Origin of the sequence: Caballeronia sp. LZ033 (assembly GCF_031451265.1) — a bacterium.
Taxonomy (GTDB): Bacteria; Pseudomonadota; Gammaproteobacteria; order Burkholderiales; family Burkholderiaceae; genus Caballeronia.
In genome coordinates, this window is sequence record NZ_JARUXQ010000001.1 from 1461185 (window position 1) to 1570326 (window position 109142).

124 protein-coding genes, 3 tRNA genes and 2 pseudogenes (1 of these 129 cut by a window edge) are annotated in these 109142 nt (G+C 63.7%); 61 read left to right on the forward strand and 68 right to left on the reverse strand.

Going from position 1 to position 109142, the window contains the following annotated elements; genetic code table 11:
- Positions 1-233 precede the first annotated feature (233 nt).
- Complete coding sequence (gene mfd / locus QCE62_RS06730; protein ID WP_309915763.1) at positions 234-3710, reverse strand: transcription-repair coupling factor; 3477 nt, start codon at positions 3708-3710, stop codon at positions 234-236.
- Positions 3711-3844: 134 nt separating this feature from the next.
- Here mfd and ispD point away from each other — a divergent pair, with 134 nt between their 5' ends.
- Positions 3845-4576 carry a 2-C-methyl-D-erythritol 4-phosphate cytidylyltransferase gene (gene ispD / locus QCE62_RS06735; protein ID WP_309915767.1) on the forward strand — a complete coding sequence of 244 codons (732 nt, stop codon included), beginning with the start codon at positions 3845-3847 and terminating at the stop codon, positions 4574-4576.
- Positions 4577-4613: 37 nt separating this feature from the next.
- Positions 4614-5105, forward strand: coding sequence for a 2-C-methyl-D-erythritol 2,4-cyclodiphosphate synthase (gene ispF / locus QCE62_RS06740; protein ID WP_309915770.1), 492 nt, complete (start codon positions 4614-4616; stop codon positions 5103-5105).
- 34 nt (positions 5106-5139) lie between these two features.
- Here ispF and QCE62_RS06745 read toward each other — a convergent pair whose 3' ends face one another.
- The 3 genes from QCE62_RS06745 to ompR form a co-directional block, all read right to left on the reverse strand.
- A complete protein-coding gene (locus tag QCE62_RS06745; RefSeq protein ID WP_309915773.1) occupies positions 5140-5688 on the reverse strand; it encodes a peroxiredoxin in 549 nt (182 codons plus the stop codon).
- A 75-nt stretch (positions 5689-5763) separates the two neighbouring features.
- Complete coding sequence (locus tag QCE62_RS06750; RefSeq protein WP_309808219.1) at positions 5764-7128, reverse strand: ATP-binding protein; 1365 nt, start codon at positions 7126-7128, stop codon at positions 5764-5766.
- Positions 7129-7204: 76 nt separating this feature from the next.
- Positions 7205-7930 (reverse strand): two-component system response regulator OmpR, encoded by a 726-nt coding sequence (gene ompR, locus QCE62_RS06755; RefSeq protein WP_016345257.1) that lies wholly within the window; start codon positions 7928-7930, stop codon positions 7205-7207.
- A 243-nt stretch (positions 7931-8173) separates the two neighbouring features.
- On the opposite strand from ompR, the gene QCE62_RS06760 reads away from it, so the two are divergent.
- Together QCE62_RS06760 and QCE62_RS06765 are read left to right on the forward strand one after the other, a co-directional pair.
- Positions 8174-8575: a hypothetical protein gene (locus QCE62_RS06760; RefSeq protein WP_309915776.1), complete on the forward strand. Its 402-nt coding sequence runs from the start codon at positions 8174-8176 to the stop codon at positions 8573-8575.
- A 12-nt stretch (positions 8576-8587) separates the two neighbouring features.
- Positions 8588-9502, forward strand: coding sequence for a DUF1501 domain-containing protein (locus tag QCE62_RS06765; protein ID WP_309915779.1), 915 nt, complete (start codon positions 8588-8590; stop codon positions 9500-9502).
- 5 nt (positions 9503-9507) lie between these two features.
- On the opposite strand, the gene QCE62_RS06770 is transcribed toward QCE62_RS06765, so the two are convergent.
- Complete coding sequence (locus QCE62_RS06770; protein ID WP_309919677.1) at positions 9508-10350, reverse strand: squalene/phytoene synthase family protein; 843 nt, start codon at positions 10348-10350, stop codon at positions 9508-9510.
- A 221-nt stretch (positions 10351-10571) separates the two neighbouring features.
- On the opposite strand from QCE62_RS06770, the gene QCE62_RS06775 reads away from it, so the two are divergent.
- On the forward strand, positions 10572-10958 hold the full coding sequence (locus tag QCE62_RS06775; RefSeq protein ID WP_309915782.1) for a hypothetical protein: 387 nt from the start codon (positions 10572-10574) through the stop codon (positions 10956-10958).
- Positions 10959-11822: 864 nt separating this feature from the next.
- Here the strand turns inward: QCE62_RS06775 and QCE62_RS06780 are convergent.
- Positions 11823-12041 carry a hypothetical protein gene (locus tag QCE62_RS06780; RefSeq protein WP_309915783.1) on the reverse strand — a complete coding sequence of 73 codons (219 nt, stop codon included), beginning with the start codon at positions 12039-12041 and terminating at the stop codon, positions 11823-11825.
- A 148-nt stretch (positions 12042-12189) separates the two neighbouring features.
- On the reverse strand, positions 12190-12429 hold the full coding sequence (locus QCE62_RS06785) for a hypothetical protein (protein WP_309915785.1): 240 nt from the start codon (positions 12427-12429) through the stop codon (positions 12190-12192).
- A gap of 615 nt (positions 12430-13044) precedes the next feature.
- On the opposite strand from QCE62_RS06785, the gene QCE62_RS06790 reads away from it, so the two are divergent.
- The 3 genes from QCE62_RS06790 to QCE62_RS06800 are packed head-to-tail and all read left to right on the forward strand — an operon-like array spanning position 13045 to position 14086.
- Positions 13045-13368, forward strand: a complete 324-nt coding sequence (locus QCE62_RS06790) for a hypothetical protein (RefSeq protein ID WP_309915788.1) — start codon at positions 13045-13047, stop codon at positions 13366-13368.
- Between the two features lie 11 nt (positions 13369-13379).
- Complete coding sequence (locus QCE62_RS06795) at positions 13380-13784, forward strand: helix-turn-helix transcriptional regulator (RefSeq protein WP_309915790.1); 405 nt, start codon at positions 13380-13382, stop codon at positions 13782-13784.
- On the forward strand, positions 13769-14086 hold the full coding sequence (locus tag QCE62_RS06800; RefSeq protein ID WP_309915793.1) for a hypothetical protein: 318 nt from the start codon (positions 13769-13771) through the stop codon (positions 14084-14086). The genes QCE62_RS06795 and QCE62_RS06800 overlap by 16 nt, the downstream gene beginning before the upstream one ends.
- 269 nt (positions 14087-14355) lie before the next feature.
- Here QCE62_RS06800 and QCE62_RS06805 read toward each other — a convergent pair whose 3' ends face one another.
- From QCE62_RS06805 to QCE62_RS06865, 13 genes are all read right to left on the reverse strand, one after another.
- Positions 14356-14511: a hypothetical protein gene (locus QCE62_RS06805; protein ID WP_309915795.1), complete on the reverse strand. Its 156-nt coding sequence runs from the start codon at positions 14509-14511 to the stop codon at positions 14356-14358.
- Positions 14504-14887, reverse strand: coding sequence for a hypothetical protein (locus tag QCE62_RS06810; RefSeq protein WP_309915798.1), 384 nt, complete (start codon positions 14885-14887; stop codon positions 14504-14506). Before QCE62_RS06810 ends, QCE62_RS06805 begins: the two co-directional genes overlap by 8 nt.
- Positions 14884-15387, reverse strand: a complete 504-nt coding sequence (locus tag QCE62_RS06815; RefSeq protein WP_309915800.1) for a hypothetical protein — start codon at positions 15385-15387, stop codon at positions 14884-14886. Before QCE62_RS06815 ends, QCE62_RS06810 begins: the two co-directional genes overlap by 4 nt.
- A complete protein-coding gene (locus tag QCE62_RS06820; RefSeq protein ID WP_309915803.1) occupies positions 15374-15658 on the reverse strand; it encodes a hypothetical protein in 285 nt (94 codons plus the stop codon). The genes QCE62_RS06815 and QCE62_RS06820 overlap by 14 nt, the downstream gene beginning before the upstream one ends.
- Positions 15659-15721: 63 nt before the next feature.
- Positions 15722-16249 carry a hypothetical protein gene (locus QCE62_RS06825; protein WP_309915805.1) on the reverse strand — a complete coding sequence of 176 codons (528 nt, stop codon included), beginning with the start codon at positions 16247-16249 and terminating at the stop codon, positions 15722-15724.
- Positions 16250-16278: 29 nt separating this feature from the next.
- Positions 16279-16677 carry a hypothetical protein gene (locus QCE62_RS06830; RefSeq protein WP_309915808.1) on the reverse strand — a complete coding sequence of 133 codons (399 nt, stop codon included), beginning with the start codon at positions 16675-16677 and terminating at the stop codon, positions 16279-16281.
- Positions 16678-16762: 85 nt separating this feature from the next.
- Entirely contained in the window at positions 16763-16948 is a 186-nt protein-coding gene (locus QCE62_RS06835; RefSeq protein WP_309915810.1) for a hypothetical protein, read from the reverse strand.
- 10 nt (positions 16949-16958) lie between these two features.
- Complete coding sequence (locus QCE62_RS06840) at positions 16959-17921, reverse strand: hypothetical protein (RefSeq protein WP_309915813.1); 963 nt, start codon at positions 17919-17921, stop codon at positions 16959-16961.
- Positions 17922-17930: 9 nt separating this feature from the next.
- Positions 17931-18527 (reverse strand): putative phage tail protein, encoded by a 597-nt coding sequence (locus tag QCE62_RS06845; RefSeq protein ID WP_309915815.1) that lies wholly within the window; start codon positions 18525-18527, stop codon positions 17931-17933.
- 6 nt (positions 18528-18533) lie between these two features.
- Positions 18534-19697, reverse strand: coding sequence for a baseplate J/gp47 family protein (locus tag QCE62_RS06850; protein WP_309915816.1), 1164 nt, complete (start codon positions 19695-19697; stop codon positions 18534-18536).
- Position 19698: 1 nt separating this feature from the next.
- On the reverse strand, positions 19699-20145 hold the full coding sequence (locus QCE62_RS06855; RefSeq protein ID WP_309915819.1) for a phage GP46 family protein: 447 nt from the start codon (positions 20143-20145) through the stop codon (positions 19699-19701).
- Positions 20146-20148: 3 nt separating this feature from the next.
- A complete protein-coding gene (locus tag QCE62_RS06860) occupies positions 20149-20712 on the reverse strand; it encodes a phage baseplate assembly protein V (RefSeq protein WP_309915822.1) in 564 nt (187 codons plus the stop codon).
- A gap of 3 nt (positions 20713-20715) precedes the next feature.
- Positions 20716-21786: a phage baseplate assembly protein gene (locus tag QCE62_RS06865; RefSeq protein ID WP_309915824.1), complete on the reverse strand. Its 1071-nt coding sequence runs from the start codon at positions 21784-21786 to the stop codon at positions 20716-20718.
- Positions 21787-21796: 10 nt separating this feature from the next.
- Between QCE62_RS06865 and QCE62_RS06870 the strand changes: the two genes are divergently transcribed.
- Complete coding sequence (locus QCE62_RS06870; protein WP_309915827.1) at positions 21797-22225, forward strand: hypothetical protein; 429 nt, start codon at positions 21797-21799, stop codon at positions 22223-22225.
- Here QCE62_RS06870 and QCE62_RS06875 read toward each other — a convergent pair.
- Positions 22217-22624: a hypothetical protein gene (locus QCE62_RS06875; protein ID WP_309915830.1), complete on the reverse strand. Its 408-nt coding sequence runs from the start codon at positions 22622-22624 to the stop codon at positions 22217-22219. The two genes, QCE62_RS06870 and QCE62_RS06875, sit on opposite strands and share 9 nt — an antisense overlap.
- Before the next feature lie 10 nt (positions 22625-22634).
- On the opposite strand from QCE62_RS06875, the gene QCE62_RS06880 reads away from it, so the two are divergent.
- Positions 22635-22763, forward strand: coding sequence for a hypothetical protein (locus QCE62_RS06880; protein ID WP_309915833.1), 129 nt, complete (start codon positions 22635-22637; stop codon positions 22761-22763).
- Between the two features lie 57 nt (positions 22764-22820).
- Here QCE62_RS06880 and QCE62_RS06885 read toward each other — a convergent pair whose 3' ends face one another.
- From QCE62_RS06885 to QCE62_RS06985, 21 genes are all read right to left on the reverse strand, one after another.
- Positions 22821-23639: a DNA circularization N-terminal domain-containing protein gene (locus QCE62_RS06885; protein ID WP_309915835.1), complete on the reverse strand. Its 819-nt coding sequence runs from the start codon at positions 23637-23639 to the stop codon at positions 22821-22823.
- Positions 23636-25606, reverse strand: coding sequence for a lytic transglycosylase domain-containing protein (locus tag QCE62_RS06890; protein WP_309915838.1), 1971 nt, complete (start codon positions 25604-25606; stop codon positions 23636-23638). The genes QCE62_RS06885 and QCE62_RS06890 overlap by 4 nt, the downstream gene beginning before the upstream one ends.
- A 163-nt stretch (positions 25607-25769) precedes the next feature.
- Entirely contained in the window at positions 25770-26333 is a 564-nt protein-coding gene (locus QCE62_RS06895; RefSeq protein WP_309915841.1) for a phage tail assembly protein, read from the reverse strand.
- A 1-nt stretch (position 26334) separates the two neighbouring features.
- On the reverse strand, positions 26335-26703 hold the full coding sequence (locus QCE62_RS06900; RefSeq protein ID WP_309915844.1) for a phage tail tube protein: 369 nt from the start codon (positions 26701-26703) through the stop codon (positions 26335-26337).
- Between the two features lie 61 nt (positions 26704-26764).
- A complete protein-coding gene (locus QCE62_RS06905) occupies positions 26765-28243 on the reverse strand; it encodes a phage tail sheath subtilisin-like domain-containing protein (protein ID WP_309915848.1) in 1479 nt (492 codons plus the stop codon).
- A complete protein-coding gene (locus tag QCE62_RS06910) occupies positions 28240-28476 on the reverse strand; it encodes a DUF2635 domain-containing protein (RefSeq protein WP_309915851.1) in 237 nt (78 codons plus the stop codon). Before QCE62_RS06910 ends, QCE62_RS06905 begins: the two co-directional genes overlap by 4 nt.
- A 9-nt stretch (positions 28477-28485) precedes the next feature.
- Complete coding sequence (locus tag QCE62_RS06915; protein WP_309915854.1) at positions 28486-29094, reverse strand: hypothetical protein; 609 nt, start codon at positions 29092-29094, stop codon at positions 28486-28488.
- Positions 29087-29446, reverse strand: a complete 360-nt coding sequence (locus tag QCE62_RS06920; protein WP_309915856.1) for a hypothetical protein — start codon at positions 29444-29446, stop codon at positions 29087-29089. Before QCE62_RS06920 ends, QCE62_RS06915 begins: the two co-directional genes overlap by 8 nt.
- Positions 29447-29449: 3 nt before the next feature.
- Complete coding sequence (locus QCE62_RS06925; RefSeq protein ID WP_309915860.1) at positions 29450-30484, reverse strand: major capsid protein; 1035 nt, start codon at positions 30482-30484, stop codon at positions 29450-29452.
- A gap of 36 nt (positions 30485-30520) precedes the next feature.
- A complete protein-coding gene (locus tag QCE62_RS06930; RefSeq protein WP_309915864.1) occupies positions 30521-30889 on the reverse strand; it encodes a head decoration protein in 369 nt (122 codons plus the stop codon).
- Positions 30890-30934: 45 nt separating this feature from the next.
- Complete coding sequence (locus QCE62_RS06935) at positions 30935-31594, reverse strand: hypothetical protein (RefSeq protein ID WP_309915867.1); 660 nt, start codon at positions 31592-31594, stop codon at positions 30935-30937.
- A gap of 21 nt (positions 31595-31615) precedes the next feature.
- Positions 31616-32488 carry a S49 family peptidase gene (locus tag QCE62_RS06940; protein WP_309915871.1) on the reverse strand — a complete coding sequence of 291 codons (873 nt, stop codon included), beginning with the start codon at positions 32486-32488 and terminating at the stop codon, positions 31616-31618.
- Positions 32485-34161 carry a phage portal protein gene (locus QCE62_RS06945; RefSeq protein WP_309915873.1) on the reverse strand — a complete coding sequence of 559 codons (1677 nt, stop codon included), beginning with the start codon at positions 34159-34161 and terminating at the stop codon, positions 32485-32487. The genes QCE62_RS06940 and QCE62_RS06945 overlap by 4 nt, the downstream gene beginning before the upstream one ends.
- Positions 34161-34424 (reverse strand): gpW family head-tail joining protein, encoded by a 264-nt coding sequence (gene gpW / locus QCE62_RS06950; protein WP_309915875.1) that lies wholly within the window; start codon positions 34422-34424, stop codon positions 34161-34163. Before gpW ends, QCE62_RS06945 begins: the two co-directional genes overlap by 1 nt.
- Positions 34425-34432: 8 nt before the next feature.
- Positions 34433-36556, reverse strand: coding sequence for a terminase gpA endonuclease subunit (locus tag QCE62_RS06955; RefSeq protein WP_309915878.1), 2124 nt, complete (start codon positions 36554-36556; stop codon positions 34433-34435).
- A gap of 4 nt (positions 36557-36560) precedes the next feature.
- Complete coding sequence (locus tag QCE62_RS06960) at positions 36561-37286, reverse strand: hypothetical protein (RefSeq protein WP_309915881.1); 726 nt, start codon at positions 37284-37286, stop codon at positions 36561-36563.
- Positions 37287-37331: 45 nt separating this feature from the next.
- A complete protein-coding gene (locus QCE62_RS06965; protein ID WP_309915883.1) occupies positions 37332-37499 on the reverse strand; it encodes a hypothetical protein in 168 nt (55 codons plus the stop codon).
- A gap of 82 nt (positions 37500-37581) precedes the next feature.
- Entirely contained in the window at positions 37582-37887 is a 306-nt protein-coding gene (locus QCE62_RS06970) for a hypothetical protein (protein ID WP_309915887.1), read from the reverse strand.
- A gap of 45 nt (positions 37888-37932) precedes the next feature.
- On the reverse strand, positions 37933-38577 hold the full coding sequence (locus tag QCE62_RS06975; RefSeq protein ID WP_309915890.1) for a hypothetical protein: 645 nt from the start codon (positions 38575-38577) through the stop codon (positions 37933-37935).
- Positions 38578-38706: 129 nt separating this feature from the next.
- A complete protein-coding gene (locus QCE62_RS06980; RefSeq protein WP_309915892.1) occupies positions 38707-39132 on the reverse strand; it encodes a hypothetical protein in 426 nt (141 codons plus the stop codon).
- A 144-nt stretch (positions 39133-39276) separates the two neighbouring features.
- A complete protein-coding gene (locus QCE62_RS06985; protein WP_309915895.1) occupies positions 39277-39585 on the reverse strand; it encodes a hypothetical protein in 309 nt (102 codons plus the stop codon).
- Between the two features lie 151 nt (positions 39586-39736).
- Here QCE62_RS06985 and QCE62_RS06990 point away from each other — a divergent pair, with 151 nt between their 5' ends.
- Positions 39737-40075, forward strand: coding sequence for a hypothetical protein (locus QCE62_RS06990; RefSeq protein WP_309915897.1), 339 nt, complete (start codon positions 39737-39739; stop codon positions 40073-40075).
- 87 nt (positions 40076-40162) lie between these two features.
- Here QCE62_RS06990 and QCE62_RS06995 read toward each other — a convergent pair whose 3' ends face one another.
- From QCE62_RS06995 to QCE62_RS07040, 10 genes are all read right to left on the reverse strand, one after another.
- On the reverse strand, positions 40163-40648 hold the full coding sequence (locus tag QCE62_RS06995) for a hypothetical protein (protein WP_309915898.1): 486 nt from the start codon (positions 40646-40648) through the stop codon (positions 40163-40165).
- Between the two features lie 40 nt (positions 40649-40688).
- On the reverse strand, positions 40689-41336 hold the full coding sequence (locus QCE62_RS07000; protein WP_309915901.1) for a hypothetical protein: 648 nt from the start codon (positions 41334-41336) through the stop codon (positions 40689-40691).
- Positions 41337-41571: 235 nt separating this feature from the next.
- Positions 41572-42003 (reverse strand): recombination protein NinB, encoded by a 432-nt coding sequence (locus tag QCE62_RS07005; RefSeq protein WP_309915904.1) that lies wholly within the window; start codon positions 42001-42003, stop codon positions 41572-41574.
- Complete coding sequence (locus tag QCE62_RS07010) at positions 42000-42542, reverse strand: polynucleotidyl transferase (RefSeq protein ID WP_309915907.1); 543 nt, start codon at positions 42540-42542, stop codon at positions 42000-42002. Before QCE62_RS07010 ends, QCE62_RS07005 begins: the two co-directional genes overlap by 4 nt.
- On the reverse strand, positions 42539-43930 hold the full coding sequence (gene dnaB / locus QCE62_RS07015) for a replicative DNA helicase (protein WP_309919679.1): 1392 nt from the start codon (positions 43928-43930) through the stop codon (positions 42539-42541). Before dnaB ends, QCE62_RS07010 begins: the two co-directional genes overlap by 4 nt.
- Positions 43927-44871 (reverse strand): hypothetical protein, encoded by a 945-nt coding sequence (locus QCE62_RS07020; protein WP_309915909.1) that lies wholly within the window; start codon positions 44869-44871, stop codon positions 43927-43929. Before QCE62_RS07020 ends, dnaB begins: the two co-directional genes overlap by 4 nt.
- The gene (locus QCE62_RS07025) at positions 44871-45260 is read right to left on the reverse strand and encodes a GIY-YIG nuclease family protein (protein WP_309915912.1); all 390 of its coding nucleotides are present in this window, start codon (positions 45258-45260) and stop codon (positions 44871-44873) included. The genes QCE62_RS07020 and QCE62_RS07025 overlap by 1 nt, the downstream gene beginning before the upstream one ends.
- 175 nt (positions 45261-45435) lie before the next feature.
- On the reverse strand, positions 45436-46671 hold the full coding sequence (locus QCE62_RS07030) for a phosphoadenosine phosphosulfate reductase family protein (protein ID WP_309915913.1): 1236 nt from the start codon (positions 46669-46671) through the stop codon (positions 45436-45438).
- Between the two features lie 10 nt (positions 46672-46681).
- The gene (locus QCE62_RS07035) at positions 46682-46861 is read right to left on the reverse strand and encodes a hypothetical protein (protein WP_309915916.1); all 180 of its coding nucleotides are present in this window, start codon (positions 46859-46861) and stop codon (positions 46682-46684) included.
- On the reverse strand, positions 46858-47235 hold the full coding sequence (locus QCE62_RS07040; RefSeq protein ID WP_309915919.1) for an XRE family transcriptional regulator: 378 nt from the start codon (positions 47233-47235) through the stop codon (positions 46858-46860). Before QCE62_RS07040 ends, QCE62_RS07035 begins: the two co-directional genes overlap by 4 nt.
- 153 nt (positions 47236-47388) lie before the next feature.
- Here QCE62_RS07040 and QCE62_RS07045 point away from each other — a divergent pair, with 153 nt between their 5' ends.
- Entirely contained in the window at positions 47389-47667 is a 279-nt protein-coding gene (locus QCE62_RS07045) for a hypothetical protein (RefSeq protein ID WP_309915922.1), read from the forward strand.
- Positions 47668-47949: 282 nt separating this feature from the next.
- On the opposite strand, the gene QCE62_RS07050 is transcribed toward QCE62_RS07045, so the two are convergent.
- Positions 47950-48273, reverse strand: a complete 324-nt coding sequence (locus QCE62_RS07050; RefSeq protein WP_309915924.1) for a YdaS family helix-turn-helix protein — start codon at positions 48271-48273, stop codon at positions 47950-47952.
- A 27-nt stretch (positions 48274-48300) separates the two neighbouring features.
- Between QCE62_RS07050 and QCE62_RS07055 the strand changes: the two genes are divergently transcribed.
- The 15 genes from QCE62_RS07055 to QCE62_RS07125 all read left to right on the forward strand — a co-directional run bounded on the left by QCE62_RS07055 (position 48301) and on the right by QCE62_RS07125 (position 58639).
- On the forward strand, positions 48301-48867 hold the full coding sequence (locus tag QCE62_RS07055) for a hypothetical protein (RefSeq protein ID WP_309915927.1): 567 nt from the start codon (positions 48301-48303) through the stop codon (positions 48865-48867).
- Positions 48833-49651, forward strand: a complete 819-nt coding sequence (locus QCE62_RS07060) for a HipA family kinase (RefSeq protein ID WP_409017807.1) — start codon at positions 48833-48835, stop codon at positions 49649-49651. Before QCE62_RS07055 ends, QCE62_RS07060 begins: the two co-directional genes overlap by 35 nt.
- Positions 49648-50490, forward strand: a complete 843-nt coding sequence (locus QCE62_RS07065) for a hypothetical protein (RefSeq protein ID WP_309915933.1) — start codon at positions 49648-49650, stop codon at positions 50488-50490. Before QCE62_RS07060 ends, QCE62_RS07065 begins: the two co-directional genes overlap by 4 nt.
- A 135-nt stretch (positions 50491-50625) precedes the next feature.
- On the forward strand, positions 50626-51396 hold the full coding sequence (locus QCE62_RS07070; protein WP_309915936.1) for a KilA-N domain-containing protein: 771 nt from the start codon (positions 50626-50628) through the stop codon (positions 51394-51396).
- A gap of 18 nt (positions 51397-51414) precedes the next feature.
- A complete protein-coding gene (locus QCE62_RS07075) occupies positions 51415-51612 on the forward strand; it encodes a hypothetical protein (protein ID WP_309915939.1) in 198 nt (65 codons plus the stop codon).
- 169 nt (positions 51613-51781) lie between these two features.
- On the forward strand, positions 51782-52228 hold the full coding sequence (locus QCE62_RS07080) for a hypothetical protein (protein ID WP_309915941.1): 447 nt from the start codon (positions 51782-51784) through the stop codon (positions 52226-52228).
- A 70-nt stretch (positions 52229-52298) separates the two neighbouring features.
- Complete coding sequence (locus QCE62_RS07085; RefSeq protein ID WP_309915944.1) at positions 52299-52814, forward strand: hypothetical protein; 516 nt, start codon at positions 52299-52301, stop codon at positions 52812-52814.
- Between the two features lie 11 nt (positions 52815-52825).
- A complete protein-coding gene (locus QCE62_RS07090; RefSeq protein ID WP_309915947.1) occupies positions 52826-53041 on the forward strand; it encodes a hypothetical protein in 216 nt (71 codons plus the stop codon).
- On the forward strand, positions 53038-53208 hold the full coding sequence (locus QCE62_RS07095) for a hypothetical protein (protein ID WP_309915949.1): 171 nt from the start codon (positions 53038-53040) through the stop codon (positions 53206-53208). Before QCE62_RS07090 ends, QCE62_RS07095 begins: the two co-directional genes overlap by 4 nt.
- Positions 53209-53265: 57 nt before the next feature.
- Positions 53266-54078 carry a PD-(D/E)XK nuclease family protein gene (locus QCE62_RS07100; protein WP_309915952.1) on the forward strand — a complete coding sequence of 271 codons (813 nt, stop codon included), beginning with the start codon at positions 53266-53268 and terminating at the stop codon, positions 54076-54078.
- A gap of 12 nt (positions 54079-54090) precedes the next feature.
- On the forward strand, positions 54091-55227 hold the full coding sequence (locus tag QCE62_RS07105; protein ID WP_309915954.1) for a hypothetical protein: 1137 nt from the start codon (positions 54091-54093) through the stop codon (positions 55225-55227).
- 62 nt (positions 55228-55289) lie between these two features.
- On the forward strand, positions 55290-55862 hold the full coding sequence (locus QCE62_RS07110; protein ID WP_309915955.1) for a hypothetical protein: 573 nt from the start codon (positions 55290-55292) through the stop codon (positions 55860-55862).
- A gap of 106 nt (positions 55863-55968) precedes the next feature.
- The gene (locus QCE62_RS07115; protein WP_309915957.1) at positions 55969-57786 is read left to right on the forward strand and encodes an AAA family ATPase; all 1818 of its coding nucleotides are present in this window, start codon (positions 55969-55971) and stop codon (positions 57784-57786) included.
- Positions 57783-58454 (forward strand): 3'-5' exonuclease, encoded by a 672-nt coding sequence (locus tag QCE62_RS07120; protein ID WP_309915959.1) that lies wholly within the window; start codon positions 57783-57785, stop codon positions 58452-58454. Before QCE62_RS07115 ends, QCE62_RS07120 begins: the two co-directional genes overlap by 4 nt.
- On the forward strand, positions 58451-58639 hold the full coding sequence (locus QCE62_RS07125) for a hypothetical protein (RefSeq protein WP_309915961.1): 189 nt from the start codon (positions 58451-58453) through the stop codon (positions 58637-58639). Before QCE62_RS07120 ends, QCE62_RS07125 begins: the two co-directional genes overlap by 4 nt.
- 177 nt (positions 58640-58816) lie before the next feature.
- On the opposite strand, the gene QCE62_RS07130 is transcribed toward QCE62_RS07125, so the two are convergent.
- Positions 58817-59053: a hypothetical protein gene (locus tag QCE62_RS07130; RefSeq protein ID WP_309915963.1), complete on the reverse strand. Its 237-nt coding sequence runs from the start codon at positions 59051-59053 to the stop codon at positions 58817-58819.
- A gap of 43 nt (positions 59054-59096) precedes the next feature.
- On the opposite strand from QCE62_RS07130, the gene QCE62_RS07135 reads away from it, so the two are divergent.
- The 7 genes from QCE62_RS07135 to QCE62_RS07165 all read left to right on the forward strand — a co-directional run bounded on the left by QCE62_RS07135 (position 59097) and on the right by QCE62_RS07165 (position 64737).
- Positions 59097-59816, forward strand: coding sequence for an HNH endonuclease signature motif containing protein (locus QCE62_RS07135; protein WP_309915966.1), 720 nt, complete (start codon positions 59097-59099; stop codon positions 59814-59816).
- Positions 59813-60082 carry a hypothetical protein gene (locus QCE62_RS07140; protein WP_309915969.1) on the forward strand — a complete coding sequence of 90 codons (270 nt, stop codon included), beginning with the start codon at positions 59813-59815 and terminating at the stop codon, positions 60080-60082. Before QCE62_RS07135 ends, QCE62_RS07140 begins: the two co-directional genes overlap by 4 nt.
- Before the next feature lie 449 nt (positions 60083-60531).
- On the forward strand, positions 60532-60900 hold the full coding sequence (locus QCE62_RS07145; protein ID WP_309915971.1) for a hypothetical protein: 369 nt from the start codon (positions 60532-60534) through the stop codon (positions 60898-60900).
- Positions 60897-61517, forward strand: coding sequence for a hypothetical protein (locus QCE62_RS07150; RefSeq protein WP_309915973.1), 621 nt, complete (start codon positions 60897-60899; stop codon positions 61515-61517). Before QCE62_RS07145 ends, QCE62_RS07150 begins: the two co-directional genes overlap by 4 nt.
- 10 nt (positions 61518-61527) lie before the next feature.
- A complete protein-coding gene (locus QCE62_RS07155) occupies positions 61528-62364 on the forward strand; it encodes a hypothetical protein (RefSeq protein WP_309915975.1) in 837 nt (278 codons plus the stop codon).
- Positions 62361-63365 (forward strand): phage Gp37/Gp68 family protein, encoded by a 1005-nt coding sequence (locus QCE62_RS07160; RefSeq protein WP_309915978.1) that lies wholly within the window; start codon positions 62361-62363, stop codon positions 63363-63365. The genes QCE62_RS07155 and QCE62_RS07160 overlap by 4 nt, the downstream gene beginning before the upstream one ends.
- Before the next feature lie 142 nt (positions 63366-63507).
- Positions 63508-64737: an Arm DNA-binding domain-containing protein gene (locus QCE62_RS07165; protein WP_309915980.1), complete on the forward strand. Its 1230-nt coding sequence runs from the start codon at positions 63508-63510 to the stop codon at positions 64735-64737.
- A 53-nt stretch (positions 64738-64790) separates the two neighbouring features.
- Here the strand turns inward: QCE62_RS07165 and QCE62_RS07170 are convergent.
- Positions 64791-64877: transfer RNA gene (locus tag QCE62_RS07170), tRNA-Leu, on the reverse strand.
- 281 nt (positions 64878-65158) lie between these two features.
- Between QCE62_RS07170 and QCE62_RS07175 the strand changes: the two genes are divergently transcribed.
- The 5 genes and pseudogenes from QCE62_RS07175 (at position 65159) to QCE62_RS07190 (ending at position 68260) form a co-directional block, all read left to right on the forward strand.
- Complete coding sequence (locus QCE62_RS07175) at positions 65159-65563, forward strand: DUF2946 domain-containing protein (RefSeq protein ID WP_309915982.1); 405 nt, start codon at positions 65159-65161, stop codon at positions 65561-65563.
- Positions 65564-65737: 174 nt separating this feature from the next.
- Positions 65738-66154, forward strand: a pseudogene (locus tag QCE62_RS07180) (TonB-dependent receptor plug domain-containing protein); the annotation flags it as partial.
- A 152-nt stretch (positions 66155-66306) separates the two neighbouring features.
- Positions 66307-66681: pseudogene (locus tag QCE62_RS35260) on the forward strand (TonB-dependent receptor domain-containing protein); the annotation flags it as partial.
- Positions 66630-66752 carry a hypothetical protein gene (locus QCE62_RS07185; protein WP_309915985.1) on the forward strand — a complete coding sequence of 41 codons (123 nt, stop codon included), beginning with the start codon at positions 66630-66632 and terminating at the stop codon, positions 66750-66752. The pseudogene QCE62_RS35260 and the gene QCE62_RS07185, both read left to right, overlap by 52 nt.
- 41 nt (positions 66753-66793) lie before the next feature.
- Complete coding sequence (locus QCE62_RS07190; RefSeq protein ID WP_309915988.1) at positions 66794-68260, forward strand: PepSY domain-containing protein; 1467 nt, start codon at positions 66794-66796, stop codon at positions 68258-68260.
- A gap of 13 nt (positions 68261-68273) precedes the next feature.
- Here the strand turns inward: QCE62_RS07190 and QCE62_RS07195 are convergent, their stop codons facing one another.
- Positions 68274-69419 carry a glycerate kinase gene (locus QCE62_RS07195; RefSeq protein ID WP_309915990.1) on the reverse strand — a complete coding sequence of 382 codons (1146 nt, stop codon included), beginning with the start codon at positions 69417-69419 and terminating at the stop codon, positions 68274-68276.
- 569 nt (positions 69420-69988) lie between these two features.
- Here QCE62_RS07195 and tig point away from each other — a divergent pair.
- The 8 genes from tig to QCE62_RS07235 all read left to right on the forward strand — a co-directional run bounded on the left by tig (position 69989) and on the right by QCE62_RS07235 (position 79154).
- Entirely contained in the window at positions 69989-71335 is a 1347-nt protein-coding gene (gene tig / locus QCE62_RS07200; protein ID WP_309808227.1) for a trigger factor, read from the forward strand.
- Positions 71336-71472: 137 nt separating this feature from the next.
- The gene (clpP, locus tag QCE62_RS07205) at positions 71473-72126 is read left to right on the forward strand and encodes an ATP-dependent Clp endopeptidase proteolytic subunit ClpP (RefSeq protein ID WP_008349755.1); all 654 of its coding nucleotides are present in this window, start codon (positions 71473-71475) and stop codon (positions 72124-72126) included.
- A 129-nt stretch (positions 72127-72255) separates the two neighbouring features.
- Positions 72256-73527, forward strand: a complete 1272-nt coding sequence (clpX, locus tag QCE62_RS07210; RefSeq protein WP_309808228.1) for an ATP-dependent Clp protease ATP-binding subunit ClpX — start codon at positions 72256-72258, stop codon at positions 73525-73527.
- A 186-nt stretch (positions 73528-73713) separates the two neighbouring features.
- Complete coding sequence (gene lon, locus QCE62_RS07215) at positions 73714-76140, forward strand: endopeptidase La (RefSeq protein WP_309915993.1); 2427 nt, start codon at positions 73714-73716, stop codon at positions 76138-76140.
- A gap of 263 nt (positions 76141-76403) precedes the next feature.
- Complete coding sequence (locus tag QCE62_RS07220) at positions 76404-76676, forward strand: HU family DNA-binding protein (RefSeq protein ID WP_309808230.1); 273 nt, start codon at positions 76404-76406, stop codon at positions 76674-76676.
- 75 nt (positions 76677-76751) lie between these two features.
- Positions 76752-76827 (forward strand) — tRNA-Val (locus QCE62_RS07225).
- Between the two features lie 44 nt (positions 76828-76871).
- Positions 76872-76948, forward strand: a tRNA-Asp gene (locus tag QCE62_RS07230).
- Between the two features lie 280 nt (positions 76949-77228).
- The gene (locus tag QCE62_RS07235; RefSeq protein ID WP_309915995.1) at positions 77229-79154 is read left to right on the forward strand and encodes a SurA N-terminal domain-containing protein; all 1926 of its coding nucleotides are present in this window, start codon (positions 77229-77231) and stop codon (positions 79152-79154) included.
- 110 nt (positions 79155-79264) lie between these two features.
- Here the strand turns inward: QCE62_RS07235 and QCE62_RS07240 are convergent, their stop codons facing one another.
- Both QCE62_RS07240 and QCE62_RS07245 read right to left on the reverse strand, forming a co-directional pair.
- On the reverse strand, positions 79265-79606 hold the full coding sequence (locus QCE62_RS07240) for a hypothetical protein (RefSeq protein WP_309808232.1): 342 nt from the start codon (positions 79604-79606) through the stop codon (positions 79265-79267).
- A gap of 127 nt (positions 79607-79733) precedes the next feature.
- A complete protein-coding gene (locus QCE62_RS07245) occupies positions 79734-80429 on the reverse strand; it encodes an arylesterase (RefSeq protein ID WP_309915998.1) in 696 nt (231 codons plus the stop codon).
- On the opposite strand from QCE62_RS07245, the gene QCE62_RS07250 reads away from it, so the two are divergent.
- Entirely contained in the window at positions 80428-81129 is a 702-nt protein-coding gene (locus tag QCE62_RS07250) for an ABC transporter ATP-binding protein (RefSeq protein WP_309808234.1), read from the forward strand. The genes QCE62_RS07245 and QCE62_RS07250 overlap by 2 nt on opposite strands.
- A 52-nt stretch (positions 81130-81181) precedes the next feature.
- On the opposite strand, the gene pgi is transcribed toward QCE62_RS07250, so the two are convergent.
- The 3 genes from pgi to QCE62_RS07265 all read right to left on the reverse strand — a co-directional run bounded on the left by pgi (position 81182) and on the right by QCE62_RS07265 (position 85928).
- Positions 81182-82816: a glucose-6-phosphate isomerase gene (gene pgi, locus QCE62_RS07255; RefSeq protein WP_309916001.1), complete on the reverse strand. Its 1635-nt coding sequence runs from the start codon at positions 82814-82816 to the stop codon at positions 81182-81184.
- 167 nt (positions 82817-82983) lie between these two features.
- Complete coding sequence (locus QCE62_RS07260) at positions 82984-84549, reverse strand: NAD(P)H-hydrate dehydratase (protein WP_309916004.1); 1566 nt, start codon at positions 84547-84549, stop codon at positions 82984-82986.
- A gap of 86 nt (positions 84550-84635) precedes the next feature.
- Positions 84636-85928, reverse strand: coding sequence for an FAD-dependent oxidoreductase (locus QCE62_RS07265; RefSeq protein WP_309916007.1), 1293 nt, complete (start codon positions 85926-85928; stop codon positions 84636-84638).
- Positions 85929-86365: 437 nt separating this feature from the next.
- Between QCE62_RS07265 and purL the strand changes: the two genes are divergently transcribed.
- Together purL and QCE62_RS07275 are read left to right on the forward strand one after the other, a co-directional pair.
- Positions 86366-90403, forward strand: coding sequence for a phosphoribosylformylglycinamidine synthase (gene purL, locus QCE62_RS07270; protein WP_309916010.1), 4038 nt, complete (start codon positions 86366-86368; stop codon positions 90401-90403).
- A 159-nt stretch (positions 90404-90562) separates the two neighbouring features.
- The gene (locus tag QCE62_RS07275; RefSeq protein ID WP_309916013.1) at positions 90563-93082 is read left to right on the forward strand and encodes a family 20 glycosylhydrolase; all 2520 of its coding nucleotides are present in this window, start codon (positions 90563-90565) and stop codon (positions 93080-93082) included.
- Between the two features lie 184 nt (positions 93083-93266).
- Here the strand turns inward: QCE62_RS07275 and QCE62_RS07280 are convergent, their stop codons facing one another.
- The 5 genes from QCE62_RS07280 to QCE62_RS07300 form a co-directional block, all read right to left on the reverse strand.
- Positions 93267-94049 (reverse strand): peptidylprolyl isomerase, encoded by a 783-nt coding sequence (locus tag QCE62_RS07280; RefSeq protein WP_309916016.1) that lies wholly within the window; start codon positions 94047-94049, stop codon positions 93267-93269.
- 134 nt (positions 94050-94183) lie between these two features.
- Positions 94184-94498: a BolA family protein gene (locus tag QCE62_RS07285; protein WP_309916019.1), complete on the reverse strand. Its 315-nt coding sequence runs from the start codon at positions 94496-94498 to the stop codon at positions 94184-94186.
- Positions 94495-95031, reverse strand: a complete 537-nt coding sequence (locus tag QCE62_RS07290; protein ID WP_309916021.1) for a septation protein A — start codon at positions 95029-95031, stop codon at positions 94495-94497. The genes QCE62_RS07285 and QCE62_RS07290 overlap by 4 nt, the downstream gene beginning before the upstream one ends.
- A 159-nt stretch (positions 95032-95190) precedes the next feature.
- On the reverse strand, positions 95191-95607 hold the full coding sequence (gene msrB, locus QCE62_RS07295) for a peptide-methionine (R)-S-oxide reductase MsrB (RefSeq protein ID WP_309916024.1): 417 nt from the start codon (positions 95605-95607) through the stop codon (positions 95191-95193).
- A 49-nt stretch (positions 95608-95656) separates the two neighbouring features.
- A complete protein-coding gene (locus tag QCE62_RS07300; RefSeq protein WP_404987353.1) occupies positions 95657-97183 on the reverse strand; it encodes a protein adenylyltransferase SelO in 1527 nt (508 codons plus the stop codon).
- A gap of 169 nt (positions 97184-97352) precedes the next feature.
- Here QCE62_RS07300 and QCE62_RS07305 point away from each other — a divergent pair, with 169 nt between their 5' ends.
- The 11 genes from QCE62_RS07305 (at position 97353) to QCE62_RS07355 (ending at position 107747) form a co-directional block, all read left to right on the forward strand.
- Entirely contained in the window at positions 97353-99011 is a 1659-nt protein-coding gene (locus QCE62_RS07305) for a 3-(methylthio)propionyl-CoA ligase (protein ID WP_309916029.1), read from the forward strand.
- 164 nt (positions 99012-99175) lie between these two features.
- On the forward strand, positions 99176-101260 hold the full coding sequence (locus tag QCE62_RS07310; RefSeq protein ID WP_309916032.1) for a 3-hydroxyacyl-CoA dehydrogenase NAD-binding domain-containing protein: 2085 nt from the start codon (positions 99176-99178) through the stop codon (positions 101258-101260).
- A gap of 12 nt (positions 101261-101272) precedes the next feature.
- Positions 101273-101914, forward strand: a complete 642-nt coding sequence (gene pncA, locus QCE62_RS07315) for a bifunctional nicotinamidase/pyrazinamidase (RefSeq protein ID WP_409017808.1) — start codon at positions 101273-101275, stop codon at positions 101912-101914.
- The gene (locus QCE62_RS07320; protein WP_309916033.1) at positions 101911-103089 is read left to right on the forward strand and encodes an acetyl-CoA C-acyltransferase; all 1179 of its coding nucleotides are present in this window, start codon (positions 101911-101913) and stop codon (positions 103087-103089) included. Before pncA ends, QCE62_RS07320 begins: the two co-directional genes overlap by 4 nt.
- An 87-nt stretch (positions 103090-103176) precedes the next feature.
- Positions 103177-103479, forward strand: a complete 303-nt coding sequence (locus QCE62_RS07325) for a Dabb family protein (RefSeq protein ID WP_309916036.1) — start codon at positions 103177-103179, stop codon at positions 103477-103479.
- A complete protein-coding gene (locus QCE62_RS07330; protein WP_309916039.1) occupies positions 103476-103964 on the forward strand; it encodes a PaaI family thioesterase in 489 nt (162 codons plus the stop codon). Before QCE62_RS07325 ends, QCE62_RS07330 begins: the two co-directional genes overlap by 4 nt.
- Positions 103965-104001: 37 nt before the next feature.
- Positions 104002-105006, forward strand: a complete 1005-nt coding sequence (locus QCE62_RS07335; RefSeq protein WP_309916042.1) for an NADP-dependent oxidoreductase — start codon at positions 104002-104004, stop codon at positions 105004-105006.
- Positions 105007-105025: 19 nt separating this feature from the next.
- Positions 105026-105886: an SDR family oxidoreductase gene (locus QCE62_RS07340; protein ID WP_309916044.1), complete on the forward strand. Its 861-nt coding sequence runs from the start codon at positions 105026-105028 to the stop codon at positions 105884-105886.
- Positions 105887-105913: 27 nt separating this feature from the next.
- The gene (locus tag QCE62_RS07345; RefSeq protein WP_309916047.1) at positions 105914-106870 is read left to right on the forward strand and encodes an alpha/beta hydrolase; all 957 of its coding nucleotides are present in this window, start codon (positions 105914-105916) and stop codon (positions 106868-106870) included.
- A gap of 180 nt (positions 106871-107050) precedes the next feature.
- Positions 107051-107494, forward strand: coding sequence for a tlde1 domain-containing protein (locus QCE62_RS07350; RefSeq protein ID WP_309919685.1), 444 nt, complete (start codon positions 107051-107053; stop codon positions 107492-107494).
- Between the two features lie 4 nt (positions 107495-107498).
- Positions 107499-107747 carry a hypothetical protein gene (locus QCE62_RS07355; RefSeq protein WP_309916049.1) on the forward strand — a complete coding sequence of 83 codons (249 nt, stop codon included), beginning with the start codon at positions 107499-107501 and terminating at the stop codon, positions 107745-107747.
- A 7-nt stretch (positions 107748-107754) separates the two neighbouring features.
- On the opposite strand, the gene QCE62_RS07360 is transcribed toward QCE62_RS07355, so the two are convergent.
- Together QCE62_RS07360 and QCE62_RS07365 are read right to left on the reverse strand one after the other, a co-directional pair.
- A complete protein-coding gene (locus QCE62_RS07360) occupies positions 107755-108579 on the reverse strand; it encodes an NRDE family protein (RefSeq protein WP_309916052.1) in 825 nt (274 codons plus the stop codon).
- 12 nt (positions 108580-108591) lie between these two features.
- On the reverse strand, positions 108592-109142 hold the 3' portion of the coding sequence (locus tag QCE62_RS07365; RefSeq protein ID WP_309916055.1) for a folate-binding protein. It continues 436 nt past the right edge of the window; 551 of the gene's 987 nt are visible here — the last part of the coding sequence; its start codon lies off the right edge, out of view — the gene reads right to left on this strand; its stop codon occupies positions 108592-108594.

The window sequence follows — 109142 nt, forward strand, 5'->3', positions numbered from 1 at the left end:
TTTCTTTGCAGCGGCAAAGAAAGTTACCCCCGCCCCGGGGAGGGGCAGTGCTAGCAGACCGACGCGAACACAGGAAGTCCATAGAAGCGCTGGCAAACACAAGCAACCCACGCGAAGGACGAGAGCGAAGACCCCCGCCCCGGGGAGGGGCAGTGCCAATAGACCGACGCGAATACAGGAAGTCCATCGAAGCGCAAAGCCAACGAAATAGATCCCTCAGAAAAAGCCCCTTTTCACCGCCCAGAAACCGCCGGCTGCCTGACCGGCGCCCCCAACGCTCGGAGCGTCTCCTTCACCGTCCCGATCCGCACAGCCAGATCCGGACTCCTCGTCTCGATCCGCAACTTGTCCTGCCCCGCCAGCTTGATGTGCTTGTGCTTCTGCACCATCTCGATGATCTTCATCCCATCAACCGGAGGATTCGGCACGAACTGCAACGAAATGGCCTGCTCCCCAGCATCGATCTTGGAGATGCCCAACGGCTTGGCGGCAAGCCTCAACCGATGCGTCTCCACCAGCGCATGCGCCTGCGGCGGCAACTTGCCAAAGCGGTCCACCAGCTCCTCGAGAATCCCGTCGATCGCATCGCTCGATTCGCAGTTGGCCAGCCGCTTGTACAGCGACAGACGCTCCTGCACATCGCCGCAATAATCCGCAGGAAGAATGGCCGGCGCATGCAGATTGATCTCCGTCGTCGCGGCAAGCGGCGCATTCAGATCCGGCTCGCGCCCATCCTTCAGCGCCCGCACGGCGTCGTTCAGCATGTCGGTGTAAAGCTGAAAGCCAATCTCGTGAATCTCGCCCGACTGCTTGTCGCCCAGCACCTCACCCGTGCCGCGAATCTCCAGGTCATGCATCGCGAGATAGAAGCCCGAACCGAGTTCCTCCATCTGCTGGATCGCCTCCAGCCGGCGCTGCGCCTGCTTCGTCAGCGACTGCGGATCATGCACCAGCAAATACGCATACGCCTGGTGATGCGAACGCCCGACCCGCCCACGCAACTGATGCAACTGCGCCAGACCGAACTTGTCCGCCCGATGCATGAGAATCGTGTTCGCACTCGGCACATCGATGCCAGTCTCGATGATCGTCGTGCACAACAGCACATTCGCACGCTGACCGACAAAGTCACGCATCACGCGTTCGAGTTCGCGCTCATGCATTTGTCCATGCGCCACCGCAATGCGCGCCTCAGGCACCAGCGCCTCCAGCATCGCGCGGCGATTCTCGATGGTCTCCACCTCGTTGTGCAGGAAGTACACCTGGCCGCCGCGCTTCAGTTCGCGCAGCATCGCCTCGCGTATCACGCCGTCTTCCTCGCGACGCACGAAGGTCTTGATGGCCAGACGCTTCTGCGGCGCCGTCGCAATCACCGAGAAATCGCGCAAGCCTTCCAGCGCCATGCCGAGCGTACGCGGGATCGGCGTGGCGGTCAGCGTGAGCACGTCCACCTCGGCGCGCAATGCCTTCAACCCTTCCTTCTGACGCACGCCAAAACGATGCTCTTCGTCGATGATCACCAGCCCCAGCCGTTTGAACTTCACGTCGCCGGACAAGAGCTTGTGCGTGCCGATGACGATATCCACCGAGCCATCGTTGATCTGCTGCACGGCCGTCGAGACTTCCTTGCCCGTCTTGAAGCGCGACAGCTCCGCGATGCGCACCGGCCAGTCCGCGAAGCGATCGGTGAAGGTCTGCGTATGCTGCTCGGCAAGCAGCGTCGTCGGCGAGAGAATCGCCACCTGCTTGCCCGCCATCACCGCGATGAACGCGGCCCGCAACGCCACCTCCGTCTTGCCGAAGCCGACGTCGCCGCACACGAGACGGTCCATCGGCTTGCCGCTCGTCATGTCGCCGATGACCGCGGCAATCGCCGCCGCCTGATCGGGCGTTTCCTCGAAGCCGAAGCTCTCCGCGAACTTCGTGTAGTCGCGCGGCTCCAGCTTGAACGCGTAGCCCTCTCGCGCGGCACGGCGTGCATAGAGGTTGAGCAGTTCGGCGGCGGTATCGCGGATCTGCTGGGCCGCCTTGCGCTTGGCCTTTTCCCATTGTCCCGAACCCAGCTGATGCAGCGGCGCGCTCTCCGGATCCGCGCCGCTATAGCGCGAAATCACATGCAGTTGCGACACCGGCACGTACAGCTTCGCCTCGTTCTGATACTCGAGATGCAGGAACTCGGTTTCGCCCTCGCCGAGATCCATCGACACCAATCCCATGTAGCGGCCAATACCGTGCTGCGCATGCACGACCGGATCGCCCACCTTCAGTTCGGCAAGGTCGCGCACCATCGAATCGACATTGCTCGCCTGTTCCTGACGGCGCCGTCCGGGCCGGCGCGCCAGCGGTCCGTAGAGTTCGGTCTCCGTGATGATCGCGAGCTTCTCGGACGGCAGCGAAAAACCGTTCGCCAGCGGCGCGATGCCGAGCGTGAACTTGCCGTCGCTCGTCAGCCACTCGTGGAAGGTGTCGTGCATCTCGCCGCGCAGGTGATTCTCGGCGAGCAACTGCTGGATGGTCTCGCGCCGTCCCGCCGATTCCGCCACCAGCATCACGCGATTCTCCGTCTGCTCCAGGTAATGGCGCAGCGCGAGCAGGGGCTCGTCGGCGTGGCGGTCGAGCGCGAGCCCCGGCAAGGGCGCGGCCCAGCCGCCTTCGGGCACGGCCGGGAACTTGAGCTGCGCGAACGGCTTCGCGAAGGTGAAGAAGTCGTCGTCCGCCAGGAACAGGCGGCGCGGTTCAAGCAGCGGCCGCTCGCGATCGTGCGACAGGAAGGCGTGGCGCTGCTTGGTGTCGTGCGTGAAACGCTTGATGGCCGCATCCAGGTCGCCGACGAAAGCCAGTTGCGAGCCTTCGGGCAGATAGTGGAAGAGCGTCGCGGTGTCGTCGAAGAACAGCGGCAAGTAGTATTCGATGCCCGCCGACGGCACGCCGTTGCCCATGTCCTTGTAGATCTGCGAGCGGCTCGGATCCCCCTCGAACACTTCCCGCCAACGGCTGCGAAAGGCCGTGCGCGCGGCTTCGTCGAAGGGAAACTCGCGGCCCGGCAGCAGGCGCACGTCCTTCACCGGATAGAGGCTGCGTTGCGTGTCGGGATCGAACGCGCGGATCGAATCCACCTGGTCGTCGAACAAATCGAGCCGGTAGGGCAGCGGCGAACCCATCGGGTAGAGATCGATCAGCGAACCGCGCACACAGTATTCGCCCGGCCGCACGACCTGGCTCACATGTTCGTAGCCCGCCAGCGTCAGCTGTGCCTTGAGCTTCGCTTCGTCGAGGCGCTCGCCCTGCTTGAACGAGAACGTATAGGCCGCCAGGAACGACGCCGGCGGCATCCGGTACAGCGCCGTGGTCGCCGGCACGATCAGGATGTCGCAGCGGCCTTCGCCGAGATCATGCAGCGTCGCCAGACGCTCCGACACCAGGTCCTGATGTGGGGAAAAGGTGTCGTACGGAAGCGTTTCCCAGTCGGGCAGCAGCCGCACGCGGGCATCGGGCGCGAAGTAAGGAATTTCGGCCGCGAGACGCTGGGCATCGACCGCGCTGGCCGTGACGATCGTCAGCAACGGCACGCTGTCGCGATACGCCGCGTGATAGCGGGCGAGGGCGAGGGCGTCGGACGAAACGGTCGCGCCGGAGAAGACGAAACGCTGACCAGGCTTGACTAGGGCAATGGGAGAACTGGACTGCGCGGTGACGGCTTTGGAAGGCATAGGGTGTGCATGGAGCCGTCCGGCAGGCCGTTCGAAGGAGCGAACTGGCGTGCGCCGGACGTGGTCGCGATGGACCTATTATAAAATCCGGGCTTCGACTTTGACTTGGCCACGTTAAACCACGTTACCCGCCCGTGACTTCGCGCCTCTTCTCACTGATTCCCTGCGCCGGCACCGGCAGCCGTTCCGGCGCGCCGATGCCGAAGCAATACCAGACCGTCGCAGGCCGCCCGATGCTCGCCTACACGCTCGCGGCATTCGACGCATGTTCCGAATTCTCGCAGACCCTGGTCGTGCTTGCACCGGACGACCCGCACTTCGACGCGCGCCGCTTCGCCGGCCTGCGCTTCGTGGTGGCGCGCTGCGGCGGCCCTTCGCGGCAGGCCTCGGTGTACAACGGTCTGCTCGCGCTCGCCGGCTTCGGCGCGCGCGACGACGACTGGGTGCTCGTGCATGACGCCGCGCGCCCCGGCATCACGCCGGAGATGATCCGCAAGCTCGTCGCGGAACTGCGCGACGACGCAGTGGGCGGCATTCTCGCGCTGCCGGTCGCGGACACGCTCAAGCGCGTCGCACCGAACATGCCCGACGTGCCCAGCAACGACGTCCATGATGTACGGATCGCCCGCACGGAATCGCGCGACGGCCTCTGGCAAGCGCAGACGCCGCAGATGTTCCGCGTCGGCATGCTGCGCGAGGCGATCGAACGTGCGCGTCACGACGGCCACGACCTGACCGACGAAGCCAGCGCCATCGAATGGCTCGGCCACTCGCCGAAGCTAGTTCAGGGCAGCCTGCGCAACTTCAAGGTGACGTATCCGGAAGACTTCGCGCTCGCCGGCGCGATGCTCGCCGCGCACGCCTGAAGCTCGTCCACCTCTCACTCAACCAAGGTTTGCATCGATGGATTTCAGAATCGGACAGGGCTACGACGTCCACCAGCTCGTCGAGGGCCGCCCGCTCATCATCGGCGGCGTGACGGTGCCTTACGAACGCGGCCTGCTCGGCCACTCGGACGCGGACGTCCTGCTGCACGCCATCACCGACGCGCTGTTCGGCGCGGCGTCGCTCGGCGATATCGGCCGGCATTTTCCGGATACCGCGACCGAATTCGCCGGCGCCGACAGCCGCGTGCTGTTGCGAGAAGCGATGCACCGCGTGACAGACGCCGGTTTCGCGATCGTCAATGTGGACAGCACCGTGATCGCCCAGGCGCCGAAGCTCGCGCCGCATATCGAGGCCATGCGCGCGAACATCGCCGACGACCTCGACCTGCCGCTCGACCGCGTCAACGTCAAGGCCAAGACCAACGAGAAGCTCGGCTACCTCGGCCGCAAGGAAGGCATCGAGGCGCAGGCGGCCGTGCTGCTGCGCAGGACGTCCATCGACGCTTGACGCGTTTTATAGGCGACAGGCGAGCGGCGCGCGCTCAGAGCGTCGCGCCGCCGGCCGGGCGCTCGCAGGCACACAGCTCGCCGGTTTGCAGCGCGTCGAGCACGCGCAGTACTTCCTCGGGGCTGCGGCCTACGTTCAGGTTATTGACCGACACGTGCTGGATGATGTTGTCGGGATCGACGATGAAGGTCGCGCGCAACGCCACGCCCGCTTCCTTGTCGCGGATGCCCAGCTGATCGATCAGTTCGCCCTTCACGTCGCCGAAGGCATAGTGATTGAGCTTGCTCAGTTCCCGGTGCTCACGGCGCCAGGCCAGCTTGACGAACTCGTTGTCGACGCTGCCGCCCATCAGCACCGCGTCACGATCCTCGAAGTCCCGTGCAATGCGCGCGAACTCGATGATCTCCGTCGGGCACACGAAGCCGAAATCGCGCGGGTAGAAGTAGATGATCTTCCACTTGCCCGGAAAGGATTGCTCCGTGATGTCCTCGAAGGCAAACTGGCCGTTTTCCTCGTAATGGTTGAAGCCCGGCTTCGCCGCGGTGACGGTGAAAGCCTCGACTTTGTCGCCGACGGTCTTCATGCAGAGACTCCTGAGGAAGAAATAGAACGCGTTCGAATCAGACACCCATGACGTCGCCGGGTTTCAAGCCGCGATTCAGCCTTCGAAGCGCGCGCCGCCCTTCATCGACGGGAAATCGATCGTCACCTCGAAGCCCGCCAGCGGCGCGCGGTTGCGCAGGCGCAGCGTGCCACGCTGCCGCGTGACGAGGCGCTGCACGATCGCCATGCCGAGGCCCGTGCCGTTCGCCTGGGTGCGGGCGGTATCGACGCGATAGAACGGACGCGTGATCAGCGCGACCTGGTCGTCGGGGATGCCGCGGCCTTCGTCCATCACCGAGAGCTCCACCTTGCCGTGCGACACCCGCGTCTGCAGCGTGATGCGGGCGATGTCGTCGTGCTCGCTGCGGCCGTACTTGCGCGCGTTCTCCAGCAGGTTGCCGACGACGCGGCGCGCATCGGTCGGATCGCCCTCGATCACCGCGCCGGGCGCGAGATCGGTGCGCATCACGACGCCTTCGTCGGCGTGGAAACGTGCGGCCAGTTCGCTGGCGATCATCGAGAGATCGACGGCTTCAGGCATGCGCTGCATCGGCCGCGCGTAGTCCAGGAAGCGGCCGATGATCATGTCCATCTGCTCGATGTCGTCGATCATCGCGAGCTTGGTGGCCTCGTCCGACGGACTCATTTCGGTTTCGAGCCGCAGCCGCGCGAGCGGCGTGCGCAAGTCGTGCGAAATGCCCGCGAGCATCAGTGCGCGGTCCGCCTCGAGTTGTTCGAGGTCCTGCACCATCTGGTTGAAGCTGCGGTTGGTCTCGGCGGCAACGCCCATGCCGCGCTCCGGCAAGGGTTCCGGCGACTGTCCCGAACCGAGCTTGCGCGCAGCCAGCGCCAGCCGCGCGAACGGCCGGTTCACGAGGCTTGTAATGAAAGCCGCGCCGAACAGCGACAGCGCCAGCGCGAACACGCCCCAGCCGGCCCATTGCAGGCCGGTGACGGTGTCGAGCTGGTCGCGGTCGAGTGCGACCCAGTAATCGTCGTCATCGATCTTGAAGCTGATCCACACGCCGGGAATCTCGTTCACCGACTGGGCGATGATCGTGTCGTTGCCGAGCCGGCCGCGCACGTCGCGCTCGATCAGCCGGTTGAGCGACTCGTCGGGCTGGAGCTTGTACTTGTCGGTGGTTTCGCGCGGATAGACGCGCACACCCTCGTTGCTCTCCAGATCCTGCAACAGCGCGCGGCGCAGGTCGGGATCGGAATAGAGCAGGGCGGTGCGCGTCAGCTTGACAACCGCGACGAGCTGCAGCGCCACGCGCTGCGCGCGCGGCTCGCGTTCGATCACGCGAAAGCTCTGGAACCATGCGGTCAGGCTGACCGCGATGAGCAGCGCGATCAGCGCGAAGGTACGCCAGAACAGGCCGCCGAACGCGAGCGCCAGTAGCCGCCTGTCGATGCGCATGGGTCTGTCGGGTTCAGCTCGGGTAAGGGAAGAAAGCGTGACCAAACTCGCTCAAGCTCAAGAAGCTTAGAAACACTCAGGCCGCGCCGTCGGGAATGAACACGTAGCCCAGGCCCCACACCGTCTGAATGAAGCGCGGACTGCTCGGATCGGGCTCGATCAGCTTGCGCAGACGCGAGATCTGTACGTCGAGACTGCGGTCGAACACTTCGTATTCACGGCCGCGTGCGAGCTCCATCAGCTTTTCGCGCGACAGCGGCTGGCGCGGATGACGCGCGAAGACTTTCAGCACCGAGAATTCGCCGGTGGTCAGCGGAATTTCCTGGCCGTTCTTCGTGAGCGTACGCGTTGCGAGGTTCAGCGCGAATTCGCCGAACTCGAACACCTCGGTGGTTTCCGACGGCGCGCCCGGCAGTTCGGACGGCGTCTGGCGACGCAGCACCGCATGAATGCGCGCCACGAGTTCGCGCGGGTTGAACGGCTTCGGCAAATAATCGTCGGCGCCCATTTCCAGCCCGACGATACGATCCACATCTTCGCCCTTCGCGGTCAGCATGATGATGGGCGTGCGGTCATTGCTGCCGCGCAGACGACGACAGATGGAAAGGCCGTCTTCGCCGGGGAGCATCAGGTCGAGCACCAGCAGGTCGAAACGCTCGCGCACCCAGAGCTTGTTCATGGCCGGGGCGTTTTCCGCGACGTACACGTTGAAGCCTTGCTCGCCGAGGTAACGGCGCAAGAGGTCACGCAGGCGCGGGTCGTCGTCGACTACGAGAATTTTTGAAGGGTTCTTGGTTTCCATGGCGGCATCTTAGCGCGATTAGTCAAACGTCGAGTTTGTAACAAAAGCGAGTGTAACAGTTGGTTACAAAATTTACGGGGCCTGTGGCACGGCCTAAGGGTTTGGGCCGTACACTGCGTTACCTGAGCCCGCCATTCGGTAGATACTCCATTAGACCAGCGCGTCGTGCGGCCCGACCAGCCATGGCAGGACGTGCATGAAAAGACTGAGGCTGTCCGGTTGTCGAGCAACGAAGGGAACAATATGAAGGGAGCGCGGCAACGCGGACCCGTGCGCGCCGAGCGCATTTTCAGAAAGACACTTCTTGCCAGTGCGCTCTATGCAGTACTGAGCACGCCTCACGCCCATGCGCAGAACGCCGGTTTCGCGCTCGACGGCAACCGTTCCGACCGTTTCGACAGCAACGTCACCACATCACCCAAACGTTTCGATGGCCGCATGATTCGCGCACAGCAGCGCGTGAACAAGCGCGGGTCCGGTGCGACCAGTGCGCATGACAGCCAGGCGCCCGCGATGCAACCCATCCAGCAGGTCGATCAGGCGCCGCCCGCGCGCCCGCCGCGCCATACCGTGATGACCGCCGACGAGCGCCGTCTCTTGCGGCAGCACATCGAAGAAGCGGTGCGCGATCTGTACAAGCGCTAGGCGCCCACGCCGATGAACCGACGCCAGTTTCTCTGCACGGCCGGCGCGTTCGCGGGATGGTCGGGCGGCGTCGCATGCCGGCCGCTTGCAGGAGCTTCCACATTCGATCGCGCGCTGGTGCTCGTCGACCTGAATGGCGGCAACGATGGCGTGAATACCGTCATCCCGATCGGCGATCCGCTGTACCGTGCGCTGCGGCCGACGCTCGCCGTACCGGAAGAGCAGGTCTTGACGCTCGATGCACGCACGGGTTTGCATCCGTCGCTTTTACCCTTGCTCGGGGCCTGGCGTGGACAGGAACTGGCGATCGTGCAGGGCGTCGGTCATGACGCGTGCAACCGCTCGCATTTCCGCTCACGGCAGATCTGGGACACGGCCTCCGACCCGCATGAATACCGCGACGACAGCTGGTTTGCAAACGCGGGCGTGCCGCTTGCCCGAAGCTCGCCCGCCGGCTCGTTCGCTGCTTCATGCGAGGACGCCGCGCGCTCGATCGCGCAACGCGAAGCGGCCGTGGCGCGCATCGCGCTGCACGGCTTCGACACGCACGAGAGCCAAGCGTCGCGGCATGCGGCGCTGCTGGGGCAACTGGCGAAGGGGCTGATGGTGCTGCGAGCGCAGTTGATCGCATCCGGCGACTGGCATCGGACGCTCGTCATGACGAGCTCGGATTTCGGACGGTCGGTGCGTGAGAATGCGGCCGGCGGCACGGATCACGGCGCCGCCGCGGCGCATTTCCTGATGGGCGGCAACGTGCGCGGCGGCCTGTGGGGCGCGGCGCCGCGCCTCGATGCACTCGAAGCCGATGAGGGCATACCCGTGACCCTCGACTTCAGGCAACTGCACGCCACGGCGTGCGCGCATCTGGGCGTCGTGCCGTCGTCATCGGTGGAACGCTTCGCGCCGCTGCCGCTATTGCGCGCCTAGTGCAGTCAACGCGTGCGCCACGTGATCCACAGCTTGCGGATCGGCGTGAGTGAAATGCGTTGATGCAGCACCTTGAAGTCTTCCCGCTCGATTTCATCGAACAAGGCATAAGCGAGCGCCGCCTCGGCGCGCAGCACGCGCTGCGTGGCGCGTTCGGCGGGCGGCAGGGCGGCGAGGGCCGTGTCGAGCGTCTGGCGGGCGCGCGTCGTCTGGAAGCGCATCAGCTCGGCGAAAGCGTCGCCATATTTGCGGTTGATGATGTCCGCCGCCGTCACGTTGAAGCGCTGCAATTCATCGATCGGAATGTAGATGCGGCCATGACGCGCGTCGTCGCCGATGTTCTGCACGCGTTCGGCCAGTTGCAGCGCCGCGCCGAGCGGAGCGGCCCACGCGGCGGTCTGTTGCGGCTCGCGCGCGGTCACACGGGCGATCGCCGTGGCGAACGCGCCGCCGGTCTGGTCGAGATAGCGCCGCAAGCCGGGCCAGTCGAGATAGCGCGCCTGATCCAGATCCATGCCGAAGCCGTCGACGACCGTCGCCAGCAACCCGCGCCCGGCCTCGTCGAGCACGGCATGCCGGGCGTCGCCTGCGTGCGCCTGCAGCGCCTTGGTGACGGGATGGGTCGGCGTGCCTTCGTCGAGCCGGCCGAGTTCGCTTTGCCACCAGGCGTGCTTGGTGCGGCCGATGGTCGGATCGCTGGTTTCCTTGACCGTTTCCTCCAGCTCGCGCCGCAGCGCGAACAGGGCGGTCAGGAGCGGCTGCACGGCGGCGGGGGCGCGGCGCAAGGCGTAATACGTGCCGGAGCCTTCGGGTGCGGCTTTCTGCTGGCAGTAGTCGTCGAAATTCACGAACTTGATGTGTGGGGAGGCAAGGGTGGGCGGGGCGATATCCGCCGACGCATGGGCGCCCATTTTATCCGCCCCGCGATGCCTTTGCCGCCGCTTGCAGGCGAACGCCGCTGGCTCCGGATGTGCGGCGCACCACTGACGCCGCCCACGCCCGGCGCAACACTGCCGCAATCCGTCCGAGTATGACGTTCCATTGCAGTGCGCGCAGTCGGGAGGCGCCCATGGCCCTGAGCAAATCCGAGAACAAGCAATTCGGCGATCGATGCCTGCCGTTCCTCGTCAAGAGCGTGGCGACGGATCTAGGCTTCGACTTCCGTGTGTGTCCGCGCCAGATGCATGTGTCGCCGACGGTGGGTCTGCACATCACGGCGAATCGCAAGACCGATGCCACGCTGTCCTATCCGCTCAATGTCTTCGTGTTCTGGCAGCCCTCGGGCGTGCGGCAGTTCCTGTCGCACGTGGATCGGCCGATCGCGGCGGCGCGCGCGAGCGAATTGTTGCCGAACGAGATCCGGCGGGTGATGAATCAGTCCGGAGTGGACTTCGCGGGCCGCTCGCAGGAGAAGGGCGAGGTGATGATGGTCGAACTCGGCGATATCAGCGTCTAGCGAATGATTCGGGATGCTTCGCGATCGCGATCGCGAGCTTGCGCGAGACGTGGACGGGATCTGTCCGAGCGGAATCGAGTCGACGAAAAAAACCCGCGTCAGCCGGAACCGGCGCGGGTTTGTTTCAGGTCCGGGCGAGAGAAACGGGTCTGACGGGTTTCCGGCCGCCTGTACTGCATGAGAATACGGCAGGCTGATATTCGGCCCGATGCGGCGCAGACCCCGACCATGACTCGATCATTGCCAGCGCGGCCACCCACGGTCTCAGTCGCGCCGGCGCGCCAGATCATCAGCGCGGAAGCTGACTCGCGCACAAACCAAAAAGCCACCTTCCCGGTGGCTTTTTTTGTGCTGTCGCATTGCTGTCTTTCGAATGGCAAAACAGCGCGAATGCAGGCAAATCAAAGATCGCCTGGCTTATCCAGGCTCTTGATTCAGAGAGGGATGGGTGGTGCGAGGAGCGGGACTCGAACCCGCACGAAACCTCGAAGCCACGAGGCTGAGCGGCCGTATGCTGGCGTGATGCTGTCATTTGTAGATTCTATCGAAGCCACCGAATGTCGGATAACGTCGATCTGCAGGTCGAACAAATTGGTGCGTCCCTGATAAGTCGAGAACAGGAATCGAGCCATTTAGCTTGATGCCGGGGGTTCATCCCGAAATCCGTCCGCGGAGAAGGCTTGCTGCGACCCCATAGCCCTTCGTTCCTATCGTCGAGCAATCGACTGTAAGTCCGTGTCGGCCGTCACTTCAATCGACGCTACCTGTTCCGCTTCACGATGCAAGGTGCGTGGGGAAGGCGCGCGACGAAGCAATCCCACCCCGGCGTAAGCACATCGCCCATTCGTATGGAAGAGACGTTTCTTATTGCTCGACGAACAGCCGCCAGCTTGGGTATTCGACGAAGAAACTCTCATCGATCGCTACTGAATAACTGATTGGAGATTCAAGGTTCGTTGCCTGCACTGGATCGCCGGTCTGAACTAACTGCGGGTCGGTGCCTGTGAAAGCGGCCCATGCGCTTATGTCTTCGACAAAAGACGGCACGTGTTCAGTGGGGACAAGGAACTTGATCGACTGCATGCGACCTCCACTACGTGAGCGTTTTATTGGCGACTTGAATGGCGTTACGCCTCAGTTTCCCATCCCGACTTACCCACCTTAGGCCCATTACTCTTCGACAGCCTGTCCCGACCCAGTAGTCTGCCCGGTCCATTTGGCAACTCTCTCTTCAGGAGGTGGGTTGTGCTTCCCACACGTGAAATTTTCGGTAGTGAGGTACCCGTCGCGACAAAGCAGAGACGCCGCCGCCGCTGCGCGAACCGACAGATCGATGTTTGAATTTGCCATGAGCGCAGTAAGAAATGCTCGGTTCGAATTCAGGTGAAGATGCTTCAATAAAGGCACTTGTGACGTGAACATTTTCCACCTCAAGCATAAAGACGCTGCCTTTTGCCGTCTGATCGACCATGTGTTACGGCGTCGCGAAGCGCGTCCGAGAACGCGGGAGATCGTCATTTAGCAAATTCCATACGCGGCAGCGGTTGTTATGGTCGAGTCGCCTCGGCTAGCGCTAGCTGCGTAAAAACAATAGCACTAGGAAAACGGCTGGAAGGCCTAGCGCAGCAATCCCAACGCCGACGATGATCAGAACGTCGTACACCTGCGTCCGACCTTCAAACTCCCGCTGGCGGTTAAGGACTGTAGCCTCCATCATATTTTCGTAGTTTAGCGATGCCGGTTTCGGGCGGCGGCGTCGGCGGTAACGAGAGCGGGTAGGCATTTTGGCGTAGCCTTCGCGAGGCGGTGATAGTCGGCATTCACCAGCAAGTTTCGTACGACCTTTAGACGTGGGTCTGCTCGCATCGGTCGAGCCCCAAAATTCCTCAATTGCTCCTGGCGTCCTCTAACCGTACAGGTTCAACGACAAAAGCTCACGAGTGGATAAATCCCTTTTAAATCATAGGATTAGCGCAGACAGTTCGGCCGCACACGGAAGAACGCGTTTTTCGTTGTCGAAACCCTCGAACGAGCGCAGAATGCTTGAAAATATTGGTTTTACCCCATACTCAGAGTGAGGGGCAACGTGCCGGCGTACGACGACGATTATCACGATTTGTTCCGAAAAGACATTGAAGATCAGATGCTTAGGCATCACTTCGACTCTCTGGGAGAGCTTTTTGCGCTGCTTGACGGTGTGATCGATAAGGGCCACGGGTCGAACAATCAGCCTGTCGACTACGTCTTTATTTTGGGCGGTAGCGGGCTCTACGAAGTGTGCGCACCGGCGCTCTTCGGCGTTTATGTAATTCTAGATCCGCCCGGGAGTCACGGGCGTCCGGTGTTAAAGGCCCTGTCTGCGCACCACGATCAGGGTACCGCACGCGCGATGGCTAAAAGCCGTTTGTGATGGAGGATGTTATGGGCAAGTTGAACGAACTACGTGACAACCTGATGGACAACGAGGCATTCCAAGCCGGCTACGAACAGCGTTCGAGGCTCGTGCGTTTCGGATACATGCTTCGCCAAGCGCGCGAGGCGCAAGACCTTACTCAGGCGCAACTCGCTGAGAAATTGGGCACTGGTCAGTCCGAGATCAGCAAATTGGAGAAAGGTGAGGGCGTCAACGGGCCAACGTTCGACCGAATGGTTTCTGTAGCGCACGCGCTTGGTCTTTCTTTGGTCGTCGGTTTTTTGGATGAGCAAGGCGACCGCACCTCGCAAGGTCAAGGTGCGCATAGGAAGATCGAGCTGATGGACGAGACTGATCGCTCCAGTGTTGTGGCGGCGGCGCTGAACAACGACAAACTATGGAGCGCATTTTGACCGTGGCGGCTGGCGATTATCTTGCGGAATCCTTGGTGCTCGCTAGCCTTGCACTCATCTGGTTTCCTGCGTTCAAAGCTGTCAAACTCCTACGCGCGAGCAAAAAGCTCGCGGACCTCGTCGACCAGTTGAAGTCTCCGGCATTGGCGGGCATGTCGGAGACTGCAGCTAGGGAGGCTAAGGAGGCGTCGAAGGAATTCGATCGAGCCGACTTCGCGATGTTGGCAGTGGGATTCCTGTGTGGTGCCGCTTCGTCTGTAATGAAGTTGTTTTGGTTGATACCTTCCTCACACATTCACTGAGCAGCATTCGTTATTAAGGATGTGCTCGTGAAAAGTCGCGTGACGGCTGGAGCATATTACGGGTATGAGGCGGGATCTGTCTCGAGGTTGGTCGACACAAGACGAGTCGCGCGTCGTCCGGGCGGTGCTGCATTGCCTTCACGCTCGACGAGGCGCCGCGTGCGAGCCGATTCACTCAGCGCTATGGACGTGCGCCACTCACTCGATTGCGGAGCACTTGTTGATTGTGTGGGTGGAGCAATGGATGGACGAAGGCCTGCCGACATCTCCTACTTGCCCTGACTCATTCCGCCCAGCTTCCACCCGCAGTGCTCGACGCCCATCTTCAAGTTCGCGGTCACCTGGTCGAGAAAAGGCCGCGACATCGCCATGACGTCGGCATCGCTCGGCGTCTCTGGCTTGAAGTACAGGCAGGAATTATCCACGACCCGGGTCGGTCCCGGCACTTCCTTGGCCAGTTCCGGGGTTGTCGTCGCCGGAGCCGTGGAGCAGCTTGAGAAGCTCAGCGCGAGCAGCAGCGTCGTCGAGAGCAGCTTGAGAGTTTTCCACATCGGTTCGCTCCTGCGCGGCCGTGGCCGCAGTCTTTGCCGCATCGGCGTCCGCCTGCACATCGGCAGTCTTGCGCGCGTTGAGGTTGTCTTCTGCCACCTGCTGCTTCGCCTGCGCGGCCGCCACGCCGGCCTGCGCCTGCAGCTGAGCGTCCGCCACCTTGGTCTTCCCACTCAGGTGAGTGAACAGAGCCCACGCCGCGGCGAGGCCCATGCCAATCCACGGCCCGAGCTTCATCAAGAGTTCGATCATGCGATTTCTCCGGTGATGGCCGCGACGGCCTGCGCGTGGAGCGTGGGCCACGTGTCGGGCTTCGGTTTGCCAGGGCGCCAGACGCGCTGGTACAGCGCCCACGAGCCGACGGCGTCGTCGATCTCCGGCAGCCGCTTCGGGTCGGTGAAGAGGCCGAGTCGCGCGACGCCGGCAGCGAGCACATCGTCCTTGTCGAGCGCGCCGTAGATCGCCACCGGATCGAACGCGACGCCGCGCGCCTTGCAGAGCACGCTCAGCCAGTACCGGCTCGACGGATGCAGGTAGAAGCCCCACACGCCGCCGCGGCTCGCCTGCGTGCCCTGCTCGCATTGCCAGAAGCCGCGCGCCGGGCCGCCACCCATCTGCTGCCGCGTCGCGAAGCGCGATTCCTGCAGCCCGATGCTCAGCAGCATTACGCGCGCTTCGCCGGTGTCCATCTGATACGGCAGGATCGCGAGCGCCGGCGCGATCGCCGTGCGGATGACGTCATTGAGTTCCATCGCCGCCCTCCTTCGGCACGCGCCTGACCGTGGTGTAGCGGATGGCCAAGAAGCTCAGCCCGAAGATGGTGTACGCGATCCACTGCTGAACCGTCTGCGGAAGCACCGCGCGAAGTTCCATGGGCATACCGGCCCATGCAGTCGCCAGCGCTGGGCCGAATCCGACCACTGCGGTGAAAGCAGTGCCGACGATGACGGTGCCGCGTGTATGGAGCTTCCGCCAGTTGTCGGCGAGTTCGAGACGCCAGCGGGTGAATGGGATGAGAGGCATGTGCCCTCCAGAAATGAAAAAGCCCGGCGCGCGGCCGGGCTGGTGTTGAGATTGGTGATGCGGTCAGCGGCGGTTTCCTACCCACGGCTGCGCCGGCTGCGGCGGCTGCACGGCGGTGTCCAGCTTCTTGTCGACGGCCTTCGCCGTGCTCGCGGCCTCTACAGCCTTCGCGGTCGCGACCGTGACCTTCTGCTCGACGGCTTCGGTTTTCTGTGCCGCAACGGTAGCGGCCGCAGCGGCCTGCCGGGCCTGCTTGATCAGCGCCGCCTGCCGCGCGTCGGTCAGCTTCGCGCGGTCGCCGAGGAACCGCAGCGTGTATTGCGCGACGTCGTGCGTGTCGGTGATCAGCGATCGAAGGTCGGACAGCGCCTGGACGTTCTGCTGATTCTGTTGCTGCAACTGCTGAACCTTGCCTTCGTATTCGGCCACGCAAGAATTGCGCGCCTCGGTGCGGACTTCGGGGAATCGCTTGATATAGCCGGCGCGCTCCTTGGCCCAGTCGGCACGATCAACAGACATGCCCCACTGCCCAATGAAGAAACCGCCAGCCGCGACGCCCAACAAGCCGCCTATCACGCCGAGCCCCAGCACCCACCATCGCCAATCTCGAAGCCTTGACATCAGCGTTCCTCCGACCTGTTATTTTCGAGCCGCGCGACCCGATCCTTGAGTTCCTTGACCTCCGCCTCGGCGCGTGCCGCACGCCTCTCGGCCTCGTCGGCTTGCTTCACCGCCGCCCGCATCAGCTCTTCATAGCGGTCGGCACGCTCAATGGCAGCCAGCTCACGCGCCTCGGCGCGCGCCGCGCGCTCCTCTGCCAATGTCGCGAGCTTCTCGAATCGAGCAATGGCCTCAACCTGGCCGTCTGACTCCGCCCTGACAATGCGGGCGTCGCCCTCGCTTTCGGCCTGTCGCTTGCGGTCGATCTGGCGCCACGCGCGGCCGCCAACCCAGAACGAACCCGCCCCCGTCAGCGCGGCAGCGACCGCTTTCACGCCTTCCGTCCAGAATTCCGACATCGGTACTGCCCTCGTAATCGCCGGTCATCCGGGCATAAAAAAGCCGCCCGAGGGCGGCGGCACAACCAATGCACGACGGCAAGCGTCAGTCAGGCGTCGGGAGGAAGCCCTGGATGAAAGCCGGCTGCTCGTCGTAGTAGGTCTTCCAGCGCGGGTCACTGGAATCGACCGTTCCTTGATTGGGCCAGTCCGCAGGATCCTGCGGGCAACTGAACTGAGAAATGATCTCGGTGTCGGTTTCGTCCGAGAACTGCACGTAGATGATTGTCATGGGATGTCTCTCAGAACGTGTATTTGACGACGGTGGCTTGATTCAGGAGCGTCCCGCTGCCGATCGTTGCCGTGCGGAAGATCGTCTGCTGCGCGTTGATGAGAACGGTGAACGGGTTGTAGATGAAGACGTTCGAGGCCGCGTTACTGAACGTCGCGCCGTCGATTCCCGACACGCTCGCCGCGATCGTGCCAACGATCTGAGTAGTTGCGGAAGACTGCACGAGCATGTTGCCCGTAACCGACGTAGCGTTTGGAGGAACGGCCCCAGCGATCGATAGCGCCGTCGGCGAGGCCGCTTGCGTCGACGTGTTGAGCACAGAGACGGGCGGGAAAGCGATGGAACGGTCTTTCTGAAGCCCGATACCAAATTGCTTGCTGGCGTTTGTCGGCCAAACGCTCACGAGCGCGCTCGCCGTGTATCCCGACGGCATGTTCGCACCGCCGTACACACTCGGCGCAACGCTGGAGGTCGCGTCTGTCGCGAGCAGCGCGGTCGCCCCCGTCACCGGATTGCAGATCGCATAGAGCGCGACATACCCCGACGTCGGCGCGGATCCGGTGTCCATGCCGCCCGCGCCGACTGAGCCGAGATTGATGCTCTTGCTGAAGCTGGGCAGGACGTAAGTTTGCCCATTGAGCGCCGCTCCGACGACGATCTGGTCAGCCGTGAAAGTCGCTGTCGCCGATGCCGCGGAAACGAGCATCGATGCGTTGCGCGCCGAGCCGATCACCGGCGCGTACATCTTCTGCAACGCGCTGTTGACCTGGCGGACACTCGTCTTTGAACGCACGATCCCAGCAGCCGCGAGGATGGAGCACAGTTCCTCTTGGATCATGTTCAGCCACCAGTACCGAACTCGTGTCGCGGGAGTGCCGTTCGCCGGATCGCCGCCCGTGAAATATCCTTCAGTGCCAGCCGCGTCGGGTGCCGGCATGGAACTGGATGCAGTTACGTCGTCGATGCGAAACATGTGGCCTCTTTATACGTAAGCAAAAATCAAATTGGTATGCGCTTGCGCGATAGCTCTGAGCTCGCACTCCAGCACTGCATTCCCCCATGACGCCAGCGGGTCATCCGCTGCCATTGCGTCAGCCTGGGCATAAATAATCGTGTTCAAGGGGGCGTTCACCCGCCATGCCGAGTTCCAGTCAGATCCGCAACATGGGTCATCCGCTCGCATTTCATCGGCTCGTGCCTCGAAGAACTGCGTGATAGTGATCGTGTAACCGAGGTTTGCTGCAAAGGCGATGAGATCGGGGATCGATGGTCCGCCCCCTCCGATGAATCGCGCGATTACCTGTGCGCGGCGCGTTGGAATCGTTGGCGCAACTCCAGCGCACGGATCTGGCAGACCGAGCGTCGCCTCCCATTCGGGCAGCAGCTCGTACGTCGTCGCTGGGAATGCGTCGACCAGCAGATAGTTCGCGCGCGCGGTCTGGCGTTCATAACTCGGCGCCAGACCGGCGATCACCTTCGCCTGAACGGTGTCAGGATCTCGGGGCCATACGCGCCCGCGCGGCAAAAGCGCCTGCATTGCTGCCAGAAAATCTGCAGCCTTAAAGTTCGGTGCAAGCATGTCGCCTCACACGTAGTTCACGCCGGCGAGGACCGGCAACTGGCCGGTACCGCTCGTGATGTTGCCGGGATAGGTCGTGGTCGTCGCGCCGACAACACCCTGAACAAGCGTGATGACGAAGCCGCTCGTGCCAGACACCGACGCGATCGCAGATTCGATGTCCGACCGGTTGATCGTTCCCGCGAGCGGGCTTCCGTTTCGGAACAGAACATCGGAAATAGCCGATGAGATCGCCGCGCGCGTGGCAGCCGATGCCCCTAGCAGTCCAGAAAGCGTGAAGGTGAGACTGTTCGGGACCGGACTGCACGAATACACGAGGGCTGTCACCGGCTGCTCGTTGATGATGCTGTCCGCGACCACCAACTGATCACCGGTCGCGACCGTGCCGCGCGGCGTGCCGCCTGGCCCTTTGTCGTACTGGGAGCACCCGTTGATGCCTTGCGGGAAGCCGCCATGCGACGCTTCCACAACATCCCACATCGTGTAGATGACGACCGTGCCGCCGCCGAAACCGTTCGGCGCAACCCACGCTCGCGTGACGCCAGGGACCGCGAGCGCCCAGCCGATGTAGTCGTTGGTGTCGCCACCCTGCGGAGTGTTCTGATAGGCCGCCAGCATGCGCGTTCGCAGATCGTCGTTATCTTCGACGTCCGAGCCGGAGGCGACGGTAGCCGTGATGGTTCCCGTCGATTGCAGCCCGTCGACCGCGATGCCGAGTGAGACTGCCGTGCCCGGGTCAGCATTTCCAGCCGCACCCTTGGCGGTCGCGACGATCGTGACGGACACGAACCCGGTACCGTCTACAGTCGCCGTCGCGGCGGTCGTGTAGGTCGCGCCGTCGCTGCGCACCACCTGCGTCCCTGCACTCAGAGGCTTTCCCGTCGCACCTGCAAAGGTCGCCGTCAGTTGCGCTGGGGTCGCAGCCTTTCGATAGACCTTCTTCAGGGCTGCCCAGCCTTCGAGATACTCGTCCTCGGCCGTGAATGGCACAGCCTGTTTGGCCAGCCAATCGAGGTAGCCCATCTGCAGGTTCGACATCCCTGCCTGAACCTTGCCGATCACCTTCAGGACGGTGAAGCGCAGCAGCGCGTCTGCACCTTGCAACGACGAGTTGATGTCGGCCGCCACCTCTGCGATCAGGGTGGAGAGCGTCTTTCGTTGGAATGGCATGTCAGGAGAGCTGTTGCCATGCCCAGGCGTACTGAAGCGATACGCTGGGCCCGGCGGGTTGATAGAGCGTGATCTGCGCGCCGAGGAACGTGTCGCGCATCCATTCCGTCTGAACGTCCATGCTGGCCACTACGCCGTCATCAACGAGCCACTGAAGGGCCTCGGTGATGTAGTCGCGCGCGTTGTTCAGCACCTCCTGCGTCTGCTTCGAGCGATCAAGCAACCAGAGCCGCGAGCCGATCGGCGTGTCTTCGCCGACGTCGCCCCACCATCCGCGCGGGTCGCCGGTCCCGTCGGGGATGACGTCGTCGTTATTCGCGACTCGGTCAGTGAAGAGGCTGAGCAGCACAGCCGTTTGCAGATCGTTTCCAGTGAGCAGGTCAGGGCCGAGTTGCTGCCAATCGCCCCGGCTGTTCGCCACGTCCCAGACGATGGTGATGTCTGACATGCGTTACTCCAGAGTCGTCGGTGGATCAGTGTTGGAGCCGCCCCGTTGCACGCCGCTGTGCACGTGCGCGTTGTCGTGGGCGCGCATATCGGCCATCGAATGAGCGTTTGTGCCGTAGTTGTCGATGATGTCGCCGGCGCACTTGAGCAGCGGCGTGTCGGCATCGATCTCCGGCGTGTTCGTGATGGTGACCGGCTTGCCGCCGCCATCCAGAACCATTCCGGCCTGAGAGAGATAGACCTTCTGGCCGGTGTTGTCGCTGATGCAGATCTCGCCGGGCGCCAGATTCGTCACGCGGTACTGGGCGTTTCCGGTAGCGACGACGACACCGTTCGATCGATCACCGCCCACGAACAGGACGATCGCTTCCGAGTTCGCAGGAGGGTTCGAGCTGAACCCGTACTCTGCGAATCTCGGCAGCCGATCAATGGTCTGCATCCCGCTCGCCTTGATCTGCAGGAGCTGCACTCGGCCGCTGTCGTCGACCAGCGAGATGGTCGCGCGCGCGAGCGCCGACATCACCCGCTGCGACAGACGCCGCAGGGAATGCATGAAGTTTTCGGACATGGTCTATCGAGTTGCGCCCAGTACAGTGTCCGATGCCAGATTTTGCAAAATGATCGGTTCGGGAACGAAGGCGCTTGGCGGCATCAGCACGAGGTCGGCGTGCGTGCCGGTCTCGTCGCGACGATAGGTCACCTCGGCGATGAGCATCATCGTGCCTTCTGGGATCTTCAGGATCGGAAGGTCCACGCGCAGCTGGGAATTCGGCTCCCACAACTTCCCCGCCGCGTCGCGCCAGCTATCGACCGTGGCGCGCACGACCTGAGACTGTCCCGCGCGGCGCGACTGCTCCCAAGCGACCCGTGCTTTTGCAAGCTCGAAGCCCGAGATGACCTGTTCGCTTTGGAAATAGAGCTTCCGGTTCCTGATGACGGTCTTGTCTTCAGCCGTTGCGACCGGGCCGATGTTGGCGCCGTAGTCACCGGCCGTCATCATCGTCTGCTGGTAGGCACCGATGAGCGAGTACCGTTGGTCCGCGGACCATTCGAATACTGCGCTTTCCACGTTCAGGCCCTGTGCGACACCTGACGACATCAGCCCTTCGCCGGCGCGGCACAGATAGAGATTGCCATCCGGCAACTCGTACGCCAGCAGGCCCGCATAGCGCGAAACGCGCTCGATGATGTCGAAGGGAGTTTCGCCCACGCAGATCGAGAACAGAGGGATCGATGGCCCGTCATTGCCGTCTGAGATGACCTGGATACCGTATGGCTTGAAAGCAAGCTTTTGTGCGATTTGAAGCGCGTTCGACCCAGCGATCTGACCGCTTGGCCATTCCGCGCTGCAATCGACCAGATCAGCGCATTTGCCGCGTCCCCGTATTCGAATGGCATGCTTTGTGACCGAGATGGATGGAATGACTGCGTCGACGTAACCCGTCACCACCTTGTCGGGCCCCAGCAGAACCGAACAATCCTCGCCTGGTATAGCGATGATCTCTCTGAGCGTGGCCGGCTCAAGATCAGTGAGTTCGATGTCAAAATCGGAAGTGAGGCGCTGGATGCCTCGCGTAACGCGAATACGAGTCCACCCCGACACTCGGATACTATTCAGATCCAGGCTCAAATCATCAATCAAGGATGACTCCATGAGAACAACAATCCTCCTAACAGCCTCCACGCTCTTCGCGGCAATGACCGCGACGGCAAACCCGCTTTACCAAGTTACAGCAGAGCAAGCTACCGCATGTCGGCAAGACGGCTGCAGGGCCTTCCCAAAGGGGTACCGATTCGAGGCGTCGAACTGGGGGCCGAATGCTCGCGAAATCACGGGCACGAGCCTGTTTACCGGCAAAGCGAACGAAGAACCGGAAACCTATATCTTTCATGGCGCAGATGTCGCGCCGATCCTCGACGCCCAGGGCAACATGACGGAGCCTGCTTGCCAGTGGCCGACCGGCGGCGTCATGCAGCACGCGGTCACCGACGCTCAGGGCCTCGTGTACATCAAGCGCGTGGAGGCCACCACCAAGTGCGTCAACGGCAAGATGACCACGATCCAGCGCGCCTTAAACTGACAGCGCCTTGAACGACTGCGGCATGAAAGCCGGGTGGACAGTACTGGCCTGCTCAACCAGTTCATCCGCGCGGCTCGCATCGCGATAGATTCGATTCGCGAGAGTCAGCGCCGGCAAGCGCGCCGGAAGCTGAAACGTCTTGATCGCCGCCAGCGCGCCGCCGCGCGCGTTTAGGTCCGCCACGACCGCGGCGCGCAGCGACTTCATCGCGCTGTATGTCGCATCCTCACCCTGATCACCAGCAATCACGATCTCAGCATCGATCAGCCCCGTGACGGTGTCGCGCATCTGCGCGGCGTCATCGCTCGAAGTGGGCTGATACTGCGCGGCCGCCTGCACTACCGCCGAAATGCACGAGCGACGGAACAGATCAGTTGCAGCCGCCTGCGCCGCCGCCATCGAAGCGCCGATGATCGATGATGTAGTCGGGCTGTCGTTCGTGTACGTCGACAGGTCCGACAGCAAGCGAATTGCGTCATCCGGCGCCGGCGCCGCGGCCAAGACCGCCGACGCGAGCCCGGCTGCCGCAGTGGCGTAATCCGATGCGCTCGCGGCGCTGATCGACGCCGCCGACGCCGATAGGGCGGCACCAGCGTCATCGACTGCCGCACGATTTACGACCGCCTGGACCGTCAGCGAACTCACCGTGTTTTGTGAGTTGGAAACCTCGCCGGTCGTGCTGAACGCCGGGACAGCCGACGCGCCTGCAAAGCGCCCGAAGTCGCCCGGCAGGTTGGTCAGCAGCCGAAACAGATTGCGCGCATCGACGACGACGTTCTTCGCAGCTGTGTACCAGCCCCAGAGCGGACACCACATACGTTTGCAGGGTCGCGGCTCCCGCCGACAGCGTCGTGAGCGCGTTCGACACGAAATCGAGGCTCGCGGCCGCGTCCGCGCCCAAGGCAGCTTCGATCAGGCCGGTGGTCGTTGCCGTGATCGTCGAGGGGAACACGCGCTCGCCAGACTCGACGAACTCAAATTCGATCTCGAAGTAGCGGCCCTTGTCCCAGCGCTCGATCACGCGGAACTGAAACAGCGTGACGTTCAACTCGCCATAAGTCGCGTGGACGAGCTTGCCGACGCCGCTCTGCTCGCAGGCAGCGATCAGCAGATCGCGCTGAGCGATCACATCATCGCCGACCAGATACCCCGACACGGCGAAATGGCGCGTGGCGCGGCCCAGATCTTCCGCCCAGGGCGTATCCCGATACGGATACTCGTGGATGTCGACGCGGCGGCCGAAGTTCGACATTCCCCCGAGGGACACGAACGAGACGTTCCTGAAGCTCGCGGCGTTGAGCTGCTGGAAATAAGTGCCCGCCGAGCCGCCGAGCCGCGCCGCAAGCGAATGCGCCAGGTTCTGGATGCCCGACGAGGTCCCGAGAACCGATCCGAATCCGCTTGCGATGCTCATAACACTCCCCCTGCCGCCTCGCGCGCGCCGACGCGCGGCTCCACGTTACCGCTCGAGCTCACCTGCGTCGTCGTCCCGCGCGGCGCGCCGCGTAGATTGATGTCCACCTTCACCGTCCCGCCACCGGCGACCGCGCCGTTTGCCACTGCGCCGTTTGCGCCCGCATCGGCCACGGCTGCCGGCGCGCGCGCGCCGTAGATCGAAGGCGCGATCTTGTCCATGTAGGCCTGCGTTTCCGCCGGTGCGGCGCCGAGGCCTAGCCGATCGACGTTCCCTTCGCCCCAGTTGTAAGCTGCAGCCACACGCCGATCGTCGTCCCCGTACTTGCCATACAGGTGATGAAGCATGCGCGCTGCGCCTGCCGCAGCGTCAGCCAGGTCATCCGGATTGGAAACGCCATACTGCTGGGCAGTGGCCTTCATGAACTGGAAGTGGCCTTGCGCTCGCTCTCCAGACTTCGTGACCGGTCCCCGCATCCTCTTGCCGCGGCTCGATTCGGTCAGCCAGTACTTGTCGAGCGTCCCAGGCTTCAGTCCTTCCTTCCGCTCGAGCGCCGCGAAGAGCGTCGTCGAATCGGCGCCGACCACACCTGCTGGGATTTCTTCGATGCTCATTCCGTCGTCGGCAGGCACTTCCATGATGGTGCCAGGCTGCTCGTCCGGCGCGCCGCGGCCGCCGCGATTCACCGAGCCATTGAAGTCGTACGTGCTCGGGTCGATTCCGGCGTCAGTGAACTGCTTCTCACGCTGTCGAATATCAGCGAGACGAGCTTCCTCACCCTTGTTCAGGTCCTCACTATGGAACAGAAGGCCGAGCGCACCGAGCGTCTTGAACAAGACGCCGCCGGTCAGGGCATTGGCGGCAAAAGTCAGCTTGGTGATGCCGGCCGCGAGGGAATATACGTCCGCGATAATCCCTGCCAGCTTGATGCCCGCCAGGCCGATCAGCACGACCTTCCAGCCGCCCACCGCCTGCGCGGCCGTGTTCGCGTTGTCGATGAATTTCTCGACGCCGCCTGAGATCGCCTTCCAGTCAATGCCCCGCAGATAATTGCTCAGGTCGCGCACGAAACCGCTCACATCCGTGGCGATCAGCTCGCGGTTCTGCGAGATCCAGCTGCTCAACTCGACGATCAGCGGCTGCAAGACCGGGATCAAGGCGTTGCCGACGCTGTTCTTCAGCCCGTCAACCGCGAGGTCCATCATCGAGATGTTCTTCGCGTACTCCTCGGCGTTCTTGATCTGCTCCGGGCCCATGACGAACCCGATTTTCTGCGCTTCGTCGACCATCTTCCGGATGTATTCCGGGCCCTTCATGAGCATCGGCAACAGCGACTCGACGCCGAATGCCTGCGCGATCTTGCGCGCGCCCTCGATGTTGCCGCCGCCGGCGAAGTTGCGCTGAATCATCGTGGCCACATCGGCGAGCGCGCGCGTCGTATCCACCGAGCCGTCTTTCAGCTTGTGCATCGAGACGCCATAGGCGCTCATGATGGCCAGCGCTTCCGGCGCGCGGCCGAACATCGCGCCCTGGAAGGTGTCGCCGAGGCTTTGCAGCCCTGCGCTCATATCTTCGCTGGACAAGCCGGCCAGCTTGGCAGCGCCCCGGTACGCCTGCAGATCGGCCGCCGACACGCCGACGAGCGCTGACGTGCGCGCAATTTCCTGCCCCGCACGCCCCCAGCCGGTAGCAAGAGCCGCGATGCTCGCGACGCTACCAACGCTCAGGAGCGCCGCGAGCGCCGGATGGATGGTGAGAATGCTGCGGGCTGTGTCGACCGCGGTGCGGCCGAGGCTGACCAACGACTTGCCGATCTTCTCGATGCCGGTCTCTTTGCCGAACGCCGACAGCGACTTTCCCAAGTCAGTCACCGGCGCCATGAGCGTGGCGAACGAATTGTTGACCTTGCGGACGGTGGCCGTCGCGTTGTCGACTGCCGAAATGACAATCTGGAACTGATTCGCCACCGCTACCCCTTGGTCTTAACGATCCGCTGTGCGTGCCTGACGCGCCTGAGCGTCTCGGTCCACGTCATGTTCCAGGCTGCATCGGGATCTCGCCACCCCATGGCATGGCCGAGATCTTCGATGCATTCTTCCCACCCTTCAGGAATCAGCGCCACCTCAGCAATCAGCCGTTGGCCAACGTCTTGCGGTGGCGCCCCTGAAAACCCTTGAAGTACTTTGCCGCCTCGAGGAAGTCGCTCGCGCACATGGCTCTGACCGCCGCCACCGGCACGCCCGCATTGCGCGACACCAGCGAAATCACGGCCGCCCACTGGCCACCCGCTTCGCCTGCCTTGCGCCGCTGAATGTTCGTCGGCTCGGACAGATTGAGCACCGCGTAGCTTGGCGCGTCATCCCCCTCACCGATCTTCGCGGGCGAACGCAACTCGAGGCGGAACTCGTCTTCGCTCACGAAGTCGTCACCCATGCCTTCCGGCGCGAACGTGGCGAAGTAGTCCATCGCCTCGTCGACGACGGTCACGCCCATCAGGTCCACGGCATCGACCGGCACGCCGGCCACCAGAGACACGAGCGCGACGTCATACCCGCACTTCATGGCCATCTTCTCGGCCGACTCGAACTCGCCGGCGCGCGGCTCGCGCAGCGTGAGGGCGTCGAACGTCTGCGCCGCTGCGTCCTTGCCGATCGTGACCGGCTTGCGCAGTTGGATAGTTTTTGTATCGCTCATATCAATTTTCAGTGACCGACGGGCCTTCCCAGGTGACCGGCACGGTGCCGTCTTCCGCCTTCGCGCTCTGATCGTCCACGGTCCACATGTTGCGGCCGATGATGATCTTGCCGTTGGCGAGCTCGACGACGATCGTGACGTTGGTCATCGCGTTCAGCGCGGCCAGAGACAGACCCGCCATGTCGCGCAGCGTCGCCTTGATCTGGCCCGCGCGCGGCTTCTCGCTGTACCCGTCGACGCCGCTCTGCCCGGTCAGGGTCGTGCGCGTCACGGTGCTGGGGTTGTACTCGAAATCGCCCGCAACAGACATCGCTTGACCATCAGCGGTCAGGTAGGCGGTCCCGGCGATCCGGTTTTGCGTGTTGGCCATTGCTGGCTCTCCCTAAGAATGAAAACGCCACCCGAAGGTGGCGCAAACCGTTGCTGGACCGTTACTGCAGGCGGAACTGAGCGAGCAACGCGAAGATGCGCAGCTGGTCGATGAGAGTGCCCGGCCAGAGGACGTCGACGCGATTCGGGTTCTGCGAGTTCTGCTGCACGATCAGCGCTTGCGCGAACGCGGCGCTGTTCTGCACGAACCCGTCGTACTCCATCTCTTGATACAGCGCGATCAGATCGGCCTTGATGACCGCCGGCGTCACGATGTTCGAACCGGGCGCGAATCGCGTACCGTCTGCCGCCAGCTTCACGCGGGCGTACTTCGTCGTCACCATGGTGTTCATGGCGCGCAGCACGTACATCAGCAGAAACATCGTCTCGATCTCGAGATAGCTGTTGTCCGGCTGGCCGTACGCGTTCGTCTGATAAGTCGTGATCAGATTTTCGATTGCGACAGTTCCGTCGGCCGCGACCGTGAAGGTCGAGATGCCGTCGTAGAGCAACGTGTTTCGCTGACTCAGGTTGAATCGAGACTGCAGCGGCGGAGGCTGGAAGCCTTGCAGCGCGACAGTCTGCATCGGCACGCCGGGGTCGGCTCGAACGCTGACGGCGACAGCGGCGGCAATCTGCGCTGCGATCTGCCAGGCCGGCGTCGGCGAGTCATAGAAACCCATGACGGTTTCGTGCTGATTGTTGCGCGCGGTCCCAAACGTGGTGAGCCCGGCCCAAGTGCTCCGATAGGCGACGAAATTGTGCCCATAGAGCTGGTACTGCCAACTCCAACGGCCAGTCTGGTCGTTCAGGAACGCCTTGATAGCGTCAAGCGACGTCACGTCGGTGAACGCGCAAGCAATGAAATCGAACGGCTGGTCCTGCAGGTTGCCGAGCGCCGTCGTCAGCGCCGGATTCGTTGCGCCGCCGCTCATCGGCGTGATCGTCGCAGCGAGACCGACGGGAAGCGCCTCGCCCGCCGGCGTGCCGCCGTAGTTGAACCGGATGTCGATGTCGTTGCCGACGAGACCCTTGTTGTCGGCCGTGAGAGTCACGGTACCGGTCGCAGCGGCAGCCGTGACCGGCATCTGCGGAATGAGGTTAACCGCCGCGGCGACTGCGGTTGCGACCTGCGCGGGCGTCATCCCTGCCGTCACCGGTACCGTGACGAGCTGACCCGCGATGTACAGCGAGATCGTGCCATTCGCCGTCGGGCCGGCCGTGAATGCCACCGTGCCGGTTGCGGGCGTGGCGCCCGCCGCGTCCTGCACCGGCAGATACCACAGCTCGCCGAACTGGTCGTTCTTGCGGTAATCCTGCGTCATCAACGCGAGGACCGAATTCACGCCAGCCTGCACGCCCGCATCGCCGACACCTGAGGAAATGAGCGGGACGTTCGGCGTCGCAATGCCGGCGGACGTCATCGGGCCGATGAGCAGCGCTCGCTGGTTCGCGGTGGCCGTGTTGGCGTGCGACGCATCGAGTTCCGCGAAGAACAGCGGCGTGCGGATGTTCTGGGGGATGTTCTTGAACGGGATCATTGCTGGTCAGCCTCTTCGTCGACAGGCGCCGGAAGGGCGGCGGGTTGCTCTTTCACTGCGTCTTCCTGCGAATGCTCTGCCGCCGCATCCGCATCCACGACGACCACGTCGCCATCATTGACGGCGCGCGTCCAGAAGATGTCGCCATCCGGTACCGTGATGCCTTCGGGCGGCAGGAATTGCTTCGTATCCGGATGCCGCACTTTGAGGCCCGGTGCAGGTTTGACGATCATTCGCCACTCCTATTGAGGAAATTGGATATCCACTTCTCCCTCTGCCCGGCCGTCGGGTCCGCTCGTGCGCGGGACCGGCGCGATGGCATCAGGGAAGGGCGGGTCAGGATAGGTGCCGATGAGGTCAGCGACATTCGTTAGATCGGCTGTCAGGTGAATCCGCTGCAGAGACGCTGTGACATCCGGATCGAATGCCTCGAAGATCTCGCAGCTGATCGCCATGCTGATTGCCGCGAAATGCTCCTTGCCGTCGGCCTTCACCTCGGTGATAGATTCGACGCGGATGAACTGCTGGACCAGCTTGCGCAGAGGGATATCGCGAAAGATCGCATCCTCTACCTTCGCTCCCAGCAACTCGACGGCGGCTAACGCTGCTTCACCCGTAGCACCTTTCTCGATCGCGCGAATCTCGATCGTCGCAGTCGAATTGAACTGCGTCTCCCCATTTGGCCCAGTGCCGTCCTTTCGCTCACCGCCTGGGCGTACGAGAACGGCAGGAAGCTTCGCAGGGGGAGTTGACCAGTCACCTGGCGATTGCAGCGTTGGTGCCACCTGACGAGCTTGTAACGCGGCGATTACCGCGAGGCGTAGCCCTGCGCGGCCGAGCGGATCAACCATCGTCGTCACCAAGGTAGTTGAGCATCAGCCGCGCATGGCCGTGACCGTCTGGGCGCGGTTCGCGCACCACATAGACAGCGCCCGTTCGAACGATCGTCAACTGGTCGTCCTGCTCCGGGAGGACGTCGACGAAAAGCGTTTTCCCGTTCGCGCGGAACTGCGAGAGCTGCACACCGAGCGTTGGCTGTTCCGTTTGAACCTGCACACCGTCGACGACGATCAGGCCGAGATACGCTTCGTCGAACACCCCGACGATGGGGAAGGGCGTGATGCCAGACGCCGGCGCATACATCACTGGCTCGCCGAACACTTTGATCGTCGGGCCGATCACGGCCTTGTCCCAGTCGATCATGGCTTACGTGCCGGCGCGGCCGCTGAAGAGGACCTCGGGGCGCGTGCAGATGTGCAGCGGATAGCTGTACACCTCCATCTTCCACCACATGTTCCGATCGCGGTCGAAGATCGGAATCACGTAGATCGGCTTGCCGGGCGTGTTCACCCACTCGAACGCCTCGCCTGGGGCGAGCGCGCGCTGGAATACGCCGGGCGCACCGACTGGGAAAAACTTCACCTTGTCGTCCGGGATTTTGATCGTGGTGTTGTCATCCGAACCACGATAGTTCACCCAGTAGATGCCGCCGAAGTAAAACGCGTCGAAGGCTGCGCCCTGCGAGCCGCGCAGATCTGCCGCAGCGCTCCAGTTCAGGAACGTGCGCACCACGTCGGGATGGTTGACGAAAGCGTCGTAGAACGCGTCGCCGCACAGCGCGTAGATCTTCGTCGACTGAGTGAAAGCGCCCTGCGCCTTGCGCGCCATCGAACGGATGATGCCGTTGATGAGCGGCCGCAGGGAGTTTGCGGTGCCGGCCGAGAGGTTGAAGGCGATTTCTGCCGGCTGCGTGATGCCGAACTCGTTGAAGAAGTTGTACACGACGGAGCCGTCGGCATCGAGAAGCAGGCCTTGCACCGCAGCCAGGCGGTGATATTCCCACGTGTACTCGATGTTGCTCGTGAGGCCTGTCGGGCCGTTCAGGCGGCGGGCGACTTCGTCCTGCACCTGCATGAGCTCGGATTCCGTGCCGAACGCGCGAATGTTCTGCAGCTCGTTCGCGTAGATCGTGTCCGAGTGCATCAGACGCGGCACTTCGAAGTAACGCGCCTGGCGCTTCTCGGTGGTGCGCTGTGTGCCTTCCTCACCCCGATCAGAGATCGGGATGATGACGAGCTTGCCCTGGCGCTGCTCGACGGCGAGCGCCGTGGTCCGGATCGGCTTGTCGTCGAAAATGTTCAGCGTGCCGAGGCCTTCCGGTTTGAACGGCGCCTTCTCGACCGCCGTCGTGAGATCGATCGTCGAGAAGACGTCGTTCTTGAAGATGTTCAATGCTGCCATCGCGTTCTCTCCTTTTTGCGGGGCGATGTTTCCCGCTTAGCGGGCGATGATTCCGAGGGCAGCCAGTTGGGCGAGCGCCGCGGTGGTTTGGGGGCCGGTGATGGATGCCGGCCAGATGAGTTCCGAGGCGTTCACTTCGGCGTCGCGCACCACGAACGGTGCCTTCTTGTCGGCAAGCGTCGTGTCTGTGGTCATGCCGATGATGCCGATGGCGTTCTGAGTGCCATCGGATGCCGCCGGCGCCAGCGGCACGAACTTTCCGGCTGCCGTCTTCGCGACGACGCTGCCCGCCGGGATCAAGACGGCGCCAGAGGCAACGCCTTGGTCGACGGAACGGTGGCCGCGCGCTTGCGAGACCATGAAACCGAAGTCGTGCCACGACTCGGTGAGCGGGGTTTGAGCCATGATGATTTGTTCCTGAGGTTGGAGGAGGGCTACGACTTCGCCGGTTCAGTTTCCACGCGCCTTCGACATCGCGCGGTCCCAACTGGCCGAGCGCGTGGCTTGCGAATCTGGTGCGCGCTCGCCGCCGGCGCCGAGGTTCGGATTGCGATCCGCGCGGCCGCTGCCGGCGTGCGACGCGGCGGGGGTATCGCGCAGCGTGTCGATCGCCTGCTGACGCGTCATGCTCGTCTTGAAGGCGAGATTGGCGGCCAGCACGACATTGCTGGCTGCATATCGCGATCCCATGATGGCCGCGCAGCGCGCGCGCTCGCGGCGACGAGCCTGTGCAGCGGCACTCTTGCCGTGCATCTCTTCTTCGTCGTCATCGTCATCATCCGCGCGGGCGTTCGCGTCGACATCGTCCTTGTCATCGTCTGCTTTGGCGTTCTTTCCGCTCTTGCCCTTGCCCGAATCGTCATCGTCCGGCTCATCGCTCTCCGCGGACTTGTCGTCGCCTTGATCGTCATCGCCGGACGCGCGAGACCCTTTCGCGTCGCCATCTTCTCGATCTTGATCCGGCTCGTCGTCGCTGTCGCCGCGCGCGCGGCTGGCGCCCTTGTTTTTGGTGTCGTCCGAGTCGTCGTCGGCGCGTGCGTGCATGGTGCGCGGCGCGCCGCCCGCCAAATGGGCGAACGAAAGCACGCCCGCCAGGCGATTCAGTTTCATTGCGATACTCCGTAGGAAAGATCAGCCCAACTCGGCGAGCAGGGAGCGGAACGCTTCATCTGGCGCCATGACAGCGTCAGCGAAGCCAATTTCGACGCCGGCGGCGCCGAGGAAAGTGGTTGCCTGAGTCGCGCGAACGACATCGGCCGAGAGGTTTCGATTGCGGGCGACGGTGGCCACGAACAGTTCGCCCATCTCGTCGACGTCGGTTTGAAAGCGTGCGAGCGCATCTTTCGCGAGCGGATTGAACTGGTTTCCGTCCGCTTTTCGGTCGCCATACTTAATGATGGTGACCGAGAAACCTGCATTGCTCATCGCCTTCGACGCGTCGATGTGCATGCAGATCACACCTACTGAGCCGGTGCCGCCGGTGCGGGGAACGGTAATCTGTTCGCATGCACTGGCGATCGCGTACGCCGCGCTGTAGGCGCACTCGTTCAGGATCGCGAGGGTGGGCTTGGCTTCGCGCGATTCGTAGATGAGGTCAGCGAGATCGAAGCATCCCGCCACTTCGCCGCCGGGCGAGTCGATCGACAGCGCGATCGCACTCACCGCCTTGTCATTCAGCGCTGCGAGGAAGTTGTGGCGAATGGCGTTGTAACCGAGCATCCCGGAGTAGGGGCGCAGATTGCTGCTCTTCTGCACGAGGGTGCCTGACACATCAATTACTGCGACGCCCTCCACAAGGTCGTAGGGTGTTTCGCTGTGAGAGTCGTCTCCTCCTTCTTCGAACCACTCCATTGCGACGGGCGTGAGGGGTTCGCCGCCAGCAAAATTGATGTCGCCGATACCAAAGCGGCCTGCGAGCGCGCGGGCGATGACTTGCCCCTTGACTGGGTGCATGGCCAGCGGGATATCGAAGATCCGCGCCGCGGCGAATGGATAGCTTTTCATTGCGGCTGCGGTTCCTCTGGAGGTTGAGATGCCTGGTTCGCGGCTTCGTTGCCGAACCAGTTTGGCTTCGGCAGCTTCAGGTCCTCAAACATTTGTTGCTCGACTGCGCGCTGATGCAGCACTTCTTCGTAGTCGAGGCCTTGCTCGGCGCATTCCTGCTTCAGCGTCGAGAGGCCACCGTCCATGCGCAGGATCGAGCCCTGCGGCTCCTTCACCGGGTCGATCCAGCCTCGCGCTACGCCCAACCACGAACACTTCGCGTAGGCGGTGGCGGCTTCGACGAAATCTGGCGCGTGACGCGGCAATACGTCGTCGAGGTCACCGCGATCCATCGCTTCGGAGAGCCACGCCGCGAACTTGGGCGTTGCGGTTCCGCGCTTGTATTCGCCGGCGCGCCGCTGCAAGGTCTTCCAGCTCTCGAGAAGCGCGGCGCGCGCGCTGGAGTAGTTTGTCTTCGACCAGTCCTGAGTTACCTGCTCGCGTGAAATGCCGGTGTTCGCGGAGAACAGACCGAGCATCTCCGAAGCGAAAGCCGTGAAGTCGCCGTGCGGGTGACTCGACGCCACTGACTTGATGTCCTCGCCGGGCGCCAGCGTCGGCACGCGCGCGCCGTTCAGCATCGCGGGCCGTTCGTTCGCCCAGTCGGCGCGAAGGCCTTGATAGAACGACAGTTCTTGGTCGCCGCCGTCGAGCGCATCCTGCACGAGCGACGGGTCATAGGGACTCGTCACGTAGGTGCCGAAGGTTGCCGCGATCGTCGCTGCCTGCAGCTCGACGCCGTAGTGACGCGCGAGCATCTTCATGTGTCCGAGAATCGCCGTGAAGATACTGATGCCGCGGTTCTGCCCTGCGCGCTGCCGCTCGAAGTCGTGAAACACGCGACGCCAACCATCGGGATCCTCGCGCTCGACGCGCTCCCAATCCATCGACTCGACCGCGTTATACCAGTCGTTCTGATGCGCTTTGCGGATGTGATACGCGATCGGCACGCCGTAGTCGTCGATCTCGACGCCGCCACGCAGATACCGCGTGTCGAGCTGCTGATACGGGTTCGAAAGGCGGTCCGGATCGACGACGAGAAACGACGTCGCGTATTGCGCCGCACCGCGGCCGATCCGCTCGGGCAGCCAGTAAGCGACGGTCAGCGCGTCGCCGTCGATGAGCTTGTGCGCCATGCCGAGCCGGTCCTGCTGCCCAACCGTCAGCTGACGGGAGACGTCGTTGTAATTGCCAAGATCATCGGAGAAGTTCCGATACAAGGCTTCGACGACCGTCCGATATTCGTTCGCCCAGGTCGCGTCGAAAGCCTTGTCATAGCGGGAGAGGGCGCGCCAATCCGGCGCCGAGGAGAGCCGCAGGCTGGTGCCGATCGTGTTGTCGAGGATCCGCATGATCCCGCCCGACGCCCAGCCATCGTTGCGCACCAGGTCGCGTGCGCGCGCAACCATGCGATCGCGAAACTGGTTGATCTCGGAGTCGGGTGAGCGAATCCACGGAAGCCAGTCGCCCATCTCCTGCGTCTGCCAGTTCGCGGCGTCGTAGGGGAAGAACGTGTTCCCGTACGGACCGCTGCGCTGAAGCGAGGCGGATGTGCGTCGATTCGCAGGCGTCGCGGGCGCAACTGGGGCCAGCGGACGGCCAGACGCATCCACCAGAACCATGTCGTTGCTCATCAGAAGTACGGTCGCATGGGGCGACGCGATCGAATGTTCGGGTTGAGGATCATCTGCAACTGGCGAATCAGGTTGTACAGCGCGGGCAGGGAGGCCCGCGTGTACGTCACCGCCTTCGCGCCGTCGCCCTGTGTGTACGAATAGCTCTCGCCTTTCGCGCCAGTGGACAGATCGATATACGCCTGCTGCGCGTCGGCCAGTGCTTGCTGAAGCACGGCCGTATCCATCCCGGCGAAGATGCTCTGCTCCGGGTCAAAGCTCACGATTCTTCCTATGCCATGCGGCTGATGAGAGATTTCTTGCGCTGGCCCGGCTCCGTTGTGGACTTCACGGCGGCGGCGCGCGGCGTTTCGGCAGCTGGCGCCGGCGGCGCGCCGTCGACAGTCACAAGCTCGGCCTCGACGACTTTGGGCGGATCGCTGACGAGCGAGTTCCTATCCCACGGGGCCGCCCAGCTCGGCGGCTTCGCCCAGTCGATCCGCGAGAGGCCGTGCAGGTGCGCGACCACGTGGGACATCACCATCAGATCGAGCGCCTCGTTACGCGCGCTCGGATTGATCTTTTCCCATCGGCCGGTTGGCAGCTTGTGCTCGGAGACGATCTGTTCGAACCAGGCGTGCGGCTGCTCCTTCGAGCGCAACGCATGCGGGAAGTGCACATACCACGCCCCGGTTTCGCCACACCGCAACTGGCCGACCAGATCGTCCTTGAACAAGTTCGGGTTGAACGAGGCGATCGGCACCGTACCCGCGTTCGCGCGCTTGTTCGCGGCCCGCGACGTGTCCGGATAGACCACGTTCAATTTCGGCCCGTTGATTGACGTGCCGCCCTTCGTCGGAATGATCGACCAGACGTCGCGCCCACCGATCTTCCCGAAAAGACGCGCCGCGCGCTCGCGCCGCCAGCGTGTCCACGCCGCGTACGCCTGCTGCGCGACGCCTGGCTGGCCGGCAGAGTCGTACCCGCTGCCGCGCATTCCCATACGTCGTCCGGAGCCATCTGCGAGCGGGTATGTCTGCATGAACACGTCCGTCAGCAGCTTGTCCCAGTCCTCGGGCGACGCGGCCGGATCGGCGGGCAAGCGCCCGCGGTCGATGATCCAGCTCTCGCCATGCTCGCCCCATCCGCGCACGAGCCATTCGAAGTGCGACAGCTGACAGTCGGCTACGCACGTCATGAACCGAACGCCCTCCGGCACGACCTGCAACGGTGTCTCGCGCTCGGCGCGATCCGCAAGATCGTTCGCGTCGACGGAACCCAGCGCGCGTGGCGGCGAGTAGGGGATGCCCCATTGCTTCACCATGACCTGGCGCAGCGTGTTGTCATCTCCAGATACCTCAAGCTCACGCTCCGCTTTCACGCGGGCCCGCGCGAGCGCGCCGATGCCACCGAGCACGAAGGGGCTCATCACGCCCAGGATCCAGAACCCCGCGGTCTTCGTGCGCACGAGTTCGCCCGTGACCACGCCGTCCTGCGAGATTGTCTGTCCGCGCCCGATCCAGCGGCCGGTGCGGTTCATCTCGCGCCGCTCGCTGTCTTCGATCAGGCAACCGGACACCGGGCACAAAAGGCGCGTCTGCGCCTCGATCTCGTCGAGCGTGCCGTCTTCGGGATAGTGGAGCGTCATGTAGCGCTCGGCCGTCGGCGCCGGGCTCGACCATGCGCCACAGTGCGGGCAGCGCCAATACCAGACGCGGCGATCGCTGTCGCCGTAGATCGCCATGACGCCGGCGGTCCAGTCCTTGTCCGGGTTGATGCCGCGCGCCAAGTCCGGGTGGCTGACCGCGAGGATCATCGACTGGCGCCCGAACGTCTGCCGGCGAATATCGAGCAGCGCCTTGATGTCGCCCAAGTTGTCCGGATAAGCGTCGATTTCGTCAGCGACGATGCGGGGTGCCGACTTGTTGATCAGGTTGCTGTACGTCGCAGACAGGAACTCCACCTTCATGCCGCGGAAGCGCTTGAAATGGATGCTGTCGTCGATTGGCCGCCGGCCGAGGTTCTCCCGCATCTCATGATGCAGGTCGATCATCGGGTTGATCCGACCTTTGACGTACGCTTCGAGCCCGGGGTCCGTCTGCATGTACCAGAGGATGTCGCCCGGGTCGTTCGCGACCGATTTCAACAGCCAGTTTTGCGCGATTTCTGTCTTGCCGCTCTGGCCCGGTCCGACGACAGCCGTCGTCAGATAGTCCAGCGACGTCACGCACTCCATTGGCTCGACCAGATACGGCGTGATGTCGTGCGTCCACTTGCCGACATAGCCGCCACCTTCGTTCTGGAGGCGGCGATGGTCCAGCGCGTATTCCGCCACCGATATCCGCTTGGGCGGCACCAAGCCTTCGAGCGCTTTCGACGCGATCGCGCCAGCGCGCGCATATGCCGCTTCAATCATGGACTCAGATGAAATCGAAAAGGGTGCGCAGGTCGTTGACCATCTTCACGCGCAGGTCGTCGGTCAGAGCGCGAATCGAGTCCGAGGTCTCTTCGAGCAGGCCAAGCTTCTTGACAATCATGTCGGGCAGACCGTCCAGGCCTTTGCCGAGGTGGGCCACCATCGTGCCGAGCACCATCTCGAGTTCGTGCCGCTCGACCAGATCACCGCGCTCGCGCCGCAGCTTGTCTTCCAGCATCGCAGCCTGAGCCTCATCGCGCCGCTGCCGCGCCGTGCTTTCGCCGGCGTGCTGCACGCCGCCGGCGGTCGCCGTGCTGTTCCGCAGTGGAGGCGCATCCGGCGCGCTCGACACTGGCGCGGGCGCGGTGGGCGCCACCGGCAACTCCTGCGCGCCAAGGTACGCCATGACCTTGCCCGCATCGAATTCCCATCCGCCAGCGGCCGTGCCGCGCTTCTTCACCGGGAATTTTCGATCGGTGTTCAGTCGGCGATCGAGGCGCGGCCGCGACCATCCAAGCAGCGCGCATAGCTCGCCTTTCCCGACGACGTTACGCGCTGCTTTCGCCATATCCGATGCGGGTTTCGCGTCGATCCGCGTCACGCTGCGTTGAACGCAGCGCGAAAGCGGTGTAACGCATTTTTTTTGCTGAAAAGAAAACGAAAAACGGGCGCGCGCAATGCCCCCGTTGTCGAAAGGGCGCTGGAAGGACCCGTTGAAAATATTGCCCAATCCATGGTCGCTCGACGCGGGTCGGATGGGCTTGAAGAGCAGGTTTTACAATTCCTCGCCGGGTCGCGCGTCGGCCTCGGTGGGAGACTCGATCGACGCGCCGAAGTCGAAGATGCGCAGCGTCAGGATCGGGCTGGTGCCGAGCGAGCCTTGCTCGATGGTGACCGACATCACGCCGGCGATAGGCGTGCCATCGGGCAGCGTGACCACCATCCCACGATCGACAGCGCGTCCAGAGGTGCGATCGACTTGCCGGACCACCTGGAGGGGCACGGACTTCTTTCGCGCTTCCATATTAGTAGGACGTCGGCTGAGCCACAGCGCGCGTCAGCGCCATGAAACCCTGTTGCAGATGATCGTCTGCCAAGCAGACCCATCGGAACGGACCGTCGTTATGACCTCCATAGAGCGCGACCGAAACGAATTCGCCCGGCTCGGCGTCCAGCGGCGTCGGAATCGCGTGATGCAGATCCACGGTCTCGCGGACCGCAACGACGAGCGCGCGCGTCTCCTCCGCGTGGGCCTTGATCCGGTTGATCAGGTCGATTTCGGCTGGCGACAGTTCGCGGTATCCGCTGATCTGACGGTGTTGGTTTCCCATAGCTGCCTCGCCTTCTGCCGTAGGGCTGTTGATTTTGATGTCATCTCACTTGCGCGCCGTGGTCATTGCCTTGCGCAGCGCGATCGAGAATTCACGATCGAAGTTCTTGTTGATGATCGCCGCGGCCCGAGCTCGATAATCCAGATGCTCATGAACCGGAAGGGCGTCACCGAAGCGGATGAGGAGCTTTAGCCCTCCGCGTTTGACCGCGAGGTTGCCATTCTTTCCGCGCCGCCCGGCGCGCTTCGTCGCGACTTGCTGCTCCTTGGGCGGCCGGCTCCACACACCGCTGACTGTTTCGCCGCTGCTCTTGAACGTGACGCTGCCAACGACGACGTCAGATTGGGACTTAAGCCGCGCGAGCGTGTTGCGGGGCAGATTGCCGTACTGGTTGAGCCGCGTGTTCTTCGGGTTCAACAGAGCCCGGCCATTCAGCTTATGAACGCCACCGAATTCATACGGCTGCAGATATGCGGCCGCAATGTCCTTCACGTAGACCGTCGACTGCATCGTGGCCTTTCGCGCCGCGGTGACGCCGACAGAGCGCAGGGTGAACGGCGTGGGCGAGGCGAAGGTGTGAGCCAAGTTGTCCACCTCCTCATCGCGAACCAGCTTGGCGAGCGAGGTGAGGGCGGTGGCTGTCGCAAACGGTAGCTGCTTGCGCTCAAGGTCATTGAATGCGCGGCTCACCTGCCGCACGTTCGCATGTACGGAGACTGTGAAGGGAGCTGCCATGGCGCAGAGAAAAGAGCCGCGCGACCGTCCACCGAATCGCGCGGCAAGGAAAGCGCCTGACCGTCCCTGTCAGGCGCCCGAGGACTAGAGCTGCTCGTCTTTTTCGCCGCCGTGCTCGGCCGGGTGCTCGGGATCGTCCTCGACGTGCTCGACCGGATCGACCAGACCAGGATCGCTCGACAGCGACTCGTGAGCATCTGCGCCCGCGATGACGGGGTTGAGCTCCTGACCGGCGCCGTTCTCTTCACCTGCTTCAGCCTGGCGCTTCGCGACTTCGGCGACCGTGAGCGGGTCACCGTTCTCGTCGTGGCCAACGATCGACGTGTGCTGCTCGGGATCCATGCCGATGTTCGCCTCGTTGATGTCGAGCGTCGGATCGGCGGGCGGCAGCGTGGGGATGGCTTTCACTCGGGCGTTCTCGGTATCGGGCGCGGGACCGCCATTGAGCGTGTTGTCGACGACGTAATGGGCGGCAGCGAGGAAGGGAAGTGCGAAACGCAGCGTGCGCATGGCAGGCTCCTTGATCGAGCCGTGAGAATCAGCTGTGGTGAGTGACGATCACGGCGACGGGAAGATCGACGGTCGCGCGGCGCGGCCGCCGGCGGAAAATCGCGCGGACGGCGCGCCACAGCCGCCCTAGCAGTCGCATGACGTTCAGCCGACGGTGACCGTGATGCTCTGCGGCGCGTCGTACGTGCCGGTGGCGCCGCCCGAGCCATCGCTCGGCACGGTGAACGGCGAGGCCACCGCGTCGCCGAGCGGCGCGCCTGTCGAATCGAGGCGCTGCGCGGTCGCGGTGTAGTCGCCGGCCGAGAGCCCGTCGAAATCGGCGCTCGTGCCGGACACGTCCTGCTGCTGAACGACTGTGCCGATCGAATCGACGATGGCGAGGCGCAGCAGACCAGCGGTCACGCCGGCAGGCAGGGAAGCAGAAACGACGGCGACAGCGACGGTCACTTTCATGGTGAGCCTCTTCGGGAAAAGAAAAAGCCGCTTGGCGCATGCCAAGCGGCGTTATGTTCAGCGAGCGATCAGTTGCCAGGGGTCTTACGCACGACGTCTGCCGCCCCTTGGCACAGCGCTCACGAGGTATTTAGTACACGACGGGTTGAAAATGGACAACGAGCCTCATACGATGGCTTCTCGCCATGTCGGCGAAGCGCTCAAGCTGCAAGCGACAGCCAGCGCACCAACTCAGCCATTCAAATGGAGAATGAAAATGGCTTACTACAAAAACGGAAACTATCTGATTCAGGAGCAAGGTCTGGAGTTTGACGCTCTCCATGCTCCAGGGGCAATTGCGCCGTTGTCTGGAATCTACCGATGCGAGGGATGCGGAAATAGTGCGGTTTCGACGAAGGGTCACGCGCTGCCACCGCAGAACCATCATCAGCATTCGATCTTGGCAGGTGCAGTGCAGTGGCGGCTCGTCGTCAAAGCGCACTATGCATAGAGTCCAGAAGAAAAACGCCCGCGGGTGCGGGCGTTTTCGTGAGTTCTGGCAATGTAGCGAAAATGATAGTGCGCTGTAACAGGGAAGTCAATCGATAACCACTTCATGCGGTCCGAGGCCGCTAAAGCTGAGTTTGGTTGCCGCAACACCGAAAGCAGTTACCGCATTGGTCGCCACAACGCTGAAGTCGTTGCTCCAAACTTCATAGCGACCGACCTTCCCGGATCGGCCGAGAGTGAAGGCCGCATCGCCGCCCGACCTCTCAAGCTTTACGGGCAGTACTAGAAGCGCTTTCTGCGGTCCCACTGCGAAATGCAATGCTACGCCAAAGAAGAGTGCGCCGTCTTCGAACTTTGTGAGTTCCTCGTCTGTTTGGATAATTTCCCATCCAATTAAGGAACGTCCCCCAAAGCTGTTTTGGGGATTCAACAAAGCAAATTCTCTGTCTGAGACGATCAACCTTTGACGCAAAGCCAGCACGAACTCAATGGCATACGTTCGATGATCAGAAACTGCTTGGTGAGCCGTACGCAGCTTTTTCGCGACAATCTCACTGATGGAAGAGTATGTCATTTTTCATCCCCGGAAGTTGAATCGAGATATTATCGCGGGATCACGCCTCCGCAACTTCTTCTTTTTCCACGAGGCCGGTGCGTTCAAAGTATGGGCGGAGGCGCTGAATTGCATTCTCGTCAATTTCGATGATCCGCGCCTTTATCACAGGGAAAGCCCGAGCGTAGGTCATGTGATTTCCGCCAAACGACTTGGCCAGATCGCGAAAGCTGATTTCCATCTTCGCGTGATTTGCGAAAAGCTTGGCGAGAAGGCAATCCATGGCAAGCGTGGATACTGCCGGGAACGAAGGCTGAAGCCACCCAGCCAGCGCTTGAATGGCCTCGGAGCGCTCCTTCAGGAAGAAATGCCTGCGCACGCCGTCATCATCGACCGTGAAATCGTTTTGCCCGAACCGCGCCGTCACCTCCCACTGTTCGGCATGGTGCAACTTCGTTCGCACCGCGCTGATCACTGCCGCGCACTGCGCGCGGACCTCATCCGACGTCAAGCCGCCGAAGTTCAGCGTACTGGACGCCTCACCGCGCAGCTGCTCCAGCCATTGCTCCTGCCTCGTCGTGAGTTCCGGCAGCGCTTCGAGCGCCTGAATGATTGCTTTCATCATCGCGCTCGGCTGTCGCGGCTCTTGGCTCAGGACCAAGAAGGAAACGTGCAGAGCCTGTCGAGTGTCTTTGAAAACGGCGTCCATCTATTTTTGGCTCCCATCATCGTAAATGTGGCATCGGCGGCTGACCTCTACCGACAGTGATGCTTTGCGCATGCGCTTACGGCACGCGATCTCTTTGCCGCCCATGACCGGCGAGGGCAGGATGTACAGGCACCCCTTGCACGTGCCCGCCTCGCGCTCTATCAGAATCTCGAGTGGACTGCGCCCGCGCTCGCGGCGACGCTCGCCATATTTCTCGGGCTGGCGGTGTGGTGGCTTAAAAATGGTCAAATTCAACCCCCAGCTCCGACGCCGCGTGCACCTCGACGCGCTGCACGTAATCCGAGAACTCCTTCACTGTCATCTCGCTCGTTGATTTCCGACGGCTGAACAGGCGTCCATCTGGCAACACGACCTCGACGCGCGGGCAGAATTGTTCGGCAAGGTGCTCGTGCCAGGTGTCCTCGCTGAATTGCTGACTGTCGATCCAGACCTGCTGCGCGATCGCGCCAAGGACTGCGCCCGACCAGTAGCGCGCGTTCTGCTCCGGCGTGCGCTTTCGATCTTCGGTCGTGAGGATCATGCGAATGGGTGCGCCTCGTTCGATAAACGCCTTCGCGTTCTCGCGGATGAATTCGACGGCCGCGCGCCACACGGACGGCCCTGTGATGACGAACTCGCGATAGAGACGTGCCACGCCGGCGCTCACGCGGACTCGCGCGCGATCGCGAGATCAAGAATGGCGAGCGCATCAGCGTGGTTGTCGTCCTCCACACGCAGGCCTCGGCGCTTCGCTTCCGCGACCATCGCGTCCTTCTTCGCATTGCCCTTGCCAGTCCAATGCTTCTTCACCTCGCCGACGCCGACCGGTTCGAGACGGATGCGGTTCACGTCGCAGAAGATTTCAAGTTGCGCGAGGAATCCGCCGTACACGTGCGCGGCAATCGTGTTCGGCCGATCCTTCGTGCCGTGTGCCATCACGTGCTCGTAGTAAATCGCGTGCAGATCGCCGACTTCACGTTTCAGCGCGGACAGGTGCGCGGTGAATTTGAGCCAGCGCTGCCCGGCGCCATCGGTTTTCCGAGCCGAGAACGAGATGCTGCCGCCGCGTCGCTTATCGTTGGAATCGCGGAGCGCCCATCCGCAGGTCGTGCCGATGTCTATCGCGAGGATGTTGCGCGAGCCGGACGCCATGGGGATCAGCCGTTCAACGGCTGGTGCATCGAATTCCGTGGTGATTGCGTTCATTCGTCGAATCCTCGTTTCGCGCGCTGCGGCGCATTGGGGGCGGGGTGCACATAACCCGGCGCGAGGTCCGCAAAGCGAGAATGCGCGCCGTTGAATGCCAGCCGAACGTGGCCGATCTCGCCGTTTCGCTGCTTCGCGACAATCACTTCCGCTGTGCCGCGATTCATCGAGTCAGGGTGGTAGACCTCGTCGCGGTACAGGAACAGGATCGAATCGGCGTCCTGCTCGATCTCGCCCGAGTCGCGAAGGTCGGACATGGTGGGACGTTTGTTGGGTCGGCCATCGACGCCCCGGTTGAGCTGCGACAAGGCGATGACCGGGACGTCGAGCTGCTTGGCGAGCGCCTTCAGACCCCGTGAGTACGAGCCGACTTGCTGCGTGCGGCTGTCGCCCTCGCCGCCGGTCATCAGACCGATGTAGTCGACGACGATGAGCCGCAGCCCGTGCTTACGCTTGGTCGCGCGGCTCCGGTTCACGATTTCCGCGAGCGTCAGCCCGGCCTCGTCATCGACGAACAGCTGCTGGTCCGCGAGCACCTGGACCGCGTACGTGATGCGGGGCCAGTCTTCATCGGTCAGCTTCGAACCGTTTTTTACGTGCGAGAGGGGTAAGCCGCCGACGCGCGCGATGTTCCGCTGCTGCAGTTGCTTCGCCGGCATCTCCATCGAGAACACGAGCACAGGCCCGGACTCGACGACATTGCCGGCGACGTTCATCGCGAACGCTGTCTTTCCCATCGACGGCCGGCCGGCGATGATGACCAGCTCGCCGCCGTTCAGACCGCCATCCAGCTTCGCATCGAGGTCCGTGAAGCCCGTTGCGATCGCGTCGGATGGCGCGCCATGATGCTGGGCGTCGAGCTGCTCGACGATTGAGACCAGCGACTCGCTCAAGAGGCGCGGCTCGCTAGCACGAGATTCCGACAGCCGGTCGAATTTCGACTGGGCATCACCGATGATTTCGCCAACCGTGCGGCCGTTGCGCGCCATCGCCGCGGCCGCGATCTCGTCCGCGATGCTGACCACGCCGCGCAGTCGCCAGCGATCGATGACGATCTCCGCGTAGCGCGCGATGTTCGCGGCGCTCGGCGTGTTCTGGGCCAGCGCGTTGATGTACGCCAGGCCGCCGATGTCACGCTCCTTGCCGAGCGTCGAAGCCGCTTCGAAGACCGTCAACGCATCGGCGGGCCGGCGCACCAGAAGCAGCTTCGAGATGAATTCGAAGATGAGCCGATGGTCGTAGCGATAGAAGTGCTCGGCCCGTAGCTCGCCGATGCGATCGAAGGAATCGTTGTCGAGCAGCAGGGCGCCAAGCACCGACTGCTCCATCTCCACCGCGTGCGGCGGAACGTTGACGGCTTCTTCCGGAAGGTCGTGCGGCGCGTTCATGCGGCGTCCCGGTGGTATTTGTTTTCGAGGCACTTCGCGAAGTTGCCCGGGCTCATGAGCCAGTCGATATCGGCAAGGAACGGTGGTTTGCCTGGCTGAGGTTTCGACCGGCCGGTGAGGAACTCCGACTGCGAGCACACGGCGAAAAAGCTTCGCCACGCAGCGAGGCCGTCAGCGACGTTGGAATAGCCGAAAGGTTTGCTGGCAAGGCGCGATGCTTCTCGCCATCGCGCCGCGATCGTTCGTCGGCGTGCTTCGTTGAGCACCTTCACCCGGGGGTTGTCCGGCATCAGCTCGTGATACGCGGCTACGATTTTTTCCGCCGGGCAGAGCAAAGGATTCGTCGAAGGGCGGCCTCCGAGCAAGTCCACCGGCGGCGCGGCAGCGTCGTCGGGGACAGACGCGGTAGCGTCCCTTGTCTTTTCCTGCTCCTGCTCTTGCTCCTGATACTGCTCTTGGCTTCCAAGCCCCTTCGAAGGGGCTTCCGAGGGCCTTGGGTTTTTAACCACCGAAAAGCGTTTTTTCGTCATGTTGTAGGCGGTACCATATTTCTCGAAGAAGGCCGCCAGATATGGGTTCTCAGGGAGGGCGTTGTATTCGTTTTGCACGCCTGCGGACCGTTTGTCGCCAGACGAGAGTGACTCGGCGATCTGATACCGCGCCATTTCGAAGACCCAAACCATCTCGGAGGCCTCGTCATAAGCGCAAAATCCCGCTTCGATGCACCTTTGAAGCCCCTTCGAAGCCCCTTCCATGCCCAAACCAGTTTCGTGGGCGAGGTAAAGCTTCGGCAGGTAATAGAGGCCAAGCATATTTGCGTGAGGGGCGGTCATGAGATACATCCCGGTGATCTGCGCCTCCATGCCTGCGGCGCGCAGCCGCTTGCCAGTCTCGCCAATCCAGAATTGAGGACCGACCTTGCCGTATTCGCGCATCGCCATCAGTCGAACCCTCGGAAATTTGCAGGGTTGCAACGCACGGCGCGCGGGCGACGACTAGCAGACTGAAGAAGGAAAAACGGCAGTTGGTGCTCGCACACAGAAGCCGCCTCCTCAACGTCGATCACCATGTGGCTGATGCGTTTGAGATCCCCGCAGAAAAACTCTCGATTTGACGAGTCGCGTAAATCGGCGAGCGCTGCGTGGATCGCGCGTTCGCGCGTGCGAGCGTCGACGTATTCGGCATAACAAACGATTTCAAAATTGCTAGGAACGCCGGTAGCACGATTGGGTTCTTCGCAACGTGCGTGGAGGCTACGCTCGGTGAAGCCGACCTTATAGAGATTCGGCATCGCCGAGTTTGCGAGAATGTAGACAAATCCATAGCTCATTTGTCGGCCGCTCCGACGCAACGCTTCGCTTGCTCAATGCGACGCGCGTAAGCCCGCAGGCGCCTGATCGCGGTGCCAGCCATCCACTGAAACGGCTCCCGCGTCTGGCAGATCTCCATGCGATGGAGCAGCTCGGACAGTTCCGCTAGGTCTGGGTCCTTGATGGGGAAGTCGCTCACAGCACATCCTCCGTCGAGAACAGTTGCGGCTGCACTACGCCGTTCGAATAGACGACGTCGAGGATCACATCACCGGTCGGCTCGTCGCCTTCCCAGCCTTGCGGCCATGTTTCGGCGGCGATCAGCGCGCGGATGCGAGCCTCTTCCTCGGTGTCGATCAGGTTGATAAGCGGCCGGCCGGCGGCTCGCGCCGCGCGGTTGCATTCGTCCTGAATCGACAGGATGCGATCGAGGCCCATCAGCCGGGCTTCGAACGTCAGCGGCCCGAGGCGCTGCGGATTCTTTGCATACGACCCGTCCTTCAGGAGTTCGAGACCCGGCTTGCGCAGGCGGTGCTGCGGCTCGCGCAATTCGCGCCACAGCGGCTTGATGCCGCGCAGCGGCGCGAGATACGCCCACTGCGGATTGCGGAGCACGGTTTCGAGCGCCTTCTCTTCCTGGGCGAGCGGGCAGCCGATGCAGCCGGTGCGCGCGTTCAGCTCTTCAGCTTCGTCGCCGCCATACGCGTCGGCGATCGCGCGGGTCGACCAGTCGCCGAATTCTTCCTCCGGTGCCCAGTGGCGCAGCCATTCCCAGACGTGGCAGACGCGCCAGTGAAGCAGCGGCGCGAGCGTCGCGATCCGGCCGCGCAGGCCGCGCGCGTTCGGCAGCACCTGCTGATACCAGCCTTGCCCGCATTCAGCGCCGTCCTTGCCGCAGCTCATCTCGATGCGCCGGTCGCGGATCGCGCTCTCGCCTTGGCGCACGCCGGTGATCATCAGGATGTTGCCGCCGATGCCCTCGAGACGCTGGCGCAGCGCGTCCTCCATCGGATCGATCTTGATCTGCCGCGTGCACCAGCGCAGCGTGTTGTTGTTCGGTGGCGGGACGCCGCGCCCGAGGATGTAGACCATGAACCGCTTGTCGAGCGGCGCGCGCACCACCTCGACCGCGATGCCGCGCTCGCGCAGCTCGTCCATGATCCGCTCGGCGGAGATCGCCAGTGGCGAGAGTTCTTGCCGGGTGTCGGCGTAGAACACCGTCAGCGTCTTCGGCCGCGTAATCTTGCCGGTGTCGATCAGCCAGCAGATGAGCGTGAGGGTCGCGGTGCTGTCCTTCCCGCCGGACCAGGCGATGCCCCAATGCTCGTGCTCAGGGCCATAGGCCAGCATGGATTGAATCGTTAGTTCGATCGACTCGGTCATCTGCAGGCGCTGTGCACCCGCCGCCAAAAAATCCATCTGCGTGGACATGCAGACCTCTTTATGCAGCGCTCGGTCGTGCAGCGATCAAGCCGATGGTCACGAACGCTTTCATCACGTATGCATCGGCAATGCAGCGGGCGCGTACCGCGCGCGTGATTGCCTCCTCGGTTTGGCCATGTGCTGTCGCTACTTCGGCGACAACTTTGGTCACGATCTGACGGGCTTCCTCTTCATTCATGCGGCCCTCTGCGCGCGCTGCGCGATGATCTCTTCCATGCAGGTCAGCTGCGCCTGCCGGATGAGGAATTGAGTGATCGCGCGATTGCCCACGGTCGCCTCGAAGATCGAGATCTTCTCGGCAGGCAGGGAGCGGCGGGTGCGCCCGTGGGCGTCTGCGTCGCGCGCGTTGAGGTAGTCGGTGACGTGCGATGCGTAGAGGCCGCAACGCTCAGCAAGCGTCGACTGGCTCATACCCATCGAACGGCGCTTCGCCCACGCCAGCCTCACAGCGTCGCGATACGTCATGCAGCGGGCGACGTCCGCATCGGCCAAGAAGGTCGGCCCCGTAAGCAGTCCGCCCATCAGCGGTAGGTCTTTGTTGTTGTTGTCCATCGCCTAAATCAATCGGATTACCTGTTGAATTACCCGTTGAGCCGGGGGCCAAATAAAGGCCGGTATCAACCAGCCGAGAAGAAAAGATGCGAACCACTGCTATGCGAGAATCAAAGCCTCTGACCTCTTCAACCCACTCACAGCGGGGCTCGCATGACCGACAAAAAGATCGAGCAAACTCTCCAGTTCATCCTGGTCGAGCTCGAAATGCAGCGTGCGAGAGTCGACGCGCTAACCACTGCACTCAAGTACGCCGTCCTTTCCAATCCAGATCCGAGCGCGACCGTCGAATTGATACTGAAACGCCTCGCGCAAACGGAGGCGCAAGCGAACGCGTCGCCAGAATCGACCGACGCCTACTTGCAAGGGTTGTATGCGGTGCTTTCGCGGATAGAGAACTGGTCGAACGATCCGGGATTTCCATCTTCTTGAAGATTTCCCGTTCTCGATTTCGTTGCTCGAGCAGCTCTTCAAAATCAGATCTGGCAACTGACTGCGCAGGCTTAGTGCCCCTCGAAACGCGTTGCTGATCTGAGGCCTCCGCTAGACCGAAGATCGAGTACACGGACGCCACCACATCAGATAGCTTCTGCCGGTTTTCGGTTAGACCGCTACGGCTCGCTTCCTGTGCGAGTCGCAAAAGCACTGCAACAGCTTCCGACAGGATTCCGGCCATTGATCGGCGAAGGGGGCCGTCGTGCTGTATAGCGTCTCTCATATCTGCACCTGCGGAAGCGCATCGGCCGAAGATCGCACTTCGCAAACGAGTTCCGGCCAGATATCGCGCCATCTCGGGTGCAATTCCCTTCGGCTGACCATACCGCCGGTCAACAGGTCGATTGCAGTGCATTTGTCCGCAGGGATAGGACGCTTACCGTCTACCCATTGCTGAACGGTAGGCGGCTGAACACCTAGCTTTCGAGCCAAGGCAGCTTTTCCGCCAACGAGCTCGCAGGCTTTCTGAACGGCAGTGGTCTGGATTGAGTTCATGAGGCAAATATATGGCATTGCCTCATCAAAAGCAAGGCATTGCCGCATCCCTACCTTTGAAGGTCAAATAAGGCAATGCTTACTGGTCCGGATCTCGGCCGCGCAATATCGCAGGCCATTGAAAAGAAAGGCGTCACGAAGAAGGCCTTTGCGGACGCTATGGGTGTCCGGCCCGCATCGGTCCAAGATTGGATTAAATATGGGCGCTTAGCGAAGCACAGGATCAACGACCTTGTCGACTACTTCGGGGACGTCGTCTCAGCGGAGTATTGGGGGCTCGATTTCGTGGTAGTCACCCCAGCGGCGCGTACGGAGATTCCTCTTGGCTCGAAGACCAGTGTGAGCTCAGGAAGCGTCAGGAGGCCGACGGCGGAGAAAAATGAACGGGTGAGGAAGATTGCGGGCCAGATTGCTGATGTGGTTCAGGAGCTTGTGGCTTCGCGCGTAATGGTAGTAGAAGAAGTCGAACTGTTGCTGCACATGCTGCAGAAACGGCTTCCGACAGGGTCCAACGTCCCTCAAATCAGCTCGAATAAGATTGACGAAGTAATGGCGGCGATCGAGAAAGCCGAGAGCGCCGAGCCGACAATAGACAGCTCAAAGAAAAATGACAAAGCGAGGAGCGGTCGTCGTTCCGCTTAGACCGAAGGTTGCCATCGTTCCCTGGAAGACAGCGGTCGCGTTGCCGGGCGGCAACGAGATAGTTGAGGGAAGCCATCGCATTTGGCTCGCGCCTTGTCGGCTGGCCGAAGGCGGTGATGTGATGGCCTACATCAAATCATTAGACGAACGCCGATTGTTCGTCGAGCTTCTCTGTGCTGCGATTGGCGGCACAATGGGCGTTCCTTGCCCCTCGCCGCTATTGGTTTTTGTACGGACAGGCAATTATGGTGTGACTTCGAAGCAAGGCGCCACGTTAATGTTCGGCAGCCAAGCATTCAATCATCCAGACGTCGCTCGTCCGTTGCGAGACAGAGAATTGATCTTGCATAATCTCCGGCAAGCGAAATTGCTGGAATTGGCGGGCGTATTCGACGAATGGATCGCTAACGATGATCGCCACGACCGTCAGATTCTGTTCGGGTCAAGCGCTGGCCCGCTGTTCATCGACCATGAGCGCGCGATGTCGTCAGCCGTAAGCGCTAACGATTCGGTGAAAAATTGGCTCATTGACGAGTACATCTCGATGATGAACGATGAGGACCGAAAGAAGGTGCTTTCTCTCTTGAGGAGCAAGGCGGCTAAAGCCCATGAGGTAAATCTGGGAAGTGACCTTTCCGACGGTATTGAGTACCTCAGTCGTGGCTCGGAACTTCTTGCAGACCTTACGAATTTTTTGGCGGCGAGGTTGCCTGAGTTAGACCGTCTTCTAGCGACTCGGACCCAGCCCGAACAGGGGTATTTGAGAGTGACTGCACAGGCATGATTCCGTTCGAACTTCCCGACTACAGCGCCGACTGGTGGCCGATCTACCTAGAGCCGATTCCTGGCTCGGGCGAACGATTGACCATTGCTGTCATCACTGTCGGCCGAGATGGTCAGCGGCAAGTACGTTCGACTCTACCAAAGGCGGCGCTCACAATGTTGTACGGTGAGCACAGCACCGGAATGATGGCTGTCGTCGTCCAGACTTTGGAGCGAGTGCAGCGACAGCTCGATGAGCACACCGATCCGAAGAAGATAACGCTTCCTTTTGGAGGTGTTTTCCTCGGCCAGCCTCGCGACGCGCTTGCCGACGATATCAACGGGGTCTTCGACCAGGCCATTCGACTCACTTCGAGCTTGGGCGTGACGGCGTTCGGGGAAGCGAACTCACGGACAAGCGAAGTGGCGAGGGTGTTCGCTGAGTGGTCGTTGAAAGTTCGCGAAAGCGTGCTTCGCAAGCACGCTACCTGGGATGAACGATTCGAACGCAACGTCAAGGTTTCTGGCAAGAAGAGCGCGCGGATCAGCTATATGCACCATGAATATGCGGCGAATTTCGGCGTGATCCGGCCGCGACAAGGGGCTGATATCCGAGCGTTGAAGATCAAAATATTCGACCTTGAGCAAGTCAGGCGGCAGAATCCATTGACGGTTAGGCAGGTAGAAGTATTGGTGGGTGTGCCAAATGAAGCCACACCAGGATTGACTACTCGAGACGCTCGCAGCATCAGCGAGAATTTCGAATACATCTACTATGAAGGTCGAGCCCGTGACATCGTGGTCAGGAAATTCGATTCGCCACGAGAGGTCGCTAAGCACCTCGTCAAGCAAGCAGCGTAAGTCCGAGTTCGATCGTTGTTGCCCGCACATGCGGGCTTTTTTTTTGGAAAAGATATGGCATTGCCTCTTTACAAAAGATATGGCATTGCCTAATATCACTCCATCGCAGCCCGGCTGCCCTTGGAGTGAACCGCCATGCAGGCTCTCGTCGTTGGAAAGGCCGTCGTCAAGTGCGATGCCGCCGGGCTCATCAGCCTGACGGACCTGTTCACCGCCGCGCAAGCGCAGGGTTTCGCGATTGGCAAACTCGACCCGCGCGCGTGGACGCGTAGTCCGCGTGCAAAGACGTCCGGAACGACAGGGAAGGTTTCAGTCTCTGGCGGCCCGGGGTGGGACTTCATCTCGACCGTCGCCGGCACTCTTAATGTGGCCGCAACTCACATTTTGAAAGCAACGCGCGGCAAGGGCGGTGGCACGTTCGCCCATTGGCAGATCGCCCTGGCATACGCCAAGTACCTGTCTCCCGAACTTCACATGCAGGTCAACGAGGTATATGCGCGCGCCAAGGCTGGCGACGTCACCCTCGCAGACGAAATCGCAGATCGCGCATCGCCCGCCCAGCAGGAGTGGCTGGCAAAGCGGGTGCAGGGAAAGGTCGCGCGCGCCCGCTTCACCTCGACTCTGTCTGAGCACGGTGTGACTGGTCGCGGTTTCGGCGACTGCACGAATGCGATCTACCGCGGCACTCTCGGCGGCTCGAAGAAGGAGATCTGCCAAGCGAACGGCCTCGACTACAAGAAGGGCCGCAGTCTCCGCGACGTCATGAATATCGACGACCTGATTGCAACCAGCATGGCCGAGCTCGTCGCCGCCAAGCAGATCCAAAAATTCAACGTTCGTGGCAATCAGCCGTGCGCTGACGAATGTCTGCGTTCGGCCTCGAAGGTTGCCGCACTGATGCAATAACGCGATAGAGATACAGCCATGGCAAAGGCATTCAAGGCTGCCCGCTCCGAGCGCGCGGCCATTGTTGGAGAACTGCGTGCAAGCAACGACGCTTTGTACCGCAGTGCTCAGCGAGACACGGCGCGCACTGCGTCGTTTGTCGACTTCCATGCTGAACGCCTCGCGGCGGAGCGCCGTTGGATCGACCAACAGCTTGATCAGTTCGGGGTCCTTTGATGCGCGCACTGACCGAGGCCGATTATCGCGGCGCGGAGATGCTGAACAGGATCGTCGCGGCCGTCTGCGCGGCAGTGTTCGCCGCGATGGTCATGTTCCCGTTCGTTCAATAACTACAGATTTCGCAGTACGGCCGCGCGACCGGTTCGCGCATAACGAGGAGTCCACCATGCAACTCAACAAGCAACGCAACTTCATCGCAGCAGCCGTCATCGCACTCGCAGCAGCATCCCTCTTCACTGGCCACGCACAGGCGGCCGACTCGTTCGGCGTTGGCGGCGGCTTCAGCAGCTCGGTGACGCTCTCCGGCGGCTCGTCGGCGACCTCCGGCTCGAACGGCAACGGCTATTCGACGCAGTCCTCGAACAGCGCGGGCTACGGCTATGCGGCCGGCGGCACCGCGATGGGCGTGGGCGCGGTCGGCTCGTACGCCTACAACGGCGGCGCGGCCGTCGGCGCGGGTGGTTCGTTCTCGAGTGCGGTGGGTGGCAGCAACACGGCGTCGACCTCGAGCGGCTACACGTCGGGCGACGGTTATGGCGCCACGAAGGGCGGCGCGGGCGTCGACTACTCGGCCGGCGGTTACAGCGGCTTGAGCGGTTCGTACGCGTACTAATCCAGAAACGAAGAGGCCCCGAGTGGTTCGCAGCACTCGGGGCCTGACTCCACACGAGGAAGGAGCCGCCATGAATAAATTCACAGCCATCGCAATCGTAGCACTTCTGGGAGCAGCGAATGCCCACGCACAAAGCACTTCGTCTGCCACTCAAACCTCGACGTCGCAATCCGTGGCTCAGGGACAGATTGAGTTTAGCCAGTCGCCGGAGCACACGTCGTCAACTGTCAGAAACGTTTCATCGCCTGTTCTCGGCGCATACGCGTCGTCTTTCTCCCAATTCAACTGCGGGCAGACAACGCAGGGCGGCTTTGCTGTGGCGGGGTTCAGCGGCGCCTTCGGTTCGAGCAAGGACCAGCGGTCGTGCGTACTGGAAGTCGCTGCTGCTGAAATGACCCGGCAGTCCACCGTCGATCCCGACAACGCAGCCGCCCTGCGCAGCGCCGCGATCGGGATCCGCTGCCAGATCTCCAACGAGATTTACGACGCCATGCGCGACGCCGGCTTCGACTGCAAACGCAAGCCCAAGGAAATGGTCGATCGCACGGACACGCAGCCCGAATCCACCCGCGTCGCGGGTAACTGAAGAGGTCAGCAATGAAGCTCTTTTCGAAGCCTGCAGCACTTTCGCGCGATCGCGTCGAGGAACTGAAGTTGGAAGCGCTGCGCGCTCGGAATGAGCGTCGCCAGCGCGACGCGAAAGCAGCTCTGGATCGCCGTGGTGTCACGCCTCGCGTGGTGATCGGCCGTGGGCATGTCCCCCAGTCCGTCGCGCGCACCTACACGCACATGAACGTCCGAGGTCTCGCATGAACATCGTTGCTGCTTGGGGCGTCGCCGCCTTCCTTTTTGTTCTTTTCATTCGAGGTGCTTGTGAGAGCGCTGCGTCTTCGATTCACGAACTTCACGAACCGTCACCCGATCTTGACGATGCTGGCCACGATGCTTGTGCTCGTGCTGGCGTGGTCGATGTTGCCTGACGATCCGCCGTTCGACTCCTCGTACATGCCGGTCCTTCATTCGAAATCTGCTACGTGATGAGCTATCAACCGTCGAACCTGAGCATCCGAGCGTCATCGTTCGGGAAATTCTTCGACTGCGCGTATTCTTGGGAAGGTGAGCATCTGCTCGGGAAGCGCAAGCCTGCGGGTTTGCGCGCGCTGTTGGGAACCGGCGTGCACGCGGGTACTGCAGCTTTCGACAGCGCGCGCCTGGCGAATGCCGATATCTCACCGGACGATGCCGCTGGCGTGTTCGTCGACTCGCTGCACCATCCTGAATATGACGTCGATTTCTCGAACGACGAACTGAAGCTGGCGGAAGCGGAGCGCATCGGCCTTGTGCTGACGTCGCGCTATTGCACCGAGATCGCCCCGCAATTCCAGTACGTTGCGGTGGAGATGCGGCTCGAGCCGCTCGTGATCGATTGCGGGGGTGGCACAAACATCACGCTGACCGGAACGATGGACCGGGCGCGCGTCGCTGAATCAGACGACGGCACCATCATTCCCGACGTGAAGACCGGCACGCGCGTGGTGACGAACGGCGTAGCCAACATCAAGTCGCGTTCGGCGCAGACCGGCACTTATCAGCTCATGTACGAGCACACCGCCCGTGAGCGCACGGCGGGCGCACAGATCATCGGTCTCGGCACCACCTCGAAGACGCCGATCGCTGTCAGCGCGGTATTCGACGCACGCCGAGTACTCGTCGGCACTGACGAAGCACCAGGGCTGATCCAGTTGGCTGCGGACATGTTCCGTGCAGGCCTCTTTCCCCCGAATCCGCAGTCATACCTCTGCAGCAAGCAGTACTGCTCGCGCTGGGACAGCTGCATTTATCACGAGTAATCGGAGTATTCAGTGAACGCGACAACACAGGCCCGGCCCCTTTCCGATGTGATGCAGCAGCCCGACAGGCAGGCGCACCTCCCGATGATCCACCCGGGGTTTGACAGCCTTCAGGCATTCGAACTGATCCAGCGCGTTGCAAAAATGTTCGCGACGTCTGACCTGGTTCCCGAGTCGTATCGGAGTGTCATCGAGAAGACCGATCGATACGGCAACGTGAGCTCCACGCGCGAGAACCCGAAGGCCGTTTCGAACTGCATCGTTGCCGTGAACATGGCGTACCGCATGCGCGCTGACCCGCTCATGGTGATGCAGAACCTGTCGATCATCGAGGGGCGCCCGTCCTGGTCGTCACAGTTCGTGATCGCGCAAATCAACAACTGCGGACGGTTCACGCCATTGCGATTCGAGATCGTCGATCTGGGCGAGAAGGAGGTCGAATATATCTCGTTCGAGTGGAAGGAGAAGGACAACGGAAAGCGTTACCGCGAAGAGGTCACGCAGACGGTCAAGATCAGCGACAAGCAGTGCATCGCATGGGTCGAAGAGAAGGCCACCGGGGCGCGCCTCGAGTCCTCGCCGGTGTCGATCGAACTCGCTGTGCGCGAAGGCTGGTTCACGAAGAACGGCAGCAAGTGGCGGACGATGCCGGACCAGATGCTCCGCTATCGAAGCGGCGCGTTCTTCGGCCGCATCTATGCGCCGGAACTTCTCATGGGCCTGCAGACCGAGGACGAGGTTCGCGACACCATCGACGCCGTAACGCAGCCTGACGGCTCGATTGCAGTCGATGTTGACGCACTGCGTCGTGCATCGGTGTCTCCCGCGGCCGCCCGTGCGGAAAGGCCGGAACCCGAAGGCGCCCCCGATGATTCTCCAACTGGTCGTGGAACCGAAGACGGCGCACCTCAAGACCCGCATCAGAAACGTGCTGACGACGGCGCGTCGACGCCACTTACGGAAGCTGAAATCACTGAGCGTCTCAAGTCTGCTGCGAGCACGGACGAGTTGACCGCCGCGATCGCGCTGATCGCCGATGTGCCTGACCCTGAAGCGGAAAAGCGCCTGACCGCGATCGCAAACGACCTGAAGTCCCGCTTCCAACGCAGCGGCCGTCGTTCGCGCGGCGCTGGCCCGAGCGTCGAGTAATCACGGTTTTCACAGGAGCACTGCATATGCCATTCGAAACGGACACGCAGCTGACCAAGCTGATGCACATCAACATCCGCACTGAGAAGCACGGCGACGAGAGCGTCACGGGCGTTGATCTGAGGTTCAGCCTCAACACCACGAACGATGCACTCGCGATGTTCTCGTCGACGCTGAAGTCTGCTCTCTACATGAAGGATGACTCGCCGCAGGGCGAGATTGAGCCGGACGCGAGCCATCTGACGATGCTCAAGAACCCGCGGATGGGCGCGATCAAGTGGGACGAGAAGTATGACCACGCGCGCGTGGTGGTTCATCACGGCGCCAGCGGCCGCGAAGACATCGTGTTCGGGGACGCGAAGGTGAACAAGTTCGTCATCGAGCCGAAGGAGGGCGGCACCGTCGTCATCGGCTACCGCGTGCAAGGCAATCCCACCGAGGCTGAGATCGGCAAGCTGACCAGCGTGCTGAATCAGGAGGTCCAGGTGACCGTCGATCCGGAAGGCGGCGATGAGGCCGATGACGGCGACACCGATACGGGCGCCGGCGCGAATGCGGCGGCAAAGGAGGTCGAGGCCCAGAAGAATCCGGCCAAGCGCCGCGGCCGCCGCAAGCAAATGGACCTTGTCGAGTAACAGTTCAATGGGAGCCACGGACCGGCTGCGTGTGTAGCGCGCAGATTCCCCGCGTACGGATCCATGCACGACGTTCGTGCGCTCCCACCCACCATCGAGAATCGATATGCGAATTCACCAGATCACTGCGAAGAACTTCGTCGGCGCGCACGATGTCGACGTGACGATCGACACGCCCGTCACCCTTTTTGCCGGACAGAACGGCGCGGGCAAGAGCAGCCTGAAACAAGCAATCGACGCTGCCCTGTTGGGGCACATGGGCCGCGTCACGCTGAAGAAGGAATATGGCGCAGCCGTCAGCGAGGGAGCCAAGAAGGGCCTCGCCACGGTCGAGACGGATGCCGGAGTTGCGACGTTCGCGCTGCCCGATGGGAAGCACTCGGCGCCGCTTACCGCCTACCTGGGCGCGCTTCCGTTTCTGCTCGAGCCGTCGCGCTTCGCTCGCGCCACGGCCGACGAACGCCGCACTTTCCTCTTCGAACTGACTGGACTCCGGGCGACGCCCGAGGTCGTGAAGAAGTTGTTGCTCGAACGGCAGTGCGACGAGAAGCGCATCGAAGCGGTGCTGCCCATGCTGCGCGCCGGCTTCCCCGCGGCCGTCGACTTCGTCAAGGATAAGGCGAAGGAAGCTAAGGGAGCATGGAAGGGCGTCACGGGCGAGCAGTGGGGCAAGGAAAAGTCCGAGGGCTGGGCAGAAGAGGTGCCGCGTTTCGACGCCGCGCGTCATGCTCAGGTCCTGAAGGAACTGGAATCGGCGGACGCTCGGTTGCAGGATGTGAATCGGGAGTTCGGCGCGCTTCATGAGAAGCACCGCACATTCGCATCATCGCGTGCGGCGCACGAACGCAACCTCGAAACGGCGCAAGGTCTCGTGCGGCTGGAAAAGAAGCTCGAGTTCGACAAGGGCGAGCTCGCGAAGGCGGAACAAGCTTTGACCGATGCGCAGGGCCGCGCCGGCTCCGCGCCGCGAAAGGGGCTGGTGCACGAGTTGGCATCTGCCGTCGGCATGTTCGCGGCCATCATGTCGGATTCCGACGGCGTCGCTGGCTACCACCTGAACGGCGAGGTCGCGGGGTGGGACGAGTTCGACCTCGGCCCCGTCGCGGCCGCGATGTCTGCGTACGAGAAGCAGTATGGCGCCATCGGCGAGGCCAGCGACGAAAAGGCCCGCGAATCGCTTCCGACTCTCGTCTCGGCGCGCGACACAATGCTGCGTTCGGTCGCAAATGACGAGCGCGATATTGCCGCTGCCCGGGCGGCCGAAGAGGCGCTCAAGCTGACCGCCGATGCCGATCCGGTGTCCGACGAGGATCTTGGCGCAGTGCGGACGGCGTTGTCCGAGGCCACGAACATCCAGCGCAAAGTGCGCGAGGAGTTGGACAGGCTGAACGCCACGAAGCAAGCCGCCGACGCGGCCGCTGAGAACACGAAGAAGGCCGCCGCGCACCACGCCGACGTGATCGGCTGGCTGGCGATCGCGGATGCGCTCTCGCCTGACGGTATCCCGGGCGACATGCTGTCGAAGGCTCTCGAGCCGATCAACACGAAGCTCGCTGACTTCGCGCACTTCGCTGCCTGGCCGGTGCCGTGGATCGATTCCGGCATGGCGATCCGCGCCGGCGAGCGACTCTACTCGCTTCTGTCGGAGAGTGAGCAGTATCGCGTTGATGCGTTGCTCGCGCTGACGATCGGTGTGATCTCCGAGACAAAGCTCGTGTCGTTCGACCGGTTCGACGTGCTCGACCTGACCGGTCGATCCGATCTGCTTGCGCTCCTGGATGACATGGCGACGCAAGGGGAGCTTGAGACGGCACTCGTGTTCGCGACGCTGAAGAAAGTTCCGGAAGGTCTGAACGACACCATGCGTGCGCACTGGATCGCCGATGGCGAGCTGCTCGCGGCAAACGTTGCGGAGGCAGCGTGAACGCCATCATCTTCGATACCGAAACGACGGACGCGAACGAACCGCAGTTGATCGAGGCGGCGTGGATCCGCGCGCACATCTGCGGCAACCGCATCGAACTGGGTGAAAGCTTTGAGCGCCGCTACAAGCCGTCGAAGGAAATTACGTCGGGAGCAATGGCGACGCACCACATCCTCGACTCCGATCTTATCGGATGTCCCCCGAGCAGCACCTTCGCGTTGCCTGACGACGTGACCTACATCATCGGACACAAGGTCGACTTCGACTGGGAGGTCATTGGCTCGCCGGCGCACGTGAAGCGCATCTGCACGCTCGCGCTGGCGCGCAACCTCTGGCCACACGCGGACAGCCACAGCCTGACCGCGCTCATGTACCGCCTGTCCATCGATCGCGCTAGGACACGCGAACTCGTGCGCAACGCGCATAGCGCGCTCACCGACTGCGGCCTCTGTGGCTGGCTGCTGTGCGCGATGAATGACGCGGCCGGACCATTCGAAAGCTGGGAGGCGCTGTGGACGTACTCGGAGGCCGCCCGCGTGCCCGAGATCATGCCGTTCGGCAAGCACAAGGGCGAGCACATCAAGGCGGTCCCGTCGAGCTATCGACAGTGGCTTCTCAAGCAGCCCGATGTCGATCCGTACCTGCGCAAAGCACTGGAGGCCGCGTGACGACGACCGAGCCCATTTACGAGGCGCTGAAGCGCCTCGAGCACGCCGACTTGCCGCAGGTCGATCGCGAGATGTTGCGGCCAGCGTTCGCTGCGCTGCATGGCGGCGTGGCCCTCGCGCTGCCCGAGCGTGTGATCCATCGTGTGCGCGAGTTGGACCGTCAGTTCGGCGCCGCGGCGGCATGAACGCCCGGCGCCGCGCGGCCCGCGCCGCATTCGATCGCTACCAAGCGGCGAACGAGCCTCCGGCGGCGCTTGTGCATGAGCTGCTCGGCGCGGTGGCCGCGATGGTGGCCGCCGACACCGAGCGGAAGGTTTCCTACATCGTGGACGGCTATGCAGTGATCCGACAGGCGGAGCCGATCAGCTCGTATGGCCGTCGCGGATCAGGCGCTTGATGATGGGCGCCATGGCCGGATCCTCGGGCTCGCCGGCTTCGATCCAGTCCGCGTATGCGTTGATGTCGTGGGTGAACGGCGGCTCGCCGCGCCCCTTCCGGATAGCGTTCGTGGTTCCGAAGATTGCGCGAGTCTCGGAGAGCCCCGCAATGATCGTCTGGTACGCCGCGTCGTCCGCGGGATCGGTGTCGAAATTATCCATGCCAAGGTTTTCGGCAGGCGCTACAAAAACTTGAGGTTCTCAGATGACGAAGCGAAAGCCCGGATCTACGCCGCCGCGCCGGTTCTGGATCCCCGAAGAGATCGAGCAATTGCGTCGCGAGTATGCCGACCGTCGGACCGCCGAACTGGCCGCCGTGTTCCGTTGTTCCACAGCACGAGTCCACGCGAAAGCGGCGGACCTAGGGCTGCACAAGTCCGAGGCATTCATGGAGTCGGATCGCAGCGGGCGCATTCAGCGCGGCGAACAGCATCCAAACATGCAGGCTACTCAGTTCAAACCTGGGCATCAGCCGTGGAGCAAAGGCACGAAGGGAATCGTCGGCACGCACCCGAACACGCGGCGCACCCAGTTCAAGAAAGGCTCGATGAGCGGCGCGGCCCAGCACAACTACGTGCCGATCGGTTCTGAGCGCATCAATGCGGATGGCTACCTCGAGCGCAAGGTGAATGATGAACATCCCGTGCCGGCGCGGCGCTGGGTAGGCGTCCACCGGCTGGTGTGGGAGGCAACAAACGGTCCTGTTCCATCGGGTCACGTCGTGTGCTTCCTGCCGGGCCGGCGCACCGCCGATCGCGGCAAGATCACGCTCGATGCGCTTGAGCTCGTTAGCCGCGCCGAACTCGCGCAACGCAACCACCCGCGCAACCGAGATCCGGAATTGGCGAAGCTCGTGCAGCTCAAGGGCGCGATCACGCGCCAAGTCAATCGTATCGCCCGCGAGGCGAAGGAGAAGAAATCGTGAGCAACAACATCAACACTGTTCGTCAGCATCTGCTCGACACCCTCTCCGATCTGCGTAACCGCGAAAACCCCATGGACGTCGAACGGGCACGAGCCGTCGCCGACGTCGCGCGCGTCCTGGTCGACAGCGCCAAGGTCGAGGTCGATTTCATCAAGGCGACCAGCGCCGGCGGCTCGGACTTCATGCAGCCCGAACACACGACCATCCAAGGCGACACGCTTCCGAACGGGATCGCCAGCATCACGCGGCACGCACTGAAAGGTTGATGCCATGCCCTGCACACCCTTCCGCCTGCCCGGTGGTACATCCGGGATCGTCTGCACGCGCGGCCGAGCGCGCACGAAGCGCTGCTCAGTGGAGGGATGCCACGCGACGAGCGTCTACCAATGCGACTTCCGGACCCGCCCCGGAAAGACGTGCGATCGGAACCTTTGCGCGGTGCATGCGCACGAGGTCGGCGAGGACACCCATCTTTGCCCGACGCACCTGGTGGATACCAGCGGCCGTACCAATCGGCCACAGGGCGAGCTGTTCTCCGACGAGGTCAAGCCGTGAATCATCGTGACATCAAGGAAGCCATGCTGCTGCCCGGCGAGACCATCGACGTACGCGTGCGGCGACCCGTGCTGGCGTTTCCGTCACGAGATCCGCGGTGGTTCTCTTGATATTGCGATCGATGCACTGATCGACGCGTAGAGCGAAGAGGGGAACTGAGATGGCGAACAACCAAGTCTCGTACGAGCTCACGCGGACCAACATCATCGCGCGCATGAATCGCGGCACGAAGTACACCGCGTATCAGCTCGCTGCAAAATTCAAGGTGCCGACTGACTTCATCCGGCCGAGGGTGCTCGAGCTGGTGGAGGAGGGCGCGCTCGTGCTGGAACGCACGCCGCGCAATCTGATCTTCATCCGGCCGGCTGATAGCCAGCAGGCGCAGGCGCCGGTGCCCGACGAGCCGGAGATGTTCCTCAGCGTGGCCGCGCCGCCGGCGCCGCCTGACATGGTGGGCGTGCTGACCGGCTACGCGCGCGAGTTGACGTCCCGTGCGGAGTTGGCGTTGCTGGAGCGGAAGAAACGATGAACTTCGAACTCTGTAGGACGATAGCTTGCGACCGGCTTGCGTTGAAAAGCCTAATTGCCTCGCTTTTTTCGCCGCGTAATTCGACCAGACCAAGTTTCATGTCCTGCTTCGATGACACGGACTTCGTTGATAAGGGAATTGAGACTCACAACCAACGTGGTGACGCCCAACTCGATTTCATCGATTACGCCATCGGAAACGTGCCGTTGGGAGCCCATATCAGAGGCTGCAGAGGCAATCCATCCTGCGACACCTTCGAAGCATCTGTGAGCATGGACGAACGCCATGACCGCATTTGGGGTGGGGAGATTGTGGACCTCGACGCTTTCGAGCAAGCGGCTCACCTGAGTAAAGTCGGACGGCTAATAGACGTTCGAGAAGTAGCTAAATCCATCGTCATTTCCGTCGATGGCCTTCTTCGCAGCCTCGACCAGCTTCAGGCCGATCTTCACGACTTCGACGGTCGCGCGGAATCTTTGCGCGGAGGCGAATCTTTGTTCCTTTCTCGCGGCATAAGTTTGATATGCGGGTATCCCAATCGCGACGACGAGACCGAGGATTGCCCCCGCGAATTGCGCCCACCCGGACAGCTTCTCATGTTGTTCAAGCCAGATTAGGAAGGCATTCATGCGTGAACTCCCCATTTTGTTTTCTGGCGCGATGGTACGTGCGCTTCTCGACGGTCGCAAGACGCAGACGCGGCGCGTCGTGAAGCCGTCCGGCGCGCATCACATCTTCCAGTTTCGCGGGAAAGATGAAGCGCGCAGCGCCGACGAACCGACCGGCGAATGGGCTTGGTGCAGCGCGGCGCACGTCGTAAGCGATCACATCCGCTGCCGATATGGGAAGCCCGGCGACCGGCTGTGGGTGCGCGAGACGTTCATCGCCTTTGGCCGCTGGGAAACGCGCTTCAGCGAAAAGAAGGGGCGCGACGAGTGGCACTTCATGGACATGACGCTTGAAACCGGCCAGGCGTATCGCTTCGACGGTGCGCTGCCCAATGCGAAGCGCGCCGGTGCGGCGCCGGCTTGGTGGCGGCGCCCTTCGATCCACATGCCGCGCGCCGCGTCGCGCATCACCCTCGAAGTCACCGGCGTGCGCGTCGAGCGCCTCGACCAGATCACCGAAGACGACGCCCGGGCCGAAGGCGCGGCGCCCGCCTGGCTGGATGTGGACGGCGAGACGGTGAACCTTGGCCAGCCCACCTATCGACAAGGCTTCGCGCGTCTCTGGCGCGACATCAACGGCGATGAGTCATGGGACGCCAATCCGTGGGTCTGGGTTGTCGAGTTCATGGTTTGCGCCGCAATCGGACAGACGGCGAATGCAGATGAAAGTGCCGGCAGCGGGACCAGGACGGACATTCCCGCTGTAAGACCCTCGGATGACACAGCTAGCCTTGGGACCGGCAACGACATATTACACCTCGCGGATGATCGGGAAGATCGCGGAGAGAGAGCGTGAGCGAATACAGCAAAATTGAGTGGACTGATCACACGTTCAATCCGTGGGAAGGTTGCCAGAGGGTGGGCCCGGGCTGCGACCACTGCTACGCCGAGACGCGCAACGCGCGGTTCGCTGGCGGCACGGCGATCAACTGGGGACCTGGCGCGCCGCGGCGGCGAACGTCGCCCGCCAACTGGCGCAAGCCGCTCCAGTGGAATCGCGACGGCACGTTTTACGCGCTGCACGGCCGCCGCCAGCGCGTCTTCTGCGCATCGCTCGCCGACGTGTTCGACAACGCCGTCGATCCGCGCTGGCGCCTTGACCTGTTCGACCTGATCGATGCGACGCCAAACCTCGACTGGTTGCTGCTCACAAAGCGGATTGGCAACGTCGCTGTGATGCTGGAAGACGTCGCCGCGCGGCAGTTCGATCTAGATCGACTGCACGCGCCGCGCGCGCGCGACAACGTCTGGCTCGGCGCGACGGTCGTCAACCAGGCCGAAGCCGACCGCGACATCCCGAAGCTTCTCGCGGTACCGGCGCGTGTCCGGTTCCTCTCGATGGAGCCGCTGCTCGGCCCTGTCGACCTGCGCTTTCCGACTAAGACATGGGCCCCGGATAGATGCAATCACTGCTGCAACGGTGATCGCTGCGACGAGCCCGCGCACTACGCGCGCGAGCGCTGCCCATTTTGCCGCGGGACCGGGCGCCAGAAGATCCTCGATTGGGTCATTGCTGGCGGCGAGAGCGGCCCCGGCGCGCGACCGATGCATCCGGAATGGGCGAGATCGCTGCGCGAACAGTGCGCTGCTGCGGACGTGTCGTTCCTGTTCAAGCAGTGGGGGGAGTGGGTGTCAGTCAGCGAAGTCGCCGGCCCGGGAGAGCACTTCTCATTCGACGACGGCGCGACCGTGCGGCGGACCGGGAAGAAACTCGCCGGTCGCACGCTCGACGGCGTTACGCACAACGGGTTCCCCAAGGCAACGGAAGGCATGAGGCCGCGATGGTACGGTTCATAACAGTCGAAAAAATGGCGGCTGATACGGGTTATACGAAAACCGCCATCTACAAGAAGTGCAATGAGGGCGTGTGGCCCGAGGGAGTCGTGTGGCACAAGGCGCCGGACGGCCGAGTGCTGATTGACACGGAAGGATATGAAAAATGGGTCGTGACGGGAGGGGCGTTAAACCGGCCTCAAAGTCAAGTATCGAAATCTCGTTCATCTACGAGGGAAAGCGCTGTCGTGAGCGAATCCCGCTGCCGCCTACAGCCGCTAACCTAAAGAAGGCGGAGAACCATCGCTCGGCGATCCTCTATGAGATTTCACGCGGCACATTCGACTACGCACAAGTCTTTCCGAATTCGAAGCGTGCTGCGGAGATGGCCTTTCCTGGCCAGTCCGTTGAAACCGTAGCGATTTATCTTGAACGTTGGCTGACGATTAAGAAAACGCAGATTGCCGCCAGCACATATCGTGATTACCACGGAATCGTCTTCAATCTGTTGATTCCGAGGTTTGGCAAAAAGCGCTTGCCGGAACTGCGGCGCGTCGATGTGAAAGAGTGGCTCGCAACCATTGACGATCAGCAAACCGAGAAGATTTCGAACAAACGGCTTGCCAACATCCAAAGTTGCCTGCGTTCGGCATTGCGCGACGCCGTCGATGATGAGCTCATCCAAAGTAATCCACTTGCCGATTTCACATTCGAAAGAAATGAGCCGCCGCGAGATCACGACCATGCGGACCCATTCGATGCCGAAGAGCAGGCGAAAATAGTCGCGAACGCGCGCGAGCCCCAGATCGCAAATCTGTTTCAGTTCGCATTCTGGACTGGTCTTCGAACGAGCGAACTCATTGCGTTGAACTGGGACGATATCGACTGGCATCGCGGAACGATTCGCGTCCGTAAGGCGCTGACGAGAGCGGCAAAAGGAAATCCAGAAACGACGAAGACTGTTGCGGGGCGTCGCGAAGTGAAGTTACTCGAACCCGCGCGCGCAGCGCTCATTGCTCAGAAGCAGTTCACGCTCTTGAAGGATGACGGCGCGGTCTTTCATAACCCTGGTTGGCGAGGGAGGCTCAGCGGGCGGTGGAAGGGCGACGACCAAATATGGGAGGCGTGGAAAACGACGCTCAAACGGGCAAAGGTCCGATACCGGAATCCCTATCAAACCCGGCACACCTACGCGTCGATGATGCTATCTGCCGGCGAGCGAGAACTATGGGTAGCGAATCAGATGGGCCACGCGGACACAACGTCGATCAAGCGCAATTACGGTCGTTGGATGCCTACGGCAGACCCCGAGGCGGGCGGAAAGGCGGTTGCCAAATTTGGCGGCTCGACGCAGGCAGAAAGCTGTCATTCCGGTAGCAAAACGGCGGAAATGTAGGCAAATAAATGACAGCTTACCAACCTTAACTATTTGATTTTCAACACAAAGGTTGGTGCGAGGAGCGGGACTCGAACCCGCACACCCTTGCGGGCGTCAGGACCTAAACCTGGTGCGTCTACCAATTTCGCCATCCTCGCATCACGGCTTGCGCGGCGGGGTTCTCGACGCCTTGCGGCCTGTCTCGATGCCCGGCGATGCCGCCGTGTCCGGCACCGGTCCAACGTGCCAAGCCCGAGATTCTAACCGATTCATCTGTCGATGTCCGGGAATTTGCGGCAATGCGGCGACGGCGCCGCGCCTGCGTCAATTGAGTCAATTGCGCGCGTGATGCTCTCCATGTGCATCATGAGATTGCGGCCTGCCGGCGCGCTGCCTACAATCTCGTCCGACTCTTCGCTTTGACCTCCACTCCGCTCTCATGACCCGCAACGCGCGCAATCGCTTCGTCGCCTGGCTCGGCATTGCCGCCATGTGGCTCGCTATTGTCGCGCCGGTCATCAGCCAGACGCTCGCGGCCCGTGCAGCCGCCGATGATCCGCTCGCGGCGCTCTGCGCCGTCTCGCCTTCCGGTCAAGCCGCGCATGCAACATCGGCGTTGCTGCCGTCGCACGATGCCGCAAGCCATCACGAAGACGCCGGCCATTTCGACGCCTGCTCCTATTGCGGCCTGCTTGCGCATCATTTGCCGGTCACGCCGGGCATCACGCCGCAGGCCGCGCGCATCGAGCGCGTGGCGCGCATGGCGCCGCGCGCGCAGATTGCCTCGATTCGTTCGAAGTCGTTCAACGCCGCGCGTCCACGCGCGCCGCCCGTCTTTTCCTGAACCCGTTCTTCGTCCGGTCCCACTGACGCCCGTCGCGCGCATGAGCACGACGGTCGCGTGACCGCTCGTCCGTCCTTTCAGGAATTCACGATGTTCCCGCTCATCACGCGCGCGCGGCAGTGTTCGCGCCGCCGTGGCTTCGCGCATTCACGCGCATGGCTTCCCATCTCGCTGATGGCGCACGCGGCGCTATCGGCCGCTGCTACGCCTGCCGCATCGGCAGTGGAGTCCGCCGATCCCACCGACACCGCCGACACCGCCTTTGCGCCAGTACACATCAGCGTGCAGTCCGCGCCGCGCGCGTCGTCGCTGGCCCCGAACCTGCCCGCGGCCGTCAACACCGTCACCGCCGACCAGTTCCAGTACTGGAACGTGACGTCGGCCGAAGACGTGCTCAAGTACGCGCCGAATCTGGCCGTGCGCAAGCGTTTCATCGGCGACCTCAATTCGACGATCGCAGTGCGCGGCGCCAGCAATGCGCAGACGGCGCGCGGCCTGGTCTATGCCGACGGCCTGCTGCTCGGCAACTTCCTCGGCAACCCGCGGAACTTCGCGCCGCGCTGGTCGATGATCTTCGCGGACGACATCGAACGCACCGACGTTATCTACGGCCCTTACTCGGCGCTTTATCCGGGCAATTCGATCGGCGCGACCGTGGCCATCACCACGCGCATGCCGACCCAATTCGCCTGGCCGCGCCCATACCACACGGGTTCGCCGTCCATGGCCAGCAGCACGCACTGATGCACGTAGAACGAGACGATCTCTCGAAGGAGCTCAGCGCGGAGTGGGTGCACGGCAACGGTCTCTATCGCTTCACGCTGTTCCAGGACGACGTGAAGAACACGATCCTCAGCCAGACCAACACGACCGTGATTCCTAACATCACTAACGTCCAGAACATCGACCGCGTGCGTTCGCGCGGCGCCGAGTTCGCCTATGAAGGCCAGGACGTGCTCGTGCGCGGACTCGATCCCGTGGCCAATGTCGCGTACACGCAGTCGAAGATCATCGCGAACAGCGGCAATCCGGCGTCGGTGGGGAAGTACTTCTATCGCATCCCGTTGTGGCGGGCGAATCTCGCGGCGACCTGGGCGTGGGCGTCGACAACCTGTTCGACGAACGTTATTACGTGTATCACCCGTATCCAGGGCGCACGTTTTATGTGGAAGGGCGCATCGGGATCTGATGCCATCGACCGGACACGCACAACCCCTTCAGAGAATCGCCATGCTCGCACCCGACACACCCGCCGCCGTTCATCCCGCTCACAGCGATGTCATCGCGCAGCGCCGCACGCTCTGGCGCTGGCACTTCTATGCCGGCCTGTTCGTCATGCCGCTGCTGCTCGTGCTCGCCATCACCGGCACGATCTACTGTTTCCAGCCGCAACTCGAACCGCTCATGTATCGCGACCGGATGGTCGTCGCGGATCCGCACGTGCCGCCCTTGCCGCGCGATGTCCTGCTCGCCAGGGCCGCCGCAAGCGAACCGCGCGGCGCCGTCGCGACGCTCGCGCAGATCGAAACTGACCGCACGCGCAGCGCCGAATTCGTGTTTCGCCTGCCTTCGGGCGAAAGCGAAAGCGTGTATGTGAATCCTTACGACGGCGCGGTGCTCGGCACGCTGTCGGTCGAGCATCGGCTGATGAAACAGGTGCGCGACCTGCATCGCGGACTGATGCTCGGCAAGACCGGCGAACTGCTGATGGAACTGGCCGGATGCTGGACGCTCGTGATGATCGGCACGGGCGTCGCGCTGTGGTGGCCGGATCGCACGAATGTCCGCCACGGCGGCGAGGGTGGCGTCTGGTTGCCGCGACTGTCGTTGAAGGGCCGCGCGTGGTGGCGCGACCTGCATGCGCTCGGCGGCGTGTGGCTGGCGGCGGGCGCGCTGTTCTTCGTGCTGTCTGGACTGCCGTGGTCGGGATCGTGGGGACGCGAGTTCAAGGCGCTCGCGACGTCCGCGTCGCTGGGTTATCCGAAAGGCGCGTGGGGCGAGGCGCACGTGCATTCGAGCGTGCCCGCGGCGCGCGCGCAGGAAGCCGATGCCCACGCCGCACATTCCGGACATGCCGGACACGCGATGCCGTTGACCATGGACGACCTGCCGCTCAAGCAGACGCCGTGGGCCGTCGGCGCGACGGCCGTGCCGGGCGGCATGGCGGCGCCGGTCGCGGCTGCGCGGCTGTCGCTGGATCAGGTGGTGGCGCTCGCCGCGCGCAACGGTGTCGCCGACGACTACGGCATCGCGCTGCCGAACACACCGGGCGGCGTCTATACGGTGTCGTCGTTCCCCGCCGATCCACGCGATGAACGCACGCTGCACATCGACCAGTACAGCGGCCGCGTGCTCGCCGACATCGCGTACCCGAACTATGGCCGCGTCGCGCAGTGGATCTCGTACGGCACGTCGTTGCACATGGGGCGGTATTTCGGTCTGGCGAACCAGATCGTCTGCGCGGCGATTTCGCTTGGACTCGCCGCGCTGGCGCTGACGGGTTTCGTCATGTGGCTGAAGCGCCGGCCGGCGCGGACTATCGGCGCACCGTCGCGTCCGGCGCGGCGTCCGCCGATGCGCGCCTGGCGCGGCGGCCTGACGCTGCTCGGCATGATCTTTCCGCTGATGGGCGCGACGATGCTCGCGGTGTGGTGCATCGACCGGATTGCTCTTGGCGGGAAGCGCGTGGCCGCGTGAGGCTCAACGCGAATCAGCGCGAACCAAACTTCAGCCGCGTGAGCTGCTCGGCTTCGTTGGCGAGCAGCCGCGCGGCGTCGCGGATGGCGGTGTCGAGCGTGATTGGGCCGGGCGCGGGCGAAAAGCATCCCTCGAAGAATTCCGACAAACGCGGCAGCGCCGCCGAATCCACCGCGCCCGACAGCAGCGACGCCGGCACGCTCGCCGCCCGCGCGTGCTTGCAGGCGATGAACGGCGCCTTGCCGTGCAGCGTCTGCACATCCGAACGGCCTTCGCCGGTGATGAGCCAGTTTGCGCCGGCGAGGGCGTCGTCGAGTGCGATCTCGCGCGCGACCACTTCCGCGCCCGTTTCGAAGCGCGCGCCCAGCATGTGCAGCGCGAAACCGAGCCCGCCCGCGGCGCCCGCACCGGGCGCGTCGCGCTTCACGACGCCCAGCGCCGGTTCCAGCAGATCCGCGAAATGACCGAGCGCGGCGTCGACCGGGGCGATCTGTTCCGGCGTCACGCCTTTCTGCGGACCGAAGATCGCGGTGGCGCCGTGCTCGCCGGTGAGCGGATTGTCCACGTCCGACATGCCGATGAACTGCGCCTCCTTCACACGCGGATCGAGCCCCGACGCATCGATGCGCGCGATCTTCGCCAGTGCGGAAGGCACCGGCTCGAGTTCGTTGCCGCCGGCATCGAGCAATCTGAGCCCGAGGCCGACGAGCAGGCCCGCGCCGCCGTCGTTGGTGCTGCTGCCGCCCAGCGCGACGTAGAAGGTGCGGGCGCCCGAGTCGAGCAGCGCGCGGATCGCCTCGCCCATGCCGAGCGTGCTGCGCTCGGTGACGGGCACCGCCATGCCGTCCGGATCGGTGATGCCGACCACTTCGGCCGTCTCGATGATCGCGCCGCCGTCGGCGAGCAGACCGGTCGCGGCGTCGCGCCGTGCCGCCGCCGCGCCGCGCACGTTGAGCAGGCGGCGCTCGCCGCCGGCGGCCAGCATTGCGTCGAGCGTGCCTTCGCCGCCGTCGGCCATCGGACGGATGCGGATCTCGGCGTCCGGCCGCGCGCGCCGGATGCCCTCGGCGATCGCGTCCGCGACGCCTTCCGCGGAAAGCGAGCCCTTGAACGAATCGGGAGCGATGACGACGACTGGAGCGGACATGACGTTGGACATGGTGTCTCGAATGTTCTGGTTTGAAAGTGGACGAACGCACGTGCGAGGCGTCACCGGCCATTCATTTATTGCATGCGCCTCATGCCTTTCGGTCATGGATTGCGCAAGGTGCCGATTGATCGCGTGAATCGTGCGCAGGCAAGCTTATCAGCGTGGCGCGCCGCGCAAAATAGCCGCGTGCGGATAACGGGGATTCTGCGCGCGCGGCGAAGCCGGGAAAACGCGGAATTACGCCGAATTCAGGCGCAAACGAGGCGTTTTTCGAGCCGTGCAGGGACGTCACGGGCGCTGCGCGGATGCGTCGGACAGAGCGGTCTGATTTGTTTGCTAAACTACTGGGCTCTGTTGGCTGACACCGTGTCGGGCGACGGCCCGGCACTCCGCGAGACGCTCACGACGCATTCAATGCGCTGCAATGCGCGCCGCGGTGCCGGTCACCGATCCCGGCCGGCGGCAGCAGCCGGATTCTGGGAACAGATCCGGCCAGAGCCCGCATCCGGACCCGCGCCTTTAGAACCGCGGAAGAACCGAACACCGAATTGACGTTTCACTTTAGGACGATTTCAGCCATGGCTAACGTAGTTGAGAACCTCGGCAAGCTCGAACGCCGCGTGACGATTTCCCTGCCGAAAGAGACAGTGCAGAAGGAAGTGGATTCGCGAATCCGCCAGTTGGCCAAGAACGTGCGCATGCCGGGTTTCCGCCCGGGCAAGGTGCCGCTCAAGATGGTGACCCAGCAGTACGCCGGCCAAGTGGAAGCTGAAGTGCTGAGCGACAAGGTCGGCAAGGAATTCTTCGATGTCACCCGCGCGGAAAACCTGCGCGTCGCAGGCCAGCCGAGCTTCGCGCCGAAGGTCGAAGACGCCGCCGACGCCTACGCGTTCGACGCCACCTTCGAGGTCTATCCGGACGTGAAACTGGGCGACGTCGCCGACGCTGAAATCGAACGCACGGTCACCACCATTTCCGAAGCCGAAGTGGACCGCACGCTGGACATCCTGCGCAAGCAGCGCGTGCACTTCCACGCACGCGGCGAAGCCGGCGAGCATGGCGACGGCGGCGGTGACACGGCCGCCAAGGAAGGCGACCGCGTGACGCTGGACTTCGTCGGCAAGCTCGACGGCGTCGCATTCGAAGGCGGCAGCGCGCAGGACTTCGCGTTCGTGCTGGGCGAAGGCCGCATGCTGCCGGAGTTCGAACAGGCTGCCACGGGGCTGAAGGTGGGCGAGTCGAAGGACTTCGACCTCAAGTTCCCCGAGGACTACCACGGCAAGGACGTGGCGGGCAAGACGGCGCAATTCACCGTCACGATCAAGAAGATCGAATGGCCGCATCTGCCGGAAATCAACGCGGATTTCGCGAAGTCGCTGGGTATCGAAGACGGTGACCTGACGAAGATGCGCGGCGAGATCAAGGACAACCTGGAGCGCGAAGCCAAGCGCCGCACGCAGCAGATCGTGAAGAACCAGGTCATGGACGCGCTGCTCAAGATTTCCGAACTCGACGTGCCGAAGGCGCTGATCGAGCAGGATCAGCAGCGTCTGGTCGAAATGGCCCGTCAGGACCTGCAGCAACGTGGCGTGCCGAACGCCGCGGACGCGCCGATCCCGGCCGAAATGTTCGCCGAGCAAGCCGAGCGCCGCGTCAAGCTGGGCCTGGTGCTGGCCGAACTGGTGAAGGCCAACGAGCTGCAGGCAAAGCCCGAGCAGATCCGCGCTGAAGTGGACGAATTCGCCAAAAGCTACGAAGACCCGAAGGAAGTCGTCCGCTGGTATTATTCGAACCAGCAGCGCCTCGCCGAAATGGAAGCGTTCGTCGTTGAGAGCAACGTCGTCGACTTCGTCCTCGGCAAGGCCAAGGTGACCGACAAGGAAGTCAGCTTCGAGGAACTGGCCAGCGCAACGGCGCAAGCCTGACGCGCGGTGGCAAGGGGCGTGCGAGTCGTGGGTTCACGGCTCTCACGCCTTTTTTGCATTAAAGTTTGGGCGTTTCCAGGCCGTTCTAGTGATGTTCCTTTGTCATCCAGTATCCCTATTCCGAACAAGGAAATTGCATGACCTTTCGCGCTGAATTGCTCGACACGCTGGCATCCCACGCACCACGGGACTTCGAAGCCCAGGCGCTCGGCCTCGTTCCGATGGTCGTCGAAACGAGCGGCCGCGGCGAGCGTGCCTACGACATTTATTCGCGTCTTCTCAAGGAGCGCGTGGTGTTCCTGGTCGGAGAAGTGAACGACCAGTCGGCGAATCTCGTCGTGGCACAGTTGCTGTTCCTCGAAAGCGAGAATCCCGACAAGGACATCAGCCTGTACATCAACAGCCCGGGTGGCTCGGTATCGGCCGGCATGGCGATCTACGACACGATGCAGTTCGTCAAGCCGGACGTCTCCACGCTGTGCATGGGTCTCGCCGCCAGCATGGGCGCGTTCCTGCTGGCCGCAGGCGCGAAGGGCAAGCGCGTCGCGCTGCCGAACGCCCGCGTGATGATCCACCAGCCGCTCGGCGGCGCACGTGGCCAGGCATCGGACATCGAGATCCAGGCGCGCGAAATCCTGTACCTGAAGGAACGTCTGAACCAGCTGTTGTCGCATCACACGGGTCAGCCGGTCGAGCGCATTGCGCGCGACACCGACCGCGACAACTTCATGTCGGGCGATGACGCGCAGGCTTATGGCCTCGTCGATCAGGTGTTGCACAAGCGTCCCTAAGCAGACTTGAGGGCGCACGAAGCGGCGCCGCGCCACACAGCGCTTCAACCAGGCCGCGCGGGTGCGAATCTGCGTGGCCGGATTGAAGGGCGTATCATGTAACAAGCGTGTCCGGAGGCGTACACATTTATGGCGGACAAGAAAGGTTCCAGTAGCGAAAAGCTGCTCTATTGCTCGTTCTGCGGAAAAAGTCAGCATGAGGTGAAGAAGCTCATCGCGGGCCCGTCGGTGTTCATCTGCGATGAATGTATCGACCTCTGCAACGAGATCATTCGCGACGAAGCGGCCGGTGCGGCGGAAGAGGCCGGACTGACCAAGTCCGACCTGCCGAGCCCGCAGGAAATCAGCGACATCCTCAACCAGTACGTGATTGGCCAGGAACGCGCGAAGAAGATTCTCGCGGTCGCGGTGTACAACCACTACAAGCGGCTCAAGCATCTGGACAAGAAGGACGACATCGAGCTGTCCAAGAGCAACATCCTGCTGATCGGGCCGACCGGCTCCGGCAAGACGCTGCTCGCGCAGACGCTGGCGCGCATGCTGAACGTGCCGTTCGTCATCGCGGATGCCACGACGCTGACCGAAGCCGGCTATGTCGGCGAGGACGTCGAGAACATCATTCAGAAGCTGCTGCAAAACTGCAACTACGAAGTCGACAAGGCGCAGCGCGGCATCGTCTATATCGACGAAATCGACAAGATCAGCCGCAAGTCGGACAACCCGTCCATCACGCGCGACGTGTCGGGCGAAGGCGTCCAGCAGGCGCTGCTCAAGCTGGTCGAAGGCACGATGGCGTCGGTGCCGCCGCAAGGCGGACGCAAGCATCCGAACCAGGACTTCATCCAGGTCGACACGACCAACATCCTGTTCATCTGCGGCGGCGCGTTCGACGGCCTCGAAAAGGTCATCACCGACCGCACCGAGAAGACCGGCATCGGTTTCGCAGCCAGCGTGAAGAGCAAGCAGGACCGCGACGCGGGCGAAGTGCTGCGTGACGTGGAACCCGAGGATCTGATCAAGTTCGGTCTGATTCCTGAGCTGATCGGCCGCCTGCCGGTGGTCGCCACGCTCGGCAAGCTCGACGAAGCTGCGCTTGTGAAAATCCTGATCGAGCCGAAGAACGCGCTCGTGAAGCAATATCACAAGCTGTTCGCCATGGAACGCGTGGAACTCGAGATCCGTCCGGCGGCGCTGCAGGCCATCGCGCAGAAGGCCATCCGTCGCAAGACGGGCGCGCGCGGGCTGCGTTCCATTCTGGAACAAGCGTTGCTCGACGTGATGTACGAACTGCCGACCATGAAGGGCGTCTCGAAGGTGATCCTCGACGACAACACCATCGACGGCGACGGCAAGCCCCTGCTCATCTATGAAGATGCGCCCAAGGTGGCGGGTTCCAACTGAAGCAGGCTGTGGCTCGGCGAGAGGCCGTTCATGGCAACGTGAACGGCCTTTTATTTTTTTCGGTTTATTGTGTGGACGTGACTGACGCGATCTTTGACTACCGACTTTTCCCTTCCGATAAAGGCTTGCAATAGCTCTGAACGGCCTTACTTACGACTGAACTGATTCCACTCATGGGGAAATGAAATGTCAGGAACCCAACTCCTCCCGCAGGAACGCATTACGCTGCCGCTGCTCCCGCTGCGCGACGTAGTCGTTTTCCCGCATATGGTGATTCCGCTCTTCGTCGGGCGACCCAAGTCGATCAAGGCCCTCGAAGCCGCGATGGAAGGTGGCAAGCACATCATGCTGGTCGCCCAGAAGACGGCGGCGAAGGACGAGCCGACCGAAAAAGACATGTATGAAGTGGGATGTATCGCCAACATCCTGCAAATGCTGAAGCTGCCTGACGGCACCGTGAAAGTGCTCGTCGAAGGCCTGCAGCGCGCGAAGACGCTCACGATCGAAGAACAGGAAACGCAGTTTTCCTGCGACGTGATGCCGCTCGAACCCGATCACGCCGACAGCGCAGAAACCGAAGCGCTGCGCCGCGCGATCGTGTCGCAGTTCGATCAATACGTGAAGCTCAACAAGAAGATTCCGCCGGAGATCCTGACGTCGCTGTCGGGCATCGACGAAGCGGGTCGTCTGGCGGACACCATCGCGGCGCATCTGCCGCTCAAGCTCGACCAGAAGCAGCACATCCTCGAGATGTTCCCGGTCATCGAGCGGCTCGAGCATCTGCTCGCGCAACTCGAAGCCGAAATCGACATCCTCCAGGTCGAAAAGCGCATCCGTGGCCGCGTCAAGCGCCAGATGGAAAAGAGCCAGCGCGAGTATTACCTGAACGAGCAGGTCAAGGCCATCCAGAAGGAACTGGGCGAAGGCGAAGAGGGCGCGGATCTCGAGGAACTCGAGAAGCGCATCACCGCCGCGCGCATGCCGAAGGAAGCCAAGAAGAAGGCCGACGCCGAGCTGAAAAAGCTCAAGCTGATGTCGCCGATGTCCGCGGAAGCGACCGTCGTGCGCAACTACATCGACACGCTGATCGGCCTGCCGTGGCGCAAGAAGAGCAAGGTCAACAACGACCTGACCAACGCCGAGCGCGTGCTCGACGAAGATCACTTCGGCCTCGAAAAGGTCAAGGAACGCATTCTCGAGTATCTCGCGGTCCAGCAACGCGTCGAGAAGGTGAAGGCGCCCATCCTGTGTCTCGTCGGGCCTCCGGGCGTCGGCAAGACCTCGCTCGGGCAGTCCATTGCCCGCGCCACGAACCGCAAGTTCGTGCGCATGGCGCTGGGCGGCGTGCATGACGAATCCGAGATTCGCGGTCACCGCCGCACCTATATCGGTTCGATGCCCGGCAAGATCCTGCAGAGCCTGACCAAGGTCGGCGTGCGCAATCCGCTCTTCCTGCTCGACGAAGTCGACAAGATGGGCATGGATTTCCGCGGCGATCCGGCCTCCGCGCTGCTCGAAGTGCTCGACCCGGAACAGAATCACACGTTCGCGGACCACTACATCGAAGTGGACTTCGACCTGTCCGACGTGATGTTCGTCGCCACGTCGAACTCGCTGAACATCCCGCCGCCGCTGCTCGACCGGATGGAAGTCATCCGTCTGTCGGGTTACACGGAAGACGAGAAGGTCAGCATCGCGCAGCGTTACCTGCTGCCGAAGCAGAAGCGCAACAACGGCCTGAAGGAAGGCGAGATCGAAGTCACGGAGCAGGCTATCCGCGACATCATCCGCTACTACACGCGTGAAGCGGGCGTGCGTTCGCTCGAGCGTGAAGTGTCGAAGATCTGCCGCAAGGTCGTGAAGATGCTGCTGCTCAAGAAGGCCGAGGGCGCCGTGAAGGTCGACGGCTCCAATCTCGATACCTTCCTCGGCGTGCGCAAGTACGACTTCGGTTTGGCCGCGAAGGAAAACCAGACCGGTCAGGTCACGGGTCTCGCGTGGACGGAAGTGGGCGGCGATCTGCTGACTATCGAAGCGGCCGTGATGCCCGGCAAGGGCGGCGTGATCCGCACCGGTTCGCTCGGCGACGTGATGAAGGAATCGGTGGAAGCGGCGCGCTCGGTCGTGCGTTCGCGTTCGCGTCGTCTCGGCATTACGGACGAGTCGTTCGAGAAGAAGGACATCCACATCCACGTGCCCGAAGGCGCGACGCCGAAGGACGGTCCGTCCGCCGGTATCGCGATGACCACGGCGCTGGTGTCGGTGCTCACCGGTATTCCGGTTCGCGCGGATGTCGCGATGACGGGCGAAATCACGCTGCGCGGCGAAGTGCTGCCGATTGGCGGGTTGAAGGAGAAGCTGCTGGCGGCGCATCGCGGCGGCATCAAGCTCGTGCTGATCCCGGAAGAGAACACCAAGGATCTGGCCGACATCCCCGACAACGTGAAGAACGCCATCGAGATCGTGCCGGTGCGCTGGATCGACCGCGTGCTGGAACTGGCGCTCGAACGCACGCCGGAAGCGCTGCCCGAAGAAGAGGCGAAGGCTGCTGCACCCGTCGCTGCCGAACAGCAGAAGGATGCGCCGGCAGCAGGCGAGTTCGTGAAGCACTAAGCCTCTGTCCTGGAGTGCGGCGCGAGGTGATCGGCGCTGCATCGCTCAAGGCAGGACTCGAAACCCGCGGGATTTTCTCGCGGGTTTTTTATTGCCCGCGCCGTTTAGTGAAGCGCCTCCAATTCCCCGAAAGGCCCGCTGAATCAGGCTCAACCCTCGTTGACACCGCGCTTTCGGCTGCGTCTAATGAGCGCCGCATCCGGACACCATCCGGCTGACTACAGCTGTCATTACAACGTGCCATCAACGATTCGGGGATCATCATGAACAAGACGGAACTGATCGACCACATTGCGCAGGAAGCCGACATCTCCAAAGCCACCGCCGGCCGCGCGCTGGATGCGCTCATCGGCGGCGTGCGCGCGACGCTCTCGAAGGGCGGCACCGTGACACTCGTGGGCTTCGGCACGTTTGCGGTCGGCAAGCGCACGGCGCGCACCGGACGCAATCCGCGCACGGGCGCCGAGATCAAGATCAAGGCCGCGAAGGTACCGAAATTTCGCCCTGGCAAAGCTCTGAAGGATGCGCTAAACTAGCGGACTCGCTGGATACGGCGTCTCGCATGACGAGTCACTGAACCAGCGCAGCGCAAGTTGAAGAAGTCATCGGCCGGGTGCTTAGCTCAGTTGGTAGAGCGGCGCCCTTACAAGGCGTAGGTCGGGAGTTCGAGCCTCTCAGCACCCACCAGGTCTGCATGACATTACACACTCAACTCGCCGCAGGTAGTATCTGGAGCGGTAGTTCAGTTGGTTAGAATACCGGCCTGTCACGCCGGGGGTCGCGGGTTCGAGTCCCGTCCGCTCCGCCAGATTCAAACGAAAGTCTCGCACGCTTCACGGCCTGCGGGACTTTTGTTTTATGCGTCAGCGATGCTGTGCTTCCTGATTGCTGAATGCTTCGCCGAAACACTGCCGACGAGTGTGTCACAGAGACGCTCAACTCACTGATTCATCGGCCGTTTCGCCTCGCGCTTGCGGACCTCATCATCATTGCCGCCAGCCTCGCGCGGCCAATTCCCCGTCACCTTTCGCCTTTTCCCCGGCCACTGTTGTAATATCGAGCGTTTTGTTCCGACAACGCAGCGCTACATGCTCGACTTCTTCCGAAATCACCAGCGCCTGATGATGGCCCTGCTGATCCTGATCGTGGTGCCCGGTCTGGGTATCGTGGGTATCCAGGGTTTCAGCAACTTCTTCGACGAAAGCGCCTGGGTCGCCAGTGTCAATGGTCACAAGATCACCCGTCCCGAATTCGATAATGCCTTCCGCCAGCAAGTGGACCGCGCCCGTTCGATGCTCGGTGCGCAGTTCGACGCCAAGATGTTCGACACGCCCGAAGCCCGCGCCGCGATGGTCGACAGTCTCGTGCAGCAGCGCGCACTCGCCGACGAAACCCAGCGCCTGCATCTGACCGCCTCCGATGACGCCGTGCGCCGCGCACTGCTCGCCGACCCGGTGATCTCGTCACTGCGCAAGCCGGATGGCACCATCGACGTCGAGCGCTACAAGCAGTTGCTCGCCATGCAGGGCATGACGCCCGCGCAATACGACGAGCGCATGCGCTACAGCATTGCCACCGAGCAGATCCCGGGCAGCATTCAATCGACCTCGTTCACGTCGAAGTCGCTCGCGCAAAGCCTCACCGAACTTGCCGAGCAGAAGCGCGCGGTGCAGGGCATGTCGCTGCGCACGGCCGACTACACGGCGAAGATCCAGCCGACCGACGCCCAGCTCACCGCATACTACGACGCGCATCGCAACGCCTTCGCCACGCCCGAGACGGCCACGATCCAGTATCTGGTGCTGTCGCCGGGCGCGCTTGCGGCGGCCTCGAAGCCGAGCGACGCGGACCTCAAGAAGTACTACGACGACAACATCCAGCGCTACCGCACGGAAGCGCAGGTGCGCGCGAGCCACATCCTGATCAACGCAGCGAAGGACGCCAGCGCCGCCGACAAGGCCAAGGCCAAGCAGAAGGCCGAAGCGCTGCTCGCGCAGGTGAAGGCGCATCCGGACCAGTTCGCGCAGATCGCCCAGAAGAATTCGGAAGATCCGGGCTCGGCCAGCAAGGGCGGCGATCTCGGTTACTTCGCACGCGGCCAGATCGCGGGCGGCAAGGACTTCGACGACGCCGCGTTCAGCCTGAAAAAGGGCGAGGTGAGCAACATCGTCGAGTCGGACTTTGGCTATCACATCATCCAGGCCACCGACGTGAAGCCCGCTGTCACGAAGCCGTTCGATGAAGTGAAGGACGCGCTCGCCAAGGACTATGCGGCGCAACAGGGCGCGAAGGGTTTCGCCGACGACTCGCAAGGGTTCACGGACCTCGTCTACGAGAAGTCGAAGTCGCTGCAGCCGGCCGCCGACAAGTACAAGCTGTCCATTCAGACCGCGACCGTCGGTCCGAAGCCGAATCCGCAGTTGCCGCAGGACAGCCCGCTCAACAACGCGAAGTTCCTCGCCGCCGTATTCGCACCCGATGCGGTGAAGGAGCGCAACAACACGCAGGCCATCGACGTCGGCAACAACACGATGATCGCCGCGCGCGTGACCGACTACAAGCCGTCCGCCGTGCCCGCGTTCGACGCCGTGAAGGACCAGGTGCGCAAGCAGGTCATCGCGGAGATGGCGGCTGCCATGGCGAAGAAGGAAGGCGAGACGAAGCTTGCTGACCTGCAGAAGTCGAAGTCGACCGACGGCTTCACGTCGCCGATCACCGTGTCGCGCAACGATGCACAGGGGTTGCCGCCCGCGGCGCTCAGCGCGATCTTCAAGGCGGATGCGGCGAAGCTGCCGGCTTACGTGGGCGTCGACCTCGGTGCGGACGGCTATGCCATCTATCGCGTGAACTCGGTCGAGAAGCCCGCAGCGGTCGCGGCGGACCGTCTCGCCGGCGCGCAGCAACAGATCGCGCAGGTCTACGCGCAGGCGGAAATGGAAGCCTATACGGATGCGCTGAAGGCGCGTTCGAAGATCAAGCTGAGCCACGCAACGGCGCAGGATCCGTCGAACTGATCCGTTGATCGCATGATGCAAAAAGCCCCGCTATCCGAAGAGTAGCGGGGCTTTTTTTCATTCACGCCCGGCGCACTGCCAGCGTGCGGGCGCAGGACCTCGACACGACCTTACAGGCAAGCCTGCACGTCGCCGCTGGCCTCGCTGCCGGCCGCGCCCGAAGCGCGGAAGCCCACCCACGAGCCCGAACCGGTGTAGGCCGGACGAACCACGGCTGCGGCGCCGTTCGGCGGCTGCTGGCCGGGAACGTAGACATCGACGGCCTGGTCGTTCGCCAGCGTGTCCTGCGACACGACTTGCTGCTGCGACTTGTCGGCCCACTTCTGGGCGACGCATTGCGCCACGGCCTTTGGCGCCTTCTGGCTCGTGCCGACTTGCTGCACGCCGGCAGGCGGTTGAGCGGCACAGGCCGAGATTGCAACGGTCAGGGCGAGAAGAGGGATAAATTTCACGTGACCTCCTTGTCGGATCGCTCTCTCAGTACGAGCGGGGTTATAAGAGTTACGCGAAAGTTTCAGATGACTGAATCGTGGCCGGGTTCCGCGTCAATGTGATCAAGCCGTGCGGCCGGCGTATCGCCTAATGCGACGCGCCCGCGCCCAGCAAGGGTTTCAAGGTTGGCCAGACGTTGTTCAATAGCAAAGGCTGGGCCTGCACGGTCGGATGGATCTGATCGGCCTGGAACATCGAGGGCGTTTCGGCTATGCCCGCCAGCAGGAACGGCACGAGCGGCACCTTCTTCTCCTTCGCGATGCGCTCGTAGACCGCGTGGAACTTTTGCGTGTAGTCGGGGCCGTAATTGGGTGGAACGTACATGCCGATGAGTAAAACCTTCGCATGCGCGGCCTGCGATGCATCGACGATACCGCGCAGATTCGCCTCGGTCGTCGTGAGCGGCACGCCGCGCAGTGCATCGTTGCCACCCAGTTCGACAATCACCACGGCAGGCTTGAGCCGCGCGAGCACGGCGGTGAGACGCGCGCGCCCGCCGCTCGTGGTGTCGCCGCTGATGCTCGAATTCGCAACGCTATAATCGAAGCGCTCTTGCGCGAGCTTGCCGCGCAGCAGATTGACCCAGCCGGTATCACGCGGCAGGCCGTATTCCGCGGAGAGGCTGTCGCCCAGCACGACGATCGCGGGCCTGGTCTGTGTCTGTGCGGGAGGCGCGGGTTGAGGCGCCGCCTGGGCATCTGCTGCGTGCGCCGTGACGCAGACCGCCATCATCAGGCCCAGCACGGGAAGCGTGCCGCGCAAGTTTTTCTTCAGGGTGTCCATGCAAAACAATATCGAGCCGGTCATCGAAGTTCGGGGATTGAACAAGCGGGTGAAGGACGCAACGGGCGAACTGACCATCCTGGATCAGATCAACCTGTCGATCGCGCAGGGCAGCAGCGTGGCGATCGTCGGTGCGTCGGGGTCGGGCAAGTCGACGCTGCTCGGCCTGCTCGCGGGATTGGACAGCGCGACGGAGGGCTCGGTTCGCCTGCTCGGCAAGGAGCTCTCCACGCTCGATGAAGACCAGCGCGCCGCGCTGCGCAGCGGGGCCGTGGGCTTCGTGTTCCAGTCGTTCCAGTTGATGCCGCATCTGACCGCGCTCGAGAACGTGATGCTGCCGCTCGAACTTCGCGCCGAGATGCCGCACCATGAGATCGCCGCACGCGCCCGCGCATTGCTCGATCAGGTCGGTCTCGCGCAACGCATGGGACATTATCCGAAACTGTTGTCCGGCGGCGAACAACAACGCGTCGCGCTGGCGCGGGCGTTCGTCACGCATCCTGCCGTATTGTTCGCCGACGAACCCACTGGCAGCCTCGACGCCGCCACCGGCTACGCGATCATCGACCTGATGTTCGAGATGAACCGCCGCAATGGCGCGACGCTCGTGCTGGTCACGCATGACGCGGAACTCGCCGAGCGTTGCGACGCCACTGTGACCATCGAAGCCGGACGCATCGTCAACGGATCGGGCGTATAAAAAAAAGCCCGCGACGCGTAGGGCGCGCGGGCTCCATTGCAACGAGACAGCGTCAGCGCTTCAGGGCCTTGCGCGCCCGCGCGATCAGCGCCGACGTCGACGAATCGTGCTTTGCCGGATCGGCACTCGCCGCGGTGATGTCGGCCTCGACTACCTTGCCGAGAATCTTGCCGAGCTCCACGCCCCACTGATCGAACGAGTTGATGTTCCACACGGCGCCTTGCACCAGCACCTTGTGTTCATACAGCGCGATCAGCGCGCCGAGCGTCTGCGGCGTCAGCGCGTCGAGCATGATGGTGGTGGTCGGACGGTTGCCGGGGAAGCTCAGGTGCGTCGCCAGTTCTTCCTTGCCCGGACCCGCCACCTTCTTCGCTTCCTCCAGCGTGCGGCCGAGCATCAGCGCTTCGCTCTGCGCGAAACAGTTCGCCAGCAGCTTCGCGTGATGATCGACGAGCGGATGCTCCGGCGTCAGCACCGCGATGAAGTCGATCGGGATGATCGTCGGGCCCTGGTGCAGCATCTGGAAGAACGCGTGCTGGCCGTTCGTGCCCGGCTCGCCCCAGATCACGGCGGCGGTGGGGTAATCGACCATCGTGCCGTCCAGACGCGCCGACTTGCCGTTGCTCTCCATCTCCAGCTGTTGCAGATACGAAGGCAGGAAATGCAGCGCTTCTGAATACGGCGCGATCAGATCGCTCTGCGAGCCGAAGAAGTTGCGATACCAGATGCCGATCATGCCCATCAGCACCGGCAGGTTCACGTTGAGCGGCGCGGTGCGGAAATGCTGGTCCATCGTGTCCGCGCCTTGCAGCAGCGCGTCGAAGTTGTCCGGGCCGACCGAGATCATGATCGAGAGGCCGACCGCCGACCACAGCGAATAGCGCCCGCCCACCCAGTCCCACATCTCGAAGACGTTCTCTTTCGCGATGCCGAACTTGACCACTTCGGCCGGATTCGCCGACACGCCGACAAAATGTTTCGACAACTGGTCTTCCGGGCAGCCGGACTTGAGGAACCAGTCGCGCATCGAGTGGGCGTTGGTCATCGTCTCGAGCGTCGTGAAGGTCTTCGAGACGATGATCGCGAGCGTTTCCTCTGCGTCGATCTGTTGCAGCACGTTGTAGATGTCGGCGCCGTCGACGTTGGACACGAAGTGCGTGTCGAGCTCCTTCGAGCTGAGATGATGCAGCGCATGGACAACCATCTTCGGCCCGAGATCCGAGCCGCCGATGCCGATGTTCACCACATGGCGGATGCGCTTGCCGGTGTAGCCGGTCCACTCGCCGTCGCGGACCTTGGTGGCGAAGGCGGCCATCTTGGCCTTTTCGGCCTCCACTTGCGCATGGAAGGGCGCATCCGGCGACTGGGCGCGCAAGGCGGTGTGCAAGACCGCGCGATGCTCGGTGACGTTGACGATATCGCCATTGAACATCGCGTCGCGCTTCTTCGTCACGCCGGCTTCCTCGGCGAGCCGGATCAGCAGCTTGAGCGTGGCGTCGGTGACGCGGTTCTTGGAAAAGTCGATGGTGAGCCCGCCGCCTTCGAACGTCAGACGTTCGGCGCGCGTGGGCGCGCTGTCGTTTTGCGGCGCGAACCAGTCGCGCAGGCGCTCGCCGGAAATGGAGTCGTAGTGCGACTGGAGCGCCGACCAGGCAGGAAGCGAATTGAGCGTCGAGGTTTGGGTCATGAGCGGTCCGTTAGTCTGAGGGTGACAGAGGAAAACCTTCGTGCAATGCCTGCGCGGCCTGGGTCAGCGTGTGTCGTGAACGCGGTGACGGATGCCGCGGATGCCCGAATCGAAAAGAGTATAGCGACGATGCATGAACGGCTGCTTGCAACGTGTCGCAGGCGCCTTCAGGCGTGATCTTCGCGTGCCGCATAGAAGCGCCGGTTGAGCAGCGCGCGCACCGCCGGCGCAAGCTCGCCCGCGGTCAGGCCGGCCGGGCCGATGCCGTCGTCGGTGAGCGTCTGCGCGGCCAGGCCGTGCAGATAGACGCCGGCCAGCGCCGCTTCATACGCCGGCAGCTTCTGCGCGAGCAATGCTCCGATCAAACCGCCGAGCACGTCGCCGGTGCCGCCCGTAGCCAGCCCGGCATTGCCGGTCGGATTCACGGCCACCCGGCCGTCCGGCGCCGCGATCACGGTGCCCGAGCCTTTCAGCACGGCGACAGCGCCATAACGCGCCGACAACTGCCGCGCCGCCGCGATGCGGTCGGCCTGGACCGCCTGCGCATCGCTTTGCAACAGACGCGCCGCTTCGAGCGGATGCGGCGTCAGCACGCACGGGTCACCCTGCGCGCCGCGTGCCGCGACGGCGGCCGCCAGCGGCTCGTCGCGGGCGACGAGATTGAGCGCATCGGCGTCGAGCAGCTTCGGGACGTCGAGCTTCAGGACGTCCTCGAGCACCTTGCGGGCGCGCGCGCTCGTGCCCATGCCGCAGCCGATCGCGAGCGCGTCCATCTTGTCGAGCGCAAAGCCTTCGACGTGATGCAGCATCAGTTCCGGATGAGGCGGGTCGTAGGGCGGAAAGCCATCGCCGAGAAAGGCGATGTTCACCTTGCCGGCGCCGCTGTAAAGCGCCATGCGCGCTGCCAGCACCGGCGCGCCGCACATGCCGGTGTCGCCGCCGATCACCGCGAGCGAGCCGAAGGTGCCCTTGTTGGTCGCGTTGTCGCGCGGCGGCAAGGCTGCGCCGAACAGCGCGGGCGCGTTCAGCACGAGCGACGGCGCCGCGCTCGCTTCCAGTTCCAGCGTGGCGACGCACAGCCGGCCCGTGAGATCACGTCCCTGCGACGTGAAATGCCCCGGCTTCGCGCCGATGAAGGTGAGCGTGTCGGTCGCGCGCACGGCGTCGCCGCCGCGCACCGGCGTACCGGTGTCGCTGTCGAGGCCGCTCGGCACGTCGAGCGCCAGCACGCGGCCCGTGCTGCGCGCCCGGCGCGTGAGGCGCGCGGCAAGCTCCGCGAACACGCCTTCGAGCGGCCGCGTGAGGCCGATGCCGAACATGCCGTCGACCAGCCAGCCGAAGCCGTCGAACGAAGCGGGCGGCGCGGTATCGATGGGCACGCCCGCCGCGCGCGCGGACGCGAGCGCCCAGCGCGCGTCGTCGGGCTTGACCTCGACCGGCATGCACACCTGTACGGCAATGCCCGCCCGATGCAGCCTTTCGGCCATCACGAGCGCATCGCCGCCGTTGTTGCCCGGGCCGGCGACCAGCCACACGGGCTGCGCGCGGCTCGCGGCATCGTGCGACAGGACCTCTTCCAGCCATTGCCCGGCGGCCGCGCCCGCGCGCGCCATCAGCGTATGCGGCGGCAGCCCGGCCGCGCCGCGTGCTTCGAGCGCGCGCAGTTCGTTCAGCGTGAGGAGCGGGAGCGGTTCGTCTTTCGGCGTGAACCAGGGCGAGCGGGGAACGGTCATGGCGGCGCAGGGAAGGGCGCTCCGGGAATCGGAGCGGTCGGAAACCCGACGCCGTTGCAGCAAACGTGCCCGGCGCGCCGCGCGAACTAGAAGCGTTCGAGACTCAGCGCGGCGAGGGTGTCGGCGGGGAGATCGGGCGTGACGCCGGAGACGAGATCCGCAATTACTTTAGCAGAGCCGCACGCCAGGCCCCAGCCCGCCGGGCCGTGCGCCGCGTTGACGAACAGCCGCGGGTGGCGCGTCGCACCGGCGACCGGCAGGCCATCGGCGCTCAGGAGGCGCAGGCCGTCCCAGGCGCGCGCGGCGGACACCCGTGCCGCGCCGGGAATCCAGTCGTGCGTGCCCTGGCCCAGCAGATCGAGCGCGCGGCGCGAGAGCGCGGCATCCAGCGGCTTGTCGGCCTTGGCGGCGCTCTGCAGCACGCCCGCGCCGCCGACGCGCAGCCGCTGGTGAATGCGCGTCATCGTGATGCGCTTCACCGAATCGACGACGCTCAGATGCGGCGCGCGCTCTTCGTACGCGACCGGCGCCGTGAGCGTATGCACGCGCAGCGGAAACAGCGCGGAGGCCGCCTTGCCTGCGCCCGCCAGCGCGGGGGTGTCCGTTCCGGCCGCGACGACCAGCGCGTCGGCCGTGAGCGTTTCGGCGTCGTGCGCGCGCTTCCTGCCTTCGCCTGACGAAGACAAGACGACCGCCGCTCGCGCGCCGTCGAGACGCAGCGATGCGACGGTCTGCTGCATGCGGAATTGCACGCCTTGTTCCTCGAGGAACTGCTTCAGTTGTTTGGTGAACAGCGGGCAGTTCGCGGTGCGCTCTTCGGGCAACAGCACGCCGCCGGCAAAAGCGGGGTCGTCCGGCACGGAAGGCTCGATGGCGACGCATTCTGCCGGCGTCAGCACCCGATGCGGCACCTGGAAGCGCTTGAGCAGTTCGAGGGCGGCGTGGGCGTCCTCCAGCTCGCGCGGCTGGCGGAACACGTGCAGGACGCCGCGCCGTTGCTCGAAATCCAGTTCCAGCCGCTGCTCGATGTCGCCGATCACCTGCCGCGACAGTTCGACGAGCGGCGCCAGCTTCGTGTACTGGGCCGTGAACGCATCGGGCTCGCGCAGCAGCGACAGTTGCCTGACGAACTCGCGCGCGCCGGAGTCGAAACCGGTCTTGACCACCATCCCGCTCTGCTTCGCGCGGCTCGAGGTCATGAAGGTCGGGCCGAACCAGACATCGAGCGGCGAGGGCAGGAGCGCGCCGCCCTGGCCGTAGGTGGCGCCTTGCGCGACGGTCGCGTGCCGCTCGATCACGCAGACGCGATGACCGGCCGCATGCAGCTGATAAGCGGTGGCGATGCCGGCGATTCCTCCGCCGATGACGATGACATCCATGACTGTCTGATGCTGAATGGCGCCCGCAGGGGCGAGAAACGCGGCGTTGCGCGATGAAACGGGAAGCGCGGCGGACCGGCGCCGAGCGCGGCGCGCACCGGGAGAAAGCGCGCCATGATAGCGTCAAAACCGTTTGCGGGGGACGGCAATCTGCTGGTAAACCGTGGGTAATCCTCGGGTAGTCCGCGCGCGACGGGCGATCGAAAGGAACGGTTCGCGACAAGCGCGCAGACTGCGCGCCCCGCGCCAACGGGACGCGACCAGTCAGGCGCCGCTTCCGGGTTATAATCGCGGTCTTCCTTTTGCCTCATGTCGTTTCGCGTGCTCGGGTCCGGTTTTGCGAATGTCCAGATTCGCAGACGGAGCGCCAAGCCTTGTTTCGCGCACCAGCGAGCGCCTCGCGAGCGGCACACAGACGTCATCGACGCACCGTCACAATGGCCCACTTCTCGTGTTTCCCCGGCGCTTCGGCCCTCTCCGATTTCCGTCAGACCCGCCTTCTCGAAACGCTCGCCCGCATCGACGCCAACATCGTCGGCGTGCGCGGCCAGTTCCTGCATTTCGTGAATGCGTCGGAACCGCTCACGGATGAAGACAATCGCCGCATCGAGGCGCTGATGCACTACGGCGCACCCTTCGAGGCATCGAAGGAGCGCGGCGCGACGGAAACCTTCATGGTCGTGCCGCGCTTCGGCACCGTGTCGCCTTGGGCCAGCAAGGCCAGCGACATCGCCCATCACTGCGGGCTCACGAAGGTACGGCGCATCGAGCGCGGCGTCGAGTACACGGTGATCATGAAGAGCGGCTTCCTCGGCGGCAAGAAGGCGCTCACGGACGCGGCGCGCGCCGCCGTCGCCGCCGCGCTGCACGACCGCATGACCGAAAGCGTCGCGGCCTCGCGCGAGCAGGCGCTGCATCTCTTCGACGAACTGCCTGCCCGGCCGCTGCAAACGGTCGACATCATCGGCGCGGGCCGCAGCGCGCTCGAAGCCGCCAACCTGGAACTGGGCCTCGCGCTCGCCGACGACGAAATCGACTATCTCGTGAGCGCGTTCGAAGAACTGAAGCGCAACCCCACCGACGTCGAGCTGATGATGTTCGCGCAGGCCAACAGCGAGCACTGCCGCCACAAGATCTTCAACGGCGAATGGACCATCGACGGCGCGAAGCAGGACATGTCGCTGTTTCAGATGATCCGCAACACCGAGAAGCTGAATCACGCGGGCACGATCGTCGCGTATTCGGACAATTCGGCGATCATGCAGGGCGGCATGGCCGAGCGCTGGTTCCCGCGCGGCAAGGACGAGCAATACCGGCGTCACGTGGAGATGACCCACACGCTGATGAAGGTCGAGACCCACAATCACCCGACCGCCATTTCGCCGTTCGCGGGCGCGGCCACCGGCTCCGGCGGCGAGATTCGCGACGAAGGCGCCACCGGCCGCGGCGCGCGTCCGAAGGCGGGTCTTGCGGGCTTCACGGTGTCGAACCTGGATCTGCCCGACGCCCGCCGCAACTGGGAAAACGACCGCGACGCCGCCGTGCCGCTCGCCTCGCGCAATCCCGCCGACGCGCATCAGCCGTATGGCCGCCCGGACCGCATCGCGTCGCCGTTGCAGATCATGATCGACGGCCCGATTGGCGCCGCGGCCTTCAACAACGAATTCGGCCGGCCGAACCTCGGCGGCTATTTCCGCACCTTCGAGCAGAACGTGGCGGGCCGCGTGCGCGGCTATCACAAGCCGATCATGATCGCGGGCGGCATCGGCAACATCTCCGACCAGCACACCCACAAGCTCGACCTGCCGGCCGGCACACTGCTGATCCAGATCGGCGGACCGGGCATGCGCATCGGCATGGGCGGCGGCGCGGCGTCCTCGATGGCCACCGGCGCGAACACCGCCGAACTCGATTTCGATTCCGTCCAGCGCGGCAATCCGGAAATCCAGCGGCGCGCCCAGGAAGTCATCAACAGCTGCTGGCAGCTGGGCGACAACAACCCCATCCTGTCGATCCACGACGTCGGCGCGGGCGGCATCTCGAATGCGTTCCCGGAACTCGTCGACGGCGCGGGCAAGGGCGCGCTGTTCGAGCTGCGCAAGGTCCAGCTGGAGGAGAGCGGTTTGTCGCCGCGCGAAATCTGGTCGAACGAGGCGCAAGAGCGCTACGTGCTGGCCATTGCGCCGGACGATCTGCCCGCGTTCCAGGCCCTCTGCGAGCGCGAACGCTGCCCGGTGGCCGTGGTCGGCGTGGCGACGGAAGAGCGTCAGCTGAAGCTCGTCGATGAAGCCAACAGCGGCCAGGAACCCGTCGACATGCCGATGGACGTGCTGCTCGGCAAGCCGCCCAAGATGCATCGCGACGTGAGGCGCGAGCGCGCGCAATTCAACGAAGTCGATGTCACCGGTCTGCCGCTGTCGGAAGTCGCGGTCGAGGTGCTGAAGCATCCGACGGTCGCGAGCAAGTCGTTCCTCATCACCATCGGCGACCGTTCGGTGGGCGGCACGACCGCGCGTGACCAGTTCGTCGGTCCGTGGCAGGTGCCGGTGGCGGACTGCGCGGTGACCACGATGGACTACGTCGGCTATCGCGGCGAAGCCATGACGATGGCCGAGCGCACGCCGCTCGCCGTGATCGACGCGCCCGCATCCGGCCGCATGGCCGTGGGCGAGGCGGTGACCAATATCGCTTCGGCGCCCATTGCGTCGCTCGACAAGCTGAAGCTCTCGGCGAACTGGATGGCCGCCTGCGGCAGCGCCGGCGAAGACGCCGCGCTGTACGACACGGTGCAGGCCATCGGCATGGAGCTGTGCCCGGCGCTCGGCATCAGCATTCCGGTCGGCAAGGATTCGCTGTCGATGCGCACCAAGTGGCAGGATGCACGCGGCGGCGCGCGCGAAGTGGTGTCGCCGGTGTCGCTCATCATCTCGGCGTTCGCGCCGGTCGAGGACGTGCGCCGTCACCTGACGCCGCAGCTCGTCAACGACACCAGCACGGTGCTGATCGCGATCGACCTCGGGCGGGGCCGCAACCGCATGGGCGGCAGCATTCTCGCGCAGGTCACGCAGCAGGTGGGCGACACGGTGCCGGACGTCGACGATCCGGAAGACCTCAAGCGCTTCTTCGCGGCCATCCAGGCGCTGAACTTGGACGGCAAGCTGCTGGCCTACCATGACCGCTCGGACGGCGGCCTGTGGGCCACGGTGTGCGAGATGGCTTTCGCGGGTCACGTGGGCGTATCGCTGAACGTGGACATGCTGACGCTCGATCCCAACCACGAGTCCGATTTCGGCGACGCGAAAGACTGGGCCAAGCAGACCAGCGGCCGCCGCGAAGACCGCACGCTGCGCGCGCTGTTCTCGGAGGAGCTCGGCGCGGTGGTGCAGGTGCGCGCAGCGGACCGCGACGCGGTGCTGGGCGCGCTGCGCGAGCACGGTCTGTCGGCGTGTTCGCATGTGATCGGCAAGCCGAACGAAAACGGCGCCATCGAAATCTATCGCGACGCGAAGAAGATCTTCGACGCGCCGCGGGTCGAACTGCATCGCGCGTGGAGCGAGGTCAGCTGGCGCATTGCGCGCCTGCGCGACAACCCGGCCTGCGCCGACGCCGAATACGACGCGCTCCTCGACGCCGCCGATCCCGGTATCGCGCCGGTCCTGAGCTTCGATCCGGCGGAAGACGTGGCGGCGCCGTTCATCGCGACGAAAGCGCGGCCGCGTGTCGCGATCCTGCGCGAGCAGGGCGTGAACTCGCATCTGGAAACGGCGTACGCGTTCGACCGCGCCGGTTTCGACGCACACGACGTCCACATGAGCGACCTGCTGGAAGGCCGCGCCACGCTTGCCGATTTCGCGGGCGCGGTGGCGTGCGGCGGCTTCTCGTACGGCGACGTGCTCGGCGCGGGCGAGGGCTGGGCGAAGACCATCCGCTTCAATGCGCAACTCGCGGACATGTTCGCCGCGTTCTTCGGCCGCGCGGATACCTTCGCGCTCGGCATCTGCAATGGCTGCCAGATGATGTCGAGCCTGGCGTCGATCATCCCCGGCGCCGAACACTGGCCGAAGTTCACGCGCAACAAGTCGGAGCAGTTCGAGGCGCGCTTCTCGCTGGTTGAAGTGCAGGCTTCGCCGTCGATCTTCTTCGCTGGCATGGAAGGCTCGCGCATTCCGGTGGCGGTTGCGCACGGCGAAGGCTTTGCCGACTTCTCGCAGCAGGGCGATCAGGCGAAGGCGCTCGTCGCGATGCGTTACGTCGATCATCGCGGCAACGCGACCGAACAGTACCCGTTCAATCCGAACGGCTCGCCGCAAGGCATTACGTCGGTCACGACACCCGATGGCCGCTTCTCCGTGCTGATGCCGCACATGGAGCGCGTGCATCGCAACGTGCAGATGAGCTGGACGCCGGAAGACTGGACCAGCGACGGCAGCCCGTGGCTGCGCGTGTTCCAGAACGCGCGACGCTTCCTCGGCTGATCCGCCGCGCGCGTTTCACACAAACACCCCGAAGTTTACGCTTCGGGGTGTTTTGTTTTGTGCTTGCCTGTCGGCAGCTATCCCAAAAAAATAGGGCCGCAAGTTGCAGGTATAGTGCTCCGACGTGTCCCGGCGACGCGTGTGGATCACGGAGGCAAGATGCGGCGGTGGGTTTCACATTACTTAGGCATACCTATTTCAAGAGCGGCGGCCATCGTCGTTACGGCTTGCATCGTAGCCTCGTGCGGCGGTTCGAGTTCGGATGCGGATGCCAGTCGCCTGTCGCCTGCGGCGCGGGCTGCCGCCATCGGCGATGCACTGACCGTGCGCGTGGCGATCGACGTCAATGACGCAGCGGCGACCGGCACCAACTGCGCGGACCTTGGCGCGGACTGGGCCAGTTGCGCGCGCGGCAGACTGATCCTGGAGAACGGCGGGGCGCGCAAGCTGGCAGCTGGCGGCTGGACGCTGTACGTACACAGCATCAGGCGGTTGCTCATGATCGAGCATCCCGCCATCGCGTGGAAGCACATCACCGGCGACCTGTATGCGCTGACGCCCGCGGCAGGCGCGTTCACGCTGGGCAGCGGCGAGCGGCTCGAGGTGCCGTTCGTCGGCGAGTACTGGTACCGGCGCACCAGCGACCTGCTGCCGCGCGCGTATGTCGTGGCGGACGGCGATACCGGATCGGCCGTTCTCCGCAACAACGACACCGACGACGAAACCCGTTACGTCGATCGTCTTCCGGCCGTTGCGGACGACGTGTCCGCCTTCGTCACGACGCCCACTCAAGTATTGCGCGCGCGGGCGGAAGCCGCCTTGCCCGATGCCCGGCAGGTCGCGGCGCGCGCGTTGCCTTCGGTGCTGCGCGAGACGGCCGGTCAGGGCGTCGCGCAGATCGGCGCGGTGGAACTGAACCTGCCGGGGCTGACGGCAGCACAGACCGCGGCTCTGGCCACGCGGGCCGCCACGCTCGGACTCAACGGTCCCGCCGTGCGCGTGAACGGCGCCATCGCCGCCGGCACGCTGCCCGCCGATATCGCGAAGCACGGCGGCTACCGGCTGAGCATTGCGCCGGGCGGCGTCAGCATCGACGCCTTCGACGCCGCCGGGCTCTACTACGGCACGCAGACGCTGTTGTCGCTGACGCCCGCGGGCGGCGGCAGTGTGCCGGCCATGACCATCGAGGATGCGCCTCGCTATGCGCATCGCGGCATGATGGTGGATGTCGCGCGCAACTTTCGCCAGCCGGCCACGCTGCGCCGCCTGATCGACCAGATGAGCGCGTACAAGCTCAACCGGCTGCATCTGCATCTGTCGGACGACGAGGGCTGGCGTATCGAGATTCCAGGCTTGCCCGAACTCACCGAGGTCGGCGCGAAACGTTGCCATGACCTCAGCGAAACCCGCTGTCTCGTGCCGCAGCTTGCGTCGGGGCCGGACAACCGTTCGGGCGGCGGCTACCTGAGCCGCGCCGAGTACGTGGCGCTGGTGCGCTACGCGGCGGAGCGCTTCGTCGAGATCATTCCGGAAATCGACATGCCGGGTCACGCGCGGGCGGCCGTGGTGTCGATGGAAGCGCGTTACCGGCGCCTGCACGCACAAGGCGACGAAGCGGCGGCCACCGCCTACCGCCTGCTCGATCCCGCCGACACTACGAACGCAACCACGGTCCAGTTCTACGACCGTCGCAGCTTTCTCAATCCGTGCGCAGACGGTGCGCGGCGGTTTGCGTCGAAGGTAATCGGCGAGATCGCGTCGATGCATCGCGAGGCAGGCGCGCCGCTCGCCATCTGGCATTTCGGCGGCGACGAAGCGAAGAACATCCTGCTCGGCGCGGGCTTCCAGCCGCTCGACGGCACGGACCCCGGCAAGGGGCGCGTGAATCTCGCCGCGCAGGACAAGCCGTGGGGGCGCTCGCCGCAGTGCGCCGCGCTGATCAGGTCAGGGCAGGCGGCCTCCGTCGACGAACTGCCTTCGATGTTCGCGCAGCAAGTCAGCCAGATCGTGCGGACGAACGGCATCGGCACGATGGCGGCCTGGCAGGACGGCATCCGGCATGCGAAGGGGCCGCAGGATTTCGCGACCTCGAACGTGATGGTGACGCTGTGGGACACGCTCTTCTGGGGCGCCGCCGACACCGCACGCACGCTCGATACACAGGGCTACCAGACCGTGCTCGCGCTGCCCGACTATCTGTACTTCGACTTTCCCTATTCGTTCGATCCGAAGGAGCGCGGTTATTACTGGGGTTCGCACGCCACCGACAGCTTCAAGACCTTCTCGCTGGCACCGGACAACCTGCCGCAGAACGCGGAAATCATGCCCGACCGCGACGGCCGTCCGTTCGAGGTGACGAGCGCGGGTTCGGCGCCGCGCATCGAGGGCATGCAGGGTCAGGCCTGGGCCGAAGTGATGCGCACGGACACGCAGTTCGAGTACATGGTGTATCCGCGTCTGCTGGCGCTGGCGGAGCGGGCGTGGCATAGGGCGGCGTGGGAGCGGCCGTTCGCGGCGGGCGAGCGCTATCGCCTGGGCGATACGAACAAGGTCGACAAGGCCGCGCTCGCGAATGATTGGGCCGGTTTCATGAGCGTGGTGGAGAACCGCGAACTGCCGAAGCTGGTGCGGGCGGGAGCAACGGTTCGGCCGGGCCTGGGGCTTGCGAGCGGCGGGTGAGTCAGCGCGTATTTGCGGGAGCCCAGCGGCTTGGAGGCCAAACGGATTGACCGCATGACGCCTGAGCCGCGCCGCCTGCGATCGTCATGACGTTCAAGGTCAACACGAACCCGCCGTCCGGAAACGACAAAGCCGCCCAAGGGCGGCTTTGCTTCAAGAACGATCCAGCCGTACCGCGTACCGCTTACTTCACCACGGCCTTCTTGCGCAGACCTTCTTCGAACGCCTGCAGCTTCTCCTGCTGGATCTGCTGGGCGATCTGGGGCTTGACCTGCTCGAGCGGCGGCGGGGCGACGTCGCGGGAATCGTCAAGGCGGATGATGTGCCAGCCGAACTGCGTCTTGACCGGCTCCGGCGTGACCTCGCCCTTCTTGAGCTTTTCGGCGGCGGCGCCGAATTCCGGCACATACGCCGACGGCGCCGACCAGTCGAGATCGCCGCCGTTCTTGCCCGATCCCGGGTCCTTCGAATATTGCTTGGCGAGGTCCTCGAAGCTCGCGCCGCCCTTGATCTTGGCAATCAGGTCTTTCGCCTGGGCTTCGTTGTCGACGAGGATGTGATGCAGATGCAGTTCCGTGCCGCCGCCGTTCTGCTTGACCAGCTGGTCATAGCGGGCCTTGATCTCGGCGTCGGTGGGCGTGTTCTTCTTGACGAAATCTTCGATCATCGCGCGCAGCACCACGGTCTGCTGCGCGACCGCCAGTTGCGCCTTGACGTCGGGACGCGACGCGATGCCTTCGCGCGCGGCTTCCTGCATCAAAATTTCGCGATTGATGAGTTCTTCGCGCACGGCTTGTTGAAGCTGCGGCGAATCCTGCTGACCTTGCGCGACCAGTTGCTTCACGAGCGCATCGGCGCGCGACGTGGGAATCGGCGTGCCGTTCACGACGGCGACGTTCTGCGCGAACGCGGGAGCCGCCGCGAACGCAGCCAGCAACACCCAGACGCGGGGTTTTTTCAGAGTCATCGGAGAGTCCTAACTGAGCAAACAGACGCCTTCACAGGCGAGATTCATAAAGCAGGGAAAGCGGCAAGCAAGGAGCGCGTCTCGGGTCACATGAATCCGTAACGATTCGTGGCCGGGTGCACCTGTTCGCGCACCTATTCGAATTGTTCCGCGAACTCCTGCGGCGTATAAGCCCGGATGGCCAGCGCATGCACGCCACGCCGCATTTCGTCGGCCAGCGCATCATACACCAGCCGATGCCGCCCCACGCGGGCCCGGCCGGCGAAGCATTCCGCGACGATCGTCACGGTGTAGTGGCTGCCCGAAGCCGCGCCGGCGTGGCCTGCATGAGCCGCGCTGTCGTCGTCGATATGCACGGACTGGGGCGTCAGCGCCGCGTTCAGGCGCGCCTCGAGATGGGCGATCTTTTCGGCGGCCGTGGCGTTCATGAAATCGAAGGCATCGCTCATTGACCATCCTCCTTCATGTACTTCGCGAGCCAGAAACTCTGCGCGACGATGAACACGACCAGGCAGCCGGTGGCGCCGAACAGCTTGAAGTTGACCCACTGGTCCGTCGTGAAGTGATACGCGACGAACAGGTTCACGATACCGAGCAAGCCGAAGAACACCGCCCACGCGACATTCAATTGTCCCCAGACGCGATGCGGCAGCACGATCTGCTTGCCCATCATCGCTTCGATCAGATTCTTTCTGAAACCCAGTTGCGCGACGATCAGCGCGACGGCGAACAGCCAGTACAGCGCGGTGGGCTTCCATTTGATGAAGGTGTCGTTGTGCAGCACGAGCGTCGCGCCGCCGAACACGACCACCACGCCGAGACTGACCCACAGCATCGGATCGACCTTGCGGTGGCGGAACGCGACCCAGGCGATCTGCAGCAAGGTCGCCCCGATCGCCACGGCCGTCGCGGTGTAGATACCCCAGACCTTGAATGCGACGAAAAAGAGAATGATCGGAAACAGATCGAACAGAAATTTCATTGGCGTCCGGACATGAAAGGCGGCGGATGAGGTGCAGCGCATGAACGAACGCCCGCTCGGATTGCAGCGGGCGTCGAACGGGCGTCAAGCGGGCATCAGACAGCTGAAACAGGAGCGCAACCCGGTGTCCCGTGCATGCGCCCAATTACATGGTTTCGCTTACTTGGGTTCGAATTGTAGCGCAGCCGAGTTGATGCAATAGCGCAGGCCGGTCGGCGCCGGGCCGTCTTCGAACACATGGCCGAGATGCGCGCCGCAGTTCTTGCAGACCACCTCGATACGCAGCATGCCGTGCGAGCGGTCGGTCTTTTCCTGGACCACTTCGCCGTTGATCGGCTTGAAATAGCTCGGCCAGCCGCAACCGGCGTCGAATTTCGTGTCGGACTCGAACAGCGGCGTGCCGCAGCACACGCAATCATAGACGCCGCGTTCCGTGTGATCCCAGTATTTGCCGGTGAACGGCCGCTCGGTCGCGGCATGGCGCGTCACCTGGTACTGCATGTCGTCCAGTTCGTTGCGATAGGTCGCATCGTCCTTTTGCAGCGGATAGCTCGCGGGGGTGTCGTCGTGGCTCATCTGTGGTTCCTTTGGTCTGGCCGGGAAGGCCCTGTATATGAGGACGATCCTACGAAGAACAACTCACTTCGAGATCGCTTGCCCAGTCGGGCGGCAGGCCGGCATAGGCCTCGTTCTCGGGCTGCTCGTCGTAGGGGCGGCGCAGCACGTCCAGCAGGCGCGCAACTTCGGAGAAATCCTTCTCAGCCGCCTGGCGGATCGCCTGTTCCGCCAGATGATTGCGCAGCACGTATTTCGGATTCACGCGATTCATCGCGTCGGCGCGCGCGGCGTCGTCGCGGGTTTCGTGCGCGAGACGTTCGCGATACTTCACGGCCCACGCGTCGAACGCGGCCCGGTCGAGGAACAGGTCGCGCACGGCTGAGTCGCCGCTTGCATCGGCCTTGCGCAGCTTCGACAAATTGCGGAACGTGAGCGTGAAGTCCGCCCGGTTCGCATGCATGATTTCGAACAGGCCGTTGGCGAGCGCGTCGTCGCCTTCGCGTTCGACAGCCAGGCCCAGTTTCGCGCGCATCGTCGCGACGAGCGCCGGAGCGAAGCGCGCCTTGAAGCCTTCCAGCACTTTCTGCGCTTCCTCGACGACACGTTCCGCGCGGCCTTCCTCGGGCAGGGTGTCGCCGAACAGCGGCACGAGCGCCTGCGCGAGACAGAACAGGTTCCAGTAGCCGACCTGCGGCTGACGGCCATACGAATAGCGGCCCTGCGTGTCCGAATGATTGCAGATGTGATGCGCGTTGAAGCCGTCCATGAAGCCGAACGGACCGTAGTCGATGGTGAGACCGAGGATCGACATGTTGTCGGTGTTCATCACGCCATGGCAGAAGCCGACGCCTTGCCATTGCGCCATCAGGTCGGCGGTCGTGCGCACCGCCTCGGCCAGCAGCGCGAGATATGGGTCCGGCTGCGCGCGGCAGTGCGGATGGAAGCGGTCGATCACGTGATCGGCGAGCTTGCGGAGATCGTCGGGGCGGTCGTTCGAATAGAAATGCTCGAAGTGCCCGAAGCGCACGAAGCTCGGCGCGACGCGCGTAACGATCGCCGCGGTTTCCATCTCCTCGCGGCGCACCGGCAGGTCGGAGCCGACCACCGCGAAGGCGCGCGTGGTCGGAATGCCGAGGTGATGCATCGCTTCCGAACACAGGAATTCGCGGATCGACGAGCGCAGCACCGCGCGGCCATCGCCCATGCGTGAATACGGCGTGCGTCCGGCGCCCTTCAGCTGCACTTCGAGGCGCGCGCCGCCGTGCTCCACTTCGCCGAGCGTGAGCGCGCGTCCGTCGCCCAACTGGCCCGCCCACACGCCGAACTGATGCCCCGAGTACACGGCGGCGTAGGGCAGGGCATCGGCCGGCCAGTCACGCGTGGGATTGCCCGCGAAGTACGCGGCGAAGGCGTCTTTCTCCGGGCCGGTGGCGATGTCGGGATCGAAGCCGAGCGTCTGCGCCATCTCGCGCGACAGTCCGACAAGATACGGCTCCGGCACGGGCGCGGCAGGCAGACGGGTGAGGAACGCGGTGCCGAGCGCCGCGAAGGAGCCGGGCTTGCCGGCTTCGACGGCATCGGCGACCTGCTGCATCGATTGCGCGTCCGCGGGTGTCTCGTCCCGCGAAACGCTTGGGGAAAACGACATATTGAGCGCCTCTGAGTTAAACGATATTGTAATTCCGCGCCCGCCGGCCTGCAGGGGCCGGCCCGGGCGTGACCAGACCATCGACCAGGCCATCGACCCTCCGAGGACTTCGCCCATGATGTCGCCGCTCCACGGCCAGATGATGGAAGTACCGTTGCTCGCGTCGTCCCTGCTGTCCCATGCCTCGCGCCACTTCGGCGACACCGAGATCGTTTCGCGCCGTATCGAGGGCGATATCCACCGCACCACCTGGCGCGACTGCGAACGGCGCGCGAAGCAACTCGCGCAGGCGCTGACCGCGTTGGGCGTCGCGCAGGGCGAACGCGTCGGCACGCTCGCATGGAACGGCTACCGGCACCTGGAGTGCTACTACGGCGTGTCGGGCATGGGCGCCGTGTGCCACACGATCAATCCGCGCCTGTTCCCGGATCAGGTCGCCTTCATCATCGATCACGCCGACGACGCCTATGTCTGCTTCGACATGACCTTCGCGCCGCTGGTCGAGATCATCGCGCCGCAGTGTCCGAAGGTGAAAGGCTGGATTGCGCTCGGCGATGCATCGTGCATCGAGACGCATCTGTCGGACCTGAGCGTGCCCGTGATGAGCTACGAGACGCTCATCGGCGCGCATGACGGCGACTACGACTGGCCGATGCTTGACGAACGCCAGGCTTCGTTCCTGTGCTACACGTCGGGCACGACCGGCAATCCGAAGGGCGCGCTGTATTCACATCGCTCGACCGTGCTGCACGCGTACGGCGCGGCGCTGCCCGACGCGATGGGCGCATCCGCGAGCGACTCCATTCTTCCCGTCGTGCCGATGTTCCATGTGAACGCCTGGGGCATCCCGCACGCGGCGCCGCTGGTCGGCGCGAAGCTCGTGCTGCCGGGCAAGGATCTCGACGGCCAGTCGCTGTATGAATTGATGGAAGCGGAAGGCGTCACCTATTCAGCCGGCGTGCCCACTGTCTGGATGGGCCTGCTCGCCTATCTGAAGCAGCACGGCCTGCGTTTCTCGACGCTTACGCGTACGGTGATCGGCGGCTCCGCGTGCCCGCCGGCGATGCTGCGCATCTTCGAGGAAGAGTACGGCGTGCAGGTGATCCATGCGTGGGGCATGACGGAGATGTCGCCGCTCGGCACGCTGTCGCGTCTGAGCTACCGCCAGAAGCAGCGGCCGCCCGAGGAGCAGCGCCATTTGCTGGAAAAACAGGGCCGCGCGCTGTTCGGCGTGGACATGAAGGTGGTGGGCGACGACGGCCGCGAACTGCCGTGGGACGGCAAGTCCTTCGGCGACCTGTACGTGCGCGGGCCGTGGGTCATCGACCGCTATTTCCGGCGTGACGACTCTCCGCTCGTCGACGGCTGGTTCCCGACCGGCGATGTCGCGACCATCGACCCGGACGGCTTCATGCAGATCACGGATCGCAGCAAGGACGTGATCAAGTCGGGCGGCGAGTGGATCAGCTCGATCGACCTGGAGAACATTGCGGTATCGCATCCGCAGGTGGCCGAGGCGGCGTGCATTGCGTGCGCGCATCCGAAGTGGACCGAGCGGCCGCTGATCGTGGCCGTGCTGAAGCCGGGCGCGACCGTCACGCGCGAGGAACTGCTCGCCCATTTCGACGGCAAGGTGGCGAAGTGGTGGATCCCCGACGACGTGATCTTCGCCGAAGAGCTGCCGCATACCGCGACCGGCAAGCTGCAGAAGGTCCGGCTGCGCGACCAGTATCGCGATCACGTGCTGCCCACTGTGGCCGAAAATCCGATTTGACGCGTGGTCTTCCTTGTCTTTGAAGCCCCGGATGCAGGCAGGCGTCCGGGGCTTTGTCGTCTTCGGCGTGCTTGAGCGTTAAGATCGCACTGTGTGACGATCGTGCTTTTCCGCGTGGCGCGGCACGCTCATTCCTTTATCGCGATCCATCGGGAGACAGCTTCATGGCAGTGGATTATTCGATCCGCGACGGCGTCGCCGTCATCATGCTCGACAATCCGCCGGTGAACGGGCTCGGGCACGCGACGCGGCTCGGCATCGTCGAGGGCATCGGGCGCGCGAACAGCGACGCCACCGTGCGCGCCATCGTGCTGATCGGCGCGGGCAAGGCCTTCTCGGGCGGCGCCGACATCACCGAATTCAATACCCCGAAGGCCACGCAGGAACCGACGCTCCTGACCGTCATCCAGGCCGTCGAGGGCAGCGCCAAGCCGGTCGTCGCGGCGATTCATGCCGTGGCGATGGGCGGCGGCCTGGAACTCGCGCTCGGCGCGCATTACCGCGTCGCCGCGCCGGACGCGCAGATCGCGCTGCCGGAAGTGAAGCTCGGCCTGCTGCCGGGTGCGGGCGGCACGCAGCGGCTGCCACGCGCGGTCGGCCTGGAGACGGCGCTCAACATGATCGTGTCCGGCACGCCGGTGCCGTCCGAACAGCTCGCGCAAAGCGGGCTCTTCGACGCCTTCATACAAGGCGATCTGCTCGACGCCGCGCTGAGCTTCGCGCGCGGAGCCGCGGACCGTGGCGGGCCATATCCAAAGGTGCGCGAGCGCCGCATCGAGCATGCGAACGCGGAGGGCTTCATCCAGTTCGCGCGCAACAGCGTGGCGGCGGTGGCACGCCATTTCCCGGCGCCGCACAAGTGCATCGATGCAATCGAAAAGGGCGTCAAGGAAGGCTTCGAACGCGGCCTTGCGTTCGAGCGCGAATGCTTCCTTGCGCTGGTGCAGACGCCCGAGAGCCGCGCGCTGCGGCATGCGTTCTTCGGCGAACGCGCGGCCGGCAAGATCGCCGACGTGCCGTCGAACACGCCGGTCAGGAAGATCGAACAGATCGGCATCGTGGGCGCGGGCACGATGGGCGGTGGCATCGCGATGAACTTCCTCAACGCGAAGCTGCCCGTCACGCTGCTGGAAACGAAGCAGGACGCGCTGGATCGCGGTCTCGCGACGATTCGCCGCAATTACGAGGCGCAGGTCAAGAAGGGCAAGCTCACGCAGCAACAGGTGGAGGACCGCATCGCGCTGATTCGTCCGACGCTCTCGTTCACCGATCTCGCCCAGGCCGATCTGATCATCGAAGCGGTGTTCGAAGAACTGGACGTGAAACAGCAGGTATTCCGCCAACTGGACGAAGTGGCGAAGCCTGGCGCGATTCTCGCGTCGAACACCTCGACGCTCGATCTGAACCGCATCGCGTCGTTCACGAAGCGTCCCGGCGATGTGATCGGCATGCACTTCTTCAGTCCCGCCAACGTGATGAAGCTGCTCGAAGTGGTGCGCGGCAAGGAGACGTCGAAAGACGTGCTCGCCAGCGTCATGCAGGTTGCGAAGAAGATCAAAAAGACCGCGGTGGTTTCGGGCGTGTGCGACGGCTTCATCGGCAACCGCATGATCGAGCAGTACATCCGCCAGGCGCTCTTCATGCTGGAGGAAGGCGCGCTGCCGGCGCAGGTGGATCGCGCGATCGAACAGTTCGGCTTCGCGATGGGCCCGTTCCGCATGAGCGATCTGGCCGGCAACGATATCGGCTGGGCTATTCGCAAGCGGCGCTATCGCGAGCAGCCGGAGTTGCGTTATGCGCGCGTGGCCGACCGTTTGTGCGAGATGGGCCGCTTCGGACAGAAGACCGGCGCGGGCTGGTATGACTACGCGCCGGGCAAGCGCGATGCCATTCCGTCTCAGGCCGTCGACGAAATGATCGTGGGGTTCTCAGCCGAACAAGGTGTGGCGCGGCGCGAGATCGGCGATGAGGAAATCGTCGAGCGCCTGGTGCTGTCGCTCGTGAACGAAGGCGCGAAGATTCTCGAGGAAGGCATCGCGGCAAAGGCCTCCGACATCGACATGGTGTATCTCACCGGCTATGGCTTCCCGCTGTGGCGCGGCGGCCCGATGCTGTATGCGGATACCATCGGCCTTTTTAACGTCGATCGCGCGTTGCGCAAGTACGCCGCCCAATCCAACGGCGACGCGTGGCAGCCCGCCGCGCGCATCGCCGGACTCGCCGCCGCCAACGGCCGCTTCAACGCCTGAGCTTTCCTGAACATGATGAAACCCGTGGAAGACGTACTGATCGTCGTGGACGTGCAACCTGATTTCATGCCGGGCGGGGCGCTGGCCGTCGCGCGCGGCGACGAGGTCGTGCCGGTCATCAACCGTATCGCGGCCGGCTTTTCGCATGTCGTGCTGACCCAGGACTGGCATCCGCGCTCGCATGTGTCGTTCGCGACGAATCACGCGGGACGCCAGCCCTTCGAGACCATGACGCTGCCCTACGGCGAGCAGGTGCTGTGGCCGGTGCACTGCGTGCAGGATACCGAGGGCGCGGCGCTGCATCGCGACCTGCACGTGCCGCATGCGCGGATGGTGGTGCGCAAGGGGCATCACGAGCACGTCGACAGCTATTCGGCGTTCCTCGAAGCGGACCGCACGACGCCGACCGGCCTGACAGGCTATCTGCGCGACACCGGCGTCCGGCGCGTGTGGCTGGCTGGGCTCGCGACCGACTATTGCGTCGCGTGGTCGGCGCTCGATGCGCGCGCGGCCGGCTTTGAAACGAGCGTGATCGAGGACGCATGCCGCGCGATCGACCTGGACGGGTCGCTGGCGCGCGCGTGGCAGGACATGCTCGGCGCCGGCGTGCGGCGCGTGAGTTCGAACGACATCGAAACGAGAGAGACGACATGACCGACGCCGTGATCGTAGCCACCGCGCGCACCGCGCTCGCCAAATCGTGGCGCGGCGCACTCAACATGACCCATGGCGCGACGCTCGGCGGCCACGTCGTACGGGCGGCGGTCGAACGCGCGGGCATCGACCCGGTGCGCATCGAGGACGTCGTCATGGGCTGCGCGTTTCCCGAAGGCGCCACCGGCATGAACGTCGCGCGGCAGATCGCGTTGCGCGCCGGCTTGCCGGCCGCGGTGCCGGGCATGACGGTGAACCGCTTTTGCTCGTCGGGTTTGCAGAGCATCGCGCTCGCCGCGCAGCGCGTGATGACGGGCGAGGGCGAAGTGTTCGTCGCGGGCGGCGTCGAATCGATTTCCTGCGTGCAGAACGAGATGAACCGCCACATGCTGAAGGAAGCCTGGCTCGACACGCACAAGCCCGCGATCTACTGGCCGATGCTCCAGACCGCCGAGAACGTCGCGCGGCGCTATGACATCTCGCGGGAGCGCCAGGACGAATACGGTGCACGTTCGCAGCAGCGCGCGGCCGCCGCGCAGGCAGCGGGCCGCTTCGATGCCGAGATCGTGCCGATCACCGTGCTCGCCGGCATCGCGGACAAGGCCAGCGGCCGGCTTTTCACGCGCGAAGTCACGCTCGCTGCCGACGCAGGCAGTCGCGCGGACGCGAGGCTCGAAGGCGTCGCGAAGATCCGCACGGCGCTGCCGGGCGGCGTCATCACGGCCGGCAACGCGAGTCAGTTTTCGGATGGCGCGTCGGCGTGCGTCGTCATGAGCGCGACGCTTGCCGAGCGTGAAGGACTGCAACCGCTCGGCATTTTTCGCGGCTTCGCGGTCGCGGGCTGCGAGCCTGACGAGATGGGCATCGGGCCGGTGTTCGCGGTGCCGAAGCTGCTGCAACGCGCGGGGCTCACCGTCGATGACATCGGCTTGTGGGAACTGAACGAAGCCTTCGCCGTGCAGGTGCTCTATTGCCGCGACCGGCTGGGCATTCCCGACGAGCGTCTCAACGTGAACGGCGGCGCGATCGCGGTCGGGCATCCGTATGGCGTGTCGGGCGCACGCCTGACCGGGCATGCGCTGCTCGAAGGCAAGCGGCGCGGGGCGCGCTTCGTCGTGGTGACCATGTGCGTCGGCGGCGGGCAGGGCGCGGCGGGACTGTTCGAGATCGTGTGACCAAAGCGCGTACGTCGCGTCACCTCACTGCACGGCGATTTTTGCTACGCTTCAGGTCTCGACCGACATCATGAATCAGGAGCCGCCGTGCTGCGTCACATCGTCATGTGGAAGCTGAAGGAAACCGCCGAGGGCGCCAGCCGCGCAGAGAATGCGCAGAAGCTGAAGGCCCGGCTCGAAACCTGCCGCAGCATCGTGAAAGGGCAGGGACACTTCGAGGTCGGCACCGCTCAGCCGGGCTTCGACTGCACCTATGACGTCGTGCTGGTGTCCGACTTCGACGACCGCGCCGCGCTCGAAGCCTATCAGGTCCATCCGAAGCATCAGGCCGTGAAGGACTTCATCGCGGCGGTCCGTGAAGACCGTCAATGCGTCGACTACGAGGTATGAGCGCGATGTCCAGCACCGATCCGGCGAACGCCGGCGTGTCCATCGAAAGCCCGTTCATCGATTCGCTCGGCGTCGATCTCGTCCGCGCGCAGGACGGCGAAAGCGAAGTGTGCCTGCCGCTGCGCGACACGCATCTGAATACCTGGGGCATCGCCCATGGCGGCGTCACGATGACCCTGCTCGACGCCGCGCTCGCGCTCGCCGCGCGCAGCGTCGCGGGGGACGGCATGGGCGTCGTCACCGTCGAAATGAAGGTGAACTTCATGCAGCCCGGCCGCGGCGAGTTGCGCGGTTACGGCCGCGTGCTGCACCGCTCGACCACGATGGCTTATTGCGAAGGCGAAGTGCGCGACAGCGAAGGACACTTCGTGGCCAAGGCGCTCGGCACCTTCAAGTACATGAAGCGGCTCGCGGTCGGACGCGACATCGCACGCCAGAAAATGCGTACCGATCCCAAGGCGCTGCCCGGCCCGAGCGACGCTTAACACCGGCATCATCCCTTTGAAGACAGGAGAACCCGCCATGGCAGACGCACTGCTGAACCGTCAGATCCTGCTCGTCTCACGTCCCGATGGCGAAGCCTCGGCGAGCAACTTCAAGCTCGTCGAAACGCCGCTCGCGCCGCTCGCCGAGGGCGAGGTGCGGGTCCGCAACCACTATCTGTCGCTCGATCCGTACATGCGCGGCCGCATGGACGACGCCAAGTCCTACGCGCCGCCGCAGCCGCTGAACGAAGTGATGATCGGCGGCACGGTGGGCGTCGTCAGCGAGTCGCGCAATCCGAAGTTCGCGGTCGGCGACAACGTCGTGGGCATGCTCGGCTGGCAGGAGTACGGCACCTCGGACGGCACGATGCTGAACCAGGTCGATGCCTCGCGCGTGCCGCTCTCCGCCTATCTCGGCGCGCTCGGCATGCCGGGCGTCACCGCGTGGTACGGCCTGAACGGCATCATCAAGCCGAAGGCGGGCGAGACCGTGGTGGTGTCAGCGGCGCGCGGCGCGGTGGGCAGCGTCGTCGGGCAACTGGCGAAGGCGGCCGGCTGCCGCGCAGTGGGCATCGCGGGCGGCGCGGAGAAATGCCGCTATGTGGTGGAGACGCTCGGCTTCGATGCCTGCGTCGACTACAAGGCGGGCAACCTGCGCGCCGACCTGAAGGCGGCCGTGCCGGATGGCATCGACGGCTACTTCGAGAACGTCGGCGGCGAGATCCTCAACGCAGTGCTGGCGCGCATGAACGCGTTCGGACGCATTGCCGTGTGCGGCATGATCTCCGGCTATGACGGCAAACCCCTGCCGCTGGACGCGCCCCGGCTCATCCTGACGCAGCGGCTCTTGCTGCAAGGCTTCATCGTCTACGAACATCTGGATATCTGGCCGCAGGCGCTCAAGGATCTCGGCGAACGCGTCGCGACGAAGAAGCTGCTGTTCCGCGAGAGCATCGCGGACGGTCTCGAGCAAGCGCCCGAGGCGCTGCTCGGGATGCTGCGCGGAAAGAATTTCGGCAAGCAGCTCGTGAAGCTGATCTGATCGAACCCGGAAACCTCACGTGGACAGTTTCGCTGGCAAGGTTGCCGTCATCACCGGCGCGGGCAGCGGCTTCGGCCGGGCGTTCGCGCAGCAAGGCGCGGCGCTCGGCATGAAGCTCGTGCTCGCCGATCTCGACACCGCCGGCCTCGCCGCCACGGTGGATGCCATCCGCGCGCAGGGCGGCGAAGCGCTCGGCGTGACGGCGGATGTCTCGGACCCGGCGCAGGTCGAGGCGCTGGCGCAGGCCGCGCTCGATGCCTTCGGCGGCGTGCATCTGTTGTTCAACAACGCGGGCGTCGGCGCGGGCGGCTTCGTGTGGGAAAACAGCGCCAACGACTGGCAATGGGTCTTCGGCGTCAACGTGATGGGGGTCGCGAACGGTCTGCGTGCGTTCGTGCCCATCATGCTGCGGCAGAACGAGCCGGCGCACATCGTCAATACGGCGTCGGTGGCGGGCCTGCTCGCCGCGCCCGCGATGGGCGTCTACAACGCGTCGAAACACGCGGTCGTCGCGCTGACCGAGACCCTGCAGCATGATTTGCGGCTGGCGGGTGCGGACCTGATCGGCGTGTCGCTGCTGTGTCCCGCGTTCGTGCCGACGGGGATCGCCGATGCCGAACGCGCGCGGCCCGAAGCGCTCGCCAACGCGGCTCCGTACACCGCGTCGCAGAAACTCGCCGCGCGGCAACTCACGAAAGCGGTGGAAGGCGGCAAGCTCACGGCGGACGACATCGCCGCACTGACCTTCGATGCCGTGCGCGCGCGCCGCTTTTACGTCATCACGCATCCGGCCATCATGGCGTCGGTGCAACTGCGGCTCGACGACATCGCCCAACTGCGCAATCCGACCGATCCGATGTCGCTCAGGCGGCCGCGTTAGCCGCGTATTTTCAACGCTCCTCAATCGATGCCGCTCAATCCCAAGATCGCCCAAATCCTCGAGATGGTGGCGCGTGCGAACCGCCCGCCGTTCCACACGCTGACGCCGCAGCAGGCGCGCGCCGCCTACGCGATGAGCGCGCCGATCCTCGACATCGCGCCGCTGCCGCTGTTCAGCGTCGAGGACGTGCAGGTGCCCACGCGCGACGGCGCGACGATCGGCGTGCGCGTGTATCAGCCCGTCGAGCCGAACTGGGCGCAGCCGGTGGCGGGGCTGCTGTATCTGCATGGCGGCGGCTTTACCGTCGGCAGCGTGGCGACGCACGATGCGCTGTGCCGCAAGCTCGCGCACGATGCGGGCTGCGCGGTGGTGTCGGTCGATTACCGGCTTGCGCCCGAGCACCGCTTTCCCGTCGCGGTGAACGACGCGTTCGACGCGCTGCAATGGCTGGCGCGTGAGGCGGGCACGTTCGGCATCGATGCGGCGCGACTGGCGATCGGCGGCGACAGCGCGGGCGGCACGCTGGCCACGGTGTGCGCGGTGCTGGCGCGCGATGCGGGCATCGGCTTGCGGCTGCAACTGCTGATCTATCCGGGCACGAGCGCGCGGCAGCAGAGCGCGTCGCACGCGCAACTGGCGGAGGGCTATCTGCTTTCGGGCGAAACGATCCAGTGGTTCTTCGCCCAGTATCTGCGCGATGACCGCGACCGCGATGACTGGCGCTTCGCACCGCTCGATGCCGCGGGCGGCGTGCCCGACATGGCGGGCGTCGCGCCGGCGTGGATCGCGGCGGCGGATCACGATCCGCTGTTCGATGAAGATGTCGCGTATGCGGAAAAGCTGGAGCAGCAGGGCGTGCCGGTGACGCTCAGGCGCTATGAAGGGATGATCCACGAGTTCTTCAAGATGGGCGGCTTCGTGCCTGAAGTGGCCGATGCGCATGCGGAAGCGGTGAGGGCGCTGCGGGAGGGGTTTGAAGGGTGAGGGATGAAGATTGAGTATCGTCTGAAATGTCAGGCGGGTGGATTCCTCAGGATTGCTGGATGATGAGATCGGGAAATTGAGTGATCAGGGACGAGCTTGCCCTGCACTGCTGTCCAATCCTACAGTCTCGGATGTATGTCAGATGACTATGCAGCAGAGCACGGTTTTCCCCGCAGTCCCATGTGTGCACGTTCAGGGACCCTCTCTCTCTCGTTCAATGGCTCCGCTCTTTTAGTTCATGCTCAGCGTGGGCGGTCCTATCCGGCAATTTCCGGAAAACCGCTAATCGGGGGAAGGTTTGATTTCTCTCCCGCCCGATACCGAACACGCAGTCAAGGTCCCATTCCGCCGGGTCGATATTGGATTCAACCGTCACAGATGTGGACGATCAAATGGTACAAGGCGGGTCTACGCTCAAAGTGGGGAAATCATCGGATCACAATCCACATATTCCCAGGCACGGAAACCTTCGGTCGCGGTGGATTCTTTATTCATGGCGGAGTGTATGCAAGAACTGCTGGATGCATCGGTCTCCGTTCACGAATGGAGGATTTCGTCCGCGACTTGAAAGCCGCTACAGCCGATTCTCCGGAATGCTACATTCCTTTGACCGTTCGCTACTGAACCAATGCAGATCACGAGCTACCAGTCCCTGTTGAGAGCGGGCTTATATGTCATCGTTGCCATTCTCTATGCTCTTCTCGTCGCCTGGAATGTGCTCGCTCTGACTGAATACTACGGCGACGGCCCGCCGTATTACTCGCGGACCACCAACATGGACAAATGGACAAATCCCATTCCTTTAATGACCGTGGTGGACAGCATCGGCGCACTGATCATCGGGGGCATTCTCTACCTGATGCGACGCACGCGCTAAGCCCGCGTCAACCGCGTTCCACTTCGAAGTCAAAAGCCCGCTCGAACGCGCCGGGCCGCACGATCCGATGCGAGCCGTCATCGTCACTGCGTTCCTTGACATCGACCGCGAGCCCATGCGGCATCAGGTCCACGCGCAACGCCGTGGTGCTGCGTGTCCCGTACTCGGGCGTCTCGATAAACGCCGCGGACAACACGCGTTCCCGCTCGATCGAAATGCCGGTGGAGGGCAGCAGCGCGTCGTTGGCCGTACGCGGATCGCGCAAGGTGTCGATCAGCACATCGAGTGACGGCCGCTCGTCGGCGTGAATCAGGTCGTGCAAGGCGTCGCGCTGAGCCACCAGCTTTGGCCAAGGCGTGTTCAGCAGACTGTTCGACAAGCCATGCACGCCCGCTTCGAGCAAGGCTGGCGGCGCATCCGCGCGATTGCCATACCAGCCCAGTTCACGCCGCGCGAAATCGCCGCACAGCAGGTTGAAGCCGTTATAACGCTGACCTCGCTCGGCCACGCGTTCCAGATACGTCAGCGGCGCAAGCCGTTCGCCCGCGAGAAAGTCGCTCACCAGCGTGCCGCGCGTCGGCGCGTCCGGGCGCGTCTCGCTCGGCGCGCGATAGTTCGTCAGCGCCGCGAAGCGTCCATCGCGCGACACACCCAGCCATGTGCCGCCGCCCGTGAGATCGCGTCCCGCAAGCACGCCCGGCGCGTCGGTCCACCAGTGCATCGGCTCGGCGGTGCGGCGCAAGAATTCATCCCGATTCGCCGACAGCGTCAGCAGCGCGCGGCGCTCGCCGGGCGCGGCCGCGGGCTGCCAGTCGAAAACGATCAGGCACATGCGCGCGGGACCTCAGGCATCGGCGGGAAAGGCGTAGGGCAGCGGCGCAAATTCGAGCGCCGGCCCATCGGCGGAACCCACGTGAACGCTGCCGTTGTCGAGCGCGGCCAGCTTGATCTCGACCAGACAGTCCACGCCGCCGGCTTCCGCCGGCGCCGCGTTGACGACCAGCCCGCACGGCTGGCCCGGATCGTCGGAATGGAACAGCTCCGCTCCGGGCGCGGCCGCTTCGGTGTGCGCGAGCGCCGTGCGCCGCTTGATCGTGCCGCGATACTGGCTGCGCGCGACGATCTCCTGTCCCGGATAGCAGCCTTTCTTGAAGTTCACGCCGCCGAGCACGTCGAAGTTCACCATCTGCGGCACGAACTGCTCGACCGTCGCGTGCGTGATGCGCGGTTCGCCCGCATGGATGTCGAGCCAGTCCCACATTTGCCCGGGCACGCGCACCAGTTTGTCTTCGAGGGCCGCGAGCTGTTCGTCCACCAGCGCCTTCGGCCCGACCCACAGGAAACGCGGCCGATGCGCCGCATCCGGCATGCGGATCAGCGCGCCATTCGGACCTT

What these genes read in the sequence shown, in the direction of transcription:
- mfd (WP_309915763.1), bottom strand. Translation starts at nt 3,710, where the DNA reads ATGCCTTCCAAAGCCGTCACCGCGCAGTCCAGTTCTCCCATTGCCCTA.
- ispF (WP_309915770.1), top strand. Translation starts at nt 4,614, where the DNA reads ATGGATTTCAGAATCGGACAGGGCTACGACGTCCACCAGCTCGTCGAG.
- QCE62_RS06745 (WP_309915773.1), bottom strand. Translation starts at nt 5,688, where the DNA reads ATGAAGACCGTCGGCGACAAAGTCGAGGCTTTCACCGTCACCGCGGCG.
- QCE62_RS06750 (WP_309808219.1), bottom strand. Translation starts at nt 7,128, where the DNA reads ATGCGCATCGACAGGCGGCTACTGGCGCTCGCGTTCGGCGGCCTGTTC.
- ompR (WP_016345257.1), bottom strand. Translation starts at nt 7,930, where the DNA reads ATGGAAACCAAGAACCCTTCAAAAATTCTCGTAGTCGACGACGACCCG.
- QCE62_RS06760 (WP_309915776.1), top strand. Translation starts at nt 8,174, where the DNA reads ATGAAGGGAGCGCGGCAACGCGGACCCGTGCGCGCCGAGCGCATTTTC.
- QCE62_RS06765 (WP_309915779.1), top strand. Translation starts at nt 8,588, where the DNA reads ATGAACCGACGCCAGTTTCTCTGCACGGCCGGCGCGTTCGCGGGATGG.
- QCE62_RS06775 (WP_309915782.1), top strand. Translation starts at nt 10,572, where the DNA reads ATGGCCCTGAGCAAATCCGAGAACAAGCAATTCGGCGATCGATGCCTG.
- QCE62_RS06780 (WP_309915783.1), bottom strand. Translation starts at nt 12,041, where the DNA reads ATGCAGTCGATCAAGTTCCTTGTCCCCACTGAACACGTGCCGTCTTTT.
- QCE62_RS06785 (WP_309915785.1), bottom strand. Translation starts at nt 12,429, where the DNA reads ATGGTCGATCAGACGGCAAAAGGCAGCGTCTTTATGCTTGAGGTGGAA.
- QCE62_RS06795 (WP_309915790.1), top strand. Translation starts at nt 13,380, where the DNA reads ATGGGCAAGTTGAACGAACTACGTGACAACCTGATGGACAACGAGGCA.
- QCE62_RS06800 (WP_309915793.1), top strand. Translation starts at nt 13,769, where the DNA reads ATGGAGCGCATTTTGACCGTGGCGGCTGGCGATTATCTTGCGGAATCC.
- QCE62_RS06810 (WP_309915798.1), bottom strand. Translation starts at nt 14,887, where the DNA reads ATGATCGAACTCTTGATGAAGCTCGGGCCGTGGATTGGCATGGGCCTC.
- QCE62_RS06815 (WP_309915800.1), bottom strand. Translation starts at nt 15,387, where the DNA reads ATGGAACTCAATGACGTCATCCGCACGGCGATCGCGCCGGCGCTCGCG.
- QCE62_RS06820 (WP_309915803.1), bottom strand. Translation starts at nt 15,658, where the DNA reads ATGCCTCTCATCCCATTCACCCGCTGGCGTCTCGAACTCGCCGACAAC.
- QCE62_RS06830 (WP_309915808.1), bottom strand. Translation starts at nt 16,677, where the DNA reads ATGTCGGAATTCTGGACGGAAGGCGTGAAAGCGGTCGCTGCCGCGCTG.
- QCE62_RS06835 (WP_309915810.1), bottom strand. Translation starts at nt 16,948, where the DNA reads ATGACAATCATCTACGTGCAGTTCTCGGACGAAACCGACACCGAGATC.
- QCE62_RS06840 (WP_309915813.1), bottom strand. Translation starts at nt 17,921, where the DNA reads ATGTTTCGCATCGACGACGTAACTGCATCCAGTTCCATGCCGGCACCC.
- QCE62_RS06845 (WP_309915815.1), bottom strand. Translation starts at nt 18,527, where the DNA reads ATGCTTGCACCGAACTTTAAGGCTGCAGATTTTCTGGCAGCAATGCAG.
- QCE62_RS06850 (WP_309915816.1), bottom strand. Translation starts at nt 19,697, where the DNA reads ATGCCATTCCAACGAAAGACGCTCTCCACCCTGATCGCAGAGGTGGCG.
- QCE62_RS06855 (WP_309915819.1), bottom strand. Translation starts at nt 20,145, where the DNA reads ATGTCAGACATCACCATCGTCTGGGACGTGGCGAACAGCCGGGGCGAT.
- QCE62_RS06860 (WP_309915822.1), bottom strand. Translation starts at nt 20,712, where the DNA reads ATGTCCGAAAACTTCATGCATTCCCTGCGGCGTCTGTCGCAGCGGGTG.
- QCE62_RS06870 (WP_309915827.1), top strand. Translation starts at nt 21,797, where the DNA reads ATGAGAACAACAATCCTCCTAACAGCCTCCACGCTCTTCGCGGCAATG.
- QCE62_RS06875 (WP_309915830.1), bottom strand. Translation starts at nt 22,624, where the DNA reads ATGGCGGCGGCGCAGGCGGCTGCAACTGATCTGTTCCGTCGCTCGTGC.
- QCE62_RS06880 (WP_309915833.1), top strand. Translation starts at nt 22,635, where the DNA reads ATGATCGATGATGTAGTCGGGCTGTCGTTCGTGTACGTCGACAGGTCC.
- QCE62_RS06885 (WP_309915835.1), bottom strand. Translation starts at nt 23,639, where the DNA reads ATGAGCATCGCAAGCGGATTCGGATCGGTTCTCGGGACCTCGTCGGGC.
- QCE62_RS06895 (WP_309915841.1), bottom strand. Translation starts at nt 26,333, where the DNA reads ATGAGCGATACAAAAACTATCCAACTGCGCAAGCCGGTCACGATCGGC.
- QCE62_RS06900 (WP_309915844.1), bottom strand. Translation starts at nt 26,703, where the DNA reads ATGGCCAACACGCAAAACCGGATCGCCGGGACCGCCTACCTGACCGCT.
- QCE62_RS06905 (WP_309915848.1), bottom strand. Translation starts at nt 28,243, where the DNA reads ATGATCCCGTTCAAGAACATCCCCCAGAACATCCGCACGCCGCTGTTC.
- QCE62_RS06910 (WP_309915851.1), bottom strand. Translation starts at nt 28,476, where the DNA reads ATGATCGTCAAACCTGCACCGGGCCTCAAAGTGCGGCATCCGGATACG.
- QCE62_RS06915 (WP_309915854.1), bottom strand. Translation starts at nt 29,094, where the DNA reads ATGGTTGATCCGCTCGGCCGCGCAGGGCTACGCCTCGCGGTAATCGCC.
- QCE62_RS06920 (WP_309915856.1), bottom strand. Translation starts at nt 29,446, where the DNA reads ATGATCGACTGGGACAAGGCCGTGATCGGCCCGACGATCAAAGTGTTC.
- QCE62_RS06925 (WP_309915860.1), bottom strand. Translation starts at nt 30,484, where the DNA reads ATGGCAGCATTGAACATCTTCAAGAACGACGTCTTCTCGACGATCGAT.
- QCE62_RS06930 (WP_309915864.1), bottom strand. Translation starts at nt 30,889, where the DNA reads ATGGCTCAAACCCCGCTCACCGAGTCGTGGCACGACTTCGGTTTCATG.
- QCE62_RS06935 (WP_309915867.1), bottom strand. Translation starts at nt 31,594, where the DNA reads ATGAAACTGAATCGCCTGGCGGGCGTGCTTTCGTTCGCCCATTTGGCG.
- QCE62_RS06940 (WP_309915871.1), bottom strand. Translation starts at nt 32,488, where the DNA reads ATGAAAAGCTATCCATTCGCCGCGGCGCGGATCTTCGATATCCCGCTG.
- QCE62_RS06945 (WP_309915873.1), bottom strand. Translation starts at nt 34,161, where the DNA reads ATGAGCAACGACATGGTTCTGGTGGATGCGTCTGGCCGTCCGCTGGCC.
- QCE62_RS06955 (WP_309915878.1), bottom strand. Translation starts at nt 36,556, where the DNA reads ATGATTGAAGCGGCATATGCGCGCGCTGGCGCGATCGCGTCGAAAGCG.
- QCE62_RS06965 (WP_309915883.1), bottom strand. Translation starts at nt 37,499, where the DNA reads ATGGTGGTCACGCTGCCCGATGGCACGCCTATCGCCGGCGTGATGTCG.
- QCE62_RS06970 (WP_309915887.1), bottom strand. Translation starts at nt 37,887, where the DNA reads ATGGGAAACCAACACCGTCAGATCAGCGGATACCGCGAACTGTCGCCA.
- QCE62_RS06980 (WP_309915892.1), bottom strand. Translation starts at nt 39,132, where the DNA reads ATGCGCACGCTGCGTTTCGCACTTCCCTTCCTCGCTGCCGCCCATTAC.
- QCE62_RS06985 (WP_309915895.1), bottom strand. Translation starts at nt 39,585, where the DNA reads ATGAAAGTGACCGTCGCTGTCGCCGTCGTTTCTGCTTCCCTGCCTGCC.
- QCE62_RS06990 (WP_309915897.1), top strand. Translation starts at nt 39,737, where the DNA reads ATGGACAACGAGCCTCATACGATGGCTTCTCGCCATGTCGGCGAAGCG.
- QCE62_RS06995 (WP_309915898.1), bottom strand. Translation starts at nt 40,648, where the DNA reads ATGACATACTCTTCCATCAGTGAGATTGTCGCGAAAAAGCTGCGTACG.
- QCE62_RS07000 (WP_309915901.1), bottom strand. Translation starts at nt 41,336, where the DNA reads ATGGACGCCGTTTTCAAAGACACTCGACAGGCTCTGCACGTTTCCTTC.
- QCE62_RS07010 (WP_309915907.1), bottom strand. Translation starts at nt 42,542, where the DNA reads ATGAACGCAATCACCACGGAATTCGATGCACCAGCCGTTGAACGGCTG.
- dnaB (WP_309919679.1), bottom strand. Translation starts at nt 43,930, where the DNA reads ATGAACGCGCCGCACGACCTTCCGGAAGAAGCCGTCAACGTTCCGCCG.
- QCE62_RS07020 (WP_309915909.1), bottom strand. Translation starts at nt 44,871, where the DNA reads ATGGCGATGCGCGAATACGGCAAGGTCGGTCCTCAATTCTGGATTGGC.
- QCE62_RS07025 (WP_309915912.1), bottom strand. Translation starts at nt 45,260, where the DNA reads ATGAGCTATGGATTTGTCTACATTCTCGCAAACTCGGCGATGCCGAAT.
- QCE62_RS07030 (WP_309915913.1), bottom strand. Translation starts at nt 46,671, where the DNA reads ATGTCCACGCAGATGGATTTTTTGGCGGCGGGTGCACAGCGCCTGCAG.
- QCE62_RS07035 (WP_309915916.1), bottom strand. Translation starts at nt 46,861, where the DNA reads ATGAATGAAGAGGAAGCCCGTCAGATCGTGACCAAAGTTGTCGCCGAA.
- QCE62_RS07040 (WP_309915919.1), bottom strand. Translation starts at nt 47,235, where the DNA reads ATGGACAACAACAACAAAGACCTACCGCTGATGGGCGGACTGCTTACG.
- QCE62_RS07045 (WP_309915922.1), top strand. Translation starts at nt 47,389, where the DNA reads ATGACCGACAAAAAGATCGAGCAAACTCTCCAGTTCATCCTGGTCGAG.
- QCE62_RS07050 (WP_309915924.1), bottom strand. Translation starts at nt 48,273, where the DNA reads ATGCGGCAATGCCTTGCTTTTGATGAGGCAATGCCATATATTTGCCTC.
- QCE62_RS07055 (WP_309915927.1), top strand. Translation starts at nt 48,301, where the DNA reads ATGCTTACTGGTCCGGATCTCGGCCGCGCAATATCGCAGGCCATTGAA.
- QCE62_RS07060 (WP_409017807.1), top strand. Translation starts at nt 48,833, where the DNA reads ATGACAAAGCGAGGAGCGGTCGTCGTTCCGCTTAGACCGAAGGTTGCC.
- QCE62_RS07065 (WP_309915933.1), top strand. Translation starts at nt 49,648, where the DNA reads ATGATTCCGTTCGAACTTCCCGACTACAGCGCCGACTGGTGGCCGATC.
- QCE62_RS07070 (WP_309915936.1), top strand. Translation starts at nt 50,626, where the DNA reads ATGCAGGCTCTCGTCGTTGGAAAGGCCGTCGTCAAGTGCGATGCCGCC.
- QCE62_RS07075 (WP_309915939.1), top strand. Translation starts at nt 51,415, where the DNA reads ATGGCAAAGGCATTCAAGGCTGCCCGCTCCGAGCGCGCGGCCATTGTT.
- QCE62_RS07080 (WP_309915941.1), top strand. Translation starts at nt 51,782, where the DNA reads ATGCAACTCAACAAGCAACGCAACTTCATCGCAGCAGCCGTCATCGCA.
- QCE62_RS07085 (WP_309915944.1), top strand. Translation starts at nt 52,299, where the DNA reads ATGAATAAATTCACAGCCATCGCAATCGTAGCACTTCTGGGAGCAGCG.
- QCE62_RS07090 (WP_309915947.1), top strand. Translation starts at nt 52,826, where the DNA reads ATGAAGCTCTTTTCGAAGCCTGCAGCACTTTCGCGCGATCGCGTCGAG.
- QCE62_RS07095 (WP_309915949.1), top strand. Translation starts at nt 53,038, where the DNA reads ATGAACATCGTTGCTGCTTGGGGCGTCGCCGCCTTCCTTTTTGTTCTT.
- QCE62_RS07100 (WP_309915952.1), top strand. Translation starts at nt 53,266, where the DNA reads ATGAGCTATCAACCGTCGAACCTGAGCATCCGAGCGTCATCGTTCGGG.
- QCE62_RS07110 (WP_309915955.1), top strand. Translation starts at nt 55,290, where the DNA reads ATGCACATCAACATCCGCACTGAGAAGCACGGCGACGAGAGCGTCACG.
- QCE62_RS07115 (WP_309915957.1), top strand. Translation starts at nt 55,969, where the DNA reads ATGCGAATTCACCAGATCACTGCGAAGAACTTCGTCGGCGCGCACGAT.
- QCE62_RS07130 (WP_309915963.1), bottom strand. Translation starts at nt 59,053, where the DNA reads ATGGATAATTTCGACACCGATCCCGCGGACGACGCGGCGTACCAGACG.
- QCE62_RS07135 (WP_309915966.1), top strand. Translation starts at nt 59,097, where the DNA reads ATGACGAAGCGAAAGCCCGGATCTACGCCGCCGCGCCGGTTCTGGATC.
- QCE62_RS07145 (WP_309915971.1), top strand. Translation starts at nt 60,532, where the DNA reads ATGGCGAACAACCAAGTCTCGTACGAGCTCACGCGGACCAACATCATC.
- QCE62_RS07150 (WP_309915973.1), top strand. Translation starts at nt 60,897, where the DNA reads ATGAACTTCGAACTCTGTAGGACGATAGCTTGCGACCGGCTTGCGTTG.
- QCE62_RS07155 (WP_309915975.1), top strand. Translation starts at nt 61,528, where the DNA reads ATGCGTGAACTCCCCATTTTGTTTTCTGGCGCGATGGTACGTGCGCTT.
- QCE62_RS07165 (WP_309915980.1), top strand. Translation starts at nt 63,508, where the DNA reads ATGGGTCGTGACGGGAGGGGCGTTAAACCGGCCTCAAAGTCAAGTATC.
- QCE62_RS07175 (WP_309915982.1), top strand. Translation starts at nt 65,159, where the DNA reads ATGACCCGCAACGCGCGCAATCGCTTCGTCGCCTGGCTCGGCATTGCC.
- QCE62_RS07190 (WP_309915988.1), top strand. Translation starts at nt 66,794, where the DNA reads ATGCTCGCACCCGACACACCCGCCGCCGTTCATCCCGCTCACAGCGAT.
- QCE62_RS07195 (WP_309915990.1), bottom strand. Translation starts at nt 69,419, where the DNA reads ATGTCCAACGTCATGTCCGCTCCAGTCGTCGTCATCGCTCCCGATTCG.
- tig (WP_309808227.1), top strand. Translation starts at nt 69,989, where the DNA reads ATGGCTAACGTAGTTGAGAACCTCGGCAAGCTCGAACGCCGCGTGACG.
- clpP (WP_008349755.1), top strand. Translation starts at nt 71,473, where the DNA reads ATGACCTTTCGCGCTGAATTGCTCGACACGCTGGCATCCCACGCACCA.
- clpX (WP_309808228.1), top strand. Translation starts at nt 72,256, where the DNA reads ATGGCGGACAAGAAAGGTTCCAGTAGCGAAAAGCTGCTCTATTGCTCG.
- lon (WP_309915993.1), top strand. Translation starts at nt 73,714, where the DNA reads ATGTCAGGAACCCAACTCCTCCCGCAGGAACGCATTACGCTGCCGCTG.
- QCE62_RS07220 (WP_309808230.1), top strand. Translation starts at nt 76,404, where the DNA reads ATGAACAAGACGGAACTGATCGACCACATTGCGCAGGAAGCCGACATC.
- QCE62_RS07235 (WP_309915995.1), top strand. Translation starts at nt 77,229, where the DNA reads ATGCTCGACTTCTTCCGAAATCACCAGCGCCTGATGATGGCCCTGCTG.
- QCE62_RS07250 (WP_309808234.1), top strand. Translation starts at nt 80,428, where the DNA reads ATGCAAAACAATATCGAGCCGGTCATCGAAGTTCGGGGATTGAACAAG.
- QCE62_RS07245 (WP_309915998.1), bottom strand. Translation starts at nt 80,429, where the DNA reads ATGGACACCCTGAAGAAAAACTTGCGCGGCACGCTTCCCGTGCTGGGC.
- pgi (WP_309916001.1), bottom strand. Translation starts at nt 82,816, where the DNA reads ATGACCCAAACCTCGACGCTCAATTCGCTTCCTGCCTGGTCGGCGCTC.
- QCE62_RS07260 (WP_309916004.1), bottom strand. Translation starts at nt 84,549, where the DNA reads ATGACCGTTCCCCGCTCGCCCTGGTTCACGCCGAAAGACGAACCGCTC.
- QCE62_RS07265 (WP_309916007.1), bottom strand. Translation starts at nt 85,928, where the DNA reads ATGGATGTCATCGTCATCGGCGGAGGAATCGCCGGCATCGCCACCGCT.
- purL (WP_309916010.1), top strand. Translation starts at nt 86,366, where the DNA reads ATGGCCCACTTCTCGTGTTTCCCCGGCGCTTCGGCCCTCTCCGATTTC.
- QCE62_RS07275 (WP_309916013.1), top strand. Translation starts at nt 90,563, where the DNA reads ATGCGGCGGTGGGTTTCACATTACTTAGGCATACCTATTTCAAGAGCG.
- QCE62_RS07280 (WP_309916016.1), bottom strand. Translation starts at nt 94,049, where the DNA reads ATGACTCTGAAAAAACCCCGCGTCTGGGTGTTGCTGGCTGCGTTCGCG.
- QCE62_RS07285 (WP_309916019.1), bottom strand. Translation starts at nt 94,498, where the DNA reads ATGAGCGATGCCTTCGATTTCATGAACGCCACGGCCGCCGAAAAGATC.
- QCE62_RS07290 (WP_309916021.1), bottom strand. Translation starts at nt 95,031, where the DNA reads ATGAAATTTCTGTTCGATCTGTTTCCGATCATTCTCTTTTTCGTCGCA.
- msrB (WP_309916024.1), bottom strand. Translation starts at nt 95,607, where the DNA reads ATGAGCCACGACGACACCCCCGCGAGCTATCCGCTGCAAAAGGACGAT.
- QCE62_RS07300 (WP_404987353.1), bottom strand. Translation starts at nt 97,183, where the DNA reads ATGCAGCAGGTCGCCGATGCCGTCGAAGCCGGCAAGCCCGGCTCCTTC.
- QCE62_RS07305 (WP_309916029.1), top strand. Translation starts at nt 97,353, where the DNA reads ATGATGTCGCCGCTCCACGGCCAGATGATGGAAGTACCGTTGCTCGCG.
- QCE62_RS07310 (WP_309916032.1), top strand. Translation starts at nt 99,176, where the DNA reads ATGGCAGTGGATTATTCGATCCGCGACGGCGTCGCCGTCATCATGCTC.
- pncA (WP_409017808.1), top strand. Translation starts at nt 101,273, where the DNA reads ATGATGAAACCCGTGGAAGACGTACTGATCGTCGTGGACGTGCAACCT.
- QCE62_RS07320 (WP_309916033.1), top strand. Translation starts at nt 101,911, where the DNA reads ATGACCGACGCCGTGATCGTAGCCACCGCGCGCACCGCGCTCGCCAAA.
- QCE62_RS07330 (WP_309916039.1), top strand. Translation starts at nt 103,476, where the DNA reads ATGAGCGCGATGTCCAGCACCGATCCGGCGAACGCCGGCGTGTCCATC.
- QCE62_RS07335 (WP_309916042.1), top strand. Translation starts at nt 104,002, where the DNA reads ATGGCAGACGCACTGCTGAACCGTCAGATCCTGCTCGTCTCACGTCCC.
- QCE62_RS07345 (WP_309916047.1), top strand. Translation starts at nt 105,914, where the DNA reads ATGCCGCTCAATCCCAAGATCGCCCAAATCCTCGAGATGGTGGCGCGT.
- QCE62_RS07350 (WP_309919685.1), top strand. Translation starts at nt 107,051, where the DNA reads ATGTGTGCACGTTCAGGGACCCTCTCTCTCTCGTTCAATGGCTCCGCT.
- QCE62_RS07355 (WP_309916049.1), top strand. Translation starts at nt 107,499, where the DNA reads ATGCAGATCACGAGCTACCAGTCCCTGTTGAGAGCGGGCTTATATGTC.
- QCE62_RS07360 (WP_309916052.1), bottom strand. Translation starts at nt 108,579, where the DNA reads ATGTGCCTGATCGTTTTCGACTGGCAGCCCGCGGCCGCGCCCGGCGAG.